We start from the raw sequence: 115,343 nt of genomic DNA, 5'->3' as shown, positions 1-115,343 counted from the left end.
AAGTAATATTACCATCTGTATCTCCAACAGCTATAAAATTAGAAATATCAAATACATCTAAATCCATATTATAAAGGTCATCAGTACCTGTGTAAGAGTTGGTGCCATTAAAGGGGTTATCACTAGGATTTAAAGGCGGATTGCTTAATAAATTACCGTTAAACGAAATACTTTCATTAAAAAAACTATTCGAACTCCCATTCCATGCCAAAAAACCCATACGTGCATTATTTGTATTAATGATATTAAGATTTTGAATATTGATGATAGCTGATGAAGTAATATCTCCAATTTGTCCATAAACAGAAGCTAAACCATCATAAACATTAACCTGTTGTGTAGGTAAAGTAGTATCTTTATAAATGACTAAAATAGACCAGCCAGCATAGTACTGACCAGTAGAGCAGTAATTTCCAATTATAGGATTTAAATCCAAATCAGAAAAGTTATACAAACCGTTACCTTGTTGATCAATTATATTGGTTATATCTTTAAAAGAACCATAATAAAGAGCAATACCATTTTGTTGTGGATCTACAACATTTATTTCGTCTGCAAATAATGATTGCCCATTTAATTGAATTTCTGGATCAAACAAACCATCTCCAATACCCGACCAATATAAATAAGCGGCCTCGAGTGTTTGACCAGGAGCTAAGTTTAAATTAGCTGATGATTCAGAGAGCATTTCACATGGACCTGGCAATTTATTATCGACTTCATTTAAAGTATTGCCTACAATTTTATAATCATATTGTCCATTGTATTGAGCACGAAGCTCAAGAGGAATAACAGTTGGAGTTTGAGCATTAATATTTAATATTATTAGAAATAAAAAAGACAAATAAAAATATGTGAAATAATTATGACTCATATTAACCAAATATAATTAATTTAATTAATTCTTTGACCTGATTTTGAACCAGGGATTTATTTATACAGTTTGGTAAGTGGTAGTAGTGAGATTATCACTAAGAAAATGATTATTAAGTAAACACAAGAAATTTTACTAAAAAAATCTATCATAAATTTGATGGATTTTTTGATTTAAAACCTTTTCAACAACAAAGCTTTTATATTTGCTTAAAACATATTGATGAAAGTTTTACATCTCGACCAAAATCATCCTGCATTAGCTGAAGGTTTAGCCCAACTCGGTTTTGAAAATTAAACTAAAAGCGCCTTTAAAAATAATAGAATTGTGTTTATGACTTGAATCCACAAATACAATCTTTATCTTTGAAAAAAATCATTAATTTATGCGCTACGAACCTATTTCAAACGAATTATTTATTCAAAACCGCAAAAACTTTATGGCTCAAATGAAGCCTAATTCAGTTGCGGCCTTCAACTCTAACGATATTTATCCCATAGGTGCCGATAGTACCATTCCGTTTCAACAAGACCGAAACATTTACTACCTCAGTGGTGTAGATCAGGAGGATAGTATTTTGGTATTATTCCCTGATGCTCCAAAACCAGAACATCGCGAGATTTTATTTTTAAAAGAAACTAATCCGCATATTGCGGTTTGGGAAGGCGAAAAAATAGATGAAGAAAAAGCCCTCCAAATTGCTGGCATCAAAACGGTTTATTGGCTAAAAGACTTTCATAAAATATTTCACGAGCTGATGTCTCAAAGTGAAACTATTTATATTAACACCAATGAACATTATCGCGCTGCTCATGATACCGAAACCCGTGAAGACCGTTTTAATAAATGGTTAAAAGAAAACTATCCAGCGCACCAAGTGGCTAAAAGCAATCCGATTTTACAGCGTTTACGTTCAGTAAAACATCAATTAGAGTTAGATACGATGCAAACGGCTTGCAATATCACTGAAAAAGCCTTTAGACGTATTTTAAAAGAAACGAAACCGAATATCTGGGAATTTGAACTTGAGGCTGAAATTATGCACGAATTCCTAAAAAATCGTTCACGTGGTTTTGCGTATACGCCAATTATTGCTTCTGGTAAAAATGCAACCGTTTTACATTATATTGAAAATAAACATCAATGTAAAGATGGTGACTTAATCTTATTTGATGTTGGCGCTGAATATGCCAATTATGCCAGTGACATGTCACGAACCATTCCAGTTAATGGAAAATTTACCGATCGCCAAAAACAAATTTATAATGCCGTTAATCGCGTTAAAAAAGAAGCGACTAAAATGTTAGTACCTGGAACATTATGGGCTGAATATCATGTTGAGGTCGGTAAATTAATGACGTCAGAGTTACTTGACTTAAAACTACTTGATAAAGCCGATGTTCAAAATGAAGACCCTAAATGGCCAGCCTACAAAAAATACTTTATGCATGGCACATCACACCACATTGGTTTAGATACGCACGATTACGGCTTATTGCATGAGCCAATAAAAGCCAATCAAGTCTTCACGGTAGAACCTGGTATTTATTTGCCTGAAGAGCATATTGGCGTTAGACTTGAAGATGATGTCGTGATCCAAGAAAACGGCGAACCTTTCAATCTTATGCGCAATATTCCTATCGAAATTGAAGAAATTGAAGATTTAATGAACCAATAATTTCAACTGATTTAAAAAACCACAGCCTTGTTGAAACTGTTCAGCAAGGTTGTTTTTATCTATGCCGACATTCAATTTTCGACAAACTAAAATTCACTTTACCCAAACTGAAACCGCTTCAAAAAAGCCTGTTTTAGTCTGTATTCATGGGTTTCTAGAAAATGCCACCATGTGGCAATCTATCATTCCGCAGTTTCAGGATAAGTATCGAATTATTTGTATCGATTTACCTGGTCACGGCCAAACTGAAGCGATGGGCTACATTCATACCATGCCTAATTTAGCTGAAATTATTCGCGGATTATTGCATCATTTAAACTTGCACCATGCACATTTCGTTGGGCATTCATTAGGCGGTTATGTGCTTTTAGCTTTAGCTGAAGTTGCTCCAGAAGTCATTCAACAACAGATTATTTTGAATTCTACTAGTTTTTCCGATTCTTCCAGTCGAAAAAGGGACCGCGATCGCGCCATCAAAATGGTACAAAAATATCCTAAGGCTTTTACAAGTATGGCGGTTAAAAATTTGTTTTTACCCCAAATGCATTTACGTCATGAAGATGCAATCAATGAAGCTGTTAAGCAGGCTAAAACTTGCAGCACACAAGGTATTATCAATACGCTTAAAGGCATGCGTGATCGTGAAGACCGAACCAACACTTTAATTCATTTAAAAGCTAAAACGCACATTATCGCTGGTCAAGACGACCCTATAGCAAATACAAACGCTTTAAAACAAATTGCCCAAAAGCATAATTTAAATTTTAAGTTATTACCAGGTGGTCATATGAGTTATATCGAGGCATTACCCGAATTAATTCAGCATTTAAAGTCTATTTTGTAAATTTAAATAAAATTGATACAAGATGATTCAAAACACAAGTTTGCAAATTACAAGTGAATCCGGCTTACCGATTTTATTAGATTACACTTACGACGACGCACAAACATCACATCAGGTCGCTTTATTTTGCCATGGCTATAAAGGTTTTAAAGATTGGGGCGCTTGGCATTTAATAGCAAGTGAGTTTGCTAAAAACGGAATTGTATTTGTTAAGTTTAACTTCTCGCATTATGGCGGAACACCTGAGCAACCGACAGAATTTAATAATTTAGAAGCCTTTGCCGAAGACAATTATACAACCCAAGTACAAGATGTTAATACCGTTATTAATTGGGCCGCTCAGTATTTTAGTCAACATCCTTTTATAAACCTAAACCAATTGACTTTAATTGGGCATAGTCGTGGTGGTGGTATTTCGGTTTTGGTTGCTGCACAAAACCATTTGGTAGACCGATTAATTACTTGGGCAGCAGTATCAGATTTTGAGTCCAGATTTCCAACAGGCAGTGCGTTTGAGCAATGGAAAACAACTGGCGTTTATCATGCTAAAAATGGCCGAACAAATCAGTTAATGCCACATTACTTTCAATTTTTTGAAGATTTTAAAGCCCATGAACCAGAGCTTCACATTCTAAATAATGCTAAAACCATTAAGCAGCCTTGTTTAATTATTCACGGAGACCAAGATGAAGCGGTGCGTTTAGATCATGCAAAAGACTTACATCAACACATAAATCAATCAGTTTTAAAAGTTATTCCTGGAGCTAATCACGTTTTTGGAATGAAACATCCTTGGGATGAATTACATCTTCCTGAAAAAGCTTCAACCTTAGCGCAATTAAGCATCAATTTTGTGCTTGAGTCTTAGTTGAAGTAATTGTTGTTGATTGCACTTTCTAAAAACTTTTAATTCTTTGTTTCGGTATTTCACTACTAAAAAGGTGTAATTAATAATAGGAATCGTTTTCCGCTTTATTGAAGTAATTTGCTCTTCATCTAATTCAACTTTATTGTATTTCGGGTGAAATAACTTTACAGCTGCTAATATTGCATTAAGCAAAAAAATAAAACTTAAAGCAAAATAACCACCATTATCAGTTGTTGATTTTATAAAAAAATGAATTGCAACCCCACTAAAAAAGATACATTCAAAACTTCTTAAAAGCCAAAGATCATTTTTAATTGTTATGGTAGGCATTTTAATTTAAATTTCGTTTTTCTATAAAAAAGCGCTTCAATAAACTTGAGGCTTCTTCAGCTAAAACACCCAATTTGACTTTAGTTTTAGGGTGTAACTTTGTGCCCATGTTTCTATAACCGCGTTTTTCGTCTTCAGCAGCAAAAACAAGTCTTGAAATTTGGCTCCAATACAAAGCGCCAGCGCACATTTGGCAAGGTTCTAAAGTGACATAAAGCGTACAATCTTTCAGGTATTTACCGCCAATAAAATTTGCGGCCGAAGTAATCGCTTGCATTTCAGCATGTGCGGTAACATCAGTTAGTTGTTCGGTTAAATTATGGCTCCTTGCTATAATTGTATTTTGATGCGTAATCACAGCACCTACAGGAACTTCAGCCTTTTCATAAGCTAATTGAGCTTCTTCTAAGGCCTTCTTCATAAAATAATTATCATCAAATGGTGTAAGCATACTCAAAAATACAATTTCTAATTGGTAACTTTGTAAGATGACTTATAAATTGCTTTCAACCATCAATTCACCAGCCGATTTAAGGCAACTATCTGCTGAACAACTTTTAGAATTAAAAGATGAACTTCGCGATTTTATTATTGATATTGTCTCGACTAAAGAAGGTCATTTAGGCGCTAGTTTAGGTGTGGTTGAATTAACCATTGCTTTGCATTATGTGTTTCATACACCAGATGATTTATTAATTTGGGATGTTGGTCATCAAGCCTACGGACACAAAATTTTAACAGGTCGTCGAGAATTATTTGAAACTAACCGACAGTTAAATGGCATTAGCGGTTTTCCAAAACGTAGCGAAAGTGAATATGATACTTTTGGTGTTGGGCATAGCTCAACTTCAATTTCTGCAGCTTTAGGCATGGCCATTGCTTCAAAGCTATTGGGGAAATTAAATAGACAACATATTGCTGTTATTGGCGATGCATCAATTGCATCAGGAATGGCATTTGAAGGTTTAAATCATGCTGGCGTTACGAAAGCTAATTTGTTGGTTATTTTAAATGACAATGCCATAGGAATTGACCCAAGTGTTGGTGCTTTAAAAAACTACTTAACTAAAGCCAAAATAGGAAATAAGCCAAAACAAGACAATATAATTGAAGCTTTAAACTTTAGTTATGAAGGTCCAATTGATGGTCATGATTTACCCAAGCTAATTGAAACTTTAAAGCGTTTACAGCAGCAAAACGGACCGCGTTTATTACATGTAATTACTAAAAAAGGTAAAGGCTTGCCTAGTGCAGAGCAAGACCAAGTGACTTATCATGCGCCAGGAAAATTTAATAAACAAACGGGCGAACGTTATAAATCTTCTCAAACCGATTTGCCACCTAAATTTCAAGATGTTTTTGGCTTAACCATGCTAGATTTAGCCAAAAATAATCCAAAGATAGTTGGTGTAACACCAGCGATGCCAACAGGAAGTTCTTTAAAGTATATGATGCAAGCATATCCTGATCGTGCATTTGATGTAGGTATTGCTGAGCAACACGCTGTAACACTTTCAGCTGGCATGGCAACACAAGGCTTTAAGGTGTTTTGTACCATTTATTCAACCTTTTTACAGCGCGCTTATGATCAAGTCATTCATGATGTAGCCTTGCAAAACTTACCTGTTGTATTTTGTATAGATCGTGCTGGGCTTGTTGGTCGTGATGGTGCAACCCATCATGGTGTTTTTGATTTGGCTTATCTAAACTGTATTCCCAATTTGGTAATCGCTTCACCAAGAAACGGGATTGAATTACGCCAATTATTATACACAGCTAGCCAGTTTAATGAACATCCAATAGCCATTCGTTATCCGCGTGGGCAATCGTTTCATAAAAATTGGCAAGTTGATTTTAAGACCGTTCCAATTGGTAAAGCTGAATTACTTCAATCAGGTCAAAGATTTGCTGTGCTTAGCATTGGTAGCATTGCTCAGGAAGTTACTCATGCTTTTAAATTACTCCCAAAAGAAATTAAGCCAGCACATTATGATTTCAAATTTTTAAAGCCACTTGATTCTGAAGTTTTAGATGAAATTATTAATCAGTTTGAATTTGTAATTACCGTTGAAGATGCATCAATTATTGGTGGTTTAGGTGATGCGGTGTCGAGTTACTTCAATCAAGTTGAAGCCAATACACAACTTATTAAAATGGGCATTCCAGATCAATTTATTGAACATGGTAGTACACAAGAATTGTTTGAAGTTGCGGGTATATCAGCAAAAGCAATAGCTAAGCAAGTCTTGCAGCTTTAATTTCGGCCATTTTCTTTAGGATAATACTGGTAAACAGGCTTACTTTGAATCACTTCCCCCGAATTAATTTCATAAGCTGTTAGCGGACCTTTAAAAGCAGCACCTGTATCAACATTAATTACATTTGCTATCTTAATAGGTCTTGTTTGATTCAGCCTTGTAGTTGGTGTATGGCCAATGTAAATTTCATTAAATAATTTTAAGCGTTTGGGGTAGCGTTGGTCTGTTGGCTTCAACTTAGGATCCATCGCTAATACCATTTCCCATAAACTTCTATCCCAATAAACGATATTGCTGTAAAATTCATGTTGAGGTCCATGTAAGTTGGCAAATCCCGCATGAACAAATAGTCTGTTTTCTTCGTCTACGATATAATCTTCTAAGTTTTCTAAAAATTGGATATGCAACTGCTTTGTTGTTTCATCAATAGCTTCATAAGCTTCTTTTGTACTTTTACCACCATGTTGCAACCATTTTTCATTGTTGAAATTAGTCGTTAACCATTTTAACACTAAGTCATCATGGTTACCACGAATAAAACGACAATTGTGCGTTTCTTTCAGCTGAATAAAATAGGAAATGACTGCGGCAGAATCGCTCCAACCATCAACATAGTCACCTAAAAAAATAAGCTTATCGTTTGGTTGAAGATTGAGCTGAAATAGTAAGTCTTTTAAAGCCTTCAGGCCACCATGAATGTCACCAATTACATAACATCGCTGCATATTAATTATATTTAATTTTTCGTAAAACTCTTAAGTTATCTTTTACGCGTTGATGCGCTGTTGGATAAGTTTTTTTTAGTAAAAATTTAGCATTGTACAAAGCTTCAAGTGCAGTTTTAAAACCGTTTAAATAAGCAATTAAATAGATGCTAGGTGCTTGCTCAAGATCTGCCAACTCATTAGGCGTTAATTTAATGTGTTTACTTACTTTTTGGAGTAGTGTTTTATTGTGGTTTAAAAAATGGCGTAGGGTTGCCGCATCATATTTTGGTGGTTTAAAGATAAGTTCGGTTTCAATTTCGTACTTCATTGTATTTTGAAATTTGATGCTTACTTTTTCTAAAGGATAATAGGCAAACTTTTGTTCTAAACCGAGATGTATGTATTCTAAAATTTCAAATTTATCATCATCATATTGAATTTCAACTTTATCTAAATCTGAATAAAATAGCTTTACTTGCTCGTTAATCAGCTCGATATTGACGCGAGAGAGTAGTTCTTTACCATTAATTTGTTTAATTTTTCCAGCCCAACAGACAACGAAATACTCTTTAAATACTTGATATTGTGGGTTGTAATCTTTGCTTTTTTCAATAAAATCGAAAACACCATCTAGCGTTAGTTTAATGTTGTTTTGCGAATGACTTTCAATTTCGTTAACCAGTTTAGAGTTGAAATCTTTAATTTCAATATCAAATACTTTTGGCTTGCTAATACTGCCTTCACGCATAAAAACAGTACCGCCCCAATATTTCCATATATTTTTACGAAGTGCACAAATGCTGGTTTCTGTTTTAGGTCTAATGCTAACGAGACCTACAACTTTACGCTCTGGAAGATGAGGAAAAGGGATGTTTTCATAACTGACTTTAGGTGGATGGACGAGATAAGCGTTGATTAAATTTTGAATTTTACTGTCATCAAAGAAGTCTACACCAAGAATCTGATTTGTTTCGTCACTAACACCGATAATTATATAAGCGTTGTTATTAGGATTTGAATTTGAAAGCGCACAAATATGTTTTAAAAACTTAGCTTTACCTTCTTTATTGCTAATGTCAATTTTCAGTTTTTTATCAAAAAAGCTGTTTTCGCTATTATGGGCGAGTAGATTTTTAATAAGTAAACGCTTATTTAACATGTGACTTAAATGTAAGCTAAAGATATTTAAATTGAGAGACTTAAGTAAATTTAAACCATAAAAAAAGCGAGACCAATTGGTCTCGCTTTAATGGCTAATCTATCAGTTTTTATTAGGCATCAGGGTTTATTTCCCAAACACCATCTTGTTTAATTACAAAAATAGTTTCAGTACCACTTGTGCCATTATAGATGGCATAAGTAAGCTCATATTTTTGGCCATTTTCAGCCTCAGGATTTTTACTGTCAAGTAAAACATTCATCGCTTCTAAAATCATGTCATCACTCCAGAAATTAGAATTGCCTTCTCTTCTGTCGAAGTTTCCGTAGTTACCAGCACTTGAAGTTGGTCCGGGATATGTGTCAGCTAAAGCATTTGCAATTAGGTTAAAGTCATCAGCAGTTAATTCATATTTAATAGTATTATCAGGAACCCAAGTTTCGCCATCATGACCAAATTGAAGCGTTTCTGTTGCAACATTAGTTAACAACATCCACATATCATTTGAATATACAAAGTTAGCAACTTGATAATTTACAGATCCGCTGTAAAATTTATATAGCATACGTTTTACAGTACCTTCTTCAATAACATCATAAGAAACGGTATTATTGAGTAAAATTTCAAGTTTAGTTTCAGCTTGGTCTTCGCTATTAAAATTATAATACTGACCGTGACCCATTTCTTCGTATTGAGCATCTGTAACCATAGTTGTTTGAGCCCAATTAGTACCGTTAAAAACAAAACCCTCAGTTAAAGTTTCAGTAGAACCGCTATAAAACTCAAATGTTAAAATGACTAATTCACCTTCAGCTGCATTTGGATACTTATTACTCAAGAAATCTTTGATATCTGTGTAGTTATCAAAATTACCATAGTTTGAATATGGGTCGTAATCTTCATCCATTAGTGTATACTCAGTTGGATCACCTTCAACTGATAATTGTGGAGCATACAAATCGAATGTAACTAAAGCCTGTGAGCCTTTTCCCCAGAATGGGTACATTTCAGTAAGTAAAGTTGGCACAAGTTCTCTGGCTTGGTCTGAATTACTGAAGTTTGGAAAGTTAAGCTCTAAAATATCAGTATAATCTTCTTCTACTAAAGTATATTCTACAACACCGGTAATAGGTGTGTTTTCAAGTTCATTGTTGATGTCGTTTTCGAGGTCTTCAACAGGTTCACAGCTCGTAATAAATAAGCTAATGAATAAACCTCCTAAGAAAAATAGATTTTTCATTTTAATTTGATTTAAAAGTTAATTTTAGTTCCTATTGTATATGTTCTTCCGAAACCATACCATACAAGTGCATCTGTTCCAGTAGCTGATGCACCATTTCTAGCATCTGCGATATATTCAGTATTAAATAAGTTATTAACGTTACCGATAATTGTACCATTTAAAGAACCTATTTTGAAATTATGGGTTAGGCCAAGATCAAAGAGGCCATATTCTGGAACTTTCCAAGATTGTGGGGCGTCTGGAGTTGTTCTTGTATTTGGATCAAAATCGGCATAAAAGTCGCCTGCGTAATTGTAGTTTAAACGCATTTTAGTCCCAGGGAAAACTTCGTAGTCTGCACCAAGCGCAAAAGTTGTTTGCGCTGCATCACCAACTTTTAAGTCTTCGATGTATAAGTCTATTGTTCTAACAAGATTTTGCTCGTCATCAAAAACTTGAACATCAGTCACATTGTTATCCCAAGTCCAATCACCTAATGAAACCATACCAGTGAAAGTTAGGCGGTTATTTGGCTTGTATCTAAAGTCTAATTCAATACCTTGGTGAATTGCGTTAACTCCTAAAATGTTAGCAGAGCCAAACGTACCATCCTGATTTTGGAAACTTTGTGTTAATGTTCTGTCATTCCAACGTGTGTGATAAATGTTCAAGTTACCTGAAAATTTACTTGATCTGAAGCCATATCCAAGTTCTGCACTAAATATTTTTTGATTTTCAGCACCTTCATTAATGTCATTTTGAAAATTTAAGAATACAGCGTTAAAGAAGGGCGCTCTTTCGAAGTATCCTACGTTAGCAAATATGTTTTGTTTATCATCAATATTATAGTTAGCGCCACCTTTAGCAGAATATCCAAAGAAGTTTTGGAAATCGGTTTCTTGTTCAGGATCAGAATCTAAATAGTTGAAGTAATCGATACGTTTGTAAGATGTATTTGAAGCTGCTAACGAGATAAATGCAGATAAGTCGTCTTTAGCATATTCGGCTTGTAAGAAACCGCCTTCCCAAAGTACAATACCATCATTCCAGTAGTTGATTTTTTCACCTACTTCAGCTGTATTAGTTGGGTTATTTATGTTAGAATCATCAAAATAGAATTGACCGCCTAGTAAATCTTTCACTTCTTGAAAGTGTTTACCTTCGTAATATCTGATATCTAAACCAGCTAATAAAGTAATATCATCAGTTAAATCTGTTGTTAAGGTAGATAACCCACCAAACCAAGCATGATCGTTTCTAGAGTCTCTTAAAATTGTTTCAGAACCAAGAGCACCAAGTGCTACATTTTCGTCTACAATCTTATCAAAGTTAACAGGTTGAGCAAAACCGTCTCTATATTCAGAATCTAATCCAAATTTGTTAACACCAGAGAAACCTCCGCCACCACCTGTACCAAAAGATGCATATAATGCAGTAGATAATTGTGTGTTATCATTAATATCCCAATAGTGATTTAAAGACATTTGAGGTTTATGATAGAAATTGTCTTCTACACTAGTTACTTGACCGTTTTTGTAACCCCAATCACGATTAAATCTAATTTCTCTTTCACTTCTTTGAAATGTACTTATTAATTCTCTGTTTTGACGTTGACCATGTTCCTGTGGTGCCCCAAATGCAGTAAATGAAATTTGATGATCTTCATTAATATCTTTGGCAACATTAATGAAATAAGAATAACCTTCAAACCAAGTCCCATCAACAAAGCCATTACCGGTAGTCTTAGAAGCAGAAACAGTTGCAGCCCAACCATTATCTAGACGACCAGTTGACACTGTTGCGCCAAATTTTTGATAACCATCGTTACCAGTTGTTGCAAAAAAGTTACCGCCTTTCTCGCTGTCTGTAGTTTTAGTTACAATATTTATTGTACCACCAATAGACGGTACAGCTACTTTAGATGCTCCTAAACCTCTTTGAACTTGCATTGATCTTGTAACATCAGATAAGCCAGCCCAGTTTGACCAGTATACACGACCGTTTTCCATGTCGTTTACTGGAACACCGTTAATCATAACAGCAATGTTTTCTGAATTAAAACCTCTTAACCTTAAGTTTGCGTCACCATAACCACCACCTTGTTTAGTTACATAAATACCAGGTGTTGATTTTAGAATTTCAGGAAATTCTTGGTTACCTAATTTAGTCTCAATGTCTTTAGCTTTTAATGTAGACACAGCAACAGGTGTTTGGCGGTCAATCGCTAAAGAGTAAGTTGTGATTACAATTTCATCTAAAGCATTAGAATCTTCATCAAGCTTAATTTCACCAAGATCAACTTTGTTTCCATCTAGTACTTTAAAGTCTACGTAAGTTGTTTTAAAGCCAACATAAGAGATTTTTAATTGACCTGATTTTACATTTAAATTTAAGCTAAACTTACCATCAAAATTAGTAGTGGTACCATTGTTAGATCCATCAAGTACAATGTTAGCTCCTGGTAATGGTGCATTCATTTTACCATCTAAAATTGTCCCAGTAACAGTGTTTTGTGCAAACATGCCTAATCCTAATATCAAGAAAAGACCGAGTAATAATTTTTTCATTGTGAAAAATTTTTGTTTTTAATTTTCCGCAAAAGAACAGCACTTTTAAGTTTTAAAGATTAAGACAAGGTTAAGAAATCTTATTAAAATAAAGTTAACAAGCATTTGTCAGTTGTCTAGTAAATTATTTCTAGACTTTTTTTCAGCAAATCTTGTTCTAAAGCCAAACAATATTTTCTTATATATTAATTACAAAAAAAAGCGAGACCAACTGGTCTCGCTTTTAAAACTAATTTTCTTCAATCTTTAGAAGTTATATTTTAATGCAGCGTTAAATGTTGTTCCATTTAAATTTATAAGTCCAAATCTATCTGTTTGTTGAATGGCATCATTATCAAATAAATTATAAACATTAGCTGTGAAAGTTAAATTTTGATTGTTGATACTAAAGTTATAATTTAAACCTGCATCTGAAATACTATAAGCAGGAAGTGTATTTACATTTTCAGTTTGTACAGAATTGCTATCATTAACCCATAGCTCGTCATACATATTAATATTGTAGTACAATGAGAAACCATTAAAAAGATTAGCTCTAACACCTAGACCAGCTGAAAATTGAGGTGCATTAGGAACTTTAATACCTTCTCTATCGGTTCCTGTTTCAGTAGCAACAAGCTCACCAGTTTCGTCATTATAAATAGAAACGTTTGAAGAATCTCTAAAAACCCAATTACCACCAGAAACAAATCCTGTAAAGGTAACAGCATCAATTGGTTCATACTGAATATCAAACTCAAAACCTTTGTGTAATTGTCTTACACCTCTGTCAAAGATGTTAAGTTCAATATCATCATTTGTATTATCTGGTGTACCATTATCATCAATATCACTACTTAAAATAACTCTGTTGTCCCAGTCAGTATAGTAGAAGTTTAAATTAGCTCTAAAATCTTTAGCATCATCTTCAAAAATGAAGCCAAGTTCAAGACCAGTAATTTCTTCATTGTCTACTGCTGGGTTAAGGATATCATTAGAGCCTCTAATATTTTCAAAAATGTTATCTAAGAATGGTTGTCTAGAGTAAAAACCTGCGTTAGCAAATGCTTTTATATTATTGCTAATTGCGTATGACGTACCAGCTTTTAAGTTGTAACCAACTTTGTTTTCTTTTTCAGATTTTCCTGGGTCATCAAATCTTCCTTCTCTTTGGTAAGATTGGTTAGATAGTGCTCCTTGGAAAAATGCGGTAAAACCGTCCTTTGCATACTCAACTTGGGAGAAAATCCCTTGGTAATTAATGTCTTCAGAGTAATCATAGTCAATTCTTTCACCTTCGTCTGCAAAATTAAATAATGCTGCCCAAGGTGTTGCATCAAATCTTTCAGTTACAACTGCGCCATCAGGTCTATCGTTACCCCATCCAGAAAGACCATAAAAATCTATAACTTGTCTAAAGTGATCACCGGTGTAAAATCTAACATCAGTACCAACACTAAACTCAACAGATTCAGATAAATCAGTTGTAAGTGTTGAAACAAGACCATACCACTGGTGATTATTCATTGAGCCTCTTCTAATGTAACCTGCTCCAAGTGGTGCGCTATAATCTCCACCAACTCCTATTTGTTGATTTTGTGCTGTAATTGCATCATAATCTAATTGGCCATATAATGGACCATCTCCGTCTGGGTCAGCTGTTCTGATTCGTCCATTTCCTCTTGGTCCTGTACCACCGCCGCGTCCCCAAGAAGCATAAGCTACAGAAGATAATTGTGTTTTTTCACTTATGTCCCAATCCCAGTTAAAGTTTAAAACCGGTTTATGATAAAAGTTTTGTCTTTCTGATTCAATTCCATCTTCTGTGTAGCCCCAATGTTGATTGAATTTTGGGTTTGCTTCTAATATTTCTCGTGATTGAGACCATCTTTGGCCATGCAATTGCGGTGCGCCAGTAAGTAGTAAATTGAAAGTATGATTATCATTTGGTCTATAGCCTGCAGAAATAAAGTAAGTCTGGCCTTGACCATAAGTGCCTTCAGCCCATTTTCTGTGTCCTTGCCAATGGTCTAATAAAAAAGAAAAAGACCAACCGTCAGCATTTTCGCCGGTATCATACGAAGCAGTTGCTTTGAAATAACTATCGTTTCCACCAAGTAGTCTAACAAATCCTCCTTCTTCTCTCTCAGAAGATTTCATGATCAAGTTTATTGTACCACCGACTGAAGATATAGCCAATTTTGAAGCACCTAAACCTCTTTGAACTTGAACAGCATTTGCAACATCAGCAATACCAGCCCAATTAGACCAATATACTCTACCATCTTCCATACCATTTACTGGTTGACCGTTTAATAAAGTTGCAATGTTGGTTTGATCAAAACCTCTCATATATATTTGAGAGTCACCAAAGCCAGTCTGACCTGAAACGTAAGTTGAAGGTGTATATTTTATAATTTCAGGAACTTCAACATTACCAATTGCTCTTTGCTGAATCATGCTTTTTGTTACAGTAGAAACAGCTACAGGAGTTTCTCTTGTGTTTGCCAAGTCAATGACACCATTCCCTACAATAACCACTTCGCTTAATTGATTGCCAGCTTTAAGCTTAATTTCTCCTAAATCTACTTTTGAGTTGGAGTTTAAATCAAATTTCACTTCACGTGAAGTGAAGCCTAGAAAAGAAATTTTAATTGTACCAGTTTTTAAATTTACTTTTAAAGTAAATTCACCATCAAAATCTGTTGTAGTGCCATTTTTAGTACCGTCTACAACAATATTTGCACCGGGTAACGGGCTTGAAGTTTCGGAATCAATTACAGTACCCGTAATTGTTCCTTGTGAGTAAACACTTAATCCTATTGTTAAGAATAAGCCGAGTAATAATTTTTTCATAGCGAAAATTTTAAATATTAATTTTCACCAAAAAAACACTGATTCTGACAGTTTGGGATTAATTTAAGGTTAAAATAAAATAGCTTAATGTAAGCTTTTTGATTTGAATGTTAATTTACAAAAGGAATTTTATCTAGTTGACTTTTTAAAGACTTGATAAAATCAAAGTATGCTGGTTTTAATTTTTCGGCCATAGGTTCGGCATCTGGTAAATCTTGTTTGTATGGATCTACTTGACGGCCATCTACCCAAAAGCGGTAACAAACATGTGGTCCAGTTGCTAGACCTGTACTGCCAACATAGCCAATAATATCACCTTGTTTAACATAATCGCCTACATTTACTGCTCGTCTTGACATGTGTAAGTATTGCGTTGTATATTTATTGGTATGTCTTACTTTTACATATTTACCATTACCTCTTGTGTAGCTTGACTTGATGACAACACCGTCTGCAGTAGACCAAATCGGTGTGCCTGTTGGTGCAGCATAATCTGTTCCTTTATGCGCTTTCCAACGTTTTTGAACTGGGTGAAACCGCCTTTTGGTATACCTTGAAGATATTCTTGTATATTCAAGTGGTGCTTTTAAGAAGAATTTTCTTAAGGTTTGTGCATTTTCATCAAAATAATCAGTTCGTCCTGTTGTGCTATCAACTTCAAAATTGAAACCGTAAAAATCACGATCTTTATGTCTTAACAATGAAGCTTCTACCTCATGTAGGCCTGCATAAATTGAGTCATTTATATATTTTTCTGAGTAGATAATTTTAAATTGGTCACCCTTTTGAAGCCTAAAAAAGTCTACTGTCCATTGGTAAATTTCAGAGAACCTAAGTGCGATATTATAGTTTAAACCTGCATCATCAATGGCTTGTGATAAAGATGATTTTATAATTCCGCTAGCTTCTTTCTGCTTTATGGTAACAGGTTTTTTACCTGTTGTTCCGTGAATGCTGTCTTTTAAGTTAATGACGGCATAATTTATACGGTCTTTTTCGTAAATAAAATGCGTGGGTTTTTGGAGGCTATCTTTTGTTTTTAAAATGACATAAGGCTTACCAAAATTTAGCCTTCTAAAATTTAAGATGCTATCTGAAATAGATTGGGTAATGTTATAAACGGTTGTTGGCCCAATGCCATTTTGGTCTAAGATTGTCCCAAATGTTTCTCCGCGTTTAACAGTATCTTTTTTAACTAAGTAGTTGTCGAGATTTATACCGTAGGCGATTAGCGGTTTTTTTTCAACAACTTTTGGTGTGGTTGGTTTAGTTTCAATTTCAGTTTTTTGAGAATCATCTTTACAAGAACTGAAGATAAGAATACTAAAAAAAGATAATATAAAGAGTTGATTTGATATATGTTGTTTCATTATCACCGATTAATAGGGACTAATTATTTTGCAATAATACTAAAAGAATGCTTTAAACCCTTAAATTGATCAAGGTTTGCAGTTAATGACCCAACTGCTAATTTAGCTTCAATTTTTAGAGGAACTTTATTTTCGTCGGCACTTACCCAAAAACTCAGACTTTCTTGTTCTTTAAACACGCGATCTGCTTTAACATATGGTCTAAATTTTAAGGTTGAAATGTCTCCAAATTTTGTTTCTAATATTTCTTTTTTTAAAAATTTAACCTTAAAGGGATAATTTTCTTCGTCGAAAAATAAATTTAATGTAAATGTTTGTCCTGGTTTTAAACGTTTTATATCAACTTTATTTCTTAAAAAGTATAGTACAGACATCATGTCTTGCGTTCCTTCAATAAAGCTAAATGAGTTTTTAGTGTTGTGTTTTTTGTCAATTACCTCAACGGTGTTTGTGGTATGGTTAAAGTTTAAAATTTTATTCTTTTTGTAGCCACCTTCATTTATTCTTCTCACAAATCTGACAGGTAAATTTGTGTCTGGATTGATATAAGTTTCATAATGGTCTCGAACTTTAAAAAACACATCTAACAAACCAGTCGATTTTCCGAAGCCATCGATATGCAAAACTTTTTGACCTTTTATTTTAGCTTTTTTAACTTCTATTGTGGCCTCACTAGCTTTAAACCAGCCATATTTAATTTTAAATTTCAGCCATTCGCCATTTTGATAGGCCTGTGAATGCACTGAAGCAAATGAATGAAGTAAAAGGATGAAGGCTATTTTTTTCACAATATGTTTTCTTCAAATTTATAAAACAAAAATCCTACCAAAAATTTTTAGTAGGATTTTATGAGTTCTAAGTTATCAAAACTTCTTAAAGTGTTCCTCTTAAATTCTGTTCTCGTTCTATTGATTCAAACAGGGCTTTAAAGTTTCCAGCGCCAAAACCGCGCGCGCCCATTCGCTGAATAATTTCAAAAAATAATGTTGGGCGATCTTGTACGGGTTTGGTGAAGATTTGTAGCAAATAACCTTCTTCATCAGCATCAACCATAATACCAAGGCTTTGTAGTGTTTTAAGGTCTTCTCGAAGTTCATGGCTAAATTCATCTAATCGGCCAGGGATTGCATCGTAGTAAGTTTCTGGTGGTGTGGATAAAAATTCGACACCTCTTGAGCGTAAATCGGAAACTGTTTTTACAATATCGTCAGTCGCTACTGCGATGTGTTGTACGCCTGCGCCTTCATAAAAATCGAGATATTCTTCAATTTGTGATTTCTTTTTTCCTTCGGCAGGCTCATTGATTGGAAATTTAATTCGGCCATTTCCGTTGCTCATCACTTTACTCATTAATGCTGAATATTCGGTGTGAATTTGCTTATCGTCAAAAGATAAAAAGTTAACAAATCCCATGACATCTTCATACCATTTTACCCAAGTGTTCATCTCATTCCAGCCAACATTTCCTACCATGTGGTCTATAAATTTGAGACCAACAGGTTCAGGTTTAAAGTCTGATTCTAAAGCCTTGTAACCTGGTAAAAATGTACCACTATAGTCTTTGCGTTCTACAAATAAATGCACTGTTTCTCCATAGGTGTAAATTCCAGATCTTACCACTTTGCCGTGCTCATCTTCTTCAACTGTTGGAGACATAAAACTCTTGGCGCCGCGTTTAGTGGTTTCTTCCCAAGATTTTTGAGCATCTTCAACCCAAAGTGCAATAACTTTTACGCCATCACCATGTTTTACAATATGGTTGTTTATAGGATTTTTAGAGTTGAGCGGTGATGTTAACACCAATCTTATTTTGTCTTGCTGTAAAACATAAGACACACTGTCTTTGCTTCCAGTTTCTAAACCTTTATAAGCTAAGGTCTGAAAACCAAAAGCCGATTTATAAAAGTGTGCAGCTTGTTTTGCATTACCCACATAAAGTTCTACATAATCTGTACCGAGTAATGGTAAAAAGTCTTGTGCGCCTTCAAATATTTTTTCTAGTCCGTAGTTAACTGATTTGATATCTTTCATTTTTTTCTTTGTTTTAAAGTTTATTCAAGCCAAGATTTATGGTAAGATTCATCGGCGATGTTTAAGCCTTGTTTGGTAACTTGTAATGGCTTAAAGGTGTCTACCATAACGGCTAACTCTTCTGTTTTTGATTTGCCAATACTGCGTTCGGCAGCGCCTGGATGTGGTCCGTGAGGTATGCCAGCGGGATGTAATGAGATGTGTCCAGCTTCAATATCGTTACGACTCATAAAATCGCCATCTACATAATATAAAACTTCATCGCTATCTATATTACTGTGATTGTAAGGTGCAGGAATAGCTTCTGGATGATAATCATATAATCGGGGACAAAATGAACAAACTACAAATGCATCGGTTTCAAAAGTTTGATGTACTGGTGGTGGTTGATGAACGCGACCAGTAATTGGCTCAAAGTCATGAATTGAAAATGCGTATGGATAATTATAACCATCATAACCGACCACATCAAACGGATGCGTGGCATAAACCATATCAAAAATTCGGTTTTGCTTTCTGATTTTAATTAAAAACTCACCTTTTTCGTCATTGGTTTCTAACTCGTAAGGTTGTCTAAGGTCACGTTCACAAAATGGTGAATGCTCTAATAATTGCCCAAAATGGTTGCGATAGCGCTTTGGAGTATAAATAGGACTTGAAGACTCAACTATAAAAAGTCGATTGTCTGAAGTTTCAAAATCTATTTTATAGATAACGCCACGCGGGATCACTAAATAATCACCATAACTGAAATCTAAATTACCAAGTTGCGTTCTTAACTTTCCACTGCCTTTATGAATGAATAACAACTCATCTGCATCAGCATTTTTATAAAAATAAGCTTCAGTTGAAGTTTTTGGTGCAGCTAATGTAATATTGCAGTCTTGATTGTGTAAAACTGTTTTTCGGCTGTTTAAAAAATCGTCTTCAGCCTTAATTTTAAACCCGTGAAGCCGGTAAGATTTTAAATTGTTTTCTAAAGCAATTTCAGGCGTTACATCATAAGACTGCTTAATTTCTTTAACTTGAGTTGGTCGGTGTACATGATACATATTAGACGACATGCCATCAAAACCAATGGTACCAAATAACTGTTCGTAGTATAAATCACCATTTGGTTTTTTAAAGATCGTATGTCTTTTATGTGGAATTTTACCGAGTTTATGATAAAAAGGCATAATTATTAAGATTTGTTCAAATATCGATAAAATATGCGTAAATATGAAATGAAATAGTGAATGAAATCTACTCGATTTTTGAACTGCTATGTTCGTATTTTAAAGCTAAACCCATTAAAATATATATATTTGCAGGCTAAATTCTGTTTGATTGAAGTGGTTAGGTGCATTTATAGGTTTTATTTTTAGAGGTCTCGGCGGTGCCGTTCTTGGGTTTATACTCGGTAGTATTTTAGATCGTTTATTTAGTTCAGGTTCTTCTGCTTCAGGCGGCTCGATATTTCAAACCCAAAACACCAAAGTAACGCCGAATGATTTTGAGCTCAATTTACTTTCATTAGCATCGTTAGTCATTAAAGCTGATGGCAATGTTTCACAAGCCGAAATGGATTATGTGCGCATGTATTTTGTGCAAGCTTATGGCAAAGAGCGTGCTAATGCCACTTTTAGAACCTTTAATACCGTTGTTAAAAATCGAGAAGTTTCAGCCGACCGTGTTTGTGATTATCTTAGGCCAAGATTGAGTTATGAAGTAAGATTGCAAGTTTTACATTTCTTATTTAATATCGCTAATGCCGATGGTCATGTTTCTGATGCTGAAGTGGCTATGATACAGCGTATCGCCGGCTTTTTACGTGTAGGTCATCAAGATTTTGAAAGTATTAAAGCCATGTTTTTTAAATCGGCCGATAATGCTTATAAAATTCTTGAAATTGATAAAACAGCCACAAATGCCGAAATCAAAAAAGCTTACCGTACCATGGCTAAAAAGTATCATCCAGACAAACTTCAGCACATGGATGAAGCTTATAAAAAAGGTGCTCAAGAAAAATTCACAAAAGTTCAAGAAGCTTACGAGCAACTTCAAAAAGAACGCGGTATTTAATCTTTTCTTTTTTCAGAAATTTAATATTTACATTAATTTGAGCTTAGTATCTTTACGCTGATATTTTTTGTTATGTCGGCAAGCGCAATAGAGTTAAAGCTAAAAACCTTACCTGAAAGTCCTGGTGTATACCAATATTTTGATAAAAATCAACGTATACTTTATGTTGGTAAAGCCAAAAATTTAAAAAAGCGCGTTTTATCTTACTTCAATAAAAATCACGATAGCCATCGAATTGCTGTGATGGTTAAAAAAATTGCAGAGATCAAGCATATCGTGGTTGACTCTGAAATGGATGCACTTTTGCTTGAAAATAATTTGATTAAAAAGCTACAACCACGTTTTAACGTGATGTTACGTGACGATAAAACTTACCCTTGGTTATGTATTAAAAACGAGCGTTTTCCGAGGGTTTTTTTAACCAGACGTGTGATTAAAGATGGTAGCGAATATTTTGGGCCTTACCCAAGCTTAAAAGCGGTTAAAATATTATTAGAATTAATTAAAGGCCTATACCAATTACGAACTTGTAATTATGACTTATCTGCTGAAAAAATTGCCAACGGAAAATATAAAAAATGCCTTGAATACCACATAGGTAATTGTCAAGCTCCTTGCGAAGATTTGCAAACTGAAGCCGAATATAATGCACAAATTGAAGCCATCAGGAAAATTGTAAAAGGTAATTTTAAAGATTCACTTAACAACTTTAAGCAGCAAATGCAAGACTATGCTGAAGCCATGCGGTTTGAAGAGGCACAACGCATTAAAAATAAAATAAAGGCACTTGAAAAATACCAAGCCAAATCTACGGTTGTTAATCCTAAAATTAATAATGTAGATGTATTTTCTATCGTGAGTGACGAAGGTTACGGCTATATTAATTACCTTCAAATTTCGCATGGTGCCATTATCAGGTCACATACCATTGAGTTAAAAAAGAAACTAGACGAAACAGATAAGGAATTATTAGAATTAGGGATTATTGAAATTCGGCAGCGATTTAAAGAACATTCACCGCAAATTTACGTTCCATTTGAAGTTGATTTAGGCGAAAAAACTCAAATTTCAGTACCAAAATTAGGCGATAAAAAAGCCATTGTAGACTTATCAACTCGAAACGCCAAGTATTTTAGAATGGAGCGATTTAAACAAATGAAAATTGTTGATCCTGACCGACACACCAAGCGTTTAATGGCGCAAATGAAAGAAGATTTACGCTTAAGTGAAGAACCGAAACACATCGAATGCTTCGATAATTCTAATATTCAAGGCACCAATCCTGTTGCAGCTTGTGTGGTCTTTAAAAACGGAAAACCAAGTAAAAAAGATTACCGAAAATTCAATATCAAAACGGTAGAAGGTCCAGATGATTTTGCTTCGATGGAAGAAGTCGTTTACCGCCGTTATCGCCGCTTATTAGAAGAAGGTCAAGACTTACCACAGCTTGTGATTGTAGATGGCGGTAAAGGCCAACTTTCATCTGGCGTTAAAGCTTTAGAACGTTTAGGCTTACGCGGTAAACTACCTATTATTGGTATTGCCAAGCGATTAGAGGAATTGTTTTACCCAGGAGACCAATATCCTTTATATTTAGACAAAAAATCTGAAACCTTAAAAATAATTCAACGTTTACGGGATGAAGCCCACCGATTTGGTATAACTTTTCATCGTCAAAAACGAAGCAAAGCTGCCGTTGGCACAGAACTCGAACAAATTGAAGGTATTGGTGAAAAAACAGCCATCGAACTTTTGAAGCATTTTAGGTCGGTTAAACGCATAAAATCAGCTACAAAAGCCGAACTTGCCGAAGTTATTGGACCATCAAAAGCTCAAAAAATAATCAATCACTACGCCCAAGAATCATGACCTCAAAAATTCTTTTATTAAGTTTTTTACTCAGTTGGGCAAGCTTTGCTTTTCAGCCGCAGGACATCATTCTACCAACTAACGATACTTTAAAAGTTGGCTTAGTTTTAAGTGGCGGCGGAGCCAAAGGTTTAGCACATATTGGTGTATTAAAAAAAATTGAAGAAGCTAACTTACGCATAGATTATATTGGTGGTACCAGCATGGGCGCGATTGTTGGCGGGTTATATGCATCAGGTTTTTCGGCAAATCAGCTTGACTCTATTTTTAGAAATACAAATTTTCAGAAATTAATACAAGATGAATTACCACGTGAATCGATGACGTTTTTTGAAAAGCAAGAAGCCGAACGTTATGCTTTAAAACTTAATTTTGATCGTTTTCAGTTGAAGTTGCCTTCTGGAATATCAAAAGGTCAAAATATTTACAACTTGCTTGCTCAGCTAACAGCACGCCTTCAAACCAAAGATTTTACACAATTGCCAATTCCATTTTTTTGTGTGGTTACCAACATAGAAACTGGAAAAGCTGAAATTTTAGATCACGGTAATTTAGCTGAAGCGATTTCGGCAAGTGGTTCTATACCAACCTTATTTCAACCGGTGCAAATTGATAATCAAATTTATGTTGATGGTGGTGTACTCAATAATTATCCTGTTGAAGAAATGAAAAGGCGAGGAGCAAACTTCATCATAGGCGTTGATGTACAAGATAGTTTAATGACACGCGAAAACCTAAAAAGCGGACTTGATATTTTTACACAAGTCAATAATTTCAGAACAATCAATGTTATGGCGCCAAAACGCCAATTAACCGATTTGTACATTCAACCAGATATAGACGAGTTCACAGTTTTGTCTTTTGAAGATGGTGCGAAAATTATACAAAAAGGTGAAGAAGTTGGTCTTCAGTTTTTACCAGCATTTCAAAAAATTGCTGCCCGTCAAGATGGTCAAATTCAGCATCATTCTAAATCAATAATTGATAGCTTGCAAGTGAGTTCAATTGCTATTGAAAGCAATTCGGCTTACCCACGAAATTATATCACAGGTAAGTTAAACTTCCCAACCGATGAAAAGATTGCTTTCAAGCGCTTAAATACAGGCTTAAATAATTTATCGGCTACTGACAATTTCAGGAAAATTCATTACAACTTGAAGGAAATTGATTCTGCTTTTGCTTTAAAATTAAAAGTTTATGATAATAATACCGATGCTTATTTACGTTTTAGCGCCCATTATGATGAGCTTTATAAAACATCAGTTTTAGTTAATTACACTAAAAAAAGTTTGTTTTTTGAAAATGACCACAGCTCTTTAGATTTAATTTTGGGGGATAATTTACGTTATAACTTCAACTATTACATAGACAAAGGAAAGTATTGGAGTATTGGTTTAAATTCGCGTTATAATCGTTTTGCTGATGATGTTAACTTTGAATTTATTCAGCAGAATTCAACTATTCAAAATGCTGAAATTAATTCACTCAGGTTACTAGTTGAAGACTTTACGAATCAATTTTTTATACAAACGCGTGTATATAACAGTACAATTTTTGGAGTTGGTGCCGAATTTAAACATCTTGAAGCTTCAACCAATACGTTGATTCCTGATGAAGATTCGGCCACAGGCAATGATGAATTTGTAACTCAAATAGAAAACCAAGATTTAACCAGTGTTTATACCTATTTTAAGCATGATAGTTTTGATAGTAAGTACTTTCCAAAACAAGGCTTATTTTCTGAAATTAAATATAACCTTTACTTGCCAATTGTTGATAATTATAGCGAGTTTAGCATTTTTAAGGCTAATGTTGGTGTTGCTTTTCCGATTGCTTCAAACCTGAGCACTTATCTTTCTTTAGAAGGTGGAGGCACAATTGGCAGCGATAATGTTGGTGGGTTAAATTTTTATCTAGGCGGTTATGGTAATGAAACCATTAATAACTTTAGGCCATTTTTCGGTTATGATTTTTTTACTATTTCGGCTAATTCTTATTTAAAATCAACCATTAAATTAGATTATGAGTTCATTAAAAAAAATCATCTTTTGGGTTATGTAAATTATGCTAATGCCGATAATAATTTATACAGTTCGACGGCTTGGCTTGACGCGCCAGAGTTCACGGGTTATGCGCTCGGCTATGGTGTAGAAACTATTATAGGTCCGATAAATTTAATTTGTTCTTATTCACCTGAAGTTAACAAAACCGAGTGGTATATTAGTTTAGGTTATTGGTTTTAAGCAGTGAAACGCTTATCTACTGGCATGACTTCACCACATTGATTGCAAGTTCTTAAATCTTTATTTGTATAAAAATCTTTAAAATGTTTAAGAAAATCTTGTTCAATATCGTTTAGTGGAAAATATACCTCATGTAATTTATGATTGCAGTTGTCGCAAAACCAAAGCAAGCCATCATTAATATTTAAATGCTTGCGTTTACGCTCGATAACTAAACCAATTGAGCCTTCTTTTCTTACTGGCGAATGAGGTACCTTAGCAGGATGTAAATACATGTCATCAGGACCAAGTTTCATCGTTTTTTTGTGTCCGTTTTCTTGAATATGGACTTCAATCTCGCCTTCTAATTGGTAAAATAACTCTTCGGTTTCATTATAATGATAATCTTTTCGAGCATTTGGGCCGCCAACAATCATCACAATATAATCACCAGCATCTTTATATAAATTTTTGTTGCCGACAGGCGGTTTTAAAAGTGATCGGTTTTCACTTATCCATTGTTTCAAATTAAAAGGTTGGGCTATGCTCATGTGTTTCTAATTTTGTTGTTAAAGATAATAAATTAGGTTAGGACGCTATTTAGATTTCAAAAATTATTAATTTTCCCGTAACTTTTTTTGAGATATATTGACTAACCTAAAAACAATCTTATGAAGTTAAGCAAGTTTTCAAGTTTTGAGTGGAAGAAGTTTTCACGCTCATCTTATTTTGAAAAAGGAGTTGTTGTCAAAATACTTTTAATTCTTGGCGCACTTTATTTTATTGGTCTAGCTGCCTTTTTAGGCTTTGCCATTATTTTTGGTCTTGAAAAAGCCATTCCTGATCAAGACCCTTTTGTTACGCTTAACAACTTTTTAATTTATTATGTATTAGCCGATTTAGGTTTTCGGTATTTTTTACAACAGTTACCAGTTATGAACATTAAACCGTTTATGATTATTCCTGTAAAACGCTCTAAAGTAATCAACTACTTATTGTTAAAAACAAGTCTATCGTTTTTTAATATTTTACCAATTTTATTTTTCTTACCAGTTACAGGCGTTTTGATTTATAAATCTTATGATGTTTTAGGAAGTATCATTTGGTTTATTTCATTTTTATCGATTAGTTTTTGTATTAATTATGCCAATTTTTTAATCAACAAAACCCAGGTGTTTTTCTACGCGATAATTAGTGTTTTAGCTGTTTTAGTTGGCTTAGAATATTTTAGTGTTTACCCAGTTTCTGATTTATTTGGTGACTTGTTTTACGGATTTTACACCGATAAATATTGGGCAATAATACCTATTGGCTTAGTTTATGTTCTTTTTAAAGCTAACTATAATTATATTTTAAAGCACTTTTATTTAGATGGTGCAATAGTCGAGAAAAAAGAAAGCGTTAAACAATATGATCTTAGTTTTTTAAATCGTTTCGGCAAACTCTCTACTTTTTTAAAGAATGACGTCCGAATGATTCTACGTAATGCACGACCAAAACAAGTGGTTATGATGTCGTTTTTATTTCTGTTTTATGGCTTGTTTTTTTACACACAAGATATTTATCAAGATATGCCAGCATTTTTAGCTTTTGCTTCTATGTTTATCACAGGCGGATTTTTAATTTCATTTGGGCAACTTGTACCTTCATGGGATAGCGAATATTATAAACTAATGATGAGTCAAAACATTTCATACCGCCAATATCTTGAGTCTAAATGGTTGCTAATGGTTGTGGCTTGTGTAATTTCGTTTATATTGAGTACACCCTACATTTATTTTGGTTGGAAAATTTATTTAATGATTGCTGCAGGCGCAAGTTTTAATATTGGGCTTAACTCATTTATTACTTTGTATGGTGGTGCTCTAAATCGAGTGCCAATAGAGCTTAACCAAAAAGCTAAAGCATTTAGCAATACAAATGGTTTTAACCCAACTCAGCTACTTATAAGCTTACCAAAAATTTTAGGACCGATGATTATTTTTTATATCCCTTACAAACTCCTAAATTTTAATGCTGGTTTAATTGCTTTAGCAGCAAGTGGTGTTTTAGGCTTAATTTTCAAGCAAAAGTTTCTAAGCATCGTAGAGAATGTATATCAAAAAGGAAAATATAAAACCCTTGCAGCTTTTAACGAAAAACAATAAATATTATGGATAATCAATATACAATTCAAACCCAAAATCTATCAAAGTCTTATAAAGGCGTTGAGGTTTTAAATATAGAAGAACTCAATATCCCAAAAGGCCAAAGTTTTGGTTTAGTAGGTAACAACGGTGCTGGAAAAACAACTTATTTTAGTTTGTTACTCGATTTAATTCAACCTACAACAGGTCAAATTATAAATAATGACATTGTTGTTAGCGAAAGTGAAGACTGGAAACCATTTACATCAGCATTTATAGACGAAAGTTTTTTAATCGGCTATTTAACGGCTGAAGAATATTTTTACTTCATAGCCGATTTAAGAAAAGTTACTAAAACTGAAGTAGACGAGCTTTTAGCAACTTTTGAAGATTTTTTTCATGATGAAATCCTTAACAAGAAAAAATATTTACGAGATTTATCTAAAGGCAATCAGAAAAAAGTAGGTATAGTAGCCAGTTTTATCGGAAATCCTGAAGTAATTATTCTCGATGAACCTTTTGCAAATCTAGATCCAACTACGCAAATCAGACTAAAAAAAATCATTAAAGAATTAGCATCAGCTAAACATACTACGGTTTTAATTTCAAGTCATGATTTATTACACGTCACAGATGTTTGCGAAAGAATTGTTGTGCTTGATAAAGGCGTTATTGTAAAAGATACTTTAACTAACGAGACAACCTTAAAAGAGCTTGAAGCTTATTTTGGAAGAGAAGATGAAGAAAATATTGAATTACCTGCAAAAGACCATTCAGAAGAAAGTGCACAATAAAACATTAATTTAAAGCTAAATAGTTTTAGTTGAAGTGACTCTGCTAAGTATAATCGTTTAGTCTTTATAAAAACACTATTTTTGCAACTTATAATAATTCTGTTAAAACGCAGTTATATTAAAGCACACTTCAGTTTAATGCCTAAAAATTACCGATTTCATATCATTGTTACTTTGCTAATTGTTAGTGTTTTAGCAAGTTGCTCACGTAAAAAAGATAAATTTTTAAATCGCAACTTTCATGCGATGGGTTCCTACTACAATATAATTTATAACGGCAATTTAGCGCTGTCTGAAGGTCAAGAGCAGTTAGCTGCGAGTTATAAAGAAAACTATTGGGATATTTTACCTATAGAACGTTTAGAAATAACAACTGTTGATGGCGTAAGAACAGAAGCCAAAAATGAAAAATTTAAACGTGCCGAAGAAAAAGCAACTAAAGCCATTCAAAAACACTCGATGTACATGGGTGGAAAAGAGTATAATCCGCAAATAGATGAAGCTTTTTTGTTATTAGGTAAATCGCGTTACTTCGATCAACGCTTTATTCCTGCTAAAGATGCTTTAAGTTTTATTTTAACGCACTATCCTAAAAGTAGTACCATAAATGAAGTTGAAATCTGGCTGCAAAAAACAAATTTACGTCTAGGTTACTATCAAGAAGCCATTGATAATTTAATCAATTTAATAGATACTAAAAATCTTGAGCCAGAAATAAGCGTTTTGGCCAATTCAACCTTAGCTGAAGCCTACATCATTGCCGAAAATCTTTCAGCTGCCATTACACCTTTAACTACAGCAATTCAGCTGACTAAAAATAATAATTTTAAAGGTAGAATGTTGTATGTGAAATCGCAGTTATTTCAGCAATTAGAAGAAACTGATTCAGCTTACGCTAGCTTAAATCAAATTATAGAACTTAACCGAAAAACGCCACGCGACTATCGTATTCATTCATTTTTAGAACAAAAAAAACTAAAAGATTATACCAAAGTTCATTTTGATTCAACAGTGTTGTTTTTTCAAGACTTAAGCGAAAATCGCGAAAATAGACCGTATTTAGATTTTATTTTTTACGAGGAAGCTCAGTTTTTTAGAGCGAATGACTCTTTGAAGCAAGCTATTATTTCTTACAATAAATCTTTAAAAGAAAATCCACAAGACCGTTATTTGAAAGCTCAAGATTACAAAGAGTTAGGAGACATTTATTTTAATCGTGCCAATTATATAACCGCAGGAAAGTACTACGATAGTACTTTGGTCAATTTAACTAAGCGAACACGTGAAAAATTAAGGATTAAGAAAAAGCGTGAAAACCTTGTTGACGTTATTAAATTTGAAGGCATTGCTAAAACCAATGATAGTATTTTGTGGCTGGTAAATGCTAATAAAAAACAGCGAATAGATTATTTTGAAACCTACATAGATTCACTAAAAGCTGAAGCAGAAAGTGTTTTTGCTTCTGAAGATGCCATACAACTCGGCAGTGATTTTAAACGTCGTGAAAGCAGTAGAAGTAGTGCTAGTTCTGGTTCTTCTTCATTTTATAACGAAAAATCAAAGAAGCGCAGTTTTGAAAAGTTTAAAGAAACTTGGGGTAATATTAAATTAACCGATAACTGGAGAACCAACCCACAATCAGGTTCGTTTGCTTCAAAAGATGTTACCGAAACTACTGAAGAAGATAAGTTTACAGCACCAGAGTTTCAGGTAGAAACTTATATTGCTCAAATTCCTACAAAAAAGGCGATGATTGACTCTATTAATGATGAGCGCAATTTTGCCTATTATCAATTAGGGATTATTTATAAAGAAAAATTTAAACGTCTTGATCTAGCTTCAGCAAAACTAGAAGCTGTATTGCAACAACAACCTGAAGAGCGTTTGGTATTGCCATCAAAATATTATTTGTATAAAATTTATCAAGAGACAGGTCAATCAGCTTTAAAAGAAAAGTGGAAAAATGACATTTTAAACAACTATCCGGAGTCTAATTATGCTAAAATTATTAGAAATCCAAAAGCACTTCTTGAGGACGAAAATAGTCCATCAAGTTTATATTACAAGACTTATAAACAGTTTGAATCGGGTCAATTTAAAGCTGTTTTAGAAAATTCTAATAGGTACTCAGCACAATTCACAGGAACTTCAATAGTACCAAAATTTGAATTATTAAAAGCAAAAGCCATTGGCAGAACTCAAGGATTAAAAGCCTACAAAACAGCCTTGAATTATGTTGCTTTAACTTTTCCGCAGTCTGAAGAAGGTAAATATGCACAGCAACTTTATAATACTGTTGATCAAAACTTTATCAAAAATAAATTTGAAAAGCCAGATGAAGACGCTACGTTTAAATTGGTTTATGAACTTCAAGAACAAAACCATAATTCGGAGAAATTAAAAGAATTAATCAATAAGTTCTTGATTGAAGAAGGTTTAAATTTTAAAGTAACAGTCGAATTTTACACCGACCAAATAGATTTCTTAATTATTCACGGCTTAAATTCAAAATTAGGTGCTGAAGGTTTGGCTAAAAAGTTAAAACAGGTTGAAGAACTCTTGTCAATTAAATATTTTACAGCATCTTCGAATAATTATAAAGTTATTCAGATTTATAAAAACAAAAACGAGTATTTAGAAACACAATCATAGCCAATGTTTTCAGATAAAAAAAAGCAAGAACCAGACTTAACTAAAGAACAAAATAAAATCGCTCAAGGTAGTACTTTTAAAGGCGATATAGAGTCTCAAGGTAGTTTTAGAATAGAAGGCAAATTAGAAGGCACCATAAAAACACAAGGCAAAATAGTTGTTGGAAAATCTGGCGTGGTAAATGGCGAAATAGAATGTGATAGTGCAGATTTTGAAGGTGTTTTCAAAGGAAAGTTAAATGCAAAATCTTTACTTATTCTTCGGTCTAAAGCCCAAATTGAAGGCGAGGTTTTTGTAGATCAACTTTCGGTAGAGCCAGGCGCTATATTTAATGCAACTTGCACAATGAAAAGTACCGTAAAATCACTAACTAGTGATGACAAAAAAACAAAACAAAAAGAACAATCAGCCTAATTCTTGGCTGTTCTTCACAGGTTTAGGTTTACAAATCGGCGTCATTGTTTATGTGATGGCTTACCTTGGTGGTTTATTAGATGAAAAGTACGAGACTTCTAAGCCTTATTTCGCATTTGGCTTAGTCATCTTAGGCCTGATAGCTTCAATTTATTCCGCCGTTAAACAACTCAATAAAATCAATAATGAATAAACCAAGCTTTAAGCCCGCGTTTATAATTTCAGTTTACCTTTTCATAATGGTAATTCTGTTTTTTATTAACCGTTTTTTTGAACCTGTAGAAAATTATAATTTAATGTATTGGTGTTATGGTTTTAATGCTTTAATCACTTCAATTTATCTTTTTTTGATATTGTATTTAGGTGAATTATTCAAGCACCAAATTGGATTCGTTTTTTTAGGTTTTGCTACAATTAAAATAGCCTTATTCTTAATATTAAAATATTACAAAGGCATTGAAATTGAAGTTACACAATTTATAGCTTTTTTTCTGCCTTATTTTGCTTCTGTCGTGTATGAAATCTTAGTGACAAAGCATATTCTTGATAAATTATCATTTAAGGAATAAAACGACTTCTTTGCCTTTAAAAACTTCTCAAAATTTGATGTAAAATATTTAGATTATTTAATTACATTTGCACCCAAATTTGAAAAGAATTAACGCAATACAAATGCAAAACTTCAGTATTACCAAGTTTATCTTAAGTTTAGTAGTCTTTTGTTCACTCAGCACATTTGCCAAAGGTGATAATGAAAGCAAAGGCGCTGTAGATTCAAAATCTGAAATCGATGCATATATCGATCATCACTTACAAGACTCTTACTATTTCAACTTTTGGAGCGATGGTGAAACTGGAGAACATGTTGGCTTTCCTTTACCAATTATTTTAATTGATGATGGGTTAAAAGTGTTTTCTTCCTCAAAATTTCATCATGGTGAAACAGTCGCTGAGGTTGATGGAAATTATTACAAAATCTATCACGGAAAAATTTATAAAACCGACGCTGAAGGAACTATATCTTTAGATGAAGATAACCACCCAACTAATTCTAAACCTCTTGATTTATCAATAACAAAAAATGTAACTACAATGTTGCTAACATCTGTTTTGTTGTTGTTGATGTTTGGTAGTTTGGCTAAAAACTATAAAAACTCTCAATTACCTAAAGGCTTTGGTCGTGTTTTAGAACCTTTAGTGATTTATGTGAGAGATGATATTGCAATTCCTAACATCGGAGAGAAAAAGTATAGAAAATTTATGGGTTTCTTGTTAACCGTATTTTTCTTTATTTGGATATTAAACTTATTAGGAATGACACCGTTAGGTGTTAATGTAACAGGTAATATTGCGGTAACAGCTTGTTTGGCACTATTTACTTATTTAATAACACAATTTAGTGCTAATAAAGATTATTGGAAGCATATTTTCTGGATGCCAGGTGTGCCAGTCCCAATGAAAATTATTTTAATCCCTATTGAATTATTAGGAACCTTAACAAAGCCGTTTGCATTGATGATTCGTCTATTTGCAAACATTACAGCAGGCCACGTTGTAATTATGAGTTTAATTGCCTTGATATTTGTTGGTAAAAATGTTTATGCCGACACTTCAATATCTTTGGCGCTTGCTTTGTTTATTTCGGTTATAGAGTTATTAGTTGCTTTTCTACAAGCTTACATTTTTACAATGTTATCGGCACTATTTATAGGTTTAGCGGTAGAAGAACATGACCATGCTCATGATGAAGAGCTTGAAACAAATGAAATTATTTAATTGTTAACTATATAAATTGTAAATTATGGAAATTCCAGTATTAGTTGGAGCAGGTTTAATTGTAATCGGTGCAGGTATGGGTCTTGGAAAGATCGGTGGTTCTGCTATGGAAGCAATTGCTCGTCAACCTGAAGCTTCAGGAAAAATTCAAACAGCAATGATTATTATTGCGGCCTTATTAGAAGGTTTAGCTTTCGCTGCACTTATTTTAGGTAAAGCATAAGCAAAAATGAAAAAATCAAACCGCCTGTAACGATTGGTTGCAGCGGTTTGTTTTAACATTAATCTGAATATTATTTATAATGGAAAAGTTAATTAACGACTTTAGTTTTGGTTTGTTTTTTTGGCAAGGAATTATCCTAATAATACTAATTGTATTGTTAAGAAAGTTTGCTTGGAAGCCAATTCTTGATAGTTTAAATACAAGAGAAGAAGGTATCAAAAATGCTCTTGAATCTGCTGAAAAAGCCAAACAAGAAATGGCTAATCTTAAAGCCGATAATGAGAAAATGTTACAAGAAGCGAGAGCTGACCGTGATGAAATGTTGAAAGAGGCTCAAGAAATGAAGAAGAAAATCATGGCAGAAGCAACTGAAGACGCCACTGAAAAGGCGAATACAATTATAGCTAAAGCACAAGAAACAATTCAGTCTGAGAAAAAGGCTGCACTTTCTGAAATTAATGAGCAAGTTGCAACACTTTCACTTCAAATTGCCGAAAAGGTTATTAAGCAAGACCTAAGTGATGATAAATCGCAAATGGAGCTGATTAATAAAATGCTAGATGACGTTAAAGCCAATTAAACCATGAGTAGAAGAGCTGCTAAACGATATGCAAAAGCACTAGTAGAATTGTCTCAGGAAAATAATAACCTAGACACAATCTACAAGCAAATGCAACAAATCTTTACAACAACTACGCAAAATAAAGAACTTAAAGCTGTTCTGCATAGCCCAGTTGTAAGCCTTTCAGACAAACTCGCTGTGGTTAAGGAAGTTTTTTCTTTTGCAGATAAAATAGTACTTGATATATTCAAGGTGCTTTGCGATAACAAACGTATTAGCCTTTTAAGTCTTGTAGCAGATGAATTTATAGTTCATTACAAACAATTGAATAATTTACAAGATGCTCAAGTTACTACTGCAGTAAAAATGACAAACGCTATTGAAGAAAAAGTACAAGCTAAAGTAAAAGCAGTCACAGGTAATACGGCTACGATTACAAATATTATAGATCAAAGTATACTCGGTGGATTTATCCTAAGAGTTAACGACTTGCAATTTGACGCAAGTGTACAAGGTAATTTAAACACCTTAAAACGAAAATTATTAAATTAAGCAACGGTCCACAAGACCAATTAACGCAATTATAAGTTATGGCTGAAGTAAATCCTGCTGAAGTTTCAGCAATTTTAAAAAAGCAAATCTCTGGCTTCGAATCAGAAGCATCACTAGAAGAAGTTGGAACAGTTTTAAAGGTTGGTGATGGTATCGCTAACGTTTACGGCTTAACCAATGCTGAATACGGTGAACTTGTTCAGTTTGAAAGTGGTTTAGAAGGAATGATATTAAACCTTGAAGCCGACAGTGTTGGTGTGGTTATTTTAGGGTCTTCTGTTGAAATCGCTGAAGGTGATACAGTTAAACGAACTAATCAAATTGCATCGATTAACGTTGGTGAAGGTATTGTAGGCCGTGTTGTTAACACATTAGGTCAACCTATCGACGGTAAAGGCGCTATTGAAGGCGAAACCATTAAAATGCCACTTGAACGTAAAGCGCCAGGTGTTATTTATCGTGAGCCTGTTTCTGAACCTATGCAGACTGGTGTCAAAGCTATAGACGCTATGGTTCCAGTTGGTCGTGGTCAGCGTGAATTGGTTATCGGAGATAGACAGACCGGAAAAACGACGGTTTGTATTGACACAATTTTGAATCAAAAAGAATTCTACGATAGAGGAGAACCTGTTTTCTGTATCTATGTAGCAATTGGTCAAAAAGCTTCTACAGTTGCTGGAATTGCTAATCTTTTAGAAGAAAAAGGTGCACTTGCTTATACAACTATTGTTGCTGCTAATGCTTCAGATCCTGCACCAATGCAGGTTTATGCTCCAATGGCAGGTGCTGCAATTGGCGAATATTTTAGAGATACAGGTCGTCCTGCATTAATTGTTTATGATGATTTATCTAAACAAGCGGTAGCTTACCGTGAGGTTTCTTTATTATTAAGAAGACCTCCAGGTCGTGAAGCTTATCCAGGTGATGTATTCTTCTTACACTCAAGATTATTAGAGCGCTCAGCTAAAATTATCAACGATGATAAAATTGCAAGTCAAATGAATGACTTACCTGAGCAATTGAAAGATAAAGTAAAAGGTGGCGGTTCGCTAACAGCCTTACCAATTATTGAAACTCAAGCGGCAGATGTTTCGGCTTATATTCCAACAAATGTGATTTCGATTACTGATGGCCAGATTTTCTTAACGACAGATTTATTTAACTCAGGTGTTAGACCTGCGATTGATGTTGGTATTTCAGTATCACGTGTTGGTGGTTCTGCCCAAATTAAATCGATGAAAAAGGTGGCTGGAACATTAAAACTTGACCAAGCACAATACCGTGAACTTGAAGCTTTTGCTAAATTTGGTTCAGATTTAGATGCTTCAACACAAAGTACTATTGAAAAAGGTAAACGTAATGTTGAGTTGCTTAAGCAATCAGAATCCAATCCTTTTCCTGTCGAGCATCAAATTGCTTCAGTTTATTTAGGCACTAAAAACTTATTAAAAGAAGTTCCTGTAGAGCGTGTACGTGAATTTGAGACTGACTTCATTAATTATTTAGAAGCAAAACACAAGGGCGCTTTAAAAACGTTGAAATCTGGTAAGTTAACCGATGAAGCAACCGATGCTTTAGAAAGTGCTGCTAAAGAAGTTGCTTCAAAATATAAAGCTTAAACACCATTTAGCTTATGGCTAATTTAAAAGAATTAAGAAACAGAATTACCTCGGTATCCTCAACGATGCAGATCACGAGTGCCATGAAAATGGTTTCGGCTGCAAAGTTGAATAAAGCTCAAGACGCTATCACTAAAATGCGGCCTTATGCTGAAAAGTTAACAGAACTTCTTCAAAATTTAAGCGCATCTTTAGAAGGTGATGCTCAAAGTCCTTATACGCAGGTAAGACCAGTTGAAAAGGTATTGATTGTTCCTATTTCCTCAAATAGAGGTTTGGCGGGTGCTTTTAATTCGAATATTGTAAAACGAACTAATGCGCTTGTGAATGAATATGCTTCTGCAGAAGTTGAATTATTTAGCATCGGTAAAAAGGCCAACGACATATTGAAGAAAAATCAAACAGTTATTGATGTTAATACCAATGTGACTGAAAATCCAACTTACGATGAAGTTGCCGAGATTGCTGAATATATTATGAAAGCTTACGCAGATAAAACCTATGATAAAATTATCTTCGTTTACAACAGCTTTAAAAATGCAGCAACACAAATAGTTAAGGCTGAACAGTTTTTACCATTAGAAACTTCAACTGAAACGCCACAAGATGCTGCTTCAACAGAGTATATTTATGAGCCAAGCAAAGTTGAAATTTTAAATGAGTTAATTCCTAAGTCATTAAAGATTCAATTATTTAAAGCGCTTCGTGATTCCATTGCTTCTGAGCATGGCGCAAGAATGACGGCAATGCATAAAGCAACAGATAACGCAACAGAATTGAGAGATGGTTTAAAATTATCATATAATAAAGCACGTCAAGCAGCGATTACAAATGAAATTTTAGAAATTGTTGCTGGAGCAGAAGCATTAAGCTCATAAATATTTACATATTTTTCAAAACTAAAAAAGCCTCGATTCACGAGGCTTTTTTAGTTCAATTAAGTTTTGTGGTTAATTTACCTCTTTAATAATATGTACAAATACTGGGAAGTGGTCGCTATAACCACCCGTAAAACCACCATCAGCAAATGCACGGAAAGGATACCCTTTATATTGCCCTTCAGGGTTTTGTAAGAAATTAGCATTAAATACGCTGGCTTTGTACATTTGATAAGTACTATAATCTTTTTGAATAAGTGATTTAGACATCATAATTTGATCAAATAAATCCCATGTATCTCTCCAAGCAATCGTGCCGATACCTTGTTTGTAAATTTTATCAAAAGGATTATAGAGTTCTTTTAGTTTTACTTTGCGTCTTTTGCCCACGCCTAATAAGTTATCAGTAATACTTTTGTTGTAAGGTCCATCATTAAAATCGCCCATTATCATAATTTTTGCATACGGATCCGCACCTTGAATGGAGTCGACGACAGATCGAGATGATTTCGCTGCTAAAATTCGTTTAGCTTCAGAACTTCCACGTGAAGGCCAGTGGTTAACTAAAAAATGTATTTCTTCGCCGTCAAGTAAACCTTTTACGTAGAGCTGATCTCTGGTATAATCTCGTTTACTCCGATCACTTCCTCTGTACATGATAAGCTCTTCAGTATCGCTAAAGGTGGGTTTAAAAATAGCTTTTTGGTATAGTAGCGCATTATCAATTCCACGTTCATCTGGAGAATCATAATGTACAATGCCGTAATTGTATTTTCTTAAAGCGGGTTGATTGACCAAGTCTTGTAATACATCAAAGTTCTCTACTTCGCAAACGCCAACAATGGCTGGCGCATTTTGAGCCAAATCGAAACCAATCTTACTAATAACGCGAGCCATATTTTTTTGTTTTTTTTCGTAAACGCTAGCGCGAACGCCTTCACTCATTTCCATAATTGGGCTGGCCTCATCATTTTTAGTGACATCGTTAATAGTGTCAAATAAATTTTCAAGATTATAAAAGGCAATGGTATTAACTTTATATTCTTTTTTTTGCGCATAAACGTTAATGCTTAGTGCGATTGTAATAACAACGAGTAAACTCTTTTTAAACATAGATTCAATTTTAAGATAATGTAAAATTAGATTATTTTTAGGCCTCAAAAATAATCAATAAACAATATTTAACTACATTTGCAGCCCGAAATAATGTTTTCTTAAAATTAAGACAATTTAATTTAAATTAACAAAATGCGTAAACTACAACTATTAAGCATTTTCACATTCCTTTTAGCATTGCAGTCTTTTGCACAGCAAACCAACGTAAAAGGGCGATTGTTCGAAGATGTTTCTGGAGATGCAATTCCAAATGCAAAGATTAGCATCGATGGTACCGAAATTAAAGTGCTTACTAACAATTCAGGGGTTTTTAACTTTGAAGGTTTAAATTTACCACTAGGTGAGCAGATTTTACTAATTTCTAAAGAAGATTATGAATCTAAAAAGTATCCTATTGTTATTAATGAAGGTCAAACTTTAGATTTAGGAGATCTTTTTTTAAATTATGACATTACTAAAGAGAACTATCAAATTAGTACAATCAGTCTTGCAGATAACGAACTAAACGGAGATGACGTCTCTTCATCAAACATTTCTGGTTTGTTGGCTTCATCACAAGATACGTATTTAAGAGCCGCAGCTTTCGATTTTAGTGCAGCCTTTTTTAATCCACGTGGATTTGATAACGCTAGCGGTAAAGTTTTAATTAACGGAATCGAAATGAATGAACAATACGACGGTAGACCAAGTTGGGGGACTTGGGGTGGCTTGAACGATGTTCAGCGTAACCGTGTATTTGTTAGAAACACAAAAGCAAGTGATTACAATTTTGGGGATATTGGTGGTACAACTAACATCATCATGCGTGCTTCAAAAATGAGAAAAGGCGGTCGTGTTTCTTATGCATCATCAAATCGTAGCTATCAAGGACGAGTTATGGGAAGTTATAATTCTGGCGCTTTAAATGGCGGTTGGTCTTATTCAGTTTTAATGTCTCGCCGTTTTGGAGAAGAAGGTTTTAAAGAAGGAACATCATATGATGCTAATTCTTTTTTCTTAGCTGTTGAAAAACAATTAAACGATAAACATAGTTTGAATTTTTCTAGCTTTTATTCTCCTAACCACAGAGGGACAAGTACTGCAATTACTCAAGAAGTTATTGATTTAAGAGGGAATGAATATAATCCTAACTGGGGTTATCATAATGGTGAGAAACGAAACACAAGAGAAAATAGAAATGAGCAACCTGTTTTTATGCTGAATCACTTTTGGGATCTTTCAGATAAGTTATCTATAAACACAAATGTCGCTTATCAAACTGGTTACAGCTCTCGTATAAGGTTAGAAAATGGCGGTACGAAATTGTACACAAACCCAAACACAGGTGAACAAACATACCTTGGTGGAGCTAGAAATCCATCGCCTATTTATTACCAGAATTTACCAAGTTATTACCTACAAGATTTTACGCCATCAGCTTCCGATTATCAAAATGCATATGATGCAAGGGAAGCTTTTGTAAATGATGGACAGTTTGATTGGTCTGAAGCTTATCTAGCGAATAAAAACTTTGGAGGTAACTCTGTTTATATGTTAAAGTCTGACCGAATTGAAGATGACCAACTCACATTTAATTCAATTATTAATGCTGAGCTTTCTGAAAATATAACCTTAAATGGAAGACTGAATTATCGAAACTTACATAGTGAAAATTTTGCACAAGTTGAAGACTTACTTGGAGGCCAACAGTTTCTAGATGTCGACTTCTTTGCTGAGGAAAGTGAAACTGTGAGTGGAGTTGCTCGAGATTTAGCACAAAGTGATTTAAATAATCCAAATCGTCTTGTACAAGAAGGAGATCGATTTGAATATAATTATGATATTGATGCTGAAGTCTATGATGCTTTTACACAACTGCAATTTAAATACAGAGCTATCGATTTTCATGTAGGTGCAAAATTTGGAAAAACAACTTACCAAAGAACAGGTAATTTCCGTAACGGATTTTATACATTGCTTGACGAAGAAACGGGAGAAATTATTGAAGACAATTCATTTGGGCCAGGAGAAGAACTTGACTTTACGACTTATGGATTGAAAGCGGGAGCCGTTTATAAAATTACTGGTCGCCACTTAATTGATTTTAACGCGGCTTACCAGCAAAACGCACCAACAATAAGGAATTCATATAGTAATGCCCGTCAAACCCATGAAATTGTTGATGGCTTGACTGAAGTTAAATCACAAGCCTTAGACCTAAGTTATATTTTTAAATCTCCTTTATTTAATGCTAGGGTCACAGGTTTTTATGCAGGTTTTCAAGATGAAACCAATGTAGGCTTTTATTTTACACAAGATTTAACAAATCATTCCCTTGAACAAGCGCCTCAGACAGATTTTAGTGCTTTTGTGCAAGAAGTGATGACAGGCATGGATCGCCGCCACTATGGTATGGAGTTTGGTGTTGAAGCTCAAGTGCATTCAACCTTAAAATTGAAAGCTGCTGGGTCATTTGGTAATTACGTTTATACTAATAATCCAGACCTTTATCTTACAAGTCAGAACTTTCCTGGTCAACAATTAAGATTTGGTGACGGCAAAACAGATATGAAAGATTTACATGTACCTGGTGGTCCAGAACGTGTATTTCAATTAGGTTTTGAATATCGAGATCCTGATTATTGGAATTTAGGTGTAACCGTTAATCATTTCTCAAATTCGTATATTAGCCCAAGTGGTATTTTAAGATCTGATAACTTTGCATTAGATCATGCTGGACTGCCATATACTTTGTATAACGAGTCTATCGCAAGAGATTTAATAAAGCAAGAAAAATTTGATGATTATATGTTGGTTAACCTTACAGCTGGTAAATCTTGGAGAATAGATGATTACTTCCTTGGTTTCTTTGCAGTGGTTAACAATGTATTAGATGAGGTCTACAAAACAGGTGGTTTTGAGCAATCACGTACCTCAAATTATATTTCTAGATTAGAAGATATGTCTAGACCAAACGGCGCATTGTTTGGAAACCGATACTTTATGGGTTATGGAACAACCTATTATTTAAATGTTTACTTAAGATTCTAAAAAATAAATTGATTATAATGAAAACGCTAAAATTTAACCACGTATTAAGCCTGTTGTTTATTGCAACAGCCACATTATTCACTTCTTGTGTAGGTGAAGACGATTATGCTGATATTACTTTTTCGGCAGTAGAGCCTGAAATAAATGGTGATATAGTAGAACTTTCTACTGTTTATGCAGAGTTGATTCAAAACAATTATGAACTTTATACTTTTCAAGGCACAAATAACTATGCAGTAGGTTATGTGGTGTCTTCAGATAATGGCGGAAATTTTTACAAAGAAATAGTAATCCAAGATAAACCTGAAAATCCTACAGTTGGGTTTTCAATTCAAGTGAATAAAGCACCTTTATTTACGTTATTTGAAGTTGGCCAAAAAGTCTACATCAAACTAGATGGTCTTTCTGTTGGTCAAGATGTTGATAATCCCAACGATATTGCAAGCGGTGATTATGGAGTCCCAGAGTTAGGCTTCAATGATGGAGGTCAGATTGGTCAAATAGGAGAATCGTTTTTTGATGATTATGTTATTAGAAGCTCCGAAGTTGCTGAAATCACACCTACTTTAGTTAACCCAGGAAATCTTACACCAGACTTGTTAAACACAGCAGTTGTGTTTGATAATGTTCAGTTTTTAAGAGAATATATGACTTTTGAAGGTGATAACGTTGTTAATTCAATTTCTTATGCTAGTGAAGATAATGACGAGTTTGACGGTGAGCGTATCTTGGAAAGCTGTGAAAATGGTAGTCAAATTATTTTGAGTACTTCAACATTTGCTGATTTTAAAGCGCTTTCAATCCCACAGGGTTCAGGTAGTGCAATGGGTGTATTGACACGTACTTTTGAAGCTGATAAATATACGTTTTATATGCCTTCACCTAATTTTATTGATATGAATGGAGAGCGTTGTGACCCATTAGTTTATTCTTGCGGTACAACAACGGCTGCTGCTAATGAATTGATTAATCTTGATTTTGAAGGTGAAGGAACAGGTCCTGTAAATGTTGCTGGTTGGACTAATTATATCGAAGCTGGTTCTGTGACTTGGGAAACTTACTCCGCAGGTGGTACAAATGCTTCTTTAGGAACTTCTGCACGAATAGGCTCATTTCAATCTGGTGATGATAGTAGTGTAGCATGGTTAATCTCTCCTGAAGTTGATATAGAATCAAACTCTAAAGTCACTTTAGAGTTTAAAACATCTAATAGTTTCTCTGATGATAGTAATTTACAGTTATTATATTCTACAAATTGGGATGGTACTGAAGCTGGAATCGCAACGGCAGATTGGGGCTTAATTGATGACGCTGTCATTGTTAGCGATGATGAATACTTCGCCAATTGGGTTGAGTCTGGTGTTGTAGATATGTCATGCTTTGAAGCGAACGGCCATTTTGCATTTAAATACATTGGTAGTGGTAGTACAGGTGCTGATGGTACTTATGAATTAGACGAAATTATGGTTAACGTAGAGTAATATCTATCTATCAACTTAATAAAAAAAACTGCTTGATTCATTCAAGCAGTTTTTTTATGCGTTAACTTTAATTTTAATACATTTGAGATTCAATACAAAATCAACTTGTCAGCATATAAATCACTTTTTAAACAAACTTTTATTTATGGTTTAGCGACAGTTCTACCACGAATGATTAGTTTTTTGTTGGTTATTGTCCATACCAAGTATTTTGATGATCGTGAATTATATGGCGAACTTTCAGTGGTTTTTGCCTATTTTGTTATTTTTAATGTACTACTAACTTATGGTATGGAAACCGCTTTTTTTAGGTTTTATAGTAACCAACCAAAATCCAAACAAAACGATGTTGTCAATACTTCAACTTGGTCGCTCATCATTACAAGTGTTATTTTTTTGGCATTGGCCTTTTTAAATCTAAATTCTATAAGTCAATTTCTTGATATTAAAGCTGATTATTTGGCTTATGTTATAGGTATATTAATTTTAGATGTTCTAGTTGTTATTCCGTTCGCTTATATGCGCGCTAATAAAAAGCCTGTAAAATTTGCAGTTATTAAAGTGACTAATGTTAGTATCAACTTCTTGCTCAATTTTTTTTTCTTAGCTTGGTTAGTTCAATTACACTCAAAATTTGAATTTTTAGAAGCGATTTATGTTGATGATTTTCAAATCAGTTATGTATTTATCGCTAATCTAATTGCAAGTTTATCATCTTTAGTCTTTGTCTTGCCGTTTTATTTTAAGCTTAAATTTAGCCTTAACACGAAGCTTTTAAAGCAAATGCTAAACTACTCTTGGCCTATTTTAGTTGCTGGTTTAGCTTTTTCGGTTAATGAGGTATTCGACCGAATTTTATTGAACTATTTATTGCCTGAAGACAATCCTAAAGAAATTATCGGCGCCTATTCCGCATGTTATAAAATTGCTGTATTTATGATGCTTTATGTTACCGCCTTTCGATTAGGAATAGAGCCATTTTTTTTCAGCCATTCTAAAAGTAAACAACCCGAAGTGGCTTATGCCACAATTACCAAGTATTTTGTGATTTTTGGAGCCCTGATTTTAATTGGAGTTGTTGTATTTATTAACCCTATTAAATCAATTATTCTTCAAAAAGAAAGCTATTATGAAGCTTTGGCTATAGTCCCAATTTTACTTGTAGCCAACTTTTGTTTAGGTATATATCATAACCTTTCGGTTTGGTATAAAGTAACTGATCGAACTAAATTTGGGGCATATATTTCAACCGTAGGCGCAATTATAACGCTTGCTGTTAACTTCAGCTTAATTCCTTATATTGGCTACATGGGTTCTGCTATTGCAACTTTAGCAGCCTATTTTTCAATGATGTTAATTTCATACCTTTATTCCCGAAAATATTATCCAATTCCATTTCAATTAAAACGCATCAGCTTATATTTTTGTGTTTCAGTTGTAATTAGCGTGATATCGTTTTATGTCATGCCAGAAAATTATATCTTCGGTATTTTAAGTTTATTAGGCTATATCACATTAATTTACTTAAATGAAAAAGATGAAATTAAACATATGTTACAAAATTAGTCAGGATGAAAGTTACCATAAAAAACACTTCTAAACATCAATTGCCAATTTATGAAACCGAGCAATCAGCTGGTGTTGATTTGCGAGCTAATTTAGATCAATCCATACAGTTGAAGCCTTTAGAGCGCGCATTAATTAAAACTGGCTTGTTTATAGCTTTGCCTCCTTGTTACGAAGCACAAGTTCGCCCCAGAAGTGGTTTAGCCTTAAAAAAAGGCATTACGGTTTTAAATTCCCCAGGCACAATAGATGCAGATTACCGTGGCGAAATTGGCGTTATATTGGTTAACTTATCTAATGAAGTCTTTACCATTCAAGATGGCGATCGTATCGCACAGCTTGTATTCGCACAGGTTGAGCAAGCTAAGTTTCTTGAAGTTGAAACATTAAATGAAACCACTCGTGGTCACGGTGGTTTTGGAAGTACCGGAATTAACTAAAACTAACATATACTAAACTTATGAAAATAATTGTACCAATGGCTGGTCGTGGCTCACGTCTTAGACCGCACACTTTAACAGTCCCTAAACCATTAATACCAATTGCTGGCAAACCTATTGTTCAGCGATTAGTCGAAGATATTGCTGGTGTTTTAGACGAAACTATAGATGAGGTTGCCTTTATTATTTCTGAAGATTTTGGCCAAGCGATCGAAGAAAAATTGACTGAAGTCGCCAAAAATTTAAATGCCAAACCAAGTATTTATTATCAAGACCAGCCGCTTGGCACTGGTCATGCTATCATGTGTGCAAAAGATTCTCTTCAAGGTCCAGCAGTTGTCGCTTATGCAGATACTTTATTTAAGGCTGATTTTAATTTAGATAAATCTGCAGACGCTGTGATGTGGGTAAAACAAGTTGAAAATCCTAGTGCCTACGGTGTTGTAAAACTCAATCAAGATCATGAAATTACAGAACTTGTTGAAAAGCCAAGTGAATTCGTTTCTGACTTAGCTGTTATTGGCATTTATTATTTTAAAGATGTTGCCGTGTTGAAGTCAAAACTTGAAGAAGTGATTGCACAAAATATGATGCGCGGTGGCGAATATCAAATTAATGATGGTATTGATAAAATGAGAGCTGATGGTGCAAGCTTTAAGCCTGGAAAAGTAAATGAATGGATGGATTGTGGTAACAAAACTGTAACTGTCGATACGAATTCACGTATGTTGAATTTTATTCAAAAAGAGGGAAAAGAACAACTGATTTCTAAAAATGTAACTCTTGAAAATGCTGAAATTATCGACCCTTGTTTTATAGGCGAAAATGTAGTTCTTAAAAATGCTAAAATAGGCCCAAATGTATCGATCGGAAATCATAGTGTTGTTGAAGATTCTAAGATTAAAAATTCGCTTATTCAAGAACATTCACATATTAAGAATGCTGCTTTAGATAACGCCATGATTGGCAATCATGCTAAATTTAATGGTGAGTTTACATCAATTAGTATTGGTGATTATTCAGTTTTAGACTAGTAAAGATGAAACAGTTTTACATTGTCATGTTTTGTATTTGGGGTTTTGCGCTACAGGCACAAAACCCTAGCATGGCTTTAGAGCCAGCAACCGATGATTTGGGCAATGTAACAGACGAATTTCAAGAACTGTTTTTTAAAGCAATCGCACAAACGGCAATCAACAATCCTTCAAAAGCTATTGAAGCACTTCAACAATGTAAAATGATAGACAGCACGCAAATGGCTGTCTACAATTTATTAGGCAAGAATCACCAACAACTCAAAAATTTCAAATCAGCTCAGTCTGCCTACCAAAAGGCACAAAAATTAGCTAGTGAAGACAATAAAAAATTAATAAGAAGACAGTTATTTGATTTGTATTTAGAACAAAAATCAATCGAAAAAGCCATTGAACAAGCATTGATTTTAAGTGAAACTGACTTCAGTTTTAAGCAAGAGCTTGCTAATTTGTATTTGCTGAATCAGCAGCCTCAAAAAGCATTAGAGGTTTTAAGACAAATTGAACAAATTTTAGGTTATTCAGATTATCGTGACCAAATGCGTTTAAATATTTACATGTCTACATCAATGTTTCAAGAAGGAGAAGCTTATTTTTCAAATCGACTTAAAACAAATACAACAGATACAAGTCCTTATTTAGCTTTATTAGAGTTATTTTCAGTTAAAAAAGATTATAAAAATATTATTAATATTGCTCTTCAAGCTAAACAAAATATCAGCTATTCAGACCAAGTCGATGCCTATTTAGCAAAAGCTTATATGGTCTTAAATCATCCTAAGAAGGCTAAAAAAGCCACTAAAAACGTGGTGCAAAGCAGGCGCTTAACTGAAGCAAAAAAGTTAGAAGTCATTAAAGCTTATAAAACATTTACAGCCCAAGATCAAGACTTGCAGCAAGACCTGTTAGAAGTTTTAAATTCGGCGATTTCAACTGAAGAACAAAGCGCTAGTAAAGCTGAATTAGCCCAATTTTATAAGACCAAAAATCCCCAAAAAGCCTATGACTACTTTAAACAAGCTTTAGACAATAAGCCTCAAGATTTTAAGTTATATAAAGAAGTGATTAATTTAGGATTAATGTTAGGAGCGTTTTCTGAAGTTTTAAACTATTCCAATTCAGCTTTAGAGCTTTTTCCTGCACAACCTGTTTTTTATTATGCTAAGTCTGCCGCATTATATGAACAAAGCAATCTTAAAAATGCTTTACAACAATTAGATATGGGATTTAGTTTACTTGTTGGTCAATCGGTATTACAGCAAAAGTTTCATACGCTTTACATCAAAATTTATAAAGGCTTAGACCAACCCGAAAAAATTAAATTTCATCAATCACAGCTCAACAAATAAATATGAGATATCAATCGGTTTTAATAATAATCATCAGTTGTTTTCTAATTTCATCCTGTAAGTCTACTAAGTCACTATCAAAAGAAAAAGACGTTGTATCTGAACGTGTGGCTTTAAAAAACTACCAAAATAATCAACCAGATTTCAAAACAATTAACGGTAAAATTAAAGCTATTTACGCTTCTGAAGACGATACACAATCTTTAAACATCACTTATCGTATAGAAAAAGATAAAACCATTTGGCTAAGTGCAAAATTAATGGGTTTGCTCACTGTTGCAAAAGTCTTAGTGACACCTGAAGAAGTTATGTTCTACGAAAAAATTAATAAGACTTATTTTAAAGGTGATTTTAGTATTGCTAAAAAGTATTTAGGTGTTGAAATTAATTTTGAACAACTGCAAAATTTATTGTTGGGCATCAACTTTTATCCTTTAAAAAAGAAGTCGCTTTATTATAGCGCACCAAACTTTGTTAGTTTAACTGAAGCTCAACCCTTAATGGTGTTTAAGGCCGTTTTAGATGCAAAACAATTTAGGTTATCAGAACAGAGTTTAGCTAAACAAAACCGTTCATTACAAGTTAATTACGATAAATTTAGAAAGCTTAACCAACAATTTTTTCCAGAAGAATTACGTATTTTAGCTAAAGAAAATCAATCAGTTATACATATTGACTTAGATTTTAAATCAGTAACTTTAAATGAAAATCTTCGTTTTCCATTTTCAATTCCATCTAATTACAAACCAATCGAGTTATGAGGTTTTTTAGAGCAATCTTATTTTTGATTATTTGTAGTGCGGTAACTTCAACAGTTGCACAAACTAAGGCAGAGCTAGAAGCAAGGCGGAAAGAAATTCAAAAAGAAATAGCTTCAATTAACAGCATATTAATTTCCACTCAGGAGCGAGAGAAGTCACTCCTAGAAGAAGTTGAAGACTTACAGCTGCAAATCAAGTCTACCGAAAAGTTGATACGGGTATATAATCAAGAAGCCAATTTAATTACACAAAATATTGATGAAAACACCCTTAAAATTGACCGCCTTAGAACTGATTTAGAGCAATTGAAAAACGATTATGCTTTAATGATTAAACAGTCATATCGCAGTAAAAATAAACAAAACCGCGTTATGTTTTTATTGTCGTCTGCATCGTTTTTTCAAGCTTATAAACGCTTGCAGTACATGAAACAATATGCTAATTACCGCAAACAACAAGGTGAAGAAATTCAGCAAAAAACAATTGAGCTTCAACAATTGAATGAACAACTTTTTGCTCAACGTCAAAATAAAGAAGCTATTTTAGCAGATAACAGAAAGGCTAAAGCAAAGCTTGTTGATAAAAAAACAAACCTTGACCAGTTGATTAAGCAAATCAAATTAGAAGAAAAAAATTATCAAAATGAACTTGAACGCAAGCAAAAAGCAATTGCTAAAATTGATCAAGAAATTGAACGCTTAATTAAAGAAGCTATAGCTCGTGAAAATGCCATTGCCGGTTCAAAATCATCAACACGGTTTAAATTAACACCAGAAGCAAAAGCCTTAGCCGATAATTTTGCAGATAATAAAGGAAAGTTACCTTGGCCAGTTGTTTCAGGAATTGTTTCTACGCGTTTTGGAAAACATCGCCATCCGATTGTAAAAACAGCTATGATTGAAAGTAATGGTGTTAGAATTGATACAGAAGTAAACAGCAATGCTAGGGCTATTTTTGAAGGAACAGTAAGCCAAATTAATAAAATTCCAGGTGCTAATATTGCCGTGATGATAAGGCATGGTGATTATATTTCAGTCTACAATAACTTAGCCGAAGTTTTTGTTGAGCCTGGCGATAAAGTTTTTAGAAACCAAGATATTGGTCGTGTTGGTATTAATTCATCTTCTGGTAAAACCACTTTGTTTTTTCAGTTATTTAAAAATTTAAATAAACTTAATCCTGAAGTTTGGATTTATAAAATGTAGGCTGATTTACAGCTAAAACCATAATTTCTAATCTTAAAGTATTGGTTAACCTAAGTGCAATTTGCAGGGTATTCATAATTTGTTGTTTTTCTTTGGAGTATTTCTAAATAAGTTTTTGTTTAAGTTTTTAGCCTAAACTTTTAAATAATCCTAATAGATTTGATAAAACTCACTTAAGCTTTTCTTTAATCAATTTTTTTAACCACTCATTAACAAGCGCAGTACAATTATTTTTTCAATTTGCGTACATATTAGTAAACCTAATAGTTATATAAGAAATTTAGATTATGGAAGACCAGAATTCTAGTATGGACATTGCAGCAATCAATGCAAAGATTAAAGAGGAAAGCGCTTTTGTAAGCCTTTTAGTGAATGAAATGAACAAAGTTATTGTTGGCCAAAAACACATGGTTGAACGATTATTAATAGGTTTATTAGGTAAAGGACATATTTTGCTAGAAGGTGTTCCAGGTTTGGCAAAGACTCTGGCAATTAATACTTTATCAAAAGCGGTTCAAGGCGACTTTAGTCGTATACAGTTCACACCAGATTTATTACCTGCCGATGTTGTTGGTACCATGATTTACAACATGAAAGAAAACGATTTTAGTATTAAAAAGGGACCAATATTTGCCAACTTTGTTCTCGCTGACGAAATAAACAGGGCGCCAGCAAAAGTACAATCTGCACTATTAGAAGCAATGCAAGAAAAGCAAGTCACTATCGGAGATGAAACCTTTTCACTTGACAAGCCTTTTCTAGTTATGGCAACACAAAACCCGGTTGAGCAAGAAGGAACTTATCCTTTGCCTGAAGCACAAGTAGACCGTTTTATGCTAAAAACCGTAATCGATTACCCAAAACTTGAAGAAGAACAACTTATTGTTCGCGCTAACCTAAAGGACGTTTACGAAAAGGTAAACTCTGTTGTATCTCTAGACCAAATTTTAAACGCTCAAGAAGCCGTAAAATTGGTTTATATGGACGAGAAAATTGAGCGTTACATTCTTGATATTATTTTTGCAACTCGTTACCCAGAGCAATATAAGCTTGAAGACATCAAACCACTCATTAGTTTTGGTGCATCGCCACGTGGTAGTATCAATCTGGCAACTTCAGCAAAATGCTATGCCTTTATCAAAGGTCGTGGTTATGTAATACCAGAAGATGTTCGTGCGGTTGTTTATGATGTTTTACGCCATAGAATTGGTATCACCTATGAGGCTGAAGCCGAAAATATCACTTCAGAAGATTTAATAAGTAAGATTATCAACGTTGTTGAAGTACCATAGATTAATTATAATCTCAATTTCAGTTGAAGTTATCAGCTTAATATAACTTAGAGGCTATGGATACTAAATCACTGCTAAAAAAAGTACGTAAAATCGAAATTAAAACACGTCGTCTGAGCGATAATGTGTTCGGTGGCGAGTACCATTCTGCCTTTAAAGGTCGCGGAATGACATTTAGTGAAGTGAGACAATATCAATTCGGTGATGATGTCAGGTCAATAGATTGGAATGTAACTGCGCGTTATAATGAGCCGTTTGTCAAGGTCTTTGAAGAAGAAAGAGAATTGACCATGATGTTACTGGTAGATGTTTCAGCGTCTAACCAATTTGCAACACATACTGAGTTTAAAAATAATATCATTACTGAAATAGCAGCAACCTTAGCTTTTTCAGCTACAAAAAATAATGATAAAATTGGCTTAATGCTTTTTTCAGATCAAATTGAGCTTTACATTCCGCCTAAAAAAGGGCGCTCACATGTGTTGAGAATCATACGTGAGTTAATTGAATTTGAGCCAAAAAGTAAAAAAACTGACTTGTCAAAAGCTTTTAAGTACATGGTAGATGTACTCAAGAAAAAGGCAATTGTGTTTGTATTGTCTGATTTTATGAGTCAGGATTATCAACACACCTTAAAAATTGCTGCAAAAAAGCACGATTTAACAGGAATTAGAATATTTGACAAAGGTGAAACTGAAATGCCAAATATTGGCTTAGTACAACTTGAAGACGCCGAATCGGGACAGCTTACTTGGGTAAATACAGCTTCAAAACTAACACGATTAAACTATGCTAAGCATTATAATTCACAAGTTGAATATTTTAATAAAGCATTTAAATTAAGTGGTTCTGGGCAAATTCATTGCCGAGTAGATCACAGTTACGTTAAAAAACTATTAGCTTATTTTAAGGCCAGATAATATGCAAAATTTTACCAAACATATCATTTTTACCCTTAGTAAACTAATACTTATAATTGGTATTCTAGGTGCTTTTCAAAGCTTAAATGCACAGCAAGTAGAAGCCCAACTTGATACGGCTAAAATGCGTATTGGTGAGCAAATTAACTATAAAATTACAGTTGATGGCATATCAAACCAAGACTTAGTTGTTTTCCCAAAAGCACAGAGTTTTGTGCCACTTGAACTAGTTGAAGATCTACCAATAGATACTTCAACCGTAGATCAAGACTTGTTTCGCTTGATTAAGTCGTATAAACTCACACAATTTGATTCTGGTGCTTATACAATTCCACCGCAGCTTTTAAAAATAAATAACAAACCTTATTTAACTGACAGTTTAAAGGTTTTAGTTAATACTGTTGAAGTTGATACAACAAAACAGAATTTGTTTCCGATTAAGCGTGAAATCAATGTAGAAAAGCCATTTCAAGTCCCTAGTTGGGTTTGGTGGTTAATTGTTACAATACTGATTTTAGTTTTGGCTTATGTATTATATTTTAAATATCGCAAACAAAAAGATGAATCAAAAAGGCGTTTACCACCTTTTGAGCAAGCAAAATTAGAACTTGAAACACTTGAAAATAAAGGCTATATTGAAAGCAGGAAGTTAAAAGCTTATATCACAGAGCTCACTAACATTAGTCGTCGCTATTTAGAAGAAAAAATTGAAGTCAGCGCGATGGAATATACAACTGGAGAATTAATGCAGGCCTTGTATCAAAAACGTGACAATAAGCAAGTGCTATTTAAAGATGAATATCTAGAAAGCTATAATTCTATTTTAGTAGACGCAGATTTAGCAAAATTTGCAGGTCATCGACCAGATGTAATCACATTAAAATCATATAAAAAACAGATTTTAAAGTTTATCAAGCATGTTCAAAGTGCAATTCCACAACCAACTGATGCTGAAAAGAAAAACGATGAAGCTTTTCAAGCAAAACTAAAACATAAAAGACGTAAGCAAAAGCTCATTTTTGGGAGCCTTATCGTCGTCTTGATTTTGGTAGCTTTGTCTTCAGTATTAATTGCAACAAAAGGCTTTGATTATGTTAAGGACAGTGTTTTTGGTAATGAGACCAAAGCTATGCTTGAGAATGACTGGATCACGAGTGAATACAGTGTGCCGAGTATTCAAATTACGACACCAGAAGTTTTAGTTCGTCAAAACCCTGATAGCCTAGGTATTAAAGCACCTCAAAACTTAGAAAGTGAAATTTTTGCCTCAGGAAGCTTATACAGTAAACTTTATGTTGTATTAAGTCAAGTTAATTTTGAAGGCAAAAAAGAATTTGAACTAGACCAAGCGCTTGATGGTGTTTACAAAAATCTAGAAAGTAAAGGTGCTTATAACATTTTAACCAAAACAGAAGATTTTAAAACTCTTGAAGGCGTTGAAGGGATTAAAGTTTTTGGAAGCTTTGCTATAGAAAACCCAATTACCCAAAGTGATATTAAGAAAAACTATCAAATCTTAAATTTTGGTTACGCAGGAAATTACCAGCAATTAACCATTATTTATAATGAAGGCGATGAATATGCTGAAACTATTACGAAACGTATTATTAATTCAGTTGAATTTGAAAAACCAAAGCTAAATGCTAAGTAATCTCACATTCGAACATCCGCAATGGTTTACGGCACTTTTAGTCTTGCCACTATTAATGCTTTGGTACATTTTAAAGCACAAACAACAATGGGCTAGTTTAACTTTGTCAAGCACCAAAGGCTTTAACAAATCATCCAGTATTTTACCTAGATTACGCCATTTTCTATTTGTGTTTAGGCTATTAGCTTTAGCGTTGTTAATTACGGCAATGGCAAGACCAAGAACAGTAGATGAAAGTACTAAAATTAAAAAAACTGAAGGTATAGATATCGTCATGGCAATTGATGTTTCAGCAAGTATGCTAGCAAAAGATTTAAAGCCGAATCGTTTAGAAGCTTTGAAAAAAGTAGCCACAGATTTTGTTAGTAACAGACCAAACGATCGTTTTGGAATGACTGTTTTTTCAGGTGAAAGTTATACCAAAACACCGTTAACAAGCGACAAAGAAATTACTTTAAATGCCATACAATCAATTGAATATTCAGAAATTATAGAAGGTGGTACAGCTATCGGTATGGGCTTAGCAACATCAGTTAATAAGTTAAAAGATAGTAAAGCCAAAAGCAAGGTCATAATACTACTAACCGATGGTGTTAACAATACTGGATTTATAGATCCTGAAACAGCCACCGAACTTGCCATTGAATATGGTATTAAAACCTATACCATTGGCCTAGGAAGCAACGGCGAAGCTTTATCACCTGTAGCAGTAAGACCTAACGGAAGTTTTGTATACCGTAATGTTAAAGTTGAAATTGATGAAGAATTGTTAAAAACTATTGCCGATAAAACAGGTGGTAAATACTTTAGAGCAACAACTAATTCAACTTTAAAAGCGATATATGATGAAATAGATCAACTAGAAACTTCAGAAATAGAGGAATTGAAGTTTTATAACTATGACGAAAAATTTAGATTGCTTTTGTTAATTGCACTAGGTTTATTAGTTCTCGAACAATTATTAAAATTCACTTTATTTAGAAGCTTGGTATAATGTATGTATTAGAAGAAACATCTTACTTTTGGTTGTTAGCAGTTATTCCCATTTTACTGTTTATATACCTTTTATACCGAAATTGGCAAGTAAAAACCCAATTGAAATTTGCTGAAATTAAATTTTTCAAGCAGTTATCGCCTAAACATTCAAGAATAAAGTCTTTTGTTAAACTGAGTCTTTTGCTCTTGGCTATCGGTTTATTGAGTATTTCACTAGTTAATCCTAAAATGGGAACTAAAATTGAAACTCTAAAGCGTGAAGGAATAGATATTGTTTTTGCTTTAGATGTTTCAAAAAGTATGTTGGCTGAAGATATTGCACCCAATCGTTTAGAAAAATCTAAACAAATTATTAATCAAATCATTAATAAATTAACCGCTCACCGTGTCGGTTTAATTGGCTATGCAGGAAGTGCTTTTCCTCAAATTCCTATCACAACAGATTACGCCACAACTCGTACGTTTTTAAAAGCCATGAACACCAATATGGTGTCTAGCCAAGGAACTGCCATCAACCAAGCTATAGACCTGTCACTTACCTATTATAATGACGAGCAAACTAATAAAGTATTAGTTATTTTGAGTGATGGTGAAAACCATGATACTAATATTAATGCGATTACAAAAAAAGCAGCAGAAGCTGGTATAAAGGTCTATACTATTGGTGTTGGCACACAAAAAGGCGCGCCAATTCCACTTAAAGAAAATGGTCGTGTTTTAAGCTATAAAAAAGACCAAAATAACGAAACAGTCATTACAAAACTTAATACTTCAACATTAACAAACATCGCCAAAATAGGAAATGGTAAATACATTCCTGGCTTAAATTCTTCAGAAGCGGTAAAGCAATTATTTGAAGCTATTACCGAAATTGAAAAAACCGAATTTGAATCTAAACAATATGCCGATTATAAGAGCCAATTTCAATGGTTTTTAGGATTTGCCATTTTGTTAATTATACTTGAAAGCTTTATTTTCGATAAGAAAACAGCTTGGGTCCAAAAATTAAATCTTTTTAATGAAAACGAAAACGACCATGAAAAATCAAATTAAACTAATGCTAATATTTTTTGCGTTGAGTTTTACAGGTGTTTTCGCCCAAAGTAAAGCCAATTCTAAAACTCAAAAACGCATCTTAGCTGAAGCATACGAAAAAGCTAAAGAAGGCGATTTTGCAAATGCTGAAGCCGATTACCGAAAAGCGCTAGCAACACCAAGTAACAAGTCTACAGCAGCCTATAATTTTGCTAATTTGTATATTGATAATGATAAAGCGGAGTCAGCCCAAAAGCGAATTTTAGAAGCTATTGAAAATACCGATGATAAATCTATAAAACATAAAGCCTTTCATAATTTAGGGAATACATTTATGAAAGAAAAAAAATACCAAGCTGCTATTGAAGCCTATAAAAATGCTTTACGTAACAATCCAAACGATGAAGAAACACGTTATAATTATGCCTTAGCTAAAGAAAAGCTAAAGAAAGAAAAAAATGATGGCGGTGGCGATGGTGATGATAAAAAAGATCAAAATAAAGATCAGAAAAAACAAGATCAAAAAGACGAATCTAAAGACGATAATTCTAAAAAAGATCAAAAAGATAAAGGCGACCAAAAAGATCAGGACAAGAAAGAAGGTAATCAAGACAAGCAAAAAAATAACGAACAAGAAGACGGGAAACAGAATAAAAATAAAAAGTCAAACAAGCCAAAAAAATCTAAAGATGGCCAAGGTAAAGATAACCCGCAACCAAAACCACAAAAGGGCAAACTATCGCCAGAACAAGTACAGCGTTTGCTAAAGGCTATACAAAACCAAGAAAATAAAATTCAGGAAAAAGTAAATGCTAAAAAGGCAAAAGGATCTAAAGTAAAAACTGAAAAAGATTGGTAGCATGCTAAAGAAAATCAGTTTCATATTCAGTTTGTTTTGCGTCACTTTTATGACGGCGCAAGTGACATTTGTAGCTAAAGCAAGTCGAGAAAAAGTAGGGATTAATGAACGTATTAAAGTTGAGTTTGAAGTCAATAAAGATGGCGATAATTTTATAGCACCAGATTTTGAAGGCTTTAAACGTATTGCAGGTCCAGGACAGTCGGTTAAACAGCAATGGGTTAATGGTAAAAGTTCATTTTCAAAAACATATACTTACTTTATACAACCTATGAAGCGTGGTCAACTAACTATTGGTCAAGCCGAGATTGAAGTTCAAGGCCAAGTTTATAAAACATCGCCAATTACTATAGAAGTAACAGCTGCTGTCGATAACCCAGACGATGGTAATGGTAACAGAATCGATTTATCTGATGCGATTCACTTAGTAGCAGAAGTTAGTGACTACAAGCCTTATGTAAACGAAGGTATTTCTGTAGTTTACAAATTATACGTTAACCAAACCACCAATGTTCGCAATTGGAGAAGCCTTGATGAACCGAAATACAACAATTTCTGGAGTCAAATTATTGAAATTGACCAACCTGAAGTAAAACAAGGCACTTACGGCGGAAGTAACTACCGTTATGTTGAATTAAGAAAGACTGTGCTATATCCTCAAAAAAGTGGAAAATTAACAATTGAACCTTTATCATTATCAGTTTCGGTTGAAGTACCTAGTAATAGAAGAGATTTTTTTGGTCGCCGTTTGTATGATGTCGTTGAACGCACAATTTCAGCAAAGGCTAAAACCGTAGATGTTAAAGCTTTACCTGAAGCTAATAAGCCAGCTGATTTTTCTGGTGCTGTTGGTAAGTTTAGTTTAAATACAAGCCTTAGTAAAACTGAACTTTTAGCTAGTGAATCTCTAAATTATGAAGTTAAAGTTTCTGGTAATGGTAACTTAAGGTTGTTTTCCCTACCAAAGCCTAAGTTTCCATCTTCAGTAGATGTTTATGATCCTGAACATGATGAAAAAGTTAGTACAAGATTATCAGGTTTGCGTGGTCAAATTACCGATAATTATACCATTGTGCCTAATGTAGCAGGAAGCTTAGAAATTAATCCTGTTCAGTTTTCTTATTTCGACGCTTCTGAAGAAACTTACAAAACTTTAACAAGCAAAGCGCAAGTCATTAAGGTTAACCCTAATCCAAATCTTGCTTCAGCTAATAACACATCAGCTACTTCAACGGGAAATTCGGTGGCTTCAACAGGAGCTAAAAATATTATTTCTACAACTAATACCTTCAACTTTATTGAACTTGAAACAGAGTTTTCAGCTATCAATTCTAATAGATTTTATAATTCATTTTGGTTTTGGCTATTAATTATACTTTCGTTAGGTGGTATTCCTTTAGCTATTCTTATCAAAAAATTTATTCGATCTAAATCAGGTATACGAAATACTGACCATAAACGGGCCAATAAATTGGCAAAACGCTATTTAAGCGGCGCAAAACAATCTATAGGAACAAGTGAGGCTTTTTATATGAATTTAGAATTGGCCTTACACAAATTCTTGAAAGCAAAATTACGTATTGAAACACAAGAACTTACAAAAGAAGGCTTGCGTGATAAATTAAGTGCAAAACAAGTTAATGATAGCGAAATTGAAGCGGTGATTAAATTGATAGAAAAATGTGAATTAGCGCGTTATGCATCTGAAGCTAATCAAGATATGCAAACTGATTATAAACAAGCTACAGAATTAATTTCTAACATAGACAAACAATTATAGCATGAAAAAACAACTAGTTTTGGTGGTGTTTCTATTAATGAGTTTGTCTTTTTCAGCTCAAAACACCAGTGTACAAGAACGTTTTAGCCAAGCAAATGAAGCTTACAATAATGCTAAATATGAGCAGGCTGAGGCTTTATATAGAAGTATTTTAAAGCAAGATATAGTTTCGGCAGAATTACATTTTAACTTAGCAAATACTGAGTTAAAGCAAAATAATTTAGGTCAAGCAATTTTACATTATGAAAAAGCTTTAAAATTAAAGCCTAACAATAGTTCTTTTCAAGAAAATTTAGCTTATGCAAACTCATTAACTATTGATGAAATTCAAAGTATAGAAAAATCTCAATTACAAATCTATATTGATAAGTTTAATTTTTTACTTTCAGTAGATCAGTGGAGTTACTTGGTTGTTGTATTGGCAATGCTTATGTTCTTCGCTTTTTTAGCTTACGTATTTAGTACCAAAACCATTACAAAACGACTGTTTTTTACGGGGTTTGTAGTTTTTTTAATATTTTCAGTCATAAGCTTTTCTCAAGCCTACCGTTTAGACCACCTGCAACAAAGCCAACAGTATGCAGTTATTTTAAGTGAAGAAGTACCTGCTTTAGCTGAACCTAATGCCAGAAGTAGCCAAGTACTTACGTTGCATGAAGGTACTAAAGTTAAGTTGCTCTCGAAATTTAATAATTATCAAGAGGTTCAATTAGCTGATGGAACTAAAATATGGATAAACATCAAGGCTTATAAAAAAATTTAGAGCATAAATTATACCAAATATCCCATAAAATAAGACAAATAAATAGTTTCTAATTGCCTTTTTCTTCGTTAAAAAAATGAAACGTAGCTTAGGCTATGATTAATTTTTTTGCCTTGATTAAGACAATTATAATTCAATTTCTTTTATCTCATTTTATAGAATATTTGGTATTAGATAACTCAGCAGACCTTTAAGTAGCAAGATTTTTGAAGTGATTTTTAATAAAATTTCATCACATTTAGAAATTAGTTACATCAGTTTTCAACTCGGTTGTTATTATTCTCAGAAATCAAGGTTTTTTTAATTTCTTTATTTAAATAAACTGCTGTAATAATTGTAGATAATAAGTCGGCTAATGGGAACGAAATCCACACACCAAATGCGCCATAAAACTGGGGTAGAATTAATACCAACGGAATAAAGCAAAATCCTTGACGAGACAAGGTAAGTAACAATGCAGGAATAGCTTTACCAATGGCCTGAAAGTATGCTGAACCTATAAGTTGTACAGCAATAATAGGCACAGCAGCAAAAACCCAACGCATTGCATTAGGTGCTTGTTTAAGAATGGTTAAATTAGATGTGAAAACACTTACAATTTCTTCTGAAAAAAACATGATAAAGCCAAATACTAATAGACCTAAACCCGTGGCATAAAGTATGGCGGTATTTATGCTTTCACGCACTCTGCTGAAATTATTAGCTCCATAGTTATAACCAGATATTGGCAAAAACCCTTGTGTGACACCTAAAACAGGAAATAAAGCAAACATTAGCATTCGCGCAATAATGGCATAGCTAGTAACGGCATCTTCGCCACCTAAATTAAATAAAATATTATTTAGAATTAAGTAAGTTACACTAACAACAGCTTGTCTTGAAAGCGTAACAAAACCAAGGCTGCTAATTTCATTTAAAATGGGTTTTTGAAATCCTAGGTTTGATAACTTTAGTCTGAGTTGAGAATTTTCAGAATAAAAAAACCATACAATGTAACCAAGACACAATGCGTATGAGCCAGTGGTTGCCCAAGCGGCACCTAACATTCCATAGTCTAAGATGTTTATAAATAAATAATCCATCAGGAGATTACCAACCGACGGAATAATCATAGCAACCATTGCAAATTTGGGTTTTCCTTCAGCTCTAATCACCGTATTTCCCATCATTGCTAATGCTAAAATTGGCACACCAATAACCACTACACGATAGTAAACTTTAGCAGGTTCAAATATTTCACCTTTACCACCAAAAAGCGGAATAAGCTGATTAATAAAAATCAAACCCAAAGCAGCCATGCTTAAGGTTAAAACCAATGTAATGCTGATTTGATTTCCAAAAGTAGTTACAGCTTTGTGGTACTTATTAGCACCAAGTGCTCTCGATATAATTGAAGAGCCACCGATACCGATGGCTAAACCAAGCGCTGCAATAAAAAAAGAAACAGGTAAAACGACGTTGATGGCGGCAATAGCTGTTGAGCCAATCCAGTTACCAACAAAAATAGTATCAACTAAAATGTTGATCGACATAACCAAAATACCTATAGAAGCTGGTACAGCCTGCTTAATGAGTAGTTTACTTATTGGCGCCTGACCTAGTTCTTCAGCATTTGATTTAGCCATTTGAAGTTATGATGCTTTTGTGTCTTTTACGGGTTGGTTAGCCCATTCATCAATCCATCTGCTCAGAGTTTTAACCCAGTCTTGACGATCGTTGATACATGGTATAAAATGGAAATCTTTTCCACCATTTTCATGAAAAATTTCTTCACCTTCCATAGCGATTTCCTCTAAAGTCTCTAAGCAATCAGAGACAAATGCCGGTGTTGCAATAGCCATTTTTTTAATACCATCTTTTGCAAGTTTTTCAATTGTGCGATCTGTATATGGTTTTAACCATGGATCGAAACCTAAGCGTGACTGAAAACTGGTACTAAATGTACCTTCTTTTAAGCCTAATTTTTCACCAACTAAACGGGTTGTTTCATAACACTGATGGCGATAACAAAATTGATGTGCTTTTGAAGGTGTTTGACAGCATGAGCCATCAATTTTACAATGACTATTTGTAATGTCGCTTTTTCTGATATGTCGCTCAGGGACACCATGATAGCTAAATAGTAAATGTTCATAATCTACATGATCTAACTTGTCTGCAATACTTCTAGCTAAAACAGTAACATAGTCAGGATGGTTGTAAAATGGTGGTACAACTGTAAAATTTATCTTGGGGAAAAATTGATCTCTTAATTCTTCAGCTAATACAATAATAGTTTCTGTAGTAGCCATGGCGTATTGCGGATATAATGGAACCAGTAAAACATCTGTAACGCCTTGGTCGTAAAGTTCTTGAAGGCCATTTTTTATTGAAGGTTCACCATAACGCATAGCTAATGAGATAGGAACACTTGTCATGTCATCTACTTTGTTTTGAAGACGCTCAGACAACACAATTAAAGGAGAACCTTCATCCCACCAAATTTTAGCATAAGCTTTTGCCGATTGCTTAGGTCTTGTATTAAGAATAATACCTTTTACTAAGATAGTTCGTAAAAGTTTTGGTAGATCAATAACGCGTTCATCCATTAAAAATTCACCTAAATAGGTTTTAACGTCTTTAGGGTCGGTTGATTTTGGTGATCCTAGATTAACAAGTAGAACTCCTTTCATAGCTTCAAATTTATTGCAAGTCAAAAGTAAGGGCTTATTTTGGTTTTAATTGAATTACCCATCAAATCTTAAGATGATTTTAAAAGACTTTTTTCTTTATGAGGCAATTTTACGGTAAAGGTAGCGCCTTTATTTATACCATTACTCTTTGCAGTGAGTTTTCCACCGTGCTTTTCAGTTATAGTTTTACTTAAAAACAGGCCTATACCACTGCTATCTTCGTTAGATGTTCCTTTATGGCTAATAGAAGTGAATTTTTTAAATAGTTCAGTTGACTGTTCTTGGTTAAAGCCAATGCCTTGGTCAATAAAACTTATATGTGGCTGATTTTCAAAGGACTCAATATTAATATTTATTTCAGAATTTTTGTGACTGAATTTAATAGCATTTGAAATTAAATTTTGAATAACACTTGCTATTAGCTTCGGCGAAACAAACATTGAAGTATTTTTAGTTGATTCTATTATGTTAATTGAAATGTTTTTATCCTTCAGTAGTGGTTGGAAATTTATAAGTTGCTTTTCAATAAAATCTTTTGTATTTACATTCTGCATTTCCTGAGGATCTATTTTGAAATTTTTTGATTCTATGACTTGCAAAATAGACTTGATCATATTAAGGGCATTACTCCCTAACTTATGAAGCATATTCGAATATTCAATAATATTTTTGTCATCTGTTTCATGTTCAATTACTTCGGCAATAGCAACAATAGAAGATAACGGACTTCTTAAATCATGAGAAATCATACTGGTAAAGTTTTGACGCTCCTTAGATAAATCCTCGATTCTGTTTAAAGCGTCGTGAATTTTATTAAGTAAAACACCAGCTTCATCTGTAAAATTTTTAGGAACGTCAATAATAGTATTGTTAAGGCTGTAGGCGTTCATAGCTTTTGTTGCTATTTTGATAGGGTCTAAAAGTTTGTTGAGTGCAAACATTGTTAATACTGCTGCAAGTACAGTAAAAATTAGGATACTAGTTATCATAATCGTTGTATTCAGGTTCTCCTTAGGAGAAAATAGAACAAATAAAACGATACCTATAAGCGGAACATGAGTTCCTAAAAAAGCAATAAATAAAAATTTACTAGCATAAGATTTTTTAAATCCAATTTGATTGATAAAATTATAAATCTTCATGTTTATTACATTTTATAATTTATTTTTCACTTTGTATGTATTTTTTAGGTGTTGTGCCGAACTTTTTCTTAAATGCAGCAATAAAATGACTTGCAGTTGAATAACCAACAGCTAGACCAGCTTCATTAACGTTGTGCTGTCCTTTTTCAAGTAATTTTCTGGCATAATCCATCTTGTAATCAAATAAAAACGAAAATACTGTATCACCATAAATTTCTTTAAAACCTTCTTTTAATTTTTTTAGGCTTAAGCCTACTTCATCTGCTAATGCATTAAGTGATGGTGGCTCAGCCATTCGTTGAATAACAACTTCTTTGGCTAATTTTATTTTTTTAACGTTATCTTCATCATCTAGGAATGGACATTGCTCGATATCTGCTTCTTCAGGGCGATTAAAATACAAGCCAATTAACTCATAAATTTTACCTTTCAAGTAAATGGTTTTAATAGAAGGATGTAGGTTAAAATTTAGAACTTGTGTTAATACAACAGCCATTGCAGGGGTTATTTGACGCTCATTATAATATTTTTTATCTTTATTATCATCGGTTAAAAAGTCAATGTAATTGGCTTCAGCTGAAAATAATGTATGTAATTTTTTAATTGAAATTAGTATACTTACCGACCAAGTTTGACCTTCAGATTCAAGATTTATCGGTAATTTACGTTGTGGATTATACAATAGTAAAGACTGGTCTTCTTTTATGTTCAATGCATAGCGACCTTCGTTAAAATTAAATTTTAGGTTGCCTTTCACACAGAAATGAAATTGAATAAAATCACTACCAATGTCATGCTTTACACAAATATTTTCATTCAAATCATGTTGTATACCTATAAGTAATAAACCGCTCTCAAGTTCGATAAAATGACTTGAACCTTCAGCGATATTTTTTTCTAATTCCATCATAAGAAATATTGATATTTATTTAGAATCATTCTAATTAAAATAGCTTAAAACACTAACTATTGTTACAAAAATAAGTCAAATACATGATTTATGTCACTTTTTTTTAAAAAACACTTCAAACGATAAAAAATGAACTTTTAGCGTTACTTTTAAAAAGGCTTCTGCTCTAAATTTGCATCAAACTTTCTAATTACTAATGTATAAATATAACGTTTCTAAATACCAAACTTTCTATGCGATTGGTCTAAGTTACCAAAAGGCAGATGCAGAGACAAGAGGGAAGTTTAGTTTGAGTTTAGATCAAAGAAAAGCGCTTTTAGATCAAGCTGAAGCAATCGGTTTAGATGCGATTACAGTGACATCTACCTGTAATCGAACTGAGATTTACGCTTTTGCTGACGATGAAGATACTATTATAAATTTACTATGCCAGTTTAGTCATGGCGATCCTGAAGTTTTTAAACAAGTAGGCTACATTTATCAAAACCGTGCAGCAATTGCTCACATGTTTCGTGTAGGCTGTGGTTTAGATTCTCAAATATTAGGTGATTTTGAAATTATAAGCCAATTAAAATCAGCCTTTACAAATTCTAAAAAGCGTCACTTAATTAATCCGTTTCTAGAGCGCTTAATCAATTCAGTCATTCAAGCGAGTCGAAGAATAAAAAATGAAACTGAAATTTCATCAGGGGCAACTTCGGTTTCTTTTGCATCAGTTCAATACATTTTAGACAATATTCAAGATGTTACTAATAAAAATATTTTACTATTCGGGACTGGTAAAATAGGTCGAAATACCTGCGAAAATCTTGTTAAGCATACAAAAAATGCGCACATTACTTTAATTAATCGAACTAAAGACAAAGCGGAAGAAGTTGCTGGTAAATTTAATTTGAAGGTTAAAGATTTTAGCGAGTTACAAACAGAAATTAGAAAGGCTGATATCTTGATTGTAGCGACTGGGGCTCAAAATCCAACCATTACTGAAGAGTTGATTTTCCCTAAAAAACCACTTTTAATTTTAGACTTATCAATTCCTAAAAATGTGTCTGACCAAGTTGAAGCAATTGATGGCGTAAACTTACTACATCTAGATTATTTGTCTCAAATTACCGACGCTACTTTGGCTAAACGAAAAGAACATATTCCACAAGCTGAAGGTATTATTGATGAGGTAAAAGAAGAGTTTTATGAATGGTTAGATACCAGAAAATTTGCACCAACAATTAAAGCCTTAAAAGATAAGTTTAAACTTTTTCAAGAAGAGGAATTAGATTATCAGAGTAAGAAAATAGCTAACTTCGATAAAGATCAAGCCGAAATTATTAGTGATCGCATCATTCATAAAATTACAAGGAGTTTCGCTAGTCATTTACGTGCTGCAAATGGATCGACAGAAGATAGTATAGCTTTACTTAAAAAGGTCTTTGAACTTGAACAACAGCACTAATTTTAAACCGCTTAAAATTGCAACAACAACCTATAATTATTGGTACACGTGATAGCGAATTAGCTCTATGGCAAGCCAAAAAAGTTCAAGATTTACTCCAAAATAATGGTTATTCAACAGAGCTTAAGCCTGTAAAATCTCAAGGCGATTTAAACCTAGATGTTCCGTTGTATGAAATGGGTATTACAGGTATTTTTACCAAAACTTTAGATATTGCCTTACTTAATAAAGATATTGATATTGCTGTTCATTCCATGAAAGATGTCCCGACAGCTTTACCTAAAAATGTTGTAAAGGCAGCGGTTTTGCCAAGAGCAAATCATAAAGATATTTTAATCCATAAGGGGCTTGATTTTTTAAATGAATCTGGCACAATTGCAACAGGAAGCCTCAGGCGTAAAGCACAATGGCTGCACAAATATCCAAATCATAAAGTCGAAAATTTACGTGGCAATGTAAACACACGTCTTCAAAAATTGAAAGATAATAATTGGGATGCTGCTATTTTTGCAGCAGCCGGTCTGGAACGCATCAATCTGCTACCCGAACAACACTTGGCTTTAGACTGGATGATTCCTGCTCCTGCACAAGGTGCAATGTTGGTGGTTTGTTTAGAAGAAAATATGCAGTGTTTAAATGCTGTAAAAGAATTAAATCATCAACCAACTGATCTTGCTGTAAGTGTTGAACGAGATTTTCTAAAAACTTTAGAAGGTGGTTGCACAGCGCCAATTGGTGCTTATGCTGAAGTTAGAAATCAGAAAATACATTTGCATGCTGCTTTGTTCAGTCTTGACGGTCAACAAAAATTTGAAATAAAAAAGTCTACAGCAGTAACTGACGCTGAAAACTTTGGCGAAGATTGTGCGCGTGAAATTTTAGCCCAAGGCGGCGATCAATTAATGAAAGCCTTAAGAGCGATATTATAATGGCAAGATTGCTTTCAACTAAAAAACTTACAGAATCACAACGCCAACTTGTTTTAAATACAAATCATAGTTTGGTAGAGTATAATGCCATTTCTACTGAAGTTAAGCCTGAAGCAATTCCTAAACGTAATATTAAAAATGCTATTATTACCAGTCAAACGGCTGCTAAAATTTGCATTAAGCATCAGTTGATGTTTAAAAGCGTATTTTGTGTCGGTCAAAAAACAGCAAACTTACTTATAAATGCTGGCTACAATGTGGTTTTAATTTGTACCTATGCCAAATATTTAAGTCAAATTTTAGTTGAAGCTTACAGTAATGAAACCTTTAATTTATTGTGTTCAACTCAACGCCTAAATACAATCCCAAGTGCGCTAACTTCAGCTGGAATTGAATTTAAAGAACATCATATCTATTCAACTATTCCTCATTATAAAAGCTTTTCAAATCAATTTGACGCTGTGCTTTTTTTCAGCCCAAGTGGAGTGAAGTCTTTTTTCAGCGTTAACACAAAAACACCGAACTATTTAGTTTGTATTGGAGAAACGACGGCCCAATCAGCTAAAAAGTTTAGCAAAAATGTCTCGGTATCTCTTACAACCTCAATTGAAAGTTGTATTGCTAGAGCCATCAAATTATTAAATAATCAATAAGTTTATAAACTTTTACTCATGATAAAAAACGATTTATTTCTACGTGCTTTAAAAGGTGAAACAGTTAGTAGGCCACCGGTTTGGATGATGCGTCAAGCAGGACGATATCTACCAGATTTCATGAAACTAAAGGAAAAATATGATTTTTTTACACGTTGTCGAACACCTGAGTTAGCTACTGAAATAACAGTAATGCCAATTCATCAAGTTGGTACCGATGCGGCAATTTTATTTAGCGATATTTTGGTTGTTCCGCAAGCTATGAATATAGAGGTAGAGATGAAGCCAGGTCTTGGGCCTTGGTTGCCTCATCCTATTCGAGACAAAAAAGGAGTTGATGCTGCCGTTGTGCCTAATGTTTATGAAGAGTTAGGATATGTATACGATGCGATAAAACTCACAAAAGAAGCCTTAAATGATGAGGTGCCTTTAATTGGATTTGCTGGTTCGCCATGGACGATTTTTTGTTATTGTGTGCAAGGTCAAGGCTCTAAGAATTTTGATAAAGCCAAGGCCTTTTGTTTTTCAGAACCTGAGTTAGCACATCAATTGCTTCAAAAAATAACCGATACGACTATTGCTTATTTAAAAGGAAAGGTTGAAGCTGGCGTCGATGCAGTGCAAGTATTCGATTCTTGGGGCGGCATGTTATCACCAGAAGATTACCAAACTTTTTCTTGGCAGTATATGCAGCAAATTATTGATGCCTTAAGACCAGACATTCCTGTGATTGCATTTGGAAAAGGCTGTTGGTTTGCTCTAGAACACATGTCTAAATCGGGTGCAGCAGCACTTGGAGTTGACTGGACTTGCAGTCCAGAAGTGGCAAGAAAATTAACTAATAACAGCATTACATTACAAGGTAATTTTGACCCATCACGTTTATTGTCACCAATACCAGAAATTGAAAAAATGGCGCTTGAAATGCTAAATCGCTTTGGAAAAGATAAATATATCGCTAATCTTGGTCATGGTATTTTACCAAATATTCCTGTAGACCATGCAAAGGCTTTTGTGAATGCCATTAAGAATTATGAAAGCTAATACCAAATATCCCATAAAATAAGACAAATAAATAGTTTCTACTTGCCTTTATCTTCGTTAAAAAAATGAAACGTAGCTAAGGCTATGCTTAATTTTTTTTACCTTGATTAAGACAATTATAATTCAATTTCTTTTTATCTCATTTCATAGAATATTTGGTATGATTGCTAAATTTATTCTGAATTAAACTCAAAATGCTTCAATTCTATTGAAGCATTTTTTATTTGTTTAAAAATATCGCAAGTGAATTGTTGAAACTTTAAAAATTACGTATTTTTAGGCTAAAATTAAATAGATGATTACGAAAACTGTAAATTCTGTCAGTGAAGCTCTTGAAGATGTTCAAGATGGAATGACCTTTATGCTAGGCGGTTTCGGTCTCAGCGGAATTCCTGAAAACGCTATTGCAGAACTGGTCAATCGAAATATTAAAGATATTACTTGTATATCAAACAATGCTGGCGTAGATGATTTTGGTTTAGGCTTGCTACTCAAAAAAAAGCAAATAAAAAAAATGATTTCATCTTACGTTGGCGAAAATGCTGAGTTTGAACGCCAAATGCTTAGTGGCGAACTTGAAGTAGATTTAATTCCGCAAGGAACTTTAGCTGAACGTTGTCGAGCAGCCCAAAACGGTGTTCCAGCATTTTTTACACCAGCTGGTTATGGAACAGAAGTGGCTGAAGGCAAAGAAGTACGTGAGTTTGATGGCAAACCTCATATTTTAGAGCACGCCTTTAAAGCTGATTTTGCTTTTATTAAAGCTTGGAAAGGCGATACAGCTGGCAATTTGATTTTTAAAGGTACCGCTCGAAACTTTAATCCAAATATGTGTGGTGCTGCAAAAATAACTGTAGTTGAAGTTGAAGAACTTGTTGAGGCTGGTGAGCTTGACCCTAATTTTATCCATATTCCAGGTGTTTTTGTGCAGCGTATTTTTAAAGGTGAATCTTTTGAAAAACGCATCGAAAAACGTACAGTAAAGGATTAAATATAAACAACTAGACTTTTAATTAAAGAATTAAAATACATTAAATATATGCTTGACAAAAACGGAATTGCAAAACGCATTGCTCAAGAGGTGAAAAACGGTTATTATGTAAATTTAGGTATCGGGATTCCTACTTTGGTGGCTAATTTTGTGCGTGATGATATTGAAGTTGAATTTCAAAGTGAAAACGGGATTTTAGGAATGGGACCTTTTCCTACTGAAACACAAGTCGATGCTGATTTAATTAATGCTGGTAAACAAACCATTACAGCTCTACCGGGCGCTAGTTTTTTTGATTCAGCCTTGAGTTTTGGAATGATACGCGGTCAACATGTCGATTTAACAATTCTTGGCGCGATGGAAGTTGCACAAGATGGTAATATTGCCAACTGGAAAATACCAGGCAAAATGGTAAAAGGTATGGGTGGCGCTATGGATTTGGTAGGTTCGGCAAAAAATATCATCGTTGCAATGATGCATACTAATAAAGCTGGTCAATCTAAATTGTTAAAATCCTGTAGTTTGCCTTTAACTGGCGTGAAATGTGTAACCAAAATTGTTACAAATTTGGCAGTCTTAGATATTGTTGATGGTCAATTTAAATTGATAGAACGTGCGCCAGGCGTAAGTGTTGAAGAAATTAAAAAGGCCACGGAAGGTGATTTAATTGTTGAAGGTGATGTGCCTGAAATGAAATTTTAATTAAGTTAGATTACACTTAATATCACTAAAAGTCTTAAAGAAAAGCTTCAACAGATGAGTTGAGGCTTTTTTATTTTAATAAACCAACCATTAATTGGGCTGTTTTTTGGCTAGCACCAACGCCTCCTAGAGCTTCTTTTAAATGCTTATAATCTTTTTTTAGTTCTTCTGCTCGTGAGTTTTCTAGTAGAAGCTTCAACTCTTCTTTAAGTCGTACTTCATTAAAATCATTTTGAATTAATTCAGTCACAATTTCAGCATCCATAATTAAATTGACTAAAGAAATATATTTTAAGGTGATAATGCGTTTTGCAATTTGGTATGAAATTTCATTTCCTTTGTAACAAACAACTTCAGGCACCTCAAATAAAGCAGTTTCTAATGTTGCTGTCCCAGAAGTTACCATGGCAGCTTTGGCATGCGAGAGCAAGTTATAGGTTTCGTTAGCTACAAATGAGATGTTTTCTTTTTGTGTGTACTGCTTATAAAAGCTATTCTCTTGGCTAGGTGCTCCAGCAATTACAAACTGATAGTCTTTAAATTGTGAGGGCATTTTGAGCATTGTGCTTAGCATTTTACTTATTTCTTGCTTTCTGCTTCCAGGTAAAATAGCAATAATTTCACGGTCATCAAGTTGATGCTTTTCTTTAAACGCTTCTAAGGTGTCTGGTTTAAATTGAGCAATAGCATCAAGTAGAGGATGGCCTACAAAATGGACTTTAAAATTGTGTTTATGTTCATAAAAACTTTTTTCAAAAGGTAAAATCACAAACATTTGATCAACATCACGCTTAATTTTTTTAATCCGATTCTCTTTCCATGCCCAAATTTGTGGAGAGATGTAATAAAAAGTTTTAATTTCTTTTTGTTTTGCCCATTGAGCAATGCGCATATTAAATCCAGGATAATCAATAAAAATAATCACATCAGGTTGGTACTTGGCAATATCAGCTTTACAAAATTTAATGTTTTTAAAAATTGTTCTGATATTGAGAAGAACTTCTGCAAATCCCATAAAAGCTAACTCACGATAATGCTTTACTGGTTTAGATTGCACAGCTTTAGCCATTAAATCGCCACCCCAAAACCTGAATTGAGCTTGTGGATCTTCAACTTTTAGCGCCTTAATTAAGTTAGACGCGTGTAAATCGCCAGAAGCTTCACCTGCAATAATATAATATTTCATATATCTGTAAAACTAACGAAATTAAAATATTTGCGGCATATAGCACTATTTGTCGTTGCTTAGTTTTAGTTTTTTTACATTTGTAAGTTAATTTTTAAATTCAGGGTATGATTCAATCAATGACGGGTTACGGCAAAAGCTTAACCGAGCTGAGCCACAAAACTATTCGTGTTGAGCTTAAGTCTTTAAATAGTAAAAATTTAGATGTTAATTTACGCATGTCTTCGCAGTATCGCGAACTTGAAATGCCACTCAGAAACTTAATAAGCGAACACTTATACCGAGGGAAAGTAGATGTTTCTCTTCATGTTGAATCTAAAACCGGAGAAACTTCAACTGAAATTAACACCAAGGCTGTGCAAGCTTATGTTCAGCAACTAAAATCTATTTCAACTGAAGGCGACGAGCTAAACTTTAAAGATCTTCTTCCTATTGCAATAAATTTACCTGAGGCTTTAGTGAATGAAAAAAAAGAACTTGACCCTGCAGAAGCTGAAGCAGTTAAGGAAACATTTAAGTCTGCCATAGAACAATTGATCCTGCACAGAAATGATGAAGGAAAAGCTTTAGAGCAAGATTTTAACCTACGAATTTCAAACTTAAAGTCGTTAATAACTGAAGTAAAAGCTATTGATCCTGAACGTATTGATAAGGTTCGTGAACGTTTGCATAAAGCAGTGACAGACTTGAAAGTAGATGTTGACCAAAATCGTTTTGAGCAAGAATTGATGTATTATCTTGAAAAATATGATATTACAGAAGAGAAAACCCGACTTGATAACCATCTTGACTATTTTTTTAAAACGATGAATACAGCAGAATCTAATGGCAAAAAGCTTAATTTCATTTGTCAAGAAATCGGACGTGAAATTAATACTATTGGCTCAAAATCTAATTTCGCACCGATGCAAAAATTAGTAGTTAAGATGAAGGATGAGCTTGAAAAAATCAAAGAGCAGCTTTTAAACGTGTTATAATATGAGTGATTTTAAAGGAAAACTAATTGTATTTTCGGCACCTTCAGGCTCAGGTAAAACCACGATTGTCAGACACTTACTTGCTCAACAAGAATTAAATTTAGATTTTTCAATATCAGCAACTTCTCGAGAACCTCGTGGTCATGAAATACATGGTGAAGATTATTATTTTATGAGCTTAAAAGAATTTAAGCAACATATTAAAAATGATGATTTTTTAGAGTGGGAAGAAGTCTATCGAGATAATTTTTATGGTACACTTAAAGCTGAAGTCGAGCGAATTTGGGCAAAAGGTAAACATGTTGTGTTTGATATAGATGTGGTTGGCGGTTTAGATATTAAACAAATTTACCCTGACCGAACTTTAGCAGTTTTCGTGAAACCGCCAAGTATTGAGGAACTTAAAATTCGTCTAAAAAAACGAAAAACCGAAACTGATGATAAAATTAATATGCGAGTTGCAAAAGCTTCAATTGAAATGGCAACAGCGCCACAATTTGATTATACCATTATAAATGAAGTTTTAGATGATGCACTTGATGAGGCTTACCAATTGGTTTATAATTACATTAATTAATCATGAAAAAGGCAGTCGGACTCTATTTTGGGACATTTAATCCTTTTCATATTGGTCATTTAATTATTGCCAATCATTTAGCTCAGTTTACAGATTTAGATGAAATTTGGCTAGTTGTCACCCCGCAAAGTCCATTTAAAAAATCAACCAATTTGCTGGATAATCACCATCGCTTAGAAATGGTTTATCAAGCCGTTGAAGCCTACGATTATCTAAAGCCATGCGATATTGAATTTAAAATGCCTCAACCTAATTACACCGCGTTAACTTTAGCAGAACTAAGTGATCAATATCCTAATCGTGATTTTTCTATAATTATGGGAGAAGATAATTTAAATCACTTTCATAAATGGAAGAATTGGGAATACATCATAGATCATCATTCTATTTATGTTTGTCCAAGATTGTCTAAAGGCAATATTCCTGAGCAGTTTAAAAATCACCCTAAAATAGTGATGACAAATACGCCTGTGATTGAAATATCATCAACATTAATTCGTTCATCTATTAAAGAGGATAAAGTGGTAGAACCACTGTTGCCTGCTAAAGTTTGGCAATATATTGACGAGATGAATTTTTATAGAACATAAAAACACGCTTTATTTTGACAGACCAAACAACCGATATAAAACAAGTATTACAGACGCCAAACCCTAATTTTGGTGTTATTGGCGGTGGTAGCTGGGCTACTGCAATAGTTAAAATGCTATGTGAAAATTTACATGCAGTCAATTGGTATATGCGCAATGAAACTGCAATTGAGCATATCTTAAAAGAAGGTCATAACCCAAACTATTTGAGTGCAGTTGAATTTGATACAAATCAATTAAAATTAACCAACCAAATTAATAAAGTCGTTGAGCAATCAGATATATTAATTTTTGTTGTGCCATCAGCATTTCTGCAAAATGAATTGGATAAAATTACAGCGCCTTTTAGCGATAAGATCGTGTTTAGTGCTATTAAAGGCATTGTACCAGAAAGTCATTTGTTAGTTGGTGAGCATTTTAATGAACGTTACCAAATTCCATTTGAAAAAATTGGCGTTATTACAGGACCATGTCATGCTGAAGAAGTTGCTCTTGAACGATTATCTTATTTAACCATAGCTTGTGCTAATGAAAATCACGCCAATACAGTTGCCCATTTTTTAAGTAGCGATTACATTAAATGCAATGTTTCTGAAGATATTATCGGTACAGAATATGCGGCTGTATTGAAAAATATTTACGCTATTGCAGCTGGTATTGCTCATGGTTTAGGTTATGGTGATAATTTTCAAAGTGTATTGATGAGTAATGCCATAAAAGAAATGAAACGCTTTATTAAAAAACGCTACAAAATGAAGCGTAACATTAATGATTCGGCCTATTTAGGAGATTTGCTTGTTACAGGATATTCAGTTTTTAGCCGAAACCGTTTATTTGGAAATATGATTGGTAAAGGCTATACTGTAAAAAGTGCACAAATGGAGATGAGCATGATTGCTGAAGGTTATTATGCTACCAAAAGTGCTTTTGATATAAGTCATAAAGATGGCAAAAAGAAGGTAAAAACACCAATTATCAATGCTGTTTATAAAGTGTTGTATCAAACGAAAAATCCAAAACAAGTGTTTACCAAATTAGCCGATAAGCTAAGTTAATTCTCAAAAAATACACATGAACAAAATATTTAACGGCGCATTTTTAGTCGCCCTGGCTGCATCTTGCTATGGTTTGCTAACCACTTTTGTGAAATTAGCCTATCAAGATAATTATACGACTTATGAAGTGACTTTTTCTCAGCTTTTAATAGGTTTTATAGCTTTAGTTATTCTTAATCTGTTTATAAAGAAAGAATCAAAACCAATCGAGTCAAAATCTGTTCGGCAAAAGTCTATTTTGTCTTTAATCTTGTCAGGAACATCATTAGGCTTTACAAGTGTTTTTTATTATTTAGCTGTTCAAACCATCACAGTTTCAGTTGGTATTGTATTATTAATGCAAAGTGTATGGATTGGAGTTGTTATAGATGGGCTTATTAATAAAGTTAAGCCTACCAAAAGAAAATTATTTTCGGTTGGCCTAATTTTAATAGGAACAGTACTTGCTGCAGATTTATTAATCGAAGACCAAAAAGTAGACCTTGTTGGTATTGCCTACGGTTTTTTAGCCGCATTATCTTATACAGTTACTATGTTTACATCTAACCGCGTGGCACTTCAGTATCACTCAATTACCCGCAGTAAGTGGATGATGCTTGGTGGTTTATTTATTGCCATAATCTACACATTAGTGAGTATAAAAGGTGATTTTGATTTTGGAATTTTCAAACTTTGGGCGCCAGTTTTAGCTTTGTTTGGCACTATTTTACCACCTTTATTATTTACCGCTGGAATGCCAAAAATTAATGTTGGTTTAGGTGCGATTATCTCATCAATTGAACTACCTGTTGCTGTTTTAATGGGATATTTTGTGTTAAACGAAGATCAGAATTTAACGAAATGGATTGGAATTATTTTAATACTTTCAGCAATTATATTGATGAATTATAAAAAAGCAGCTAAGATTAAAACTTAGTTGAAGTTATTGTGCTAAAACACCAATTTTATCAATGAGTTGAAGTTGAGTTGCTTGCTTTTCACTAATACTATTTGCTTCAAATATAAAGTCTTTATGATAAAGTGTATGATTTAAAAAGTAACTGACTTTAAACTTATTCTCAAACGCTAGTAATTCATCTTGAAGAAATTCAATTTTAGCAATGGATTGAGCTGGTAAGATATCTATTTTTTTACGTAAAGTTGAGGTTTTTTGGGTTTCAGAATTACCTTCAGAGACAATTAATACAGTTTCCAAATCGCTTTTGTTTTGGTTAATTAAATATACTGTCCAGACTTTATCTTCTAAGGTTTCATCATTTTCTAAAATAGCAGCCACCTTAACACCACTAACTTCTGGAATTGATATATCTTTCCTCATCTTTACAATACTGATTTAAACTGTTTTAAAAAACGGATATCATTTTCATAAAACATTCTAATATCTTCAACTTGATAAAGTAGCATTGCAATTCTTTCAATTCCCATACCGAATGCAAAACCAGAATACTCATTAGGGTCTATATCAACATTTTTAAGCACATTAGGATCTACCATACCACATCCCATAATTTCTAGCCAGCCAGTTCCTTTGGTAATACGGTAGTCAGTTTCAGTTTCAAGTCCCCAATAAATGTCGACTTCGGCACTTGGTTCTGTAAATGGAAAATAAGAAGGTCTTAGCCTGATTTTAGATTTACCAAACAACTGCGTTGTGAAATACGAAAGTGTTTGTTTAAGGTCTTTAAATGAAACATTTTTATCTATGTATAATCCTTCAACTTGATGAAAAATACAATGTGATCGTGCTGAAATATCTTCATTACGAAATACACGTCCTGGTGAAATAGTTCTAATCGGTGGTTTATTGTTTTCCATATATCTTACTTGAACACTTGAAGTATGTGTTCGCAGCAAAATATCTTCAGGATTGGTCTGAATAAAAAAAGTGTCCTGCATGTCACGTGCTGGGTGATATTCAGGCAGGTTTAAAGCTGAGAAATTATGCCAATCGTCTTCAATTTCTGGGCCTTCTGAAACATTAAATCCAATATTTGAAAAAACTTCAATAATTTGATTTTTAACAACAGAAATCGGATGTCTTGAACCAATTTCAATTACTTCAGCAGGTCGGCTTAGGTCACCATAAATGCCTTTCTCATCTAATTGAGCTTTGAATGAAGCCTTCAGATCTTCTATTTTTTGATTGGTAGTTTGCTTGAGCTCATTTATAGCTTGACCAAAGTCTTTTTTATTTTCGTTTGGTATAGTTTTAAATTCTGCAAAAAAAGCATTTAATATCCCTTTTTTACCGAGATACTCAATTCTAAACTGTTCTAATTCATCTTCAGTTTTAGCCGTAAACTGCTTTACTTTCTCGACATGTTCTTTAATCTGGTCAATCATTTTTTTGAAGTCTAAAATCAGTTGGCAAAAGTATAAAAATTAAAAATCTTATGTTGTGTTTAGTTAATGTAATCTCGATTAATAAAATAATTTACAATAGCTTCTTTCATCAACACGCTTTGTTCACCAGATTTTAAAGCAGGTAATTTTGAAATATTTTTATAATGTGGCCAGCCATCATCATCTACAAAGTCAAATTCATAATAGCCATAAGGTTCTAATAACTTACAGATGGCAATATGCATGAGGTTAACTTTGTCATCTTTTTTAAACTTTAAATGTGGTTGTCCTAATTCTTGTACGCCAACTAAATAAATAATTGCGTCAAGATCTAGTGTTTCTCCATCAGCAAATTGTGCAGAAAGTTTTTTAACTAGAGTGTTCCAGCGAAGTTTTAATTGTTCATCTCCTATCATTTTGCAAATTTATGGCTTTGTATCAAATTAGTATATTTACCACATGAATATTTTCGATATTATTATAGCATTACTAGCTTTGTTTGTTGTTTATAAAGGTTTTAAACGCGGACTTGTACTTGAATTAACTGGCTTATTAGCACTTTTTTTAGCTTTGTTTCTAGCGTATAATTTTTATGACCTAGTTTCTGATGATTATTTATCTACTTATGTTGACTGGTCAAGTGAATTATTAGATTTAAGTTCTTTTATTCTTGTTTTTGTAGTTGTAGCGATAATAATAAACTTGATTGGAAGGTTAGTTACTAAGTTGCTTGATATTGCAGCGTTAAGTTTGTTTAATCGTTTATTAGGTGGTCTGTTTGGTCTATTAAAGTTAGGCTTATTTTTGTTATTTCTAAACGTGGTTATAGATTATGGTATGCGTTTACTTGACCGTAAAGACTTACCCGAATTTTTAGAAACTTCTATTGTTTATCTGGTTTCTCGTGATATTTACAAGTCTATTATGCCACAAATATTTCAATTATTAGCATAAAAAAAGCCCGCTGTAAGCGAGCTTTTAAATTGATTAACATATGTAATTAGTCCGTAAGAATAATTACTTTGTTATTATTCATTTCTAAAACACCACCAGAAATATTAAAGTGAAATTTATTTCCTTTTTTATGAAATAAATCGGCAATTTTATCATCTAACTTTACATCGTCACTTAATTTTAAAGCGCCTTTAGTTAATGCAGAAATAACAGGTGCGTGGTGATCTAAAATTTGAAATTCACCTCTTATTCCAGGTGCAATAACTGAAGTAACTTGTTGGTTAAGGATAACTTTTTCTGGGGTTACAATTTCTAGTTGCATATCATTTTGGTTTAAGCTTCAGCTAACATCTTCTCGCCAGCTTCAATAGCCTCTTCAATACTTCCTTTTAGGTTGAATGCAGATTCAGGAAGGTGGTCTAATTCTCCATCCATAATCATGTTAAAGCCCTTAATAGTTTCTTTGATATCAACAAGAACACCTTTAAGACCAGTGAATTGTTCAGCTACGTGGAATGGTTGTGATAAGAAACGTTGAACACGTCTTGCTCTTGAAACAGCAAGTTTATCTTCTTCAGATAATTCTTCCATACCGAGAATTGCGATAATATCTTGTAATTCTTTATAGCGTTGTAATAATTCTTTAACGCGCTGTGCACAGTTATAGTGATCTTCACCTAAAATGTCAGCTGTTAAAATACGTGATGTAGAATCTAATGGGTCTACCGCGGGATAAATACCAAGCTCAGCAATTTTTCTAGACAATACTGTTGTTGCATCTAAGTGAGCAAAGGTTGTTGCTGGAGCAGGGTCAGTAAGGTCATCCGCAGGGACATAAACGGCTTGGACTGATGTAATAGAGCCTTTTTTAGTTGATGTAATACGTTCTTGCATAGCACCCATTTCGGTAGCAAGTGTTGGTTGATAACCAACCGCCGAAGGCATTCTACCTAAAAGTGCAGAAACTTCTGAACCAGCTTGAGTAAATCTAAAAATATTATCTACGAAAAATAATACATCTTTACCTTGACCATCGCCAGCACCATCTCTAAAGTACTCAGCAATAGTTAATCCAGATAGAGCAACACGCGCACGAGCTCCAGGTGGTTCGTTCATTTGGCCAAAAACGAAAGTAGCTTTAGAATCTTTCATAGCTGATTTATCAACCTTAGATAAATCCCATCCGCCATCTTCCATTGACTCCATAAAGTCATCTCCGTACTTAATAATTCCAGATTCTAGCATTTCTCTAAGTAGGTCATTTCCTTCACGAGTACGTTCGCCAACTCCTGCAAATACAGATAAACCGCCGTGTCCTTTAGCGATGTTATTAATTAATTCTTGAATAAGTACAGTTTTACCTACACCAGCACCGCCAAATAATCCAATTTTACCACCTTTTGCGTATGGTTCAATTAAATCGATAACTTTAATTCCTGTGTATAGAACTTCAGTAGAAACTGATAAATCTTCAAATTTAGGCGCTTCTCTGTGAATTGGTAAGCCATCTTTTCCTTTTTTTGGTAATTCTTCCATACCATCAATTGGATTACCAGTTACATTGAATAATCTTCCATATACATCTTGTCCAATCGGCATTTGAATTGGGCTTTGTGTAGAAACGACTTCAGTACCTCTTTTAAGACCATCTGCAGAATCCATTGCAATTGTTCTTACAAGGTTTTCTCCAACGTGAGATTGAACTTCAAGGACTAATGTGTTACCATTGTCTCTGTTGATTTCTAAGGAATCGTAAATCTTTGGTAAATCTTTTGAATTTTCGAACTCAACATCGATAACTGGGCCAATGATTTGAGATATTTTACCTGTAATTTTAGACATTATCAAGCGTTTTATGGTGTTTTAAAAAACTATTATTTTTGGTTTGCAAATATATATTAATTTTATAAAATTAAGATTGGAATTTGCTATTTTAAATTTGTTTATTCAACTGTTACTGACTTAGCTAAATTTCTTGGCTGATCAACATTTTTACCTAATTTCACGGCAATATGATACGATAATAACTGCAGTGGAATAGTGGTAAGCAATGGTGTTAAAGCTTCAAAAGTCTCTGGAACTTCTAAAATATGGTCGGCCATTTTTTTAACTGATGTGTCTCCTTCAGTAACTACCGCTATAATTTTTCCTTTTCTAGATTTAATCTCTTGAATGTTACTCACAACTTTTTCGTAATGGCCTTTTTTGGTTGCTATAACTATAACAGGCATCATTTCGTCTATAAGTGCTATGGGTCCATGTTTCATTTCGGCAGCAGGATAACCTTCTGCGTGTATGTAAGAAATTTCTTTCAATTTAAGTGCACCTTCAAGTGCCACCGGGAAGTTGTATCCTCGACCGAGGTATAAGCAATTTTTTGCATTTTTATAGGCCTCTGCAACTTTTTCGACCATATTATTGGTTAGCAGCGTTTTTTCTACCTTTTCAGGGATTAACTCTAGCTCATTTAGATATGCGTGAAAATCTGATTGTGAAATTTCACCTTTAGTTTTGCCGAGTTTAAGGGCTATTAATGATAGAACCGTTATTTGTGTTGTGAATGCTTTGGTAGATGCTACACCTATTTCTGGCCCTGCGTGCGTATATGCGCCTGCATGAGTTTCTCTTGAAATTGAAGACCCAACAACATTACAAACACCAAATACAAAAGCGCCGTTTTCTTTAGCGATTTTAATGGCAGCCATTGTGTCAGCGGTTTCGCCACTTTGTGAGATGGCTATAACAACATCTTCTTTGCTTATGACAGGGTTTCTGTATCGGAATTCAGAGGCATATTCAACTTCAACAGGAATTCGGGCTAAATCCTCAAATATATATTCAGCTACTAGTCCAGCATGCCATGAAGTTCCACAAGCCACAATTATAATTCGTTTAGCATTCATTAATCGGTCTATGTTATCATTAATACCAGACATTTTAATGAGTCCTTTTTGAGGTAGCATTCGTCCGCGATAAGTGTCTCTTATAGCATCTGGTTGCTCATAAATTTCTTTAAGCATAAAGTGATCGTAACCTGCTTTTTCAATTTGATCGAGATTTAGTTGAAGTTCTTGAACATATGGATCTACAAGTTTATCGTTTTTGATTTTTCTAATACGAACTTCACGACCTAATCTAACAACAGCCATTTCGCCATCTTCTAAATAAATAGATTTGTTAGTATACTCAATAAATGGAGATGCATCTGAAGCGATAAAGAATTCATTTTCACCTACACCAATAGCTAGTGGACTTCCTAGTCTAGCTACAACAATTTCATTAGGCTTATTCTTGTCAAATACCGCAATTGCATAAGCGCCAACTGTTTGGTTTAGTGCTATTTGTACAGCTTTTCCAAGCTTTACGTTTTCTTTTGTTTTAACATCTTCAATTAGGTTGACTAAAACTTCAGTATCAGTTTCAGATTGAAAATTATAACCGCGCTTAGTTAACTCTTCTTTTAGAGGTTCATAATTTTCAATAATTCCATTGTGGATGATGACTAAGTCACCAGAGTTTGAAACATGAGGATGAGAGTTTATATCATTAGGTTCACCGTGAGTTGCCCATCTGGTGTGGCCGATACCTATTTTACCAGAGGTAATTTTTTCGGTTTTACATTTATTGTTAAGATCTGAGACTTTACCCTTGGTTTTACAAATCTTTAATTGGTCATTATTGAACAAGGCAATTCCTGCACTGTCATAGCCTCTGTATTCTAAACGTTGTAGACCTTTTAGAACAACGTCGTATGCATCTTTTGGTCCGATGTATCCTACGATTCCGCACATAATTAGTTAGATTAGTTAGTTGTTAATTGTCAGTTTCTGTGTAAATGATTCTTAATTTAAGGCGTTTATTTTCAAAAGGTGAGTTGTTACCATGTAAAACTGTGCCTCTTGGGCTTAATGCAGAGCTTTCTAATACACTTTCAAATGTTTCACTATCATCAATAATATCTAGTGTTCTTGTGATGTTTACATTTTGAGAGATAGATAAACCGAGTTCTACATTGGTCGAGTCTTTGTTAATTATGTTATTAATGTGATTTGTAATTCTCAGCCTGTAAAATTTATTTCCATCACTGTCTTCTTCAAGTGGCGGTAAATGTATACTCGCAGAGGTTTCCGGATTTTCTGATAGCGTTGGATCTAAGCGATAATCCTCGAGTATAATATTGTTTTCGATATCATAAATGAATAATCGATTAACAATATTTTTGTTAGAAGAGGCTAAATCTTCGTTTACGTACATTATGAGGTTAGCTTCATTAATAACCCATTGGTTCTGTCTTAATTCTTCAAGTTGGTCTGAAATACCGTCACCATTAGAATCTAATCCTGTAAAAAGGTTAATAACACCTGAAGAACCTTCACCACCTTTTAAATAAATGTATTCTTCGCCTTGATTTTGATTTTGGTTAGATAAATCTACAGCAAATTGATTATCATAAAAATTGACATTTATTCCTGAGAAATTTAGGCTTAATTCATCAAAACTTTCAACAGGCTCAGGAGTAACGTCAGGATCTAGTGAAATGCCTGGCCTCATTGTTTTGTAATGCAGCGTGATGTTTGATTGTTCTGTATTTAAGTTTAAATTAATTAACAGAGGTTCAGGTGTTGTAGGCTCAATGACCATGTGAATGCCTCTAAAATAATTAATAAAATTATTGTTGTTGACTAGTTCTTGTTCACCTGCTTTGCTCATGATTTTTTCATTGAAATAATCAAGCGGTAACTTTAGTCTAATTCTAGGGTTTACTGAAGTGGTATCAGGATTATCTTCATCAGACCTATCAATTAAAGTAATACTCTCTTTAAGTTCGTCTAGATTAATTGTTTCAGATTCAAAAAAAGGCGTAGTTTCTATGAATGGCGAAATTTCATCAATTTGGTTTGAAAAATACTGTTGGTTATTATCAAATTCACCGTTTTCTCCAGGGTCAAGTTCTCTTAAAAAATAATTCGATTCGTAAAGTTTGAGTTTGAAATCACCAGTTCCAAAAATCGAATCTAACTCAAATTCGTCGGTATCAATTTGGGTTAAATATAAAGGTAAATTTAATATAACGCTATCTAACTCAGGTTGCATTCCAAAATCTTCATTTGGTGTTGCAAGTCTAATTTGAGATAAAATAGTATTTTCAGTAGTCCCAAAAACTGGGTCGTTATAAGTACCAATTAAATAGTTGGTGAGTGAATTGGTTTGTATGGCTGTGATTTTTTCACTGTATGCTGTAATTTCTTCAACTTCATAGGCTGGTTGAAGTTCTATACTATTAATATAACCACCACCTAATTCACTTATATTTTCTTGACAAGACAAAAGACTTATAAATAAAAGACATAAGGTTAATTTGCCAACTATTTTTTTTTGCATATTATTCAACTTCTTCATTTAAAATATCACTCAAATAAAAATTTTGGTAAGCTTGAGCAAAGGCTTCTCTAGGTTTGTATTCTAGCGTAGGGATTTCTTTAGACTCTACATAATCTATTAATTCCTGACTTACTTCTTCGCTCCCAAAAATAATACCGTCTGAATTATCAACGGCTGTTTTTAAAAGGTTATTGTAAGTTGGTGAAGATAAATGTTCAACGGCATTATCGTCAATACCGTCAAATAAAATTTTCTTGATCATATCTTGATCAAGCGTGTTTTCAAAATCCCTATTGTAAACAGATGTTACAATTTTAGATTCTTTAAATAAAGGTTCGTTGCCGTAGTAATGTCTTAAATATAAAGGTAAAAGGGATGCTAACCAGCCATTAACGTGAATAATGTCTGGTGCCCAATTTAGTTTCTTAACGGTTTCAATAACACCTTTGGCAAAAAATATAGCACGCTCATCATTATCTTCAAATAGTTCTCCATCTTCATCAGTGAGTGTGGCTTTACGTTTAAAATAATCTTCATTATCAATGAAATAAACTTGCATACGTTCTTTAGGAATCGAAGCAACTTTAATAATTAGCGGCATGTCTAAATCATTGATGACCAAATTCATCCCTGATAAACGAATGACCTCATGGAGTTGATGTCTCCGCTCATTGATGTTTCCAAAGCGCGGCATAAAAATTCTAGTTTGTCCACCAGAAGCATTAACCATTTTTGGTGCTTCAAAAGACAAAGAAGAAATGTCGTTTTCGGGCAAGTAGGGAACAACTTCAGATGATACGTAAAGAATGCGTTTATCTTTCATAAGGTATTAAATGCTAATTTATAAAGTTGCAAATTTACAAATTTTTATGTGGATTAATGCTAAAATATTAGCTTTGCAGCTTAACATTAGAAATATAGAGTGAATATTTCAACTAATACAGCGCTTCAAGAACAAATTCAGGACTTGAAAGCTCATGAAAAAATAATAGGTTTAGTACCTACAATGGGTGCTTTACATGAAGGACACCTTAGTTTAGTCAATTTTGCTTACCAATATTGCGATGTTGTGGTCGTTAGCATTTTTGTAAATCCCACGCAGTTTAATAATTCTGGCGATTTAGAAAAATATCCTCGTAATTTTGAAAAAGATTATCAATTACTTATTAGCAATAACCCCAAAACTATAGTCTATACACCAAGTATAAATCATGTTTATGGTGAAGATGTAAAAGCTGAAGAATTTGATTTTGGAAGCATAGTCTCATACATGGAAGGTCAGTACCGCCAAGGCCATTTTAACGGTGTTGGTACAGTTTTAAAGCGTCTGTTTGCTATTGTTAAACCGCATAAAGCCTTTTTTGGTGAAAAAGATTTTCAGCAACTGCAATTAGTCAAAAAATTAGTTGAAATTACTCAACAACCTGTTGAAGTTATTGGAAGTCCTACGCTAAGGATGCCTAATGGTTTAGCTGAAAGTTCTCGTAATTACAGGCTAACACCAGCTGAAGTTGAAGAAGCTAGTTTGATTTATAAAGCACTATCTCAAGCTAAAACAATGTTTAATGATTTTTCAATTAACGAAATTAAATCTAGCATTCAAGACCTATTTGAAGACCACCAATTGCTTGAACTGGAGTATTTCGAGGTTGCACCAACTTCAACTTTAATACCTGCTCAAACAAAAAAAACACATCTCAATTATCGAGCATTTATTGCAGCATACATCAGAGATGTTCGATTAATAGATAATTTAGCTTTAAATTAAATCATGCAAATACAAGTTGTCAAATCTAAAATTCATCGTGTAAAAGTTACAGGAGCCGATTTAAATTATATTGGGAGTGTTACCATAGATGAAGATTTAATGGACGCCGCAAATATCATTGAAGGCGAAAAAGTGCAAATCGTTAACAATTCAAATGGTGAGCGTTTAGAAACCTATGTTATTCCTGGTCCTAGAAATAGTGGAGAAATTACATTAAATGGCGCTGCAGCACGTAAAGTTGCTAAGGGTGATATTCTTATTATTATGTCCTACGGCATCATGACTATAGAAGAAGCGAAGTCATTTAAACCTAGTTTAGTCTTTCCTAATGACGATAATAAACTCAACTAAATGCAACCAAAATTAAAAAAGAGACTAAAATTCATTATTCCTCTATTAATAGGTTTCTTTTTTGTATTCATATCCTTGTATAGATTCGAGGCCGAAGAGCGGCAACTAATTTGGTCAAACATTAAGCAAGCCAATTTATTTTGGGTTTCTGTTTCTGTTGTTCTCGGCATATGCTCGCATTTATCACGAGCTTATCGCTGGCAATTTTTACTTCAACCTTTAGGCGTAAAACCAAGATTTATCAATTCTTTTTTTTCAGTCATGTTTGCATACCTTGCCAATCTTGGTGTCCCACGTTCAGGCGAAGTTTTAAGAGGTGCAACCTTAGCCAACTATGAAGATGTTAAGTTTGAGCAAGCATTTGGGACAATTATAACAGAACGCGTGATTGATTTTTTGATGCTGTTACTTATTGTTGGTGTTACTATTTTATATCAAGCCGATTTAATTTTAAACTTCTTTGAAAACAAATCGATTAATCCATTATTTACCTTAATATTATTAGGCGTATTAATATTATTAATTCTCTTAGGGCTTAAATTATTTTCAAGATCTCAACAGCCATTAATTTTAAAAGTTAAACAATTTTTAGAAGGTGTTGTTCAAGGTATGAAGACTGTACTAAAAATGAAAAATAGTCTTTTATTTATCTTACATACATTTTTAATTTGGACTTTATATATAGCCATGTTTGTAGTTGTAAAATACAGCATTCCAGGCACATCAGATGTTCATTTATCAGTACTTTTAGTGGCTTTTGTTTTTGGCTCTTTTGCAATGTCTATCACCAATGGCGGAATTGGTATTTACCCACTAACAATCGGTGCCACCATCGCTGGTTTTGGAGGCGACGCTGTAGCTGGAGAATCATTTGGGTGGATTGTTTGGACGGCTCAAACTCTACTAGTGATTGTAGTTGGAGGTTTCTCAGCCTTGCTCATGCCAATTGTTAATAAGGATTAATTTTTTTTAATTAAATTTAGGCACTAATTAATTCAAAATGAAAAAATTACTCTTCCTTTTAGCCGTTTTATTTAGCTATCAAAGCTATGCTCAAATAGAATATGTTGAAGTTGATTCAAAAATTTTAAATGGAACCCGTCAAATCAAGGTTCAGCTGCCACGCAATTATGAAAAAAATGAAGACAAATCCTACCCAGTAATTGTTGTTTTTGACGGCGATTACTTATTTGAGCCTGTCGCTGGTTTAGTAGATTATTTTAGTTATTGGGAATATATACCTGAAGCTATTGTCATCGGTGTTAATCAAGTAGGCTTTAGAAATGATGATGGTTTGATTGACAGCGACGTGCAATATCCAATCGATTCTGGAGCACAATTTTACGACTTCATAAACCTAGAAGTAATGAAGTTTGTAGACGAAAATTATAGAACATCACCATTTGTTGTCATTACAGCACAAGACTATATGGCCAATTTTGCTAGCTTTTTCTTGATGAAAGACAACCCGCTTTTTAGAGGCTATGTTAATATTAGTCCCGATTACACCTCAAAAACTACCGATCGATTAAAAGAAGTGTTTAGCTCAACAAAGCAAAAAACATGGTATTACATAAGCACTGCTGAAGATGATATCAAAGAACTTAGAAAAACAATTCGAGCATCTAATGCTACATTCCAAGCCATAGATAATAACAACTTTTATTACTATTATGATGATTTTAAAGATCAAGACCATTTTACTCAAGTAGGTTTTGCACTCTCAAGTGCTTTTCAAAAAATATTTTCACTTTATAAACCTATTTCAGAAGACGAGTACCTAACCAAAGTTTTGAAGGCTGATGATTTTGTAGAATATTTAATCGAAAAATACGACGATATTGCCGAACTTTATGCTTTAGATATCAAAATGAGAACATCCGACTTTTTTTACATCAACGACGCCATCGAAAAAAACGAAAAATGGGAACAATTTAAAGATTTAAGTGACCTTGCAGAAGATCAACTTCCAGAAACGCTATTTTCCAGTTATTTTTTAGGGCGTTATTATGAAGAAATCGGAAAACCTAAAAAAGCAATGAGATCCTACAATTCAGGTTATGGTTTAGAAGAAGTCGGTTTTATTACTAATGATTTAGTGATTCAAAAAGCCGAAAAAATTAAAGAAATTTTTGGTTACTAAATTAATGTATGGCAAAAGTTAAAACCGTTTTTTATTGTCAAAATTGTGGTGCACAACATGCCAAATGGCAAGGTCAATGCAATTCATGTAAAGAGTGGAATACACTTTCTGAAGAAATTTTAGAGAAAAAAGAATCTAAATCTTGGCAATCAACTTCGAGCTCATCACTTCAAAAACGGCAGTCTCAGCCACGAAAAATTGAAGATATAGAGCTGAGCAAAATTGAACGTCTATCTACCTTAAACGGGGAATTTAACCGTGTTTTAGGTGGTGGCCTTGTGCCAGGATCAGTCACCTTACTGGGTGGCGAACCAGGGATAGGGAAAAGTACTTTATTGCTTCAAATTTCACTTTTATTTCAACAAAAAGTGCTTTATGTTTCAGGCGAAGAAAGTCAGCAGCAAATTAAATTACGTGCTGATCGAATATCAAACCAACCAAATAATTGTTTCATTTTAGCTGAAACCAAAACCCAATCTATTTTTAGACAAATTGAAGCACTTCAGCCAGAAGTCCTTATTATAGATTCTATACAGACTTTACATACCGATTACGTTGAGAGTTCGCCAGGTAGCGTTTCACAAATACGAGAATGTACTTCAGAGCTTATTAAATTTGCAAAAGAAACACATACGCCTGTTTTGCTTATTGGTCATATCAATAAAGAAGGCCACATTGCTGGGCCAAAAGTTCTTGAGCACATGGTCGATACCGTATTGCAATTTGAAGGCGACCGAAATTATGTTTACCGTATTTTAAGAGCCCATAAAAATCGTTATGGCTCAACCCACGAATTAGGGATTTTTGAGATGCAAGCATACGGTTTAAAAGAAGTGAGTAATCCTTCAGACTTACTTATTTCAAATACTGAAGAGCATCTTAGCGGAACTGCCATTGCTTCCACACTTGAAGGTTTAAGACCTTTAATGATAGAAATTCAAGCGCTTGTAAGCTCGGCTGTTTATGGCACACCGCAACGCTCTACCACAGGCTATCCTGTTAAACGGCTGAATATGCTTTTAGCAGTTCTCGAAAAACGAGCAGGATTTAAACTCGGTGCAAAAGATGTGTTTTTAAACATTACAGGAGGTATTTCAGTTGAAGATCCTGCGATAGACTTAGCGGTTGTCGCAGCTATTTTATCCTCTAATGAAGACGAACCTATACCGTCTGATATGTGTTTTGCGGCTGAAGTTGGTTTAGCTGGCGAAATAAGACCAGTTACCCGTGTTGAACAACGTGTAGTTGAAGCCGAAAAGTTAGGTTTTGAACGTGTTTTAATTTCAAAACAGTCTAAGTTACCTAAAAATAATTATGGGATTCAAATTTTGAAAGTGGCTAAAATTCAAGATTTAGTTAAAATTCTTTTTTAGGCCTGCGCAGCTATTGTATTTTTGAAATTAATTTGCAATTCCTATAATTTATGAAGCACCTATTTTTTGTTGCTATCACTGTTTTTAGTGTTAGCCTAGGATTTAGTCAGAATAATTCTAAAAAGCAACACAAAACCAAACCTTTAAACATGCAGCAATTTCATGAAATTGTGCAAGATAGTCTACGTTATGTGTTTTATGATTACATTAAAACCGTCAAACTAGATGAACGGTGGCAAAATGCTTTAAGTGACTCACAGTTGTTTGATAAGATGCATTCGAGCATTACCGATAGTTTGATTAACCGAGAAGCCATTCAGCAAATCTCTACAGAAACATTAAAGCAACGTTTAGCAAATTTAAATGCTAAAACACCGTTTCAAATAGAATATAATGAAAGTTTAGAAAGTGTTATTAACTATTACCTTCAGCGAGAACAGAAAAGCACAGAACGCCTAATTAGTTTGAGTTACTTTTATTTTCCGATGTTTGAAGAAATTTTTGCTAAGCATAATATTCCGTTAGAAATGAAATATTTAGCTTTAGTGGAGTCGGCTTTAAATCCCAGAGCCAAGTCTCCAGTTGGTGCAACAGGTTTATGGCAATTTATGTACCCGACAGGTAAGATGTTCGATTTAGAGGTTAGTAGTTATGTTGATGAACGTATGGATCCGTTAGCTTCAACTGAAGCGGCAGCCGAATATCTAAATCGGCTTTATAGTATTTTTAATGACTGGGATTTGGCTTTAGCAGCTTATAATTCTGGACCTGGAAATGTTTCAAAAGCAATAAGACGCAGCGGAGGCCAAACTAATTATTGGGAATTAAGGCGCTTTTTACCGCGTGAAACGGCAGGCTATGTGCCGTCTTTTCAAGCTATGATGTATTTATTTGAGTATGCTGAAGAACATCAACTTGTTGTTGAAAAGCCTCAACAGTTGTATTATGCTACCGACACAATTAGAGTAAAACAACTTGTTAAATTAGAGCATATCGCTGAAGTCACTCAGGTAGACTTAGGTTACTTAAAGTTTCTAAACCCAAGTTATAAGTTAGGGATTGTTCCTTTTGAAAAACATAAAAGCTATTACATTAGATTGCCGTATCAAGCTGCAGGTATCTACGCCACTAATGAAGATAAAATTTACAATTTTGCTAAGCAATCTATTGCACTTGATGCTAAACCGCTTCCTAAAAATAAAAAGGCTGAAGATCGAATTAAATATCGTGTAAAATCTGGCGATTATTTAGGTAAAATAGCCAATAAGTTTAGTGTTCGAGTAAGTCAAATTAAGCGTTGGAATAATTTACGCTCTAACCGATTAAAAATAGGACAGCGTTTATGGGTTTACCCTAAGAATCCTGATTATGTCAAAGCTGAAATCAAATCTAAGTCATCTCAACCAAAGTTAAATTCTAAGTCAAAAAATAACAAAACTTACATCGTTAAAAGTGGAGACTCGCTTTGGAGTATTGCTAATAAATTCCCAGAAGTTAGTGTAGAAGAATTAAAGTCGATTAATAAACTTTCATCGTCTAAACTTCAACCTGGTATGCAGTTAAAACTTCAAAAAAGCTGAGATCTACGTTTAAACATAAGTTTCAACGGGTAAAACGGCTAATCTTATAGGATTATTTTCTGCTTGATGACTATTAAAATCTTTTACTAAATCAATAACTTTATTAAGCTGTTCGGTTTTAGTAAACGAGAAAAATAAAAGTGATTCACTGCCACCTGCAGTCATCGGAAACCAACTTTGGGTTGCAATGAGTTGATTACTCATTTTATAACCATCAATTTCAGAACTACTAAAGGCTTCAATATTAGCAGCCTTTAGTAATTTTAAAATTTCGTTTTCGTAGCTAGATACGCTAGTTAAAATCATTAATTTCATTTTGAATCAATTTATTCTACACCAAATTTTTTCAATATATCTTCCATCAAACACCATTTTGTGATCGATGACTGTAACAGGTTTAAGCCTACAAAAGCAGTAAACCAGAGCCAATTAATATTGACATAAATCGTTAAGACAATGCTAATAAGTATAAAACTACCAGCTATGGCTCTAATAATACGTTCTCTCATGATATGTTATTTTACTTTGTTTTTCATTATTAAATAATAAACTAATGGTACGATAAGTAAGGTTAAGAATGTAGAACCAATGGTACCACCCATAAGTGAAATGGCTAAGCCTTGAAATATCGGATCAAACAAGATTACAAATGCGCCGATAACAACTGTTCCGGCCGTTAATAAAATTGGTGTTGTTCTAACCGCACCGGCTTCTATTACCGCTTGTTTAAGTGGAATACCTTCGTTTAATCGGATGTCTACAAAATCGATTAATAGCACCGAGTTACGTACCATGATTCCCGCTAAGGCAATCATTCCGATAAATGAAGTTGCTGTGAAAAAAGCACCCATAATCCAATGCCCAATAATAATACCTATCATCGATAAAGGTATGGCCACCATCATGACTATTGGCGTTTTAAAGTTCTGGAACCAGCCTACTATTAGCATGTAAATAATAATAATTACACCACCAAAAGCTAAGCCTAAGTCTCTAAAAACTTCAAGCGTGACTTGCCATTCACCATCCCATTTAACCGTAAAGTCATCGGTATTCTCAGGTTGCCCAAGGTAAAGTTCACTTAATTCGTAACCAGTAGGTAAGTTGATATCTTTAAGCTTTTCGGACATTCCTAAAATAGCATAAACAGGGCTTTCAAATTCTCCAGCCATTTCTGCTGTTATATAAACCAAGGCTTGTTGATTTTTACGATAACGACTTTTTTCAATTTCACCTTCTTCTAAAGTGATTAAAGATTCAATTGGAATCATAGCGCCCGTTTGGGATGTTATGTGCAATTGATTAATATCTTGTAAGTTTCTATCAGCATCTTCAACACTTAACTTTACTAAAATTTGTTCTGTAGCATTTGGATCATAAATGGCGCTGATGGCTTGCTCACCCACCACTAAGCCAAGAGTTTGAACAATTTGTTGAGTGGCAATGCCTGATTTTGAGGCTTTATCTTTATTAATGTTGTAGGTGTATTCAATTTGTGGGGCTTCAACCCGCCAATCAACATCAACAACGTCTTGTGTTTCAAGTAAAATCTGCTTTATTTGCTTGGCAATTTCAATGCGTTTTTCTTGGGTTGGCCCGTAAACTTCAGCTACAATAGTTGATAAAACCGGTGGTCCTGGTGGCACTTCAACAATTTTTACGTTGGCATTATGTTTTTTGGCCACCTCTTGAATTCCAGGTCGCATAAGCTTGGCGATATCATGACTTTGTAAGTCTCGATGGTCTTTGTTCTTAATATTCACTTGAATATCGGCCATGTTTTCGCCTTGTCTTAAATCGTAATGCCTTACTAAACCATTAAACGTAATAGGTGAAGCCGCACCAATATAGCTTTGATAATTCACGACTTGATCCTGTTGACCTATATATTGCGAGATGTCTTTAACGGCTTTAGCTGTTTCTTCTAAAGTGCTACCTTCAGGTAAATCAACAATCACCTGAAACTCGTTTTTATTATCAAACGGTAGCATTTTTACCAAAACACTTTTTGTGAAAAATAAGCCGATTGAAGCAAAAAGCACGATAGCAGTCACTAGAATCGCTAAAGCTGACTTTTTCTTGTTTTCAAGTAGCGGCCGTTCAATCGCGTTGTAAAGTTTGTAAATTTTAGTCGATTCAATTCCTGTTGCTTCGGATTCGTTTTCTGCTGTTGCTTCAACTTTATTAGATTTAACCCGTAAAAATAAATACCCAAGGTATGGTGTAATGGTTAATGCTACAAAAAGAGATAAAATCATTGCAATTGAAGCGCCAATAGGCATTGGACTCATGTAAGGTCCCATTAAACCACTTACAAATGCCATTGGTAATACCGAAGCAATGACGGTAAAGGTGGCTAAAATGGTAGGATTACCAACTTCATTAATCGCATAAAGCGCTGCTTGTTTAAACGGTAAACGTTTCATTTTAAAATGCCGGTGCATATTTTCGGCGATGATAATAGAGTCGTCTACAACAATTCCTGTAACAAAAACTAATGCAAAAAGTGTAATTCTATTTAATGTATAATCTAATAAGTAGTAACTTAATAGTGTTAATGCAAATGTAATGGGCACTGATAAAAAGACCACTAAACCGCCACGCCAACCCATGGCTAACATTACCACAATAGTAACTGCTATGATAGCTCCTATCAGGTGTAAGAGCAATTCGGACACCTTTTGAGATGCGGTTTCACCATAATTTCTAGTCACTTCAACTTTAACTTGATCTGGAATCGTAGTTTGTTTTAGCGTTTCAACCTTTTCTAAAATTTGGTCTGCAATTTTCATTGCATCTGCTCCTTTTCGTTTTGAAACGGCTAAGGTAATTGAAGGGTATTCAGATGGAAAACTAGATTTCATCTCTGCATCTCCTGCGCCATAGCCAAAGCTTGTGTATTGGTGAGCATTTTCGGGACCTTGAGTAACATTTGCGACTTGATGTAAATAAATGGGCATCCCGTTATGCTGTCCAACCATTAGGTTTTTAATTTCTTTAGCACTGCGGAAGAAGCCATTAGTCTTTAATTTAAACGCCGTATTGGCTTGGCTAATTGCCCCCAGTTGAAGTTGATGATTTGCTGCTTTAATTTGTTGAACTATGCTTAAAGCATCGACACCAGTGGCTTGCATTTGCGCAGGCTGAAGCTGAACGTTTAGAACTTCATCACGACCACCAATAATATCTGCATACGATACATTGGTAATGGTTTTAAACTCTTGTTTGGCCTGTTGTGCAATTTTTTTGAGTTCGTAGTCATTATAAGTTTCACTCCAAAAGGTTAATCCTAATACGGGAACATCGTCGATGGAGCGTGTTTTAATTAATGGCGGTGTGACGCCTTGAGGCATTTCGTTAAAATGCTTCATAATTTCATTATACAATTTTACGTAAGAGCGCTCAATATCTTCGCCCACATAAAATTGAACAATCATCATGCTTTGACCAGCCATTGAAGAGGAATGCACGTATTTTACACCTGTAACATTAGAGATAATTTTTTCAAGTGGTTTGGTGATGCGCGATTCGACTTCAGTTGGGTTTGCACCAGGATAGCCGACAAAAATATCGGCCATTGGTACGTCTATTTGTGGCTCTTCTTCACGCGGAATTAAAAACGAACTGTAAACACCTATGATCATAAACACAATCATAAGTAAAACAGTTAGTTTTGAATCTATAAATCCTTTAGCAATTTTGCCTGCAATTCCTTCTTTCATAGTTCTTTACTTTTGCTCGATGGGAGCACCATTATATAATTTAGCTTCAGCTGAAGTAATGTAGATTTCGTTTGCTGATAAACCACTAATCACCTCAATTAAATCACCTTTTCTAGGACCAAGTTTCAGCCAATTTAAAACGGCTGTGTTTTGTGAACTTATGGTATAAACACCTCTTAATTCGCCTTGTTTTACAATAGCATCAGACTTGATGTAGAGTTGAGATGTTGTAGCTTTATTTACTTGAAATTCTACGGTAGCGTACATACCAGATTTCAAGGTTTCAGGACTAGAGTTTAATTGAACGCTCACAGCATATTGTCCTGCAGTAGTTGCAGAAGATGCTAGTTCAGTAATTTGACCTGGAACTTTGGCATCAATGCTTTGTATATTTACTTCAACTGGAGTTTTTATACTAATCCTATTGATTTGACTCTCAGCTAAACTTGTACTTACTTCAAAAAGCTGGTTATTCTCAATTTCAACTAAATACTCACCTGGTTTTGCTAAGTTGCCTACCTCTGCAAATATATTTGTTATGGTCCCATTAAAAGGTGCTTTAATAATGCTGTAACCGAGTTGAGCATTAACTTCAGCTTGCATTTGTTGAGCAGCGTTCAAACTTTCTTTGGCCATTTGATAAGCCATTTTAATGTCGTCAAATTCTTTTTGACTGATGCTTTGCTTTTCCAACAAGTTTTTAAAACGGTTGTAATTTTTTTCAACGTTTAGTAAATGGCTTTTAGCTTTAGCAATTTGAGCTTGCGCTTGTGCTTTTTTGGCTATTAAATCTTGACTGTTAAGTTGGACTAATACATCGCCTTTTTGGACTTCTTGTCCTACTTTTGCAGGAACAGACTCGATGTAACCCATCATTCGAGTGCTTATTTGCGCTTGATTTACGGCCTTTATTTTTCCGCTTGTTTTTAAGGTGTTTTCATCAGAAGCGCTTACTTTTTCAACCTGAACTGTGATTGGTTCGGTTGCTGTTTTTGAAACGTTCTCCTCTTCTGAATTGCAACTTACAAAAGCTAAGATTATAATAACGAGAGTTGTATAAATAAATTTCATAGGATTAATTGTTGGTTAAAAAGTTGAGGTAATAGCTTGTATAATTGTAATTAAATATGGTTTGGAAGTATTTGAGTTCTTGCAACTCAACTTTGGATTGAGCTGCTAATACATCACTGGATTTTTCAAGTCCTTCATCGAAACGGTCTTCAATAATACGCAAGGCTTCTTTAGCTTGATTTACGCTTATTTGAGCTGTTGTAATGGCTTTACTGAGATTATCAAGTTGACGTTTTGTAGACTTTATTTCGTTTTGAGCTTCGTCTTGATAGGCTTTCGCTTCTAATTTTGCAATGTTAAGTTTTGCTTTTTCTGTTTTGGTTTTAGCAATACGTTGGTAACCTTTAAAAATGTCCCATTTTAATTGAACACCCACTAAATAGCCTTGCGCATCAGCTTGAAGAAATTCATCATCAAACAATTGTAAATTACCAAAGGCATTAAGGCGAGGTAAGTAACTAAGCTGGTTTGATTTTAGTAATTGCTCTTGCGCTTGAACCCCTAGATTGATAGCTTGTAAATCGGCTCTTGATTCAAGCGCATTTTGATTGTTGGTTTGGTGTAATTTTAAATTGAGCTTAGTTTTTGGTATGTAAACCACCTCAGAATTGTCTTGCATTAAAAATGCCAATTGATCTGATATATTTTTAATGCTAGCTTCAGCTTGATCAACCTTCGTTTCTAGATCATTTACGCGAATATTTACGGCTAATACATCAGCTTTTTGGACTAAGCCTTCATCATAGAAATCAGTGATTTGTTTTAAGTATGCTTCAGCCGTTTTAAGTGCTTTTTTCATGACATCGCGGTTTTTATAAGCTAATTGAAGCTGCATGAAACTTGTTTTAGTTTCAAGATTTAAAGCTTGTTTGAGTCGTTCGCCTTGGTATTGTTGTGCTAAATAAGCGTACTTAGCAGCTTTTCTTTCAGCAAATTTGTCAAAATTTAGTAAACCTTGCTCAACACTTATAGTTGTTGAAAAATTTTCTATGCGATCAGGGTCATTTAATAAGGCTGGATTGAAATCATTTTGCGTTAAAATTTCTTGATTTAGTTTTGAGCCAAAAGCCATAAGTGGATTAGTTGTACTAATAACACTGTAATTGGCTGAAATATTTGGTAAAAAAACAGCATTAGATTGTTGATACTCACTTTTAGCCGCTTTAGTTTGAGCAGCTGAAATTTGAAGTTTTAGGTTGTTGCTCTCAACTTTACTTAATAAGCTATCTAGATGTAAGTATTTGGATTCTTGAGCCCAAATTCCTAAACTAAACATTAGACTTAAACTGTAAATTATAAATCTCATTTTCTAAAATTTAGTGCAAATTTAAGGTGTAGTCAGTTTGTGAAATGTAACCTAAGTTACTACAAGATAATAATTTATGGGTATTTATGATAAAAATCAGTTTTATGGAAAGTCTTATATCACTATAAGTTAAATCAATTGAGTTATCAATTTAAGATAGTTAAATACTATTACATTTGTATTCAAATAATTTTAAAAAATAAATATTATGGAAACAGAAAATCAAATTACAGAAATTAATACGATGCCAAGAATTGGAGATCAAGCTCCAGATTTTGAAGCTGTTACGACTAAAGGAAACATTAAAATGTCTGACTTTGCAAAAGATAAATGGATTGTGATGTTTTCTCATCCAGCAGACTTTACGCCAGTTTGTACCACAGAAATGAGTGGTTTTGCAACTCGCAAAGCCGAATTTGATGCTTTAAACACAGAACTTTTAGGTTTAAGCATAGACAGCATTCATGCACATTTAGGTTGGGTAGATAATGTTAAGCAAACCACAGGCGTTTATTTTGACTTCCCGATTATTGCTGATATAGATATGAAAGTGTCTAAAAAATATGGAATGTTACAGCCAAATGAAAGCGAAACTGCAGCTGTTAGAGCCGTATTTTTTATTGATCCTACAAAGAAAATAAGATTAGTGATGTATTACCCACTAAATGTAGGTCGAAATATGGATGAAATTTTAAGAGCACTTGAAGCTTTACAAGTTTCAGATAAACATGGTGTTGCTTGTCCGTTAGATTGGAAAAAAGGAGATAAAGCAATTGTACCACCACCAAAAAATTTAGATGAATATAATGCGCGATTAGCTGATGATTCTGTAGAAAAAACTTCTTGGTATCTTGCTAAGAAAAATCTAGATTTATAATTAATGTAGCAACAATTTAAAAAGGGTCTTAATTGGCCCTTTTTTTTAAATTTATAACAGATGAAAAATATTTATTTAAGTTTACTTTTAATATTAGGATTATCAACTTCAAAGGCACAAAGTATTTTTGATGCTGCAAGAAGCGGTGATATCAATCAAATTGAAACTCTAGTTAAATCAAATCCTGAGGCGATAAACTCAACTAATACTATGGGATTTGCACCTTTGGTACTAGCTGTTTATAATAATCAAATTAAAGCTACTAAATTTTTAATTGAGAAAGGTGCAACTATAGATGCTCAAGATGGGTCAGGAAACACAGCTTTAATGGGAGCAGTTTTTAAAAATCATCAAAATATGGTTGAGTTGCTATTGAATAAAGGCGCTAACCCTAATATCCAAAATTCACAAGGTCAAACTGCTTTGGCATTTGCTGTTACTTTTAATAAAATCGACTTAGTGAAGTTGCTATTAAAAAATAATGCTGATAAATCTATTGCAGACAAAGCAGGTAAAACACCATTACAAATAGCTGAAAATAGACAAAATCAAACTTTAATTGATTTACTTAAAGATTAATTTTCCATACGCTCTAATTGAATATTTAAGGCTTTAACACTTATTTGAATTTCAATAATTGATAAAATAAGTGATACCATAAGAAGCACGAGTGATATCCCGAAGATTATACTTCCCCAAGTTTGTAAACTTTCATAAATCAGAAACATACTTAACACGCAAAGCAATAGGCTAAATATGCCGAAGCTTTGCATGTTTTTTATAAGGTAAACACGTCGTTTCAAATTACCAATTTGCGCTTTAATATTAACATCTGACGTTTCTATATAGCTTTTATGTAAATTTCTAATCAAACCCGCAATAGTTAAAAACCGGTTTGTGTAAGCGAGTAATAATAATGAAATTGCTGGAAAAAGAAGAGCTGGCGTAGTTAATGAAATTTCCATTTTACTTTTATTAATTTAATTAGCCAAATATAGATAGGCTTTTTTGATTCTTAAAATAGAATTGTTTTTAAAAGAGCTGGACAGACTTATATCCATTAATTCGTGTTCATTTCCACTAATTTCTGACTTTAATTTAAGGTTTTATAACCTCTTATAGTTTAATTTTAAACGAATTATTGAGATTAAATGAGCTTAAAAATTATTTATTTTAGTTAAAACTAAAAATTTAAATATGCACAACTAAATGCTTTATGTATTTCAATAAAATTATTAATTTTGTTTGCTTAAAAACTGTTTATGTTTTCATTATCTGAAGAAAATTACATAAAAGCAATTTTTCATCTACAAAAGCACCCACAATCAGGTGTTAGTACAAATGCATTAGCAGAAGAAATGCAAACTAAAGCTTCGTCTGTTACTGATATGATTAAAAAGTTGTCAGAAAAAAAACTGGTTATTTATAAAAAATATCAAGGTGTTTATCTCTCTGAAACTGGACGCGAAACAGCGCTAAAAATTATAAGAAAACATAGATTATGGGAAGTGTTTTTAGTTGAAAAACTTGACTTCTCATGGGATGAAGTGCATGAAGTCGCGGAAGAGTTAGAACATATTAAGTCTGAAAAATTAATTTTAGAGTTAGATAAATTCTTGAATTATCCAAAAAGAGATCCGCATGGTGATCCAATACCAGATGCTAAAGGTAATTTTCAAGTGGCTAACAAAATCTTACTTTCTGATTTATCAATAGGTGAAAAAGGTACCTTAGTAGGTGTAAAAGATAGTTCTTCAGAATTTCTGAAATATTTAGATAAAAATAATATTGCTTTAGGTAAATCTATTGAAATACTCGATAAAGAGGATTTTGATGGATCGATGCTTCTTAAAATTGAAGATCAAACGCTAAGAGTTTCAACAATGGTAACAATTAATATTTATATTAAAGTTTAGTGATGGAACAAATAATTTCTTTTTTTGAAGCTCAAGATCCAGTTATGGCAGCCCTCATAGCAACAATCTTTACATGGCTAGTGACAGGTTTAGGTGCATCTTTAGTGTTTTTATTTAAAGATATGAACCGTAAGCTTTTTGATGGTATGCTTGGTTTTACTGGAGGCGTTATGGTAGCCGCTAGTTTTTGGAGTTTGTTAGCGCCTGGAATTGAAATGAGTGAAGGCGAAGGTTTTATAAAAGTAATTCCAGCTTTTGTAGGCTTTTCACTCGGTGCGCTTTTTATTTTTGGTTTAGATAAAGTTCTACCTCATTTACACATTAATTTTAAAGAAAATAGAAAAGAAGGCGTAAAAACAAAATGGCACAAATCTGTTCTACTTACGTTAGCAATTACATTACATAATATACCTGAAGGTTTAGCAGTTGGTGTATTGTTTGGCGGAGCGGCAGCAGGTCTTGAAGGCGCTAGTATTGGTGGTGCAGTAGCATTAGCATTAGGGATTGGCTTACAAAACTTTCCTGAGGGCTTTTCTGTAGCAATGCCTTTACGTGGTCTTGGCTTAAGCCGCTGGAAAAGTTTTCATTATGGACACTTATCTGCTATTGTTGAGCCTTTTGCAGCGGTATTAGGTGCTTGGGCTGTGTTATCCTTTGAGCCAATTTTACCTTATGCACTATGTTTTGCAGCCGGAGCTATGATTTTTGTCGTAATAGAAGAAGTTGTACCAGAATCACAACTCGAACGTAATACTGATATTGCAACTTTAGGATTTATTGGCGGCTTTTTAGTGATGATGACTTTAGATGTTGGATTAGGTTAATACGCTAATTCGTTTCAATTAGATATATTTGCTAAAAATCAGTTTATGTTTTCAAAACAAGCCAACCAAATTTTTAAAGAAGTTATAGATACTTATCATATTAAAGATACTGTAAATCAGGACTTTAATAATCCTTATAATCGAGAGTCGCATTTAATTGAACACTTATTATACCGTAAATGCTGGATTGATACCGTACAATGGCATTATGAAGATTTAATTCGTGATCCAGAAATTAATGCTAAAGATGCTTTGATTCTTAAGAGAAAGATTGATGCTTCTAATCAAGATCGTACAGATACGGTTGAATTTATTGATAGCTATTTTCTTGATAAGTACAAAGATGTTCAGGTTAAACCCGATGCAAAAATTAACACAGAAAGTCCTGCTTGGGGAATTGATAGGCTATCGATATTAGCTTTAAAAATCTATCACATGGCTGAAGAGTCTAACCGAAGTGATGCATCAGAAGAGCACAAAACAACTTGCCAAAATAAATTAAATATTCTGCTTGAACAACGTGTTGATTTATCTACAGCTGTTGACCAATTACTTGACGATATTGCTAAAGGTGAAAAATACATGAAAGTTTACAAGCAAATGAAAATGTATAATGACGACGAGTTAAATCCTGTTCTACGTAGCAAAAAATAATGAAATCACGCCAACATCTGGTATTAATTCGATTGTCGGCAATGGGTGATGTGGCAATGACAGTTCCCGTTATTAAAGCGGCATTGCAACAAAACCCAAACTTAAAAATTACAATAGTAACAAAAGCTTTCTTTGGGAAGCTTTTTTTGCACTTACCAGAAGTAAATGTCATCGAGGCAAAAGTTAAGACAACGCATAAAGGTATTAAAGGTCTATGGCAATTGTCTTCTGAAATTAGTCAGATAAAGCCTGATTATGTTGTTGATTTGCATAATGTATTGCGATCACGTTTAATCTGCGGATTTTTAAAATTACGCGGTTTCGATTACAGACGTTTTAGAAAAGGCCGCAAACAAAAGCGTGCACTGACAAAACTGAATTCTAATAAAAAACTAAAAGCGCTTAAATCTACTCACGAACGCTATGCTTCTGCTTTAAAACGGTATAAATTGAAAGTCGATTTGTCTAAGTTAGAACTTGATGTAAAGCTAACAATCCCAAGTTCCATTCTTCAACAAATTCCGTTTAATTTTGATGAAGAAATAATTATAGGTGTAGCACCTTTTGCAGCTCATAAAGCGAAACAATATCCACTAAATCTATTGGAAAAAGTGATTAAAGAATTAGCACCACATACAAAGATTTTATTATTTGGTGGTGGTGAAGCTGAAGTTAATGCGTTAAATCAGCTCTCTAATTCTCATCATAATTGTTTTTCTGTTGCGGGAAAATTCAATTTTGAAGATGAGTTAGCCTTAATCTCAAATTTAGATTTGATGTTATCTATGGATAGTGGTAATGGACATTTAGCAGCTATGTTTGGTGTTAAAGTGATGACGGTTTGGGTTACAACTCATCCTGCAACTGGATTTGCACCTTACAAGCAAACCAAAGATGATCAATTTTTACCAGATTTAAATCAATACCCGCTTTTACCGCTTTCAGTTTATGGTAATAAAATGATTGATGGTTATGAACACGTTGCAGAAAGTATCTTGCCAAGTTCGATTTCAGAGCGAATTAAAACCTTTTTAAATAAAAAGCCATCTGATTAACAGATGGCTTTAATTTATTAGGGAGTAATTAATTACTTATTAGCTTCATATCTCTTAGAAACTTCGTCCCAATTAATTACATTGAAGAAAGCTTCAATATAATCTGGTCTTTTGTTTTGGTAGTTTAAATAATAAGCATGTTCCCATACATCAATTCCTAAAATTGGTGTACCTGCACAACCAACATTCGGCATTAAAGGGTTGTCTTGGTTTGGTGTAGAGCAAACTTCAACTTGACCGCCTTCGTGAACACAAAGCCAAGCCCAACCAGAGCCAAATTGTGTGGCTGCTGCTTTTGAAAACGCCTCTTTAAAACTATCAAAATCTCCAAAGGCTTTATCAATAGCATTAGCTAAGTCTCCACTTGGTTTTCCGCCTCCATTTGGAGACATCACTTTCCAGAATAAACTGTGATTGTAAAATCCACCACCATTATTTCTAACAGCTGAATTAGTATGGTCTAAATTTTCTAAAATCTCTTCAATAGATTTTCCTTCAAGATCTGTACCTTCAATGGCTGCATTTAATTTAGTGGTATAACCATTATGATGTTTTCCATGGTGTATTTCCATAGTTTTTGCGTCGATATGTGGCTCAAGAGCATCATGAGCATAATCTAGTTTTGGTAATTCGAATGCCATAATTTTTGTTTTATTATTAATTAGATTTATTCAAATGTAAGTAGATTGCATCATTTATTAAATATTTTGGTGTTATAAAATACTTAAAATCAAATCTCTTGGTCTTTCAAATTTAATAGCTTTCGCGCAAAAAAATCGTACTTTAGGGGCTTATGGAAAAACAATCTAATTTTACTATTTATAATGCTTCAGCTGGTTCTGGTAAAACCTTTACGCTCAGTTTAAATTATTTATCTAAGTTATTACTTTCAAATAACATATTCAGTTTTAGGCACATTTTAGCAATCACATTTACAAATAAAGCGGTTGGTGAAATGAAGTCACGAATTTTAAACAGCTTACAAGAGTTTTCAGCTTATAAAATTGGTGATGAAACTTCAGATTTATTTAAAGAAGTCGTTAAAAAAACAGCACTTCAACCTAAAGAAGTTATATCTAAATCAGAAAAAATACTGCGATTTTTACTTGATCATTATGCGGCTTTCGAAGTTTCTACCATTGATGCATTTACACATAAAGTAATTAGAACATTTGCAAAAGATTTAAATTTATCAATTAATTTTGATGTTGAACTTGAAGCTAATGAACTGCTTGCAGAAGCAGTTGACCGACTGATCAACCGTGTTGGTTCTGATGAGGTTTTAACGCAATTACTTATTGATTACACGATTGAAATGGTTAATGATGATAAAAGCGGAAACATCAAATCAGATATCCTCGAAACTGCAAGTTTGATTTTAAGCGAAAATGATTTACCTTACATTGAAGCTTTAGAAAGCTTTTCAGTTCAGGATTTTGTTGAAACAAAACAAAATTTAGAATCTCAAAATAATGAACTTGAAGCACAGCAAATTGAAATAGTCAAGCAAATATTAGCAGTGTTTGATGCGCATGATGTTAGAGCTGAATTTAAACGAAATTCAATACCAAAATTTTTTGAAAAAATAATTAATGGCAGTCCTCAAAAGAAACTTAATATTGATGGGACCGATTGGATGATGACTATTGACGATCCATCAACTTATTACAATAAAACAACTCCAGATAGTGTTAAATCAACTTTAGAAAATTTATCTCCACAAATTGTTGCAGCTTACGAGCAGTGTAAATTAATAAGTGCACAAATTAGAGTAAATGAAAAGCTTTGTGAATCTATAACACAACTATCTGTTATCCATTTAGTGAAAATTGAACTAGAACTTTTAAAAGAAGAAAAAAATCTGCTGTTAATATCAGATTTTAATCAAAAAATTAACGAGCAAATCAAAGATCAACCAACACCATTTATTTACGAACGTTTGGGTGAAAAATTTCAACACTATTTTATAGATGAGTTTCAAGATACCTCAACTATGCAGTGGCAAAATATAGCGCCTTTAGTTGAAAATGCTCTAGGAACCAGTTTTAACGAAGAACAAGGCTCAGCAACTTTAGTAGGCGACCCCAAACAATCTATTTATGCTTGGCGAGGTGGTGATGTACACCAATTTATGAACTTGATTAAAGGTGAAACCAGCATTCCTATACCACCTGAAACCCTAACCTTAGGCTCTAATTATCGCAGCGCTAAAACAATAGTTAACTTTAACAACCGTTTTTTTGAATTAGCAAAATCACAAATGTCGAGTCCGCTAATTCATGAGATTTACACTGATGATAAGCTAAAGCAAGTCCCCAAAAAAAACAATAAAGGTTTAGTAAGAATTAAGTTTATAGATGCTAAATTAAAAGCTGATGAACTTGAAATCTATCCTGTTGAAGTTTACCAGTGTATTACCGAGAAAATAGAACAAGGCTTTAAACTCAATGAAATTTGTGTTTTGGTCAGGAAAAAAGATGAAGGGATCTCGATTGCAAATTACTTAAAATCACAAGATATTAACGTGATGTCTTCTGAAACTCTGCTTATTAGCGCAAATGCTCAAGTACAAGAATTAACCAACTTTTTAAATTATTTAAATGATCATGAAAATCTTGAAGCTAAACACAACTTTTTAAAATATCATTTCTTAAATCAATCTCAAACGCTCGATTTTAAGACGCATAAAAGTTTGTTGCAACTTGATTTTAAGATGTTTATAAAAGCGTTAAGTGACTATGGTATCAGTTTTGATATTCAAAAATTTCAGCGTTTAGGTTTGTACAACGCCGTAGAATATTGCTTAAGTTCACTACATATTGAAGGTAATGCTTATGTTCAGTTTTTTTTAGATGAGGTTTTTCAGTTTGGAGAGAAAAAAAATAACGATTTAACCACTTTTTTAAGTGATTGGGAGCTAAAATCTGCTTCAAGAAGCATTTCAACATCATCGGGTTTTAATGCGGTAAATATTATGACTATCCATAAAAGTAAAGGCCTTGAATTTCCTGTCATTATTTACCCTTTTGCTAACCAAAAATACCATGATATAGGTAAATCTCACCTGTGGTTACCACTTGATGCTAAGTTTAAAATTCCGTTTGGTTTAATAAAAACACCAGGAAATATTTCAGGTCTCGACTTTTACGAAAAAGCTTACCAAAATTTAATCTATGAAAAAGAACTTGACTGTTTAAATGTATTGTACGTTGCATTAACAAGAGCATCAAAAGAACTGCATATTTTTTCAAAAAATGAATCTGATCACAATACAAAGGCCATATCGAATTTATTTAAAAACTATATTGAAGTTGAAGGAATTCAAGGAGAAAATGATGATTATTTTATAGGTGAAACACTTCCTCAAACTTCAGCTGAAGAAGATTCAGAACAGTTTCAACTTCAGTTTTTTGGTCAAGATAAACTAGAGGTTGAACTAGTTGATGAGGTTAAGCATAGCACTAAAAATCAAGCGGTTAGTTACGGCTTAATGCTGCACGATTTACTAGCTAAAATTTATACTGAAAGCGATATAAAACGAATCACTTCAACTTTAAATCCTGACCATCTAGACCTTAAATTTATTCAGCAACAACTTGAAGCAGTTGTGAAGCATCCTAACTTAGCACCTTATTTTTCCGCCGAATGGCAAAGCTTTAATGAACGTGATATTTTTTATAAAGGTGAAGTTTTTAGGCCAGATAAGTTTTGTGTTAAAGATAATCAAGTAGCTATTATTGATTATAAAACAGGTGATAAAAGTAAGCAGCATGAACAACAGCTAAAACAATATGCCACGATTTTCGAATCGATGAATTATAAAGTCTCAGCTTTAATCTTGGTCTATATTTCAGACCAGATTGAGTTGATAAATTTGTAGATTTGTAAAAAAATTGAGTTATGTATTCAGAACAATTAAAAGAACAATTAGAGCAAGAGATTCACAATATAAAAGATGATGGCTTGTTTAAAGATGAGCGAATAATTACCTCGCCACAAGGGCCTGAAATTACTTTAGATACTGGAAAAAAGGTGCTTAATTTTTGTGCTAATAATTACTTAGGATTATCATCGCACCCAGAGGTTGTTCAAGCCGCCAAAGATACTTTAGATTCTCATGGGTTTGGGATGTCAAGTGTACGTTTTATATGTGGTACACAAGATATTCATAAAGAATTAGAAGCACGAATTGCTAAATTTTACAACACAGAAGATACCATCTTATATGCCGCTTGTTTTGATGCTAATGGCGGTATTTTTGAGCCACTTTTAGGCAAAGAAGATGCTATTGTTTCTGATTCTCTTAACCATGCTTCAATTATTGACGGCGTGCGTCTTTGCAAAGCAGCGCGATACCGCTACCAAAATGGCGATATGGCAGATTTAGAACAGCAATTAAAAGCAGCTAAAGAAAATGGGGCGCGTAATATTTTAATTGTCACCGATGGTGTCTTTTCAATGGACGGTTTAGTAGCGCCACTTGATCAAATTTGCGATTTAGCTGATCAATATCAAGCTTTAGTAATGATTGATGAATGCCATGCCACCGGTTTTATAGGTGAAAAAGGTATTGGAACACTTGAAGAAAAAGGAGTTTTAGGCCGTGTAGATATTATTACAGGGACATTAGGTAAATCTTTAGGTGGTGCCATGGGTGGCTACACAACAGCTAAGAAAGAAATTATTGAGTTGTTGCGTCAGCGTTCAAGACCATATTTATTTTCAAATTCCTTAGCGCCTTCAATTGTTGGCGCTTCAATTAAAGTATTTGATTTATTAGAAAACGATAATACATTACGTCAAAAACTTACGGCAAATACAAGTTACTTTAAAAAAGGACTTCAAAAAGCTGGTTTTGATATTATAGATGGCGAATCAGCAATTGTTCCGGTAATGTTGTATGATGCAAAGCTATCACAAGAAATGGCAAAACTGCTTCTCGAAGAAGGTATTTATGTAATTGGTTTCTTTTATCCTGTAGTGCCTAAGGATAAAGCAAGGATACGGGTACAGCTTTCGGCTGCTCACGAGCAACAGCAATTAGATAAAGCAATAAATGCATTCATTAAAGTTGGAAAGCAGCTTAATGTTATCGAATAATCGCATTGTTATAAATTTCAAAATAAATTTGTTAAAACAACTGAATAACCTACATTTGCAAATTAAATATTAATTAATTGAAATAATTATGAAACACTTAAACAAACTAGCACTAATCCTATTACTTGCTATTGGTGTTACAGTACAAGCACAGACAAAAGATAATCCATGGGCGATTAGTATAGGTACTAATGCTGTTGATTTTTATCCTACCGGAAATGGAATGGGTGAAGGGACTATGTCTAGTGAAAACTTCTTAGATGAGTTTTATAACTTAACAGATCACTGGAATTATATCCCTTCATTTTCAAAACTTACTGTTGGTAAATATTTAGGTGATGGTTTTATTCTTGAATTAAATGGTTCGATAAACCAAATTGATAAAATAGGAGACGTTCCTGCAGACGATTTATCGTTTTTATCTTTTAACGGTAATGTACAATATAGCTTTAAAGAAATTATCAAAGGCCAAGATTGGTTTGATCCTTATTTAGGTGTTGGTGCTGGTTACTACTGGATTGATGGTAACGGTGAAGCAACCTTTAACACTGGAATTGGAACTAACTTCTGGTTATCTGATAAAGTAGCTATTACAGCTGAATCGATGTATCAAACAGCTTTTGAAAATTCAGGAATGGATTTATTTCAACATTCTGTAGGTTTAAAAGTCGCTTTCGGTGGTAAAGATACTGATGATGATGGTATTTATGATAAATATGACGAGTGCCCAACTACTCCAGGTCTTAAAGACTTTAATGGTTGTCCAGATTCAGATGCAGATGGAATCCAAGATAAAGAAGATAAGTGTCCAAATACACCAGGTGTAGCAGAATTTAATGGTTGTGCTGATTCTGACGGTGATGGTATCGCTGATCCAATGGATGAATGTCCAAACGATGCAGGTTCTGAAGCTTTAAACGGTTGCCCAGATGCTGATGGTGATATGATTGCTGATAAAAATGATGAGTGTCCTAATGAAAAAGGTCCTAAAGCTAATAATGGTTGCCCTTGGCCAGATACTGATGGAGATGGCGTTTTAGACAAAGACGATATGTGTCCTGAAGTTGAAGGAACATCTTCTAATAATGGTTGCCCTGAGGTTACTGAAGAAGTTCAAAAAGAATTAAACGATTACGCTAAAACAATCAATTTTGCAACTGGTAAAACAACTATTACTAAGCAATCTGAAGAGGCGCTTACAGCTATTTTAGCAATTTTAGATGAATATCCAAATGCTAAGTTTACAGTAGAAGGCCACACTGATAGCGTTGGTAGTGCTAAAAATAATATGGAACTTTCTGAAGCTCGCGCACTTTCAGTTAAAAATTATTTAGTTGAAAACGGTGTAGATGCATTTAGACTTTCTTCTAAAGGTTATGGTGAAACTCAACCAGTTTCTTCTAACAATACAAGAAAAGGAAGAGCTGAAAACAGAAGAGTTGAAATTAACTTAGTTAAATAGTTAAAACTCTTAATCAATTTTATAAAACCACCTCAAGACGAGGTGGTTTTTTTATGTCAAAAATTTAGATGGTCTAACTTAAATTATGTAATTTTAAAGATAGGTTTTATTAACTTCGAGCTTAAATTCAACAACAGCATTTTAATATTATCAATACCATTAAATGAATACCTTTTTAGATCAAGTTGTAGAATCAATTACTACTCAAGACTTAAGTCATACAACCCTTATTTTTCCTAGTAAAAGAGCAGCTAATCTATGTAAAAAAAAACTGGTTGCTAAATTAGATTTACCTGTGATTCTACCTGAATTTATAAGCATAGAAAGCTTTATAGCTAACTTGGCTGAGGTTGAAATCATAGATCATACAGAAAGCATATTTCAGTTTTATCAAGCTTATCTATCTGTTACTAATAAAGATCAAGCTGAAAGCTTTGAAAACTTTTATAGCTGGGCTGAAACATTGATTCATGATTTTAACGAGATTGACCGATATGACATTAATGCTCAAAAGTTATTTAAACATTTAAGTGATATAAAAGATATTGAACACTGGTCTAATGCAAAAAACAAGTCAGATTTAGTAAAAAAATATCTAAAATTTTGGGAGCAGTTACCCCAATATTATTCTGCTTTTACAGCCCATTTGCAAAATCAATCTAAGGCTTATCAAGGTTTAGCTTACAAATTGGCAAAATCTAATTGTACCCATTATTTAGAGCATACACAAAATCATTTTATTTTAATAGGTTTTAATGCGCTTAACACTTGCGAAATTGATATTTTTAAAATGCTACTTAATTCAGGTAATGCCACAGCTTTTTGGGATATTGATGCTTACCTATTACAAAATCATAAGTCAGCTGAGTTCATAAGGTCTTACAACAGTTGGCCATATTATAATAAAACACCTATTCAACCAACAAATCGAAGCTTTACAGAAGCTAAAGCTATCAATATATATCAAGTTTCAAAACAAATTGGTCAAGCCAAAGCTGTTGCTCAAATTTTATCAAAAATACCGCCCAAGAAACTCCAAAATACTGCCTTGGTTTTAGGTGATGAAAGTTTATTACAACCCATAATCAATGCGCTGCCAAATACAATTGAGCAAGCAAATATTACAATGGGCTTACACTTATCTAAGTCAATTTTAAGTCCATTTTTTGATGATTTAATTGCTTTACAGCTCAATTCTAACGAGTATTTGTATCATAAAGATTTATTGAAAATTATAAATCATAATCTCATAAAACAGCTTTATCCTACTGAAGTTTCTAAGGTTAACAAATATATTTTAGATCAAAATTTATTACAAGTTGAAGTTGCCGAGCTGGCAAAAAAGCTAAAACTTTCAGATGATTTCTATCAGGTAATAACACTAAGCCTAAATACTTCAACCGATGTACGACACTTTTTAGAGTCTAATTTAGGTCTGATTTCCTTTTTATTGAAGCATAATAGCTTAAGCAAGCGTATGCAATTTTTACTTCAAGAATTTGAAAGTGTTTTCGAAGAAATTCAATTGCTATTTTCAACTTATAACTTTAAAATTTCATTTAAAAGCTTCAAAAGTTTATACCAATCCATATTAGCCAAGAAAAATCTTGACTTCAAAGGTACAGCAGACAAAGGATTTCAGATTTTAGGTATGCTAGAGACGCGAGTACTAGATTTTGAAACCATAATATTAACCGGTATTAATGAAGGTGTTTTACCGTCTGGAAAATCTCAAAATTCATATTTGCCATTCGATCTAAAACTAAATTATGGTTTGCCAACTTATACTGAAAAAGACAATGTCTATGCCTATCATTTTTTCAGATTATTGCAACGTGCTAAAACAGCGCATTTACTTTTTAACGTAGAGGCTGAAGGTATGCAAAAAGCCGAACAAAGCAGATTTGTAACTCAACTTGAGGTTTTTAAACAACCTAAGCATACTATTAAAAAGTATAGTGTATCTGCTGATGCAACTATGCAAGTAAACAGCTTGCAAGAAGTTCAAAAGACATCAGAAATGATGGAAGAATTAAACCGACTATTTAATAGCGGGATTTCACCTTCAGCTTTGACTACTTACATAAGAAACCCAATAGATTTTTACAAGCGTTACCTTTTAGGCGTTAAGGACCAAAATGAAATTGAAGAAGAAGTTTCTTACAAAACACATGGTACTATTGTTCACAACACTTTAGAAAAACTCTATGAAAATCATATTGGTAAGCCAATTACAGTTAAAGATATTAAAGAGTTCCTAAATATTTATGAGTCTATTTTAACTCAGCAATTTTCGGAACAATTTGATATTAACGCTATAAAACAGGGCCAAAACAGACTCATTTTTGAAATTGCCAAGCAACAAACTAAACGCTTTTTGCATCTTGAACTATCAATGGTAAAAACTCAAGATGTTAAATTAATAAAAGTTGAATCAACCAAGACTAAGTCTTTTCAACTCAAATCAGGACAAAGAATTAAATTAAAAGGAACTGTAGACCGTATTGATCAAATCAACGGAAAATATCGTATTTTAGATTATAAAACTGGCAGAGTAGAACCTTTACATTTAAAAGCTGAGCAAGATTGGGAAGGTTTCACAAGCAATTATAAATACAGTAAGGCTTTTCAGGTTTTATTTTATACTTTATTAGCAGAAGATGAAGTTTCGTTCCCGCTTAACGCAGGTATTATTTCATTTAAAAATTTAAATGCAGGTTTTTTGAAGTTTCAGCTTAAATACAATAAAACTAAAGGAAATCCTGATATTTCAGTTCAAGTTTTGGAACAGTTTAAGCAGGAACTCGATCAACTTATATCTGAAATACTAAACCCCGAAATACCGTTTTTAGAAAAAAAGGTCTAAGATGAAAAGATGGACATTACACCAAACCCAAAACCCAAAACTCTGCGAGAAATTAGCCCAAGAATTGGGTGTTCAAGCTGAAATAGCTCAATTACTTATAAATAGAGGTATTTCAACCTTTAATCAAGCTAAATCCTTTTTTCGTCCAGATTTAACTCAACTTCACGATCCATTTTTAATGCAAGACATGTTAAACGCAGTAGAGCGTATTGAACTTGCCATATCAAAAAATGAAAATATTCTGGTTTATGGAGATTATGATGTAGACGGCACTACTTCGGTAACTTTAATGTATGAATATCTAACAGAGACTTACCCTAATGTTACAGCTTACATACCTGATCGTTATAAAGAAGGTTATGGCGTTTCTTATCAAGGTATTGACTATGCAAGTGATAACTCTATCACTTTAATTATTGCTTTAGACTGTGGAATTAAAGCAGTAGATAAAGTAAAATATGCTAAAGAGAAAGGCATCGATTTTATTATTTGTGATCATCACAGACCAGGAAAAAACATCCCAAATGCGGTAGCCGTTCTTGACCCTAAACGAAACGATTGTCAATACCCTTATAAAGAGTTATGTGGTTGCGGCGTAGGATTTAAATTAATTCAAGCTTTACAAAAACAACGCCAATTAAGTGAGCGAAAAATATATAAATACCTTGATTTAGTAGCCATTGCTATAGGTTCAGATATTGTTCCAATTACTGGAGAAAACCGTATTTTATGCTTCTATGGTCTCATGTTAGTTAATGCTCGTAAACGAATTGGTATTAAAGCGCTATTAGGTCAAAATGATAAAAAAAACTTTTCAATAACAGATTTAGTATTTGGTGTTGGTCCAAGAATTAATGCTGCTGGTCGAATGAAACACGGCTTGCATGCTGTTGAATTATTAGGTGAAAAGGACGAAGAAAAGGCTAGGGAGCAAGCACTTAAAATTGAAGAATACAATACCAATAGACAAACTGAAGATCGGCAAACAACTATTGAAGCACTAGCGCAAATTGAAGCCAATAAAGAAACAAATAACTTTACAAGTGTTGTTTATCAAGATAACTGGCATAAAGGCGTAATTGGGATTGTGGCATCCAGGCTCACAGAGACTTATTATCGTCCAACCCTAGTTTTTACAAAAAGTGGCGATAAGTTAGCGGCTTCAGCTAGAAGTGTTTCTGGCTTCGATGTTTATAATGCTTTGGAGCAGTGTGACGAGTTTATAGAACAATTTGGCGGACATAAATACGCCGCTGGTTTAACCTTAAAACAAGATAATTACCAAAACTTTAAGCAGAAGTTTGAAGCTGTTGTTAAGTCTACAATAGACAAAAATTTATTAACACCAGAAATTAATTTTGAACAAGAAATTAAACTCAATGCAATTAATTTTAAACTCATTCGTATCTTAAAACAATTTGCACCATTTGGCCCAGGTAACATGAAGCCAACATTCTACGCCAAAAATTTGAAGCTCGATCAATATGCTAAAACTGTCGGTGCTGAACATAAACACTTAAAATGTAAACTTATTCAAGATGAAATAGCTATAGATGCTATAGGCTTCAACCTAGGCGCTCAATTGTCTCGTTTGAAAGCTGCTAATCAAATTGAAGCTGTTTTTACAGTTGAAGAAAATGAATGGAATAATCAAGTCAGCATTCAGTTAAATATTAAAGATATGAGGCCTCAGTAGCTTGTTAAAACTAGATTTATTAACTTTGAGCTAACAATCATAAGTTGATGCTTGAAGATATAATTTCCGCAATACCATTAGGTGTCTTTTTAGCCTTTATGGTTGGTCCTGTTTTTTTTGTACTTTTAGAAACGGCCGCTTTACGTGGTTTTAGAGCGGCATTTACCTTTGATTTAGGCGTTATTTTAGCCGATGTATTTTTTCTTTGTATTGCTTATTTTAGTACATCTCAACTTTTAAAAAGTATAAAAGACGATCCTGCGCTATTTATTTTTGGCGGTTCAGTATTAGTCGTTTATGCTCTAATTAGTTACTTGAAAGTTAAAAAAGCCACCTATACGACTGCTGATTTTGAAGTTCAAAAGCTAAAGCGTAAAGACTATATTAGTATTTTTATTAAAGGCTTTTTACTTAACTTTATAAACATAGGTGTTTTAGGCTTTTGGTTAGGCTTGCTTATTATTTTTGGGCCAACACTAAATATGGAGCCTTCACGTATGATTACTTTTTTTAGTACAATTTTAATTACTTATTTAGTGATAGACATTTTAAAAATATTGCTGGCTAAGCGTTTAAAAAACTCACTCACACCAAAACGCGTCGTCATTGTTAAAAAATTAATCAGCTTTGTATTGCTTATTTTCGGTGTTGTTTTGGTTATACGAGGCTTATTTCCTGATGATGTAAAACAGATTGAAAATCAATTTGAAAAAACAAAGCTAACACCTATTTCAGTATTAAATGATAAAAGTCATTAAAGTCTATTCAAGGTTTTAGTATCATCGTGTTTTATTTATTTACTTAAAAATTAAAACTTTGTGGTATTTTAAAAATGCATTAACTCGTAAAAACTTAATGGCTCTGACAGGTCTTTTTTTAAGTTTTTTCTTAATTATTCACTTAGTAGGTAACCTTCAGCTACTTCTACCAGCTAAAGAAGCACAGCTTCAATATAATTGGTATAGTGAATTACTATCGGGCAGTTGGTTTATTAAAATTGTATCTTATGGTTTATATGCGAGCATCTTAATACATGCCGTAGATGCTTTTTATCTTAGTCAAAAATCCCGTATGCTATCAGGTCAATACGCAAAAGATAGACGAAACCGCGCCAGTAGTTGGTATGCTAGACATATGATGCTTTTAGGCCTTATTATATTCGCCTTCTTAGTCATTCATTTTAAAGATTTTTGGTATCCCTATAAATTTGGAGAAATCGGACTAGATGCTGATGGTCAAAAGGACTTATATAGTTTGGTTGTTGTGGCTTTTCAAGATTGGTGGTACGTTATTTTGTACGCAGTTGCTATTTTAGCCTTAGGATTTCATCTGATTCACGGTGTTTTTAGTGCAACAAGAAGTTTAGGCTTATATAGCCCGTTTTATACTAAGATGGTTAAAGGTGTAAGCTTGGTATTTGGAATTATATTAAGCTTAGGCTACCTCATAATTCCTATTTATCTTTTTATAAATAATTGAGAATGGCAAAGACAATTAAAGCAAACATCCCAGCAGGAGAATTAAACCAGAAGTGGGCAAGTTATAAGGCTCAAGCTAAATTGGTGAGTCCTAATAATCGAAAAAAGCTGGAGGTCATAGTTGTAGGAACAGGCTTGGCAGGAGCATCTGCTGCTGCGTCTTTAGCCGAAATGGGCTATAATGTAAAAAGCTTTTGCTTTCAAGATTCACCACGGCGTGCACATTCAGTTGCAGCACAAGGTGGCGTTAATGCGATGAAGAATTACCAAAACGACGGAGATAGCATTTACCGAATGTTTATTGACACTTTAAAAGGTGGCGATTTTAGATCACGTGAAGCAAATACTTATCGTTTGGCAGAGTGCTCTGCTAGCTTAATCGATCAAGCTGTTGCGCAAGGTGTTCCGTTCGGTCGTGAATATAGTGGGTATTTAAAAAATAGATCTTTTGGTGGCGTGCAAGTTTCAAGAACTTTTTACGCTCGGGGACAAACTGGTCAACAGTTACTTCTAGGTGCGTATCAAGCTTTAATGCGACAAACTGAAACAGGAAAAATCAAACTATATAGTCGTCATGAAATGTTAGATTTAGTTTTAATCGACGGCAAAGCTAAAGGTATAATTGCAAGACATCTTGATACAGGCAAGATTGAACGTCATGGCGCACATTTGGTTGTGCTTGCAACAGGCGGATTTGGTAAAATTTATTATTTATCAACTTTAGCTATGGGTTGTAATGCTTCAGCTATTTGGCGGGCTCATAAAAAAGGAGCTTACATGGCAAATCCTAGTTGGACGCAAATTCATCCTACAAGTCTACCGCAAAGCGGTCCTTACCAATCTAAACTGACCTTGATGTCAGAATCACTTCGTAATGATGGTCGCATTTGGGTGCCAAAAGCGAAAAACGATCAACGCTCACCAAACCAAATTCCTGAAAATGAGAGAGATTATTATTTAGAACGTAAATATCCATCGTTTGGTAATCTAGCACCACGTGATATTGCCTCAAGATCGGCTAAAGAACAAATTGATGCAGGTAAAGGAGTTGGAACACTACAAAATGCCGTTTATCTAGATTTTGCTCATGCAATAGCTGAATATGGTAAAGATGTAATTGAGCAGCGGTATGGTAACTTATTTACGATGTACCAAAAAATTACAGGAATTAATGCTTATGAAGAGCCAATGAAAATTTCACCATCAGCTCACTTTTCTATGGGCGGACTTTGGGTAGATTATGATTTAATGACGACTATTCCAGGCTTATTTGCGATTGGAGAATCTAATTTTTCAGATCATGGTGCAAATCGCTTAGGAGCAAACTCTCTATTGCAAGCCTGTGTTGATGGCTATTATATTGCACCTTATACGATTCAAAATTATTTAGCAGATGAGATCAATACGCCGAAAACTAATATTAATCATCCTGCTTTTGAAGAAGCTGAATTAAACGCTCGACAACAATTACAACAATTCGTTAATTGTAAAGGAAGTAAAACAGCAGAAGAATTTCACAAGGAATTAGGAAAAATACTTTATGATAAATGTGGTCTTTCTCGTTCAGAGTCAGGTTTGAAACAAGCGATTAATACTATACAACAGCTAAGAGATGAATTTAATGAAAACTTATTAGTCCCTGGAGATGTAGAAGATATCAACAGTGAACTTGAAAAAGCGGGTCGAGTTTACGATTACATGGAGTTAGCAGAACTGATGTGTAAAGATGCATTGAGTCGTGATGAATCATGTGGTGCGCATTTTAGAGAAGAGTATCAAACTGAAGATGGCGAAGCACTTCGAAATGATCAAGACTATGCTTACACTTCAGCCTGGGAATGGACAGGAAACCCATCTGAACCCTTATTAAATAAAGAAGAATTAGTGTTTGAATTTGTCAAGCCAATACAACGAAGCTACAAATAAAGATTATGAAAATACATTTAAACGTCTGGCGACAAAAGCATAAAGACAGTAAAGGAGCGATTGTAAAATATAGCTTAAACGAGGTAGCTCCCGAAATGTCATTTCTAGAAATGCTTGACATGTTAAATTTGAAATTAGCTAAAAAAGGTGAACGCCCGATTGAGTTTGACCATGATTGTAGAGAAGGTATTTGTGGTCAGTGCGGCCTGATGATTAATGGCATTGCTCATGGACCATTAAAAAATACAACTACCTGCCAGTTACATATGCGATCTTTTAAAGATGGTGATACAATCTATATAGAACCCTTTAAAGCCAAAGCATTTCCAGTAATACGAGATCTAAAAGTAGACCGTTCGGCTTTTGATGCGATAATAGCAGCTGGTGGCTATGTCTCTGTAAATACAGGTCAAGCACCCGAAGCTAACAGTGTCATGGTTACTCATGATGAAGCTGAGTCAGCCTTCGACTCTGCGGCTTGTATTGGTTGTGGAGCTTGTGTGGCAACTTGTAAAAACGCAAGCGCAGCATTATTTACTTCAGCCAAAATTTCTCATTTAGCAAAACTTCCTCAAGGTAAAAAGGAAAGCGAACAAAGAACAGTAAATATGGTTAACCGTATGGAAAATTTAGAATTTGGTCATTGTACTAATACTGAAGCTTGTGAGGTTGAGTGTCCTCAAGAGATTTCTGTTCTTAACATTGCAAGAATGAATTTTGAATACAATAAAGCTAAACTATAGTTCTAGGCTGAAGTCAAGATTAACAACTTAAAATGAAAATTTAATAAGTAAATAATGATTTAGAACACTTTATGTGTAAAATAAATAAACCTCTAATATACTA

General features: G+C 33.7%; 102 protein-coding genes (1 of these 102 only partly in view). 68 read left to right on the top strand and 34 right to left on the bottom strand.

Features of this window, described 5'->3' with window-relative positions; genetic code table 11:
* Positions 1 to 874, bottom strand: the 5' end (the start) of a protein-coding gene (locus BUB82_RS06825; RefSeq protein WP_073192861.1) for a T9SS type B sorting domain-containing protein. The gene continues 1,463 nt to the left of window position 1, outside the view; 874 of the gene's 2,337 nt are visible here — the first part of the coding sequence; its start codon is at positions 872 to 874; its stop codon lies off the left edge, out of view.
* A 385-nt stretch (positions 875 to 1,259) separates the two neighbouring features.
* Between BUB82_RS06825 and BUB82_RS06820 the strand changes: the two genes are divergently transcribed.
* The 3 genes from BUB82_RS06820 (at position 1,260) to BUB82_RS06810 (ending at position 4,264) form a co-directional block, all read left to right on the top strand.
* Complete coding sequence (locus tag BUB82_RS06820; protein ID WP_073192860.1) at positions 1,260 to 2,552, top strand: aminopeptidase P family protein; 1,293 nt, start codon at positions 1,260 to 1,262, stop codon at positions 2,550 to 2,552.
* Positions 2,553 to 2,613: 61 nt separating this feature from the next.
* Positions 2,614 to 3,396, top strand: coding sequence for an alpha/beta fold hydrolase (locus BUB82_RS06815; protein WP_073192859.1), 783 nt, complete (start codon positions 2,614 to 2,616; stop codon positions 3,394 to 3,396).
* Positions 3,397 to 3,418: 22 nt separating this feature from the next.
* Complete coding sequence (locus tag BUB82_RS06810) at positions 3,419 to 4,264, top strand: alpha/beta hydrolase family protein (protein WP_073192858.1); 846 nt, start codon at positions 3,419 to 3,421, stop codon at positions 4,262 to 4,264.
* Here the strand turns inward: BUB82_RS06810 and BUB82_RS06805 are convergent.
* A complete protein-coding gene (locus tag BUB82_RS06805; protein ID WP_073192857.1) occupies positions 4,235 to 4,594 on the bottom strand; it encodes a hypothetical protein in 360 nt (119 codons plus the stop codon). The two genes, BUB82_RS06810 and BUB82_RS06805, sit on opposite strands and share 30 nt — an antisense overlap.
* Position 4,595: 1 nt before the next feature.
* Positions 4,596 to 5,045, bottom strand: a complete 450-nt coding sequence (locus tag BUB82_RS06800; RefSeq protein ID WP_073192856.1) for a nucleoside deaminase — start codon at positions 5,043 to 5,045, stop codon at positions 4,596 to 4,598.
* A 37-nt stretch (positions 5,046 to 5,082) separates the two neighbouring features.
* Between BUB82_RS06800 and BUB82_RS06795 the strand changes: the two genes are divergently transcribed.
* Entirely contained in the window at positions 5,083 to 6,852 is a 1,770-nt protein-coding gene (locus tag BUB82_RS06795; RefSeq protein WP_073192855.1) for a 1-deoxy-D-xylulose-5-phosphate synthase, read from the top strand.
* Here BUB82_RS06795 and BUB82_RS06790 read toward each other — a convergent pair.
* From BUB82_RS06790 to BUB82_RS06750, 9 genes are all read right to left on the bottom strand, one after another.
* Positions 6,849 to 7,577: a metallophosphoesterase family protein gene (locus tag BUB82_RS06790; protein WP_073192854.1), complete on the bottom strand. Its 729-nt coding sequence runs from the start codon at positions 7,575 to 7,577 to the stop codon at positions 6,849 to 6,851. The two genes, BUB82_RS06795 and BUB82_RS06790, sit on opposite strands and share 4 nt — an antisense overlap.
* 1 nt (position 7,578) lies before the next feature.
* Positions 7,579 to 8,718 (bottom strand): ATP-binding protein, encoded by a 1,140-nt coding sequence (locus BUB82_RS06785; protein ID WP_073192853.1) that lies wholly within the window; start codon positions 8,716 to 8,718, stop codon positions 7,579 to 7,581.
* A gap of 112 nt (positions 8,719 to 8,830) precedes the next feature.
* Positions 8,831 to 9,958, bottom strand: coding sequence for a hypothetical protein (locus tag BUB82_RS06780; protein WP_073192852.1), 1,128 nt, complete (start codon positions 9,956 to 9,958; stop codon positions 8,831 to 8,833).
* Between the two features lie 11 nt (positions 9,959 to 9,969).
* On the bottom strand, positions 9,970 to 12,507 hold the full coding sequence (locus tag BUB82_RS06775) for a TonB-dependent receptor (RefSeq protein ID WP_073192851.1): 2,538 nt from the start codon (positions 12,505 to 12,507) through the stop codon (positions 9,970 to 9,972).
* Between the two features lie 246 nt (positions 12,508 to 12,753).
* Positions 12,754 to 15,342, bottom strand: coding sequence for a TonB-dependent receptor (locus BUB82_RS06770; protein WP_073192850.1), 2,589 nt, complete (start codon positions 15,340 to 15,342; stop codon positions 12,754 to 12,756).
* A 110-nt stretch (positions 15,343 to 15,452) separates the two neighbouring features.
* Positions 15,453 to 16,712, bottom strand: coding sequence for a M23 family metallopeptidase (locus tag BUB82_RS06765; protein ID WP_073192849.1), 1,260 nt, complete (start codon positions 16,710 to 16,712; stop codon positions 15,453 to 15,455).
* A gap of 23 nt (positions 16,713 to 16,735) precedes the next feature.
* Positions 16,736 to 17,500, bottom strand: coding sequence for a DUF3108 domain-containing protein (locus BUB82_RS06760; protein WP_073192848.1), 765 nt, complete (start codon positions 17,498 to 17,500; stop codon positions 16,736 to 16,738).
* 85 nt (positions 17,501 to 17,585) lie between these two features.
* Positions 17,586 to 18,743: a 4-hydroxyphenylpyruvate dioxygenase gene (hppD, locus tag BUB82_RS06755; RefSeq protein ID WP_073192847.1), complete on the bottom strand. Its 1,158-nt coding sequence runs from the start codon at positions 18,741 to 18,743 to the stop codon at positions 17,586 to 17,588.
* Positions 18,744 to 18,763: 20 nt separating this feature from the next.
* Positions 18,764 to 19,921 (bottom strand): homogentisate 1,2-dioxygenase, encoded by a 1,158-nt coding sequence (locus BUB82_RS06750; RefSeq protein ID WP_073192846.1) that lies wholly within the window; start codon positions 19,919 to 19,921, stop codon positions 18,764 to 18,766.
* A 151-nt stretch (positions 19,922 to 20,072) separates the two neighbouring features.
* Between BUB82_RS06750 and BUB82_RS06745 the strand changes: the two genes are divergently transcribed.
* From BUB82_RS06745 to BUB82_RS06735, 3 genes are all read left to right on the top strand, one after another.
* Positions 20,073 to 20,807 (top strand): TerB family tellurite resistance protein, encoded by a 735-nt coding sequence (locus BUB82_RS06745; protein ID WP_073192845.1) that lies wholly within the window; start codon positions 20,073 to 20,075, stop codon positions 20,805 to 20,807.
* A 72-nt stretch (positions 20,808 to 20,879) separates the two neighbouring features.
* Entirely contained in the window at positions 20,880 to 22,676 is a 1,797-nt protein-coding gene (gene uvrC, locus BUB82_RS06740; protein ID WP_073192844.1) for an excinuclease ABC subunit UvrC, read from the top strand.
* Positions 22,673 to 24,919 (top strand): patatin-like phospholipase family protein, encoded by a 2,247-nt coding sequence (locus tag BUB82_RS06735; protein WP_073192843.1) that lies wholly within the window; start codon positions 22,673 to 22,675, stop codon positions 24,917 to 24,919. Before uvrC ends, BUB82_RS06735 begins: the two co-directional genes overlap by 4 nt.
* On the opposite strand, the gene BUB82_RS06730 is transcribed toward BUB82_RS06735, so the two are convergent.
* Positions 24,916 to 25,449 carry a 3-hydroxyanthranilate 3,4-dioxygenase gene (locus BUB82_RS06730; protein ID WP_073192842.1) on the bottom strand — a complete coding sequence of 178 codons (534 nt, stop codon included), beginning with the start codon at positions 25,447 to 25,449 and terminating at the stop codon, positions 24,916 to 24,918. The two genes, BUB82_RS06735 and BUB82_RS06730, sit on opposite strands and share 4 nt — an antisense overlap.
* A 120-nt stretch (positions 25,450 to 25,569) precedes the next feature.
* Here BUB82_RS06730 and BUB82_RS06725 point away from each other — a divergent pair, with 120 nt between their 5' ends.
* From BUB82_RS06725 to atpG, 12 genes are all read left to right on the top strand, one after another.
* Positions 25,570 to 27,045, top strand: coding sequence for a DUF5687 family protein (locus BUB82_RS06725; protein WP_073192841.1), 1,476 nt, complete (start codon positions 25,570 to 25,572; stop codon positions 27,043 to 27,045).
* A 5-nt stretch (positions 27,046 to 27,050) separates the two neighbouring features.
* A complete protein-coding gene (locus BUB82_RS06720) occupies positions 27,051 to 27,818 on the top strand; it encodes an ABC transporter ATP-binding protein (RefSeq protein ID WP_073192840.1) in 768 nt (255 codons plus the stop codon).
* 138 nt (positions 27,819 to 27,956) lie between these two features.
* Complete coding sequence (porW, locus tag BUB82_RS06715; RefSeq protein WP_073192839.1) at positions 27,957 to 30,470, top strand: type IX secretion system periplasmic lipoprotein PorW/SprE; 2,514 nt, start codon at positions 27,957 to 27,959, stop codon at positions 30,468 to 30,470.
* A 3-nt stretch (positions 30,471 to 30,473) separates the two neighbouring features.
* Positions 30,474 to 30,884, top strand: coding sequence for a bactofilin family protein (locus tag BUB82_RS06710; RefSeq protein ID WP_073192838.1), 411 nt, complete (start codon positions 30,474 to 30,476; stop codon positions 30,882 to 30,884).
* The gene (locus tag BUB82_RS06705; RefSeq protein WP_073192837.1) at positions 30,847 to 31,077 is read left to right on the top strand and encodes an AtpZ/AtpI family protein; all 231 of its coding nucleotides are present in this window, start codon (positions 30,847 to 30,849) and stop codon (positions 31,075 to 31,077) included. The genes BUB82_RS06710 and BUB82_RS06705 overlap by 38 nt, the downstream gene beginning before the upstream one ends.
* A gap of 103 nt (positions 31,078 to 31,180) precedes the next feature.
* The gene (locus BUB82_RS06700; RefSeq protein ID WP_143185660.1) at positions 31,181 to 31,453 is read left to right on the top strand and encodes a hypothetical protein; all 273 of its coding nucleotides are present in this window, start codon (positions 31,181 to 31,183) and stop codon (positions 31,451 to 31,453) included.
* Between the two features lie 103 nt (positions 31,454 to 31,556).
* Entirely contained in the window at positions 31,557 to 32,660 is a 1,104-nt protein-coding gene (atpB, locus tag BUB82_RS06695; protein WP_073192835.1) for a F0F1 ATP synthase subunit A, read from the top strand.
* Between the two features lie 25 nt (positions 32,661 to 32,685).
* The gene (gene atpE / locus BUB82_RS06690) at positions 32,686 to 32,883 is read left to right on the top strand and encodes an ATP synthase F0 subunit C (protein ID WP_073192834.1); all 198 of its coding nucleotides are present in this window, start codon (positions 32,686 to 32,688) and stop codon (positions 32,881 to 32,883) included.
* 79 nt (positions 32,884 to 32,962) lie between these two features.
* Entirely contained in the window at positions 32,963 to 33,463 is a 501-nt protein-coding gene (locus BUB82_RS06685; protein ID WP_073192833.1) for a F0F1 ATP synthase subunit B, read from the top strand.
* 3 nt (positions 33,464 to 33,466) lie between these two features.
* On the top strand, positions 33,467 to 33,997 hold the full coding sequence (gene atpH / locus BUB82_RS06680; protein WP_073192832.1) for an ATP synthase F1 subunit delta: 531 nt from the start codon (positions 33,467 to 33,469) through the stop codon (positions 33,995 to 33,997).
* A gap of 38 nt (positions 33,998 to 34,035) precedes the next feature.
* Positions 34,036 to 35,616, top strand: a complete 1,581-nt coding sequence (gene atpA, locus BUB82_RS06675) for a F0F1 ATP synthase subunit alpha (RefSeq protein ID WP_073192831.1) — start codon at positions 34,036 to 34,038, stop codon at positions 35,614 to 35,616.
* A gap of 14 nt (positions 35,617 to 35,630) precedes the next feature.
* A complete protein-coding gene (atpG, locus tag BUB82_RS06670) occupies positions 35,631 to 36,494 on the top strand; it encodes an ATP synthase F1 subunit gamma (protein WP_073192830.1) in 864 nt (287 codons plus the stop codon).
* A 72-nt stretch (positions 36,495 to 36,566) separates the two neighbouring features.
* Here atpG and BUB82_RS06665 read toward each other — a convergent pair whose 3' ends face one another.
* Positions 36,567 to 37,607, bottom strand: a complete 1,041-nt coding sequence (locus BUB82_RS06665; protein ID WP_073192829.1) for an endonuclease/exonuclease/phosphatase family protein — start codon at positions 37,605 to 37,607, stop codon at positions 36,567 to 36,569.
* 135 nt (positions 37,608 to 37,742) lie between these two features.
* Between BUB82_RS06665 and BUB82_RS06660 the strand changes: the two genes are divergently transcribed.
* From BUB82_RS06660 to BUB82_RS06585, 16 genes are all read left to right on the top strand, one after another.
* Entirely contained in the window at positions 37,743 to 40,640 is a 2,898-nt protein-coding gene (locus BUB82_RS06660; protein WP_073192828.1) for a TonB-dependent receptor, read from the top strand.
* A 17-nt stretch (positions 40,641 to 40,657) separates the two neighbouring features.
* Positions 40,658 to 42,121 carry a DUF5689 domain-containing protein gene (locus BUB82_RS06655; protein ID WP_073192827.1) on the top strand — a complete coding sequence of 488 codons (1,464 nt, stop codon included), beginning with the start codon at positions 40,658 to 40,660 and terminating at the stop codon, positions 42,119 to 42,121.
* A gap of 105 nt (positions 42,122 to 42,226) precedes the next feature.
* Positions 42,227 to 43,687, top strand: a complete 1,461-nt coding sequence (locus BUB82_RS06650; RefSeq protein ID WP_073192826.1) for a lipopolysaccharide biosynthesis protein — start codon at positions 42,227 to 42,229, stop codon at positions 43,685 to 43,687.
* A gap of 5 nt (positions 43,688 to 43,692) precedes the next feature.
* Entirely contained in the window at positions 43,693 to 44,127 is a 435-nt protein-coding gene (dut, locus tag BUB82_RS06645) for a dUTP diphosphatase (protein ID WP_073192825.1), read from the top strand.
* A gap of 20 nt (positions 44,128 to 44,147) precedes the next feature.
* A complete protein-coding gene (locus BUB82_RS06640) occupies positions 44,148 to 45,161 on the top strand; it encodes a sugar phosphate nucleotidyltransferase (protein WP_073192824.1) in 1,014 nt (337 codons plus the stop codon).
* Positions 45,162 to 45,166: 5 nt separating this feature from the next.
* Complete coding sequence (locus BUB82_RS06635; protein WP_143185659.1) at positions 45,167 to 46,510, top strand: tetratricopeptide repeat protein; 1,344 nt, start codon at positions 45,167 to 45,169, stop codon at positions 46,508 to 46,510.
* 2 nt (positions 46,511 to 46,512) lie between these two features.
* Positions 46,513 to 47,271, top strand: a complete 759-nt coding sequence (locus BUB82_RS06630; RefSeq protein ID WP_143185658.1) for a lipoprotein insertase outer membrane protein LolB1 — start codon at positions 46,513 to 46,515, stop codon at positions 47,269 to 47,271.
* The gene (locus tag BUB82_RS06625; protein WP_073192821.1) at positions 47,268 to 48,476 is read left to right on the top strand and encodes a murein hydrolase activator EnvC family protein; all 1,209 of its coding nucleotides are present in this window, start codon (positions 47,268 to 47,270) and stop codon (positions 48,474 to 48,476) included. Before BUB82_RS06630 ends, BUB82_RS06625 begins: the two co-directional genes overlap by 4 nt.
* 287 nt (positions 48,477 to 48,763) lie before the next feature.
* Positions 48,764 to 49,768 carry an AAA family ATPase gene (locus BUB82_RS06620; RefSeq protein ID WP_073192820.1) on the top strand — a complete coding sequence of 335 codons (1,005 nt, stop codon included), beginning with the start codon at positions 48,764 to 48,766 and terminating at the stop codon, positions 49,766 to 49,768.
* A 56-nt stretch (positions 49,769 to 49,824) separates the two neighbouring features.
* Positions 49,825 to 50,688, top strand: a complete 864-nt coding sequence (locus BUB82_RS06615) for a DUF58 domain-containing protein (protein ID WP_073192819.1) — start codon at positions 49,825 to 49,827, stop codon at positions 50,686 to 50,688.
* 1 nt (position 50,689) lies between these two features.
* Positions 50,690 to 52,339: a hypothetical protein gene (locus BUB82_RS06610; RefSeq protein WP_073192818.1), complete on the top strand. Its 1,650-nt coding sequence runs from the start codon at positions 50,690 to 50,692 to the stop codon at positions 52,337 to 52,339.
* On the top strand, positions 52,329 to 53,333 hold the full coding sequence (locus BUB82_RS06605; RefSeq protein WP_073192817.1) for a vWA domain-containing protein: 1,005 nt from the start codon (positions 52,329 to 52,331) through the stop codon (positions 53,331 to 53,333). Before BUB82_RS06610 ends, BUB82_RS06605 begins: the two co-directional genes overlap by 11 nt.
* On the top strand, positions 53,333 to 54,388 hold the full coding sequence (locus BUB82_RS06600) for a vWA domain-containing protein (RefSeq protein WP_073192816.1): 1,056 nt from the start codon (positions 53,333 to 53,335) through the stop codon (positions 54,386 to 54,388). Before BUB82_RS06605 ends, BUB82_RS06600 begins: the two co-directional genes overlap by 1 nt.
* The gene (locus tag BUB82_RS06595) at positions 54,354 to 55,229 is read left to right on the top strand and encodes a tetratricopeptide repeat protein (protein ID WP_073192815.1); all 876 of its coding nucleotides are present in this window, start codon (positions 54,354 to 54,356) and stop codon (positions 55,227 to 55,229) included. Before BUB82_RS06600 ends, BUB82_RS06595 begins: the two co-directional genes overlap by 35 nt.
* A gap of 1 nt (position 55,230) precedes the next feature.
* The gene (locus BUB82_RS06590) at positions 55,231 to 57,009 is read left to right on the top strand and encodes a BatD family protein (protein ID WP_073192814.1); all 1,779 of its coding nucleotides are present in this window, start codon (positions 55,231 to 55,233) and stop codon (positions 57,007 to 57,009) included.
* A 1-nt stretch (position 57,010) separates the two neighbouring features.
* A complete protein-coding gene (locus BUB82_RS06585) occupies positions 57,011 to 57,772 on the top strand; it encodes a tetratricopeptide repeat protein (protein ID WP_083574486.1) in 762 nt (253 codons plus the stop codon).
* Between the two features lie 254 nt (positions 57,773 to 58,026).
* Here the strand turns inward: BUB82_RS06585 and BUB82_RS06580 are convergent, their stop codons facing one another.
* The 4 genes from BUB82_RS06580 to BUB82_RS06565 all read right to left on the bottom strand — a co-directional run bounded on the left by BUB82_RS06580 (position 58,027) and on the right by BUB82_RS06565 (position 62,493).
* A complete protein-coding gene (locus BUB82_RS06580; RefSeq protein ID WP_073192812.1) occupies positions 58,027 to 59,397 on the bottom strand; it encodes an MATE family efflux transporter in 1,371 nt (456 codons plus the stop codon).
* A 6-nt stretch (positions 59,398 to 59,403) separates the two neighbouring features.
* Positions 59,404 to 60,444, bottom strand: a complete 1,041-nt coding sequence (hemH, locus tag BUB82_RS06575; RefSeq protein WP_073192811.1) for a ferrochelatase — start codon at positions 60,442 to 60,444, stop codon at positions 59,404 to 59,406.
* Positions 60,445 to 60,512: 68 nt separating this feature from the next.
* Positions 60,513 to 61,586: a HAMP domain-containing sensor histidine kinase gene (locus BUB82_RS06570; protein WP_073192810.1), complete on the bottom strand. Its 1,074-nt coding sequence runs from the start codon at positions 61,584 to 61,586 to the stop codon at positions 60,513 to 60,515.
* Positions 61,587 to 61,605: 19 nt separating this feature from the next.
* Positions 61,606 to 62,493, bottom strand: coding sequence for an AraC family transcriptional regulator (locus BUB82_RS06565; RefSeq protein ID WP_073192809.1), 888 nt, complete (start codon positions 62,491 to 62,493; stop codon positions 61,606 to 61,608).
* Between the two features lie 199 nt (positions 62,494 to 62,692).
* Here BUB82_RS06565 and hemA point away from each other — a divergent pair, with 199 nt between their 5' ends.
* The 6 genes from hemA to BUB82_RS06535 all read left to right on the top strand — a co-directional run bounded on the left by hemA (position 62,693) and on the right by BUB82_RS06535 (position 68,265).
* Entirely contained in the window at positions 62,693 to 63,946 is a 1,254-nt protein-coding gene (gene hemA / locus BUB82_RS06560) for a glutamyl-tRNA reductase (RefSeq protein ID WP_073192808.1), read from the top strand.
* A gap of 17 nt (positions 63,947 to 63,963) precedes the next feature.
* Complete coding sequence (hemC, locus tag BUB82_RS06555) at positions 63,964 to 64,875, top strand: hydroxymethylbilane synthase (RefSeq protein WP_073192807.1); 912 nt, start codon at positions 63,964 to 63,966, stop codon at positions 64,873 to 64,875.
* Entirely contained in the window at positions 64,875 to 65,528 is a 654-nt protein-coding gene (locus BUB82_RS06550; RefSeq protein ID WP_073192806.1) for a uroporphyrinogen-III synthase, read from the top strand. The genes hemC and BUB82_RS06550 overlap by 1 nt, the downstream gene beginning before the upstream one ends.
* 18 nt (positions 65,529 to 65,546) lie before the next feature.
* Positions 65,547 to 66,572 (top strand): uroporphyrinogen decarboxylase, encoded by a 1,026-nt coding sequence (hemE, locus tag BUB82_RS06545; protein WP_073192805.1) that lies wholly within the window; start codon positions 65,547 to 65,549, stop codon positions 66,570 to 66,572.
* A gap of 295 nt (positions 66,573 to 66,867) precedes the next feature.
* Positions 66,868 to 67,563, top strand: coding sequence for a CoA transferase subunit A (locus BUB82_RS06540; protein ID WP_073192804.1), 696 nt, complete (start codon positions 66,868 to 66,870; stop codon positions 67,561 to 67,563).
* 48 nt (positions 67,564 to 67,611) lie between these two features.
* Complete coding sequence (locus BUB82_RS06535) at positions 67,612 to 68,265, top strand: CoA transferase subunit B (protein ID WP_073192803.1); 654 nt, start codon at positions 67,612 to 67,614, stop codon at positions 68,263 to 68,265.
* Between the two features lie 70 nt (positions 68,266 to 68,335).
* On the opposite strand, the gene lpxB is transcribed toward BUB82_RS06535, so the two are convergent.
* Positions 68,336 to 69,451, bottom strand: a complete 1,116-nt coding sequence (lpxB, locus tag BUB82_RS06530; RefSeq protein WP_073192802.1) for a lipid-A-disaccharide synthase — start codon at positions 69,449 to 69,451, stop codon at positions 68,336 to 68,338.
* Positions 69,452 to 69,558: 107 nt separating this feature from the next.
* Between lpxB and BUB82_RS06525 the strand changes: the two genes are divergently transcribed.
* From BUB82_RS06525 to BUB82_RS06505, 5 genes are read left to right on the top strand one after another with little or no spacing between them, the layout of a single operon-like run.
* Complete coding sequence (locus BUB82_RS06525; RefSeq protein WP_073192801.1) at positions 69,559 to 70,428, top strand: YicC/YloC family endoribonuclease; 870 nt, start codon at positions 69,559 to 69,561, stop codon at positions 70,426 to 70,428.
* A 1-nt stretch (position 70,429) separates the two neighbouring features.
* Positions 70,430 to 71,005, top strand: a complete 576-nt coding sequence (gene gmk / locus BUB82_RS06520; RefSeq protein WP_073192800.1) for a guanylate kinase — start codon at positions 70,430 to 70,432, stop codon at positions 71,003 to 71,005.
* Between the two features lie 2 nt (positions 71,006 to 71,007).
* Positions 71,008 to 71,595 carry a nicotinate (nicotinamide) nucleotide adenylyltransferase gene (gene nadD / locus BUB82_RS06515; protein WP_073192799.1) on the top strand — a complete coding sequence of 196 codons (588 nt, stop codon included), beginning with the start codon at positions 71,008 to 71,010 and terminating at the stop codon, positions 71,593 to 71,595.
* 14 nt (positions 71,596 to 71,609) lie between these two features.
* Positions 71,610 to 72,650, top strand: a complete 1,041-nt coding sequence (locus BUB82_RS06510) for an NAD(P)H-dependent glycerol-3-phosphate dehydrogenase (RefSeq protein WP_262501840.1) — start codon at positions 71,610 to 71,612, stop codon at positions 72,648 to 72,650.
* A gap of 16 nt (positions 72,651 to 72,666) precedes the next feature.
* Positions 72,667 to 73,566: a DMT family transporter gene (locus BUB82_RS06505; RefSeq protein WP_073192798.1), complete on the top strand. Its 900-nt coding sequence runs from the start codon at positions 72,667 to 72,669 to the stop codon at positions 73,564 to 73,566.
* A 6-nt stretch (positions 73,567 to 73,572) separates the two neighbouring features.
* On the opposite strand, the gene BUB82_RS06500 is transcribed toward BUB82_RS06505, so the two are convergent.
* The 3 genes from BUB82_RS06500 to BUB82_RS06490 are packed head-to-tail and all read right to left on the bottom strand — an operon-like array spanning position 73,573 to position 75,409.
* Positions 73,573 to 73,968 (bottom strand): hypothetical protein, encoded by a 396-nt coding sequence (locus tag BUB82_RS06500; RefSeq protein WP_073192797.1) that lies wholly within the window; start codon positions 73,966 to 73,968, stop codon positions 73,573 to 73,575.
* 2 nt (positions 73,969 to 73,970) lie between these two features.
* Positions 73,971 to 74,993: a phenylalanine--tRNA ligase subunit alpha gene (gene pheS / locus BUB82_RS06495; protein ID WP_073192796.1), complete on the bottom strand. Its 1,023-nt coding sequence runs from the start codon at positions 74,991 to 74,993 to the stop codon at positions 73,971 to 73,973.
* A gap of 59 nt (positions 74,994 to 75,052) precedes the next feature.
* Positions 75,053 to 75,409, bottom strand: a complete 357-nt coding sequence (locus BUB82_RS06490; RefSeq protein ID WP_200796293.1) for a hypothetical protein — start codon at positions 75,407 to 75,409, stop codon at positions 75,053 to 75,055.
* A 43-nt stretch (positions 75,410 to 75,452) separates the two neighbouring features.
* Between BUB82_RS06490 and BUB82_RS06485 the strand changes: the two genes are divergently transcribed.
* Complete coding sequence (locus BUB82_RS06485; protein ID WP_073192795.1) at positions 75,453 to 75,947, top strand: CvpA family protein; 495 nt, start codon at positions 75,453 to 75,455, stop codon at positions 75,945 to 75,947.
* Between the two features lie 46 nt (positions 75,948 to 75,993).
* Here BUB82_RS06485 and BUB82_RS06480 read toward each other — a convergent pair whose 3' ends face one another.
* The 5 genes from BUB82_RS06480 to BUB82_RS06460 all read right to left on the bottom strand — a co-directional run bounded on the left by BUB82_RS06480 (position 75,994) and on the right by BUB82_RS06460 (position 82,152).
* Positions 75,994 to 76,269, bottom strand: coding sequence for a F0F1 ATP synthase subunit delta/epsilon (locus BUB82_RS06480; protein ID WP_073192794.1), 276 nt, complete (start codon positions 76,267 to 76,269; stop codon positions 75,994 to 75,996).
* An 11-nt stretch (positions 76,270 to 76,280) separates the two neighbouring features.
* Positions 76,281 to 77,789, bottom strand: coding sequence for a F0F1 ATP synthase subunit beta (gene atpD, locus BUB82_RS06475; protein ID WP_073192793.1), 1,509 nt, complete (start codon positions 77,787 to 77,789; stop codon positions 76,281 to 76,283).
* Positions 77,790 to 77,890: 101 nt separating this feature from the next.
* The gene (glmS, locus tag BUB82_RS06470) at positions 77,891 to 79,738 is read right to left on the bottom strand and encodes a glutamine--fructose-6-phosphate transaminase (isomerizing) (protein WP_073192792.1); all 1,848 of its coding nucleotides are present in this window, start codon (positions 79,736 to 79,738) and stop codon (positions 77,891 to 77,893) included.
* Positions 79,739 to 79,760: 22 nt separating this feature from the next.
* Positions 79,761 to 81,329 carry a BamH family beta-barrel-assembly machinery protein gene (locus BUB82_RS06465; protein WP_073192927.1) on the bottom strand — a complete coding sequence of 523 codons (1,569 nt, stop codon included), beginning with the start codon at positions 81,327 to 81,329 and terminating at the stop codon, positions 79,761 to 79,763.
* A gap of 1 nt (position 81,330) precedes the next feature.
* Complete coding sequence (locus BUB82_RS06460) at positions 81,331 to 82,152, bottom strand: glycogen/starch synthase (protein WP_073192791.1); 822 nt, start codon at positions 82,150 to 82,152, stop codon at positions 81,331 to 81,333.
* A 99-nt stretch (positions 82,153 to 82,251) separates the two neighbouring features.
* Between BUB82_RS06460 and panC the strand changes: the two genes are divergently transcribed.
* The 6 genes from panC to BUB82_RS06430 are packed head-to-tail and all read left to right on the top strand — an operon-like array spanning position 82,252 to position 88,544.
* Positions 82,252 to 83,097, top strand: coding sequence for a pantoate--beta-alanine ligase (gene panC / locus BUB82_RS06455; RefSeq protein ID WP_073192790.1), 846 nt, complete (start codon positions 82,252 to 82,254; stop codon positions 83,095 to 83,097).
* A 3-nt stretch (positions 83,098 to 83,100) separates the two neighbouring features.
* Positions 83,101 to 83,448 (top strand): aspartate 1-decarboxylase, encoded by a 348-nt coding sequence (gene panD / locus BUB82_RS06450; RefSeq protein WP_073192789.1) that lies wholly within the window; start codon positions 83,101 to 83,103, stop codon positions 83,446 to 83,448.
* Positions 83,449 to 84,411: a lysylphosphatidylglycerol synthase transmembrane domain-containing protein gene (locus BUB82_RS06445; RefSeq protein WP_073192788.1), complete on the top strand. Its 963-nt coding sequence runs from the start codon at positions 83,449 to 83,451 to the stop codon at positions 84,409 to 84,411.
* A gap of 37 nt (positions 84,412 to 84,448) precedes the next feature.
* Complete coding sequence (locus BUB82_RS06440; protein WP_073192787.1) at positions 84,449 to 85,591, top strand: alpha/beta hydrolase; 1,143 nt, start codon at positions 84,449 to 84,451, stop codon at positions 85,589 to 85,591.
* Positions 85,592 to 85,599: 8 nt separating this feature from the next.
* Positions 85,600 to 86,964: a DNA repair protein RadA gene (radA, locus tag BUB82_RS06435; RefSeq protein WP_073192786.1), complete on the top strand. Its 1,365-nt coding sequence runs from the start codon at positions 85,600 to 85,602 to the stop codon at positions 86,962 to 86,964.
* A gap of 50 nt (positions 86,965 to 87,014) precedes the next feature.
* Positions 87,015 to 88,544: a lytic transglycosylase domain-containing protein gene (locus BUB82_RS06430; protein WP_073192785.1), complete on the top strand. Its 1,530-nt coding sequence runs from the start codon at positions 87,015 to 87,017 to the stop codon at positions 88,542 to 88,544.
* Positions 88,545 to 88,553: 9 nt separating this feature from the next.
* Here BUB82_RS06430 and BUB82_RS06425 read toward each other — a convergent pair whose 3' ends face one another.
* Genes BUB82_RS06425 through BUB82_RS06405 form a run of 5 tightly spaced genes read right to left on the bottom strand, consistent with a single transcriptional unit; the run spans position 88,554 to position 94,643 of the window.
* Positions 88,554 to 88,850, bottom strand: coding sequence for a hypothetical protein (locus BUB82_RS06425; protein WP_234949766.1), 297 nt, complete (start codon positions 88,848 to 88,850; stop codon positions 88,554 to 88,556).
* A gap of 20 nt (positions 88,851 to 88,870) precedes the next feature.
* Entirely contained in the window at positions 88,871 to 89,053 is a 183-nt protein-coding gene (locus BUB82_RS06420; protein WP_073192783.1) for a YgaP family membrane protein, read from the bottom strand.
* A gap of 6 nt (positions 89,054 to 89,059) precedes the next feature.
* Positions 89,060 to 92,266, bottom strand: a complete 3,207-nt coding sequence (locus tag BUB82_RS06415) for an efflux RND transporter permease subunit (RefSeq protein WP_073192782.1) — start codon at positions 92,264 to 92,266, stop codon at positions 89,060 to 89,062.
* A gap of 6 nt (positions 92,267 to 92,272) precedes the next feature.
* Positions 92,273 to 93,337 (bottom strand): efflux RND transporter periplasmic adaptor subunit, encoded by a 1,065-nt coding sequence (locus BUB82_RS06410; RefSeq protein WP_073192781.1) that lies wholly within the window; start codon positions 93,335 to 93,337, stop codon positions 92,273 to 92,275.
* Between the two features lie 4 nt (positions 93,338 to 93,341).
* Positions 93,342 to 94,643 carry a TolC family protein gene (locus BUB82_RS06405; RefSeq protein ID WP_073192780.1) on the bottom strand — a complete coding sequence of 434 codons (1,302 nt, stop codon included), beginning with the start codon at positions 94,641 to 94,643 and terminating at the stop codon, positions 93,342 to 93,344.
* 208 nt (positions 94,644 to 94,851) lie between these two features.
* On the opposite strand from BUB82_RS06405, the gene BUB82_RS06400 reads away from it, so the two are divergent.
* Both BUB82_RS06400 and BUB82_RS06395 read left to right on the top strand, forming a co-directional pair.
* Entirely contained in the window at positions 94,852 to 95,520 is a 669-nt protein-coding gene (locus BUB82_RS06400; RefSeq protein WP_073192779.1) for a peroxiredoxin, read from the top strand.
* A gap of 60 nt (positions 95,521 to 95,580) precedes the next feature.
* Positions 95,581 to 96,099, top strand: coding sequence for an ankyrin repeat domain-containing protein (locus tag BUB82_RS06395; RefSeq protein WP_073192778.1), 519 nt, complete (start codon positions 95,581 to 95,583; stop codon positions 96,097 to 96,099).
* Here the strand turns inward: BUB82_RS06395 and BUB82_RS06390 are convergent.
* On the bottom strand, positions 96,096 to 96,485 hold the full coding sequence (locus BUB82_RS06390; RefSeq protein WP_073192777.1) for a DUF2721 domain-containing protein: 390 nt from the start codon (positions 96,483 to 96,485) through the stop codon (positions 96,096 to 96,098). The two genes, BUB82_RS06395 and BUB82_RS06390, sit on opposite strands and share 4 nt — an antisense overlap.
* Positions 96,486 to 96,782: 297 nt before the next feature.
* Between BUB82_RS06390 and BUB82_RS06385 the strand changes: the two genes are divergently transcribed.
* Genes BUB82_RS06385 through BUB82_RS06370 form a run of 4 tightly spaced genes read left to right on the top strand, consistent with a single transcriptional unit; the run spans position 96,783 to position 99,969 of the window.
* Entirely contained in the window at positions 96,783 to 97,436 is a 654-nt protein-coding gene (locus BUB82_RS06385) for a metal-dependent transcriptional regulator (RefSeq protein WP_073192776.1), read from the top strand.
* A 2-nt stretch (positions 97,437 to 97,438) separates the two neighbouring features.
* The gene (locus tag BUB82_RS06380; protein ID WP_073192775.1) at positions 97,439 to 98,260 is read left to right on the top strand and encodes a ZIP family metal transporter; all 822 of its coding nucleotides are present in this window, start codon (positions 97,439 to 97,441) and stop codon (positions 98,258 to 98,260) included.
* Between the two features lie 45 nt (positions 98,261 to 98,305).
* Positions 98,306 to 98,914 (top strand): DUF4254 domain-containing protein, encoded by a 609-nt coding sequence (locus BUB82_RS06375; protein ID WP_073192774.1) that lies wholly within the window; start codon positions 98,306 to 98,308, stop codon positions 98,912 to 98,914.
* Positions 98,914 to 99,969 carry a glycosyltransferase family 9 protein gene (locus BUB82_RS06370; RefSeq protein ID WP_073192773.1) on the top strand — a complete coding sequence of 352 codons (1,056 nt, stop codon included), beginning with the start codon at positions 98,914 to 98,916 and terminating at the stop codon, positions 99,967 to 99,969. The genes BUB82_RS06375 and BUB82_RS06370 overlap by 1 nt, the downstream gene beginning before the upstream one ends.
* Positions 99,970 to 100,001: 32 nt before the next feature.
* On the opposite strand, the gene BUB82_RS06365 is transcribed toward BUB82_RS06370, so the two are convergent.
* Complete coding sequence (locus tag BUB82_RS06365) at positions 100,002 to 100,610, bottom strand: superoxide dismutase (protein ID WP_073192772.1); 609 nt, start codon at positions 100,608 to 100,610, stop codon at positions 100,002 to 100,004.
* 152 nt (positions 100,611 to 100,762) lie between these two features.
* Here BUB82_RS06365 and BUB82_RS06360 point away from each other — a divergent pair, with 152 nt between their 5' ends.
* The 9 genes from BUB82_RS06360 (at position 100,763) to BUB82_RS06320 (ending at position 115,240) form a co-directional block, all read left to right on the top strand.
* Positions 100,763 to 103,849, top strand: coding sequence for a UvrD-helicase domain-containing protein (locus BUB82_RS06360; protein WP_073192771.1), 3,087 nt, complete (start codon positions 100,763 to 100,765; stop codon positions 103,847 to 103,849).
* 20 nt (positions 103,850 to 103,869) lie between these two features.
* Positions 103,870 to 105,069, top strand: a complete 1,200-nt coding sequence (gene kbl / locus BUB82_RS06355; RefSeq protein WP_073192770.1) for a glycine C-acetyltransferase — start codon at positions 103,870 to 103,872, stop codon at positions 105,067 to 105,069.
* An 88-nt stretch (positions 105,070 to 105,157) separates the two neighbouring features.
* Positions 105,158 to 106,531, top strand: coding sequence for an OmpA family protein (locus BUB82_RS06350; protein ID WP_073192769.1), 1,374 nt, complete (start codon positions 105,158 to 105,160; stop codon positions 106,529 to 106,531).
* A gap of 163 nt (positions 106,532 to 106,694) precedes the next feature.
* Complete coding sequence (locus BUB82_RS06345) at positions 106,695 to 109,397, top strand: PD-(D/E)XK nuclease family protein (protein WP_073192768.1); 2,703 nt, start codon at positions 106,695 to 106,697, stop codon at positions 109,395 to 109,397.
* A gap of 1 nt (position 109,398) precedes the next feature.
* The gene (gene recJ, locus BUB82_RS06340) at positions 109,399 to 111,093 is read left to right on the top strand and encodes a single-stranded-DNA-specific exonuclease RecJ (protein ID WP_073192767.1); all 1,695 of its coding nucleotides are present in this window, start codon (positions 109,399 to 109,401) and stop codon (positions 111,091 to 111,093) included.
* Positions 111,094 to 111,140: 47 nt separating this feature from the next.
* The gene (locus BUB82_RS06335; RefSeq protein WP_073192766.1) at positions 111,141 to 111,851 is read left to right on the top strand and encodes a LysE family translocator; all 711 of its coding nucleotides are present in this window, start codon (positions 111,141 to 111,143) and stop codon (positions 111,849 to 111,851) included.
* Positions 111,852 to 111,909: 58 nt separating this feature from the next.
* A complete protein-coding gene (locus BUB82_RS06330; RefSeq protein WP_262501839.1) occupies positions 111,910 to 112,572 on the top strand; it encodes a succinate dehydrogenase cytochrome b subunit in 663 nt (220 codons plus the stop codon).
* 2 nt (positions 112,573 to 112,574) lie between these two features.
* Positions 112,575 to 114,497, top strand: coding sequence for a fumarate reductase/succinate dehydrogenase flavoprotein subunit (locus BUB82_RS06325; protein ID WP_073192764.1), 1,923 nt, complete (start codon positions 112,575 to 112,577; stop codon positions 114,495 to 114,497).
* A 5-nt stretch (positions 114,498 to 114,502) separates the two neighbouring features.
* Positions 114,503 to 115,240: a succinate dehydrogenase/fumarate reductase iron-sulfur subunit gene (locus tag BUB82_RS06320; protein WP_073192763.1), complete on the top strand. Its 738-nt coding sequence runs from the start codon at positions 114,503 to 114,505 to the stop codon at positions 115,238 to 115,240.
* Positions 115,241 to 115,343: the final 103 nt, after the last annotated feature.

The organism is Psychroflexus salarius (genome assembly GCF_900129035.1).
GTDB classification, from domain to species: Bacteria; Bacteroidota; Bacteroidia; order Flavobacteriales; family Flavobacteriaceae; genus Psychroflexus; species Psychroflexus salarius.
Note: the sequence above shows the minus strand (reverse complement) of the source record. Positions and strands in the feature narration are given on the sequence as shown.

Excerpts from the sequence above, each read along its gene's own strand:
- BUB82_RS06820 (WP_073192860.1), top strand. The coding sequence starts at position 1,260 with ATGCGCTACGAACCTATTTCAAACGAATTATTTATTCAAAACCGCAAA.
- BUB82_RS06815 (WP_073192859.1), top strand. The coding sequence starts at position 2,614 with ATGCCGACATTCAATTTTCGACAAACTAAAATTCACTTTACCCAAACT.
- BUB82_RS06810 (WP_073192858.1), top strand. The coding sequence starts at position 3,419 with ATGATTCAAAACACAAGTTTGCAAATTACAAGTGAATCCGGCTTACCG.
- BUB82_RS06805 (WP_073192857.1), bottom strand. The coding sequence starts at position 4,594 with ATGCCTACCATAACAATTAAAAATGATCTTTGGCTTTTAAGAAGTTTT.
- BUB82_RS06800 (WP_073192856.1), bottom strand. The coding sequence starts at position 5,045 with ATGCTTACACCATTTGATGATAATTATTTTATGAAGAAGGCCTTAGAA.
- BUB82_RS06795 (WP_073192855.1), top strand. The coding sequence starts at position 5,083 with ATGACTTATAAATTGCTTTCAACCATCAATTCACCAGCCGATTTAAGG.
- BUB82_RS06790 (WP_073192854.1), bottom strand. The coding sequence starts at position 7,577 with ATGCAGCGATGTTATGTAATTGGTGACATTCATGGTGGCCTGAAGGCT.
- BUB82_RS06785 (WP_073192853.1), bottom strand. The coding sequence starts at position 8,718 with ATGTTAAATAAGCGTTTACTTATTAAAAATCTACTCGCCCATAATAGC.
- BUB82_RS06780 (WP_073192852.1), bottom strand. The coding sequence starts at position 9,958 with ATGAAAAATCTATTTTTCTTAGGAGGTTTATTCATTAGCTTATTTATT.
- BUB82_RS06775 (WP_073192851.1), bottom strand. The coding sequence starts at position 12,507 with ATGAAAAAATTATTACTCGGTCTTTTCTTGATATTAGGATTAGGCATG.
- BUB82_RS06770 (WP_073192850.1), bottom strand. The coding sequence starts at position 15,342 with ATGAAAAAATTATTACTCGGCTTATTCTTAACAATAGGATTAAGTGTT.
- BUB82_RS06765 (WP_073192849.1), bottom strand. The coding sequence starts at position 16,712 with ATGAAACAACATATATCAAATCAACTCTTTATATTATCTTTTTTTAGT.
- hppD (WP_073192847.1), bottom strand. The coding sequence starts at position 18,743 with ATGAAAGATATCAAATCAGTTAACTACGGACTAGAAAAAATATTTGAA.
- BUB82_RS06750 (WP_073192846.1), bottom strand. The coding sequence starts at position 19,921 with ATGCCTTTTTATCATAAACTCGGTAAAATTCCACATAAAAGACATACG.
- uvrC (WP_073192844.1), top strand. The coding sequence starts at position 20,880 with ATGTCGGCAAGCGCAATAGAGTTAAAGCTAAAAACCTTACCTGAAAGT.
- BUB82_RS06735 (WP_073192843.1), top strand. The coding sequence starts at position 22,673 with ATGACCTCAAAAATTCTTTTATTAAGTTTTTTACTCAGTTGGGCAAGC.
- BUB82_RS06730 (WP_073192842.1), bottom strand. The coding sequence starts at position 25,449 with ATGAGCATAGCCCAACCTTTTAATTTGAAACAATGGATAAGTGAAAAC.
- BUB82_RS06725 (WP_073192841.1), top strand. The coding sequence starts at position 25,570 with ATGAAGTTAAGCAAGTTTTCAAGTTTTGAGTGGAAGAAGTTTTCACGC.
- BUB82_RS06720 (WP_073192840.1), top strand. The coding sequence starts at position 27,051 with ATGGATAATCAATATACAATTCAAACCCAAAATCTATCAAAGTCTTAT.
- porW (WP_073192839.1), top strand. The coding sequence starts at position 27,957 with ATGCCTAAAAATTACCGATTTCATATCATTGTTACTTTGCTAATTGTT.
- BUB82_RS06710 (WP_073192838.1), top strand. The coding sequence starts at position 30,474 with ATGTTTTCAGATAAAAAAAAGCAAGAACCAGACTTAACTAAAGAACAA.
- BUB82_RS06705 (WP_073192837.1), top strand. The coding sequence starts at position 30,847 with ATGACAAAAAAACAAAACAAAAAGAACAATCAGCCTAATTCTTGGCTG.
- BUB82_RS06700 (WP_143185660.1), top strand. The coding sequence starts at position 31,181 with ATGTATTGGTGTTATGGTTTTAATGCTTTAATCACTTCAATTTATCTT.
- atpB (WP_073192835.1), top strand. The coding sequence starts at position 31,557 with ATGCAAAACTTCAGTATTACCAAGTTTATCTTAAGTTTAGTAGTCTTT.
- atpE (WP_073192834.1), top strand. The coding sequence starts at position 32,686 with ATGGAAATTCCAGTATTAGTTGGAGCAGGTTTAATTGTAATCGGTGCA.
- BUB82_RS06685 (WP_073192833.1), top strand. The coding sequence starts at position 32,963 with ATGGAAAAGTTAATTAACGACTTTAGTTTTGGTTTGTTTTTTTGGCAA.
- atpH (WP_073192832.1), top strand. The coding sequence starts at position 33,467 with ATGAGTAGAAGAGCTGCTAAACGATATGCAAAAGCACTAGTAGAATTG.
- atpA (WP_073192831.1), top strand. The coding sequence starts at position 34,036 with ATGGCTGAAGTAAATCCTGCTGAAGTTTCAGCAATTTTAAAAAAGCAA.
- atpG (WP_073192830.1), top strand. The coding sequence starts at position 35,631 with ATGGCTAATTTAAAAGAATTAAGAAACAGAATTACCTCGGTATCCTCA.
- BUB82_RS06665 (WP_073192829.1), bottom strand. The coding sequence starts at position 37,607 with ATGTTTAAAAAGAGTTTACTCGTTGTTATTACAATCGCACTAAGCATT.
- BUB82_RS06660 (WP_073192828.1), top strand. The coding sequence starts at position 37,743 with ATGCGTAAACTACAACTATTAAGCATTTTCACATTCCTTTTAGCATTG.
- BUB82_RS06655 (WP_073192827.1), top strand. The coding sequence starts at position 40,658 with ATGAAAACGCTAAAATTTAACCACGTATTAAGCCTGTTGTTTATTGCA.
- dut (WP_073192825.1), top strand. The coding sequence starts at position 43,693 with ATGAAAGTTACCATAAAAAACACTTCTAAACATCAATTGCCAATTTAT.
- BUB82_RS06640 (WP_073192824.1), top strand. The coding sequence starts at position 44,148 with ATGAAAATAATTGTACCAATGGCTGGTCGTGGCTCACGTCTTAGACCG.
- BUB82_RS06635 (WP_143185659.1), top strand. The coding sequence starts at position 45,167 with ATGAAACAGTTTTACATTGTCATGTTTTGTATTTGGGGTTTTGCGCTA.
- BUB82_RS06630 (WP_143185658.1), top strand. The coding sequence starts at position 46,513 with ATGAGATATCAATCGGTTTTAATAATAATCATCAGTTGTTTTCTAATT.
- BUB82_RS06625 (WP_073192821.1), top strand. The coding sequence starts at position 47,268 with ATGAGGTTTTTTAGAGCAATCTTATTTTTGATTATTTGTAGTGCGGTA.
- BUB82_RS06620 (WP_073192820.1), top strand. The coding sequence starts at position 48,764 with ATGGAAGACCAGAATTCTAGTATGGACATTGCAGCAATCAATGCAAAG.
- BUB82_RS06615 (WP_073192819.1), top strand. The coding sequence starts at position 49,825 with ATGGATACTAAATCACTGCTAAAAAAAGTACGTAAAATCGAAATTAAA.
- BUB82_RS06610 (WP_073192818.1), top strand. The coding sequence starts at position 50,690 with ATGCAAAATTTTACCAAACATATCATTTTTACCCTTAGTAAACTAATA.
- BUB82_RS06605 (WP_073192817.1), top strand. The coding sequence starts at position 52,329 with ATGCTAAGTAATCTCACATTCGAACATCCGCAATGGTTTACGGCACTT.
- BUB82_RS06600 (WP_073192816.1), top strand. The coding sequence starts at position 53,333 with ATGTATGTATTAGAAGAAACATCTTACTTTTGGTTGTTAGCAGTTATT.
- BUB82_RS06595 (WP_073192815.1), top strand. The coding sequence starts at position 54,354 with ATGAAAACGAAAACGACCATGAAAAATCAAATTAAACTAATGCTAATA.
- BUB82_RS06590 (WP_073192814.1), top strand. The coding sequence starts at position 55,231 with ATGCTAAAGAAAATCAGTTTCATATTCAGTTTGTTTTGCGTCACTTTT.
- BUB82_RS06585 (WP_083574486.1), top strand. The coding sequence starts at position 57,011 with ATGAAAAAACAACTAGTTTTGGTGGTGTTTCTATTAATGAGTTTGTCT.
- BUB82_RS06580 (WP_073192812.1), bottom strand. The coding sequence starts at position 59,397 with ATGGCTAAATCAAATGCTGAAGAACTAGGTCAGGCGCCAATAAGTAAA.
- hemH (WP_073192811.1), bottom strand. The coding sequence starts at position 60,444 with ATGAAAGGAGTTCTACTTGTTAATCTAGGATCACCAAAATCAACCGAC.
- BUB82_RS06570 (WP_073192810.1), bottom strand. The coding sequence starts at position 61,586 with ATGAAGATTTATAATTTTATCAATCAAATTGGATTTAAAAAATCTTAT.
- BUB82_RS06565 (WP_073192809.1), bottom strand. The coding sequence starts at position 62,493 with ATGGAATTAGAAAAAAATATCGCTGAAGGTTCAAGTCATTTTATCGAA.
- hemA (WP_073192808.1), top strand. The coding sequence starts at position 62,693 with ATGTATAAATATAACGTTTCTAAATACCAAACTTTCTATGCGATTGGT.
- BUB82_RS06550 (WP_073192806.1), top strand. The coding sequence starts at position 64,875 with ATGGCAAGATTGCTTTCAACTAAAAAACTTACAGAATCACAACGCCAA.
- hemE (WP_073192805.1), top strand. The coding sequence starts at position 65,547 with ATGATAAAAAACGATTTATTTCTACGTGCTTTAAAAGGTGAAACAGTT.
- BUB82_RS06540 (WP_073192804.1), top strand. The coding sequence starts at position 66,868 with ATGATTACGAAAACTGTAAATTCTGTCAGTGAAGCTCTTGAAGATGTT.
- BUB82_RS06535 (WP_073192803.1), top strand. The coding sequence starts at position 67,612 with ATGCTTGACAAAAACGGAATTGCAAAACGCATTGCTCAAGAGGTGAAA.
- lpxB (WP_073192802.1), bottom strand. The coding sequence starts at position 69,451 with ATGAAATATTATATTATTGCAGGTGAAGCTTCTGGCGATTTACACGCG.
- BUB82_RS06525 (WP_073192801.1), top strand. The coding sequence starts at position 69,559 with ATGATTCAATCAATGACGGGTTACGGCAAAAGCTTAACCGAGCTGAGC.
- gmk (WP_073192800.1), top strand. The coding sequence starts at position 70,430 with ATGAGTGATTTTAAAGGAAAACTAATTGTATTTTCGGCACCTTCAGGC.
- nadD (WP_073192799.1), top strand. The coding sequence starts at position 71,008 with ATGAAAAAGGCAGTCGGACTCTATTTTGGGACATTTAATCCTTTTCAT.
- BUB82_RS06505 (WP_073192798.1), top strand. The coding sequence starts at position 72,667 with ATGAACAAAATATTTAACGGCGCATTTTTAGTCGCCCTGGCTGCATCT.
- BUB82_RS06500 (WP_073192797.1), bottom strand. The coding sequence starts at position 73,968 with ATGAGGAAAGATATATCAATTCCAGAAGTTAGTGGTGTTAAGGTGGCT.
- pheS (WP_073192796.1), bottom strand. The coding sequence starts at position 74,993 with ATGATTGACCAGATTAAAGAACATGTCGAGAAAGTAAAGCAGTTTACG.
- BUB82_RS06490 (WP_200796293.1), bottom strand. The coding sequence starts at position 75,409 with ATGATAGGAGATGAACAATTAAAACTTCGCTGGAACACTCTAGTTAAA.
- BUB82_RS06485 (WP_073192795.1), top strand. The coding sequence starts at position 75,453 with ATGAATATTTTCGATATTATTATAGCATTACTAGCTTTGTTTGTTGTT.
- BUB82_RS06480 (WP_073192794.1), bottom strand. The coding sequence starts at position 76,269 with ATGCAACTAGAAATTGTAACCCCAGAAAAAGTTATCCTTAACCAACAA.
- atpD (WP_073192793.1), bottom strand. The coding sequence starts at position 77,789 with ATGTCTAAAATTACAGGTAAAATATCTCAAATCATTGGCCCAGTTATC.
- glmS (WP_073192792.1), bottom strand. The coding sequence starts at position 79,738 with ATGTGCGGAATCGTAGGATACATCGGACCAAAAGATGCATACGACGTT.
- BUB82_RS06465 (WP_073192927.1), bottom strand. The coding sequence starts at position 81,329 with ATGCAAAAAAAAATAGTTGGCAAATTAACCTTATGTCTTTTATTTATA.
- BUB82_RS06460 (WP_073192791.1), bottom strand. The coding sequence starts at position 82,152 with ATGAAAGATAAACGCATTCTTTACGTATCATCTGAAGTTGTTCCCTAC.
- panD (WP_073192789.1), top strand. The coding sequence starts at position 83,101 with ATGCAAATACAAGTTGTCAAATCTAAAATTCATCGTGTAAAAGTTACA.
- BUB82_RS06445 (WP_073192788.1), top strand. The coding sequence starts at position 83,449 with ATGCAACCAAAATTAAAAAAGAGACTAAAATTCATTATTCCTCTATTA.
- BUB82_RS06440 (WP_073192787.1), top strand. The coding sequence starts at position 84,449 with ATGAAAAAATTACTCTTCCTTTTAGCCGTTTTATTTAGCTATCAAAGC.
- radA (WP_073192786.1), top strand. The coding sequence starts at position 85,600 with ATGGCAAAAGTTAAAACCGTTTTTTATTGTCAAAATTGTGGTGCACAA.
- BUB82_RS06430 (WP_073192785.1), top strand. The coding sequence starts at position 87,015 with ATGAAGCACCTATTTTTTGTTGCTATCACTGTTTTTAGTGTTAGCCTA.
- BUB82_RS06425 (WP_234949766.1), bottom strand. The coding sequence starts at position 88,850 with ATGATTTTAACTAGCGTATCTAGCTACGAAAACGAAATTTTAAAATTA.
- BUB82_RS06420 (WP_073192783.1), bottom strand. The coding sequence starts at position 89,053 with ATGAGAGAACGTATTATTAGAGCCATAGCTGGTAGTTTTATACTTATT.
- BUB82_RS06415 (WP_073192782.1), bottom strand. The coding sequence starts at position 92,266 with ATGAAAGAAGGAATTGCAGGCAAAATTGCTAAAGGATTTATAGATTCA.
- BUB82_RS06410 (WP_073192781.1), bottom strand. The coding sequence starts at position 93,337 with ATGAAATTTATTTATACAACTCTCGTTATTATAATCTTAGCTTTTGTA.
- BUB82_RS06405 (WP_073192780.1), bottom strand. The coding sequence starts at position 94,643 with ATGAGATTTATAATTTACAGTTTAAGTCTAATGTTTAGTTTAGGAATT.
- BUB82_RS06400 (WP_073192779.1), top strand. The coding sequence starts at position 94,852 with ATGGAAACAGAAAATCAAATTACAGAAATTAATACGATGCCAAGAATT.
- BUB82_RS06395 (WP_073192778.1), top strand. The coding sequence starts at position 95,581 with ATGAAAAATATTTATTTAAGTTTACTTTTAATATTAGGATTATCAACT.
- BUB82_RS06390 (WP_073192777.1), bottom strand. The coding sequence starts at position 96,485 with ATGGAAATTTCATTAACTACGCCAGCTCTTCTTTTTCCAGCAATTTCA.
- BUB82_RS06385 (WP_073192776.1), top strand. The coding sequence starts at position 96,783 with ATGTTTTCATTATCTGAAGAAAATTACATAAAAGCAATTTTTCATCTA.
- BUB82_RS06380 (WP_073192775.1), top strand. The coding sequence starts at position 97,439 with ATGGAACAAATAATTTCTTTTTTTGAAGCTCAAGATCCAGTTATGGCA.
- BUB82_RS06375 (WP_073192774.1), top strand. The coding sequence starts at position 98,306 with ATGTTTTCAAAACAAGCCAACCAAATTTTTAAAGAAGTTATAGATACT.
- BUB82_RS06370 (WP_073192773.1), top strand. The coding sequence starts at position 98,914 with ATGAAATCACGCCAACATCTGGTATTAATTCGATTGTCGGCAATGGGT.
- BUB82_RS06365 (WP_073192772.1), bottom strand. The coding sequence starts at position 100,610 with ATGGCATTCGAATTACCAAAACTAGATTATGCTCATGATGCTCTTGAG.
- BUB82_RS06360 (WP_073192771.1), top strand. The coding sequence starts at position 100,763 with ATGGAAAAACAATCTAATTTTACTATTTATAATGCTTCAGCTGGTTCT.
- kbl (WP_073192770.1), top strand. The coding sequence starts at position 103,870 with ATGTATTCAGAACAATTAAAAGAACAATTAGAGCAAGAGATTCACAAT.
- BUB82_RS06350 (WP_073192769.1), top strand. The coding sequence starts at position 105,158 with ATGAAACACTTAAACAAACTAGCACTAATCCTATTACTTGCTATTGGT.
- BUB82_RS06345 (WP_073192768.1), top strand. The coding sequence starts at position 106,695 with ATGAATACCTTTTTAGATCAAGTTGTAGAATCAATTACTACTCAAGAC.
- recJ (WP_073192767.1), top strand. The coding sequence starts at position 109,399 with ATGAAAAGATGGACATTACACCAAACCCAAAACCCAAAACTCTGCGAG.
- BUB82_RS06335 (WP_073192766.1), top strand. The coding sequence starts at position 111,141 with ATGCTTGAAGATATAATTTCCGCAATACCATTAGGTGTCTTTTTAGCC.
- BUB82_RS06325 (WP_073192764.1), top strand. The coding sequence starts at position 112,575 with ATGGCAAAGACAATTAAAGCAAACATCCCAGCAGGAGAATTAAACCAG.
- BUB82_RS06320 (WP_073192763.1), top strand. The coding sequence starts at position 114,503 with ATGAAAATACATTTAAACGTCTGGCGACAAAAGCATAAAGACAGTAAA.